This is a genomic window from Pseudobacteriovorax antillogorgiicola, assembly GCF_900177345.1.
Classification (GTDB): Bacteria; Bdellovibrionota_B; Oligoflexia; order Oligoflexales; family Oligoflexaceae; genus Pseudobacteriovorax; species Pseudobacteriovorax antillogorgiicola.
Genome location: NZ_FWZT01000021.1, coordinates 57,672 through 158,140 on the forward strand (window position 1 = coordinate 57,672; position 100,469 = coordinate 158,140).

The following is a 100,469-nucleotide window of genomic DNA, read 5'->3' on the forward strand; positions in this document are numbered from 1 at the left end:
AGCCTATAAGCTAGATTTTAGAGTTCATCGATTTCTATACAATACCTTAGATGCCGAGTGTAGTCCGCAGCAGGTACAGGAAAGTGGAGAATTTAAGGATGGTTTTCCTCATGATACGATCACGCTGCATTTTGGAACATCATTTTTCTTCTAGTTGAGTCTTATAGATGATGAAAAAATTGAAATGGCTAGTCTTTTTTCTGCTTCTTTCGCAGCCTGCTTCGGCGGACTACAAGAGAGCGAAAGCTCTATTTGCAAAACAGGACTATAAGCGTGCTGCTAATGAGTACTTTGTAACTTTCTCAACAACCAAGAAGCGATCGGAGAAGCGCAAGGCCGAATGGGGGCTTGCCCAGTCTTTACAAAAAGACGGTTTGCTCTACTCTTCGTCCAAGTACTACAGTATCATCGTCCGACGAGGTCGTCGCGCCTCGAACCCGTTCTTCCGGTCGGCCTTAGAAGAGCTTGGCAAGATCAATTCCAAGCTTAGTCTTGGTCGTTCTCATATAGTGAAGCTATTTAAAACGAAACTTAGATTATCTGATGTTCCAGGGCCGGCAAGGGGTTTCTACTTTTATTACAAGGGTATCGAAGCCTTCGGCAAGAGGAGTTTTGAACAATCTGCGGATTTCTTCAAGAAAGTGCCTACCAGTAGCGACTACTATCTGGGTGCGGTTTTTCATCTAGGGGTTATTTCAAATATTTCTGGTCGCCATTCCCGAGGTATTGCTTACTTTGAGAAAGTCTTGGCTGGTACCAGAGGAAAAAAGCAATATGATGAGATGCGAGAGATGTCTCTCATGAATATTGCAAGGGTCCACTACGAGAACAAAAGATACACCCAGGCGATCAGCTATTATGGGCAGATTCCTCGCAGCTCAGAAAACTGGCTAGATGCCCTATGGGAATCGTCTTGGGCCTTCTTTTTCATGGAAAAATACAACAATACACTGGGTAATATCCATACCTTGCACTCACCATTTTTCGAAAATCGGTTTTTTCCTGAAAGCTACATTCTCAATGCCATCACCTACCTGAGGCTTTGTCGCTATGATAGTGTGAAGGACTCCATGGGCCAGTTTAAGAAACGCTACGCTCCAGTTTATGGTGACGTTAAATCGATGCTGAATCGCTACCGTGGCGATGCTAAAGGCTTTTACAAGTTGGTTTATGATTATAAAAGAGGAAATCTTAGGAAGTATCGGGACGCTGAGCAGATCATCAAGAAGTTATCCTCGATCGACGCTTACAAAGGTGCCCGTGATACTATTCGCTTCGCTGATCGAGAGCTTGATATCTTGAGGCGATATGGAGCCTGGCGATCCAGCGGCTTGTTAAAGAACCTTGCAAACTTTTTAAAATCGAAGAAGAAAGCGGCTATCTCCAACGCTGGTCGTTTAATGTTTAAAGAGGGCACGACTTACTACTCACAACTCCTTGAACTATCAAATCAAACCAAACTCATCGTCGCTGAAATGCAGCTTGGAAAGCTTCAAAAACTCCGCTCCTTGATAAATGTTGATCGAGGTTCTAAACGTGTTGACTTCATCGGCGGTTTGCAAAAACTCAATATCAATGAAACCCTTGAGTATTGGCCCTTTGAAGGAGAATACTGGGAAGATGAGCTTGGCTTTTATGTATACAATCTTGAGAGTAAGTGTCAGAAAGCAAAAGGGAAGTAGATGTCTATGAAAATCCTTCGACTATGGTTGGCTCTTATTGTCCTACCCATGGTTTACAGCCCTGCAGCTTATACCCAAGAACAGAAACGTGCCGTTCTTGATGTGAAAGAAAGAAAGCGCGTTAAAAGGGATCGCCAGAAGGTGCAAGGTCCTCGTTTGTCTCGTTCGGCGATGTTTTCAGTGCGAGTCGAACGCAAGTTGATCAAAGGTATCGATAAGACGGTTCGCTACTTGCAAAAAACAGCCAAGTCCCTTCCGAAAAAATCCCCGCAAAAACTTCAAATTCAAGAACGAATTCTAAACCTCTATATGGAACAGGCAACCTACGTGCGATCGGAAGAGGAGCGACGCTACGACCAACAGTGGAAACGCTGGGAAGCCCGAGGGCGTAAGGGGCCAGAGCCTCAAATGACTGGTAAACAGTCTCTACGTTACTGGAAGTTAGTGGTAAAACAGAGTTCCGATATTCTCAAAGAATTTCCAAAAGCAAGGACTGCAGATACCATCACCTACAATAAGGCAGCAGCACTTCAGTATCTGGGTAAGGAAAAAGATGCGGCAAGAATTTTCAACCAACTGATTCGAAACTACCCTAACTCTGAAGTCACTGGCGACGCTTATGCATCACTTGGAGACTACTTTTTTGAACGCAATGATTATCGCAATGCTCAGAAAAATTTCAAAAAGGCTCTAAAGTATAAGCGGTCTAAGCGCTATCTCTGGTCGGTATTCAAGCTTGGCTGGTGCTCATTCAACCTCTCAAATTATAGAAGGGCCCTAGGCTACTGGAAAAAATTGGTGCGAGATGCAGGCCGAACCAACCAGAAAGGTGCCAGTCAACTTAAAGAAGAAGCCTTGCGGGATATGGTCTACGCTTTTGCGGAATTGAAGCAAATCGAGCAGGCCATATCTTACTATCGAGCCAATGGAGGCAAGAACTACATCGGCCCCTTCCTCACCTTACTAGCTCAGATCTTAGCTGATCAAGGTGAGTATAAGAAGGCTATCAAGGTTCTGAAACGCTTTCAGACAACCGTTCCCTATGATCCCACAGCCCCAGAAGCGCAGAAGGAAATCGTGAGTCTAAATGCTGCATTAGGCAACTATAACGAAACTTGGAAGGAATTGGGCCGTTTTCCAGCACTCTACGGCCCGAGGAGTGGCTGGGCAAGGCGTAATGAAAAGAACCTTGTCGCCGAGACTCAATCCAGCATCAAAGATCAAATGATTTATTATGCTAGTTTAACTCACCAAAAGGCGATCAAAGATAATAATCGTGCCCTCAATCAAGAAGCGAAGAAGGGTTACCTATTGTTCTTGAAAAACTATCCCACTGCACCTGAGGTGCCCGGAATCAAGTATTACCTAGGAGATATCGAATACTATCTTAAGAACTACCAAGAAGCTGGTAAGTACTATGCTGAGATTGCATCCCTAGGCAAGCAAAAGGCAGTTCGGTTCAATCCCAAAACCAAGAAAAATACCAATATTCATAAAGAAGTTTCGATTTATATGGTGAACTCTTTTGTGAAGGATTTCGAGCCAGAGTTTAAAGTACTAAAAAAGAGAAAGCCTGACTTTTCGAAACCTCGGCCAATTTCAAGCAGGGCTCAGAACTATATTAAGGCATGTAATAAATATGTGGCCTGGTATCCACGGGACAAGAAGCGTGTAAAAAGCTGTGACACGGGTATTGCCAATATTTACTACCATTCTGGCCATAAAAAAGATGCGATTGGCTATCTTAAGAAGCTAGCCCTTCAGTATCCGAAAGATAAAGAAGGCCCCAATGCCATTGAATTGCTCATTCCTATGATGGCAAACGATCGAAAAGAGCTTTTGCAGCTTTCTTATCGCTTTTTGAAAGTACCCGCTTATCGCAAGGGCAAGATGGGAGCTAAACTTAGAGGCTTGCAACGAGGTGCAGAAAAAGAAGCGATTGGTCAAGAGAAAGACTTGATGAAACGAGCCCAGCGATACGAGGCTCAGGCCCGAAAGTATCCCAAAGATCCCGATGTGGATAAGTTGTGGTACAACGCTGCCGTAGATTACATTAAGGCGGGAGCGATCCCTAATGCGATTACAGCCTACCTTGTCATCGTAAAGCGCTTTCCTAGAAAGCCTCAGGCGCAGGAATCATTACTACAAGTCGCGCAAATCTATGAGCGTGTTTTGGATTTTGATAAGGCGTCCTCATATTTTCTTCAATACCATCGAAAGTATCCGAAAACCAAAGAAGCTGCTGGAGCCTTGGCTCGTGCCTGTGAGCTCCAGTTAGCCTTAAACACCAGCAAGGCTTTACAAGTGTGCAATGGCTTCGCCAATCGCTACCCTGATGGTGCGATGCCCTATGTGGAACGTTTGATTCTAGGAGCATTTCGCGCCAAACGATCCTCGCAGATGGTCCAGATTATCAACAACATCTATTTGCCCAAATTCAAGCTCACAGCTAATCAGAAAATTATCGCCTACTATCGAATCTATTCAGCCTATGGCGGCCAAGGCAGCCAGGCTGGTCGCGCAGTTTCTAATATGCGCGCCGAATTTTCAAGAAATCCAAACCGAGTCAATGGAGAAGCCCTCCGCTATATAGGAGAGTTGGCATTTAAGCAAGCAGACCCGATCCTCGCTCAGTATCTTAAGGTTAGGCTAGTAGGTGGCACAGTGGAGAAGCTGTTGGCATCGATTCAGAACAAGGCTGCGATGCTTCAGAAACTTGAGCAAACCTATGCCCAGGTTGTTAATACGAAGGATTCCTACTGGGGAACTGCAGCCTTACATCAGATTGGAGTTGCCAATGAGCAGTTCGCGAATCTCCTTGCTAATCCGCCAGGCATCCAAGGAGCAAAGAAAGAAGATGTGATCAAACAGCTAGGGCCTCAGATCCAGCAGATTCGCGCAGCAGCAGCGAACTGGTATAAGACTGCTCAGCAGACGGTTACTCAATATAAAGTTTACAATAACTATTCCGTTAGAGTGATCAATGCAATTGCTCGTATCAATGGCAGTAAATTCCAATTTGACGATTATGTGGTGACACCAGATTTTATGGGATCAGAACTCCCAGCCAGTATTGTCAATGCGGTTCAAGGAGACTAGGTTTGATCGTCATTTATCGCGTACTCTTGTGCTTTCTGACAATTCTCGGAGCGTCTTGTGCTTCTGGCCCTAAGTCGATCAATGTATCGACACTGGAAGAGGATCAAGAAGACGATGATGAAGGCAAAGATAGTAACTCAAAGTCTGCCGCTTATTCGGGAAAAGTATCAGCAAATAATAAGCTCCTAACGTTTAGCATTACCAATAGCCCTCTGAGTTCTTTTCAAGTGGACCGGCGCAAGGCTGCGGAACTATCCAATGAATTAGAGTCCGATTTGAAGCGCGCTACAGCCAAAGAGAAGCGTGAACTGGTGGCTCTTATGGGTTTGAAGCGATTAGCTGGTGCAGATCTCCAAGTGGTATTTAATATTGCCCGCAAGATTATCCTAAATGAGCTAAAAATAGATATTAGCCGAAGTATACCAGAGTCTGCGATGCTTGAGTTGGCCCTAACGGCAATTCAAAAACGAAACTTCTCAATGGCCGACCATTGGCTTGGAGAGATCAGCGGCTCCCGAAATAAACGAGTTCTAGCGGCGGCAGACACAGCTCGTGGAATGATTGAACTACTATCCGATCGCTTACCAGAAGCACTTTATTACTGGAATGAGGCCTTGAAGCACTTTCGAAACTTTGAGCCAGCTCGGCTCAATATCGGATTCTTTGCTTTGAAATACGGTGACTTTGAAACCGCAAAAAAGATGTTAGGTAATATGCAAAACGATTGGTTTGCTCTCACAGGAGTTCTTCAAGCCGAACGGCTTGCCAATCGCCCTAAGAAAGTGGATTCCCTGTGTGATCGCGTTAAGTCAAAGAAAAAAACTTATAAACCCGCTCTATTTAGCTGTGCCTTGAATACCTACCAGGGGCTGGGTCAACTTGATAAGGCCAAAGAGGAGCTTTCGAAGGTTGCACAAGTAGATGGTCCTCCAACAGAAGTAGATGAAAAAGCCTTTATCGTCATCGGTCGAATCGAAGAAGAGAAGGGTTCTAAAGCAAAATAATGCCGGCTCCTAGAGCCTTGGCTTCATGGGCGAATTTTAAAGTTATTGATGTCCTCTTTAACTATCCCGGGTGACGGCTCTTCCCATTTTGCCCATTTGACGCGATAATATTGGTAAGCACTATCTGTAGAGCCCACAAGGTCGATTGTTCTATCGTTGTTCAGAGGTAGTTGAATGAACCTAGAAATCAGGTTTACGTTACCAAACCAAGCACCTCAAACCATTCCTGTTCGAGACCGCATCTTGATTGGAACGTTAATGTCCAATGAGGTTGTGATCCGAGCGCCAGGCGTGGAGCCGATCCATGCAATGATCGAAGTCTTGGAAGACGGATCAGAAATACTTACCGACCTTGGTTCACAAACTGGAGTCCAATTAAACGGCAAAGATGTTGAAGTCGAAGCCAATCTCTCGATTGGGGATGTGATCGCCATCGGCGACGTGAAAATTGATGTCCTAGCTTTTGGTGCAAGCTCAAATGATAACTTTCAAACAGCCACAACACAAACTCACACCAAAAGTTTCAGTCTCCATGATCAAGGCCCTGATGAAGGAAGTGAGTCTCTAAGTACTACGGCTACAGATCCGGGCGAACCAAGTATGCCCCCACCAAAGCCCTCCCCTGATGAAACCCAGAAAGTTTCTCGCTCATCCGTTGATTTGGGGTGGGACGATAATCGCTCCATTGTGAACAAAACGATTCGCACCGAACCATCTCCAGACCGAAAAAAGAACATTCTTTTCTCCCCAAGGGCTGCTAAACCTTCAGGCGATGTGCTAGAAGTTGTGAGCTACTGGGGAGACACGGTTCTTGATGTTGAACTATTTCATCCGAGTTTTAAAGGATTTGATAAGTGTTTGATCGGAACTCCCCCTCATGCTCATCTATTGGCCGGTGGGAAGTCTGATGTCAAGTCTCACCACTTCGTAGAGGTGAGCCTTTCAGGCTATAAGATCCGCATGATGCAAGACATGCAAGCCAGGATTCGCAAGGGTGGTAAGGTTGCTGAGAAAAAGGGCTCAGGCAGCATAAATCTAGGTCGAAGAGATATTGCTCACGTTGCCCATGGACCGATAAAGTACTTTCTTATGTTTGTTAAACCACCGTCCCTACAGCTGCCTCGGAGCAATCAAAGGGATACTGTTTTCGGTGCATTAGTTTTAGCAGCAGCTCTGCTATATGTGCTGATTATACCGGCGATTTTGTTTTCAGATGGTGTGAAAGACGAAGGTCCAGAAGATGATATCTGGTCCATAGTTAATGTTCCCGAGAAGCAGGAAACTCCAAAAAAAGAGCCTCCAAAACCAAAGCAAAAGATTGCTGAGGCTCCTAAACCAAAGACACCGCCGAAACCACCGAAACCAAAACCTCAGCCTCCAAAACCTGTGCCGCCAAAAGAGGTGAAGCCACCGCCTAAGGTTGTGAAAAAACCCCAGCCTAAACCTGTTGCTAAGCCGACGAAGACGTTAGCAAATAAGACGCCTCAACCCCCGACTCCAAAACCTAACAAGGTGCCCGGTATTGGAGCAAAAAAGCCAGATAAGAAACTGCCAGGGCGCATCAATCCAAAAAAGAAGGTTGGCCTAGCAGGCGGACCCAGAGGTGGACCAAAACCTAATCTTCGAGGAGGCGGTCAACGGAGGGGTAAAACAGATCGGGATCTCAAAGGTGCAGAAGGTGGAGCGAAAGACAAGGCTTCGGGAGTAAACCTATCAAAGCTTGGTCTCGGGGTTGGTCAGGTCCTTAACAAGACCGGAGCGGGAGCTATCAAAACCAACTTTGCCAATTCTGCCGGTGGTGCTGGTGGAGGAGCAGGTTCGGGTAAAAAGACCTACGGCCTTGGTGGCCCCGGTAAGGGTAAAACTCTTGCTGTATCTGGAACGGGGGGTGCGGCAAATACTTTTGGGTCTGGCACCGGAGGCAATGGCAGTGGCCAAGGAGGCTTGGGAGGCGCTGGTCTAACGTCTGGCTTCAACCGCGGTAAAGGTGGTGCTGGTCGTGCTGATGTTGTTGTTCCTGCGACAGACCCGGTGATAGCCGGTGGTTTGACGCAGCAAGAGGTTCAAGCTGTCATACGGGCCAATTTGAACCAGATTCGTCACTGCTACGAGCAGTTGCTCCAGCGATCTCCTAGCGCACAGGGTAAGGTTAAAGTTCGCTTTGTAGTGCAGCCAAATGGGCGTGTAGGATCGGCTAAGATCACGGATTCAGATATTTCTGACATGGTTATGCGCGGCTGTGTGACGGGTAAAGTCAAACGATGGAAGTTTCCAGCGCCACGAGGTGGTCAACCTGTGACCGTCAATTATCCTTTCGTATTTAATCCTCTCTAATTTAGAGGTATGCTAGCTCTCTCTATGAAGAATCAGCGTCCCGTTGGGACGCATTTTTTTAGTGAGGGATTATGAGCCAGAAACCGTTCACATTGCTGACAAATGACGATGGCCTCCATGCCGAGGGAATTCAAGCTGTTCAAGAGGGCCTGAAAGATCTTATCGATCCTCTTGTGGTAGCGCCAGCCAGAGAGCGTTCAGGAGCGTCCCACAGCGTGAGTTTGGGGCGCGACCTTCACTTGCAAGAGGCGGAAAATAACGTCTACTCGTTCGATGGCACACCAGTAGATTGCGTATTATTTACTCTTCGCAATCTAGTGCGGGATAAGCCCGATTTCTGCATCAGCGGCATCAATCATGGCGCGAACTTAGGGAATGATACCCTCTGCTCGGGCACTGTAGGGGCAGCATTAGCCGCAGCCAATGAGGGAATCCCAAGTATTGCAATTTCCATGGTTGGTCGCGGTCCTTATCATATGGCAACTGCCATTCATGTATTGAAACAAGTCTTTGCTATGCGTCATAAGGTTTTTTCGAAAATTCATAGCAAAGTATTAAATATTAATGTGCCCAATATCCCTGTGGGAGAGCTTCAAGGATTGAAGGTCGCCAAACTAGGAGAACGTATTTGGAGCGAGGAGTTTGTGGCTGGTAAAGACCCAGGATCGTTTCGGTATCACCACGAAGAACCAATTAACTTCGGTGGCTCGGAATTCGATGTCACTGCAGTTCAGGACGGCTTCGCCTCGCTTACAGTACTTGAGCCAAACCTTATGGATCGTCATAGCCACGACATCCTTGAAGATCTTGCGAAAGAATGGAAGTATGAGCCCTCATCTTAAGCTAAAAGCTTTGTTTTTGTTTCTTACTATGTATCTTGGTGCCTGTGTTCATGTGGAGCCGCCGGCTCCTGGTAAGCAGCGCGGTGAACTTCTCTATCAAGTTAAACGTGGAGATACCTTAAGCTCCTTAGCGGATAGCTTTGGAGTCCATTGGAAAGCCATCGCCTATCGAAACCGCATTCGGAATCCACGGGACCTTCAGGTTGGAGAGATCATTATCATCCCAAGCAATCGTCGGCCGATCAAACGACAGCCTCCAGCTGTGGATGGAGGAGGGCTATTATTCGGCGGCTCATCGCGATTTTTGTGGCCTGTGCCTAACGGTAGTCTATCATCGAAGTTTGGTATGAGGCGCGGGCGTCCCCACCATGGAATAGACATTCGAGCGCCCCGAGGGACCCCGGTGAAAGCTGCCAAACCAGGGCGTGTTAGCTTCGTGGGATGGAAAAGGGGTTATGGCAAAACTATAATTGTTGACCACGATAACTATCAGACTCTTTACGCCCATCTTAGTCGTATTAAGGTGTCTCACCGTCAGTGGGTCAGTAAGGGCCAGCTACTTGGTTTGGTGGGTTCCACCGGACGTTCCTCAGGATCACACCTGCACTACGAAATTCGTCGCGATGATAAACCTTTGAACCCTCTGAGCTTCTACAGACCAGGAGCATGATAGCCACATGTGTATCGTATCCCCTTGAAATTGCATTTGTTATTCTGGCGCACTTCCGATTCAAAGTTTTTTTTATTTTTTTTATAGATTCATGACTCTTGATGGCACTTAGTTGTGGAGTTAGGAGGGATAATGGAATCTAGAAAACTTATCGAAGAAGTTCTCGCTGGGGATCGGAAGGCTTTTGAGGCTTTGGTTCACCAATACCAAAACGTGGCCTTAGGTTTTGCTTTTTCCAAGCTTGGCGATTTCCACCTAGCAGAAGATGTAGTTCAAGAATCCTTTCTTATTGCCTATCAAAAAATGAGAAACTTGGAAGAGATCGACTCGTTTTCTTCATGGCTAAGAGGAATCGTGAATTATCGTTGTCATAGGGTTTTTCGGATGAAGCTCAGAACTTGGGACGCCATTGATCAGAGTGGATTTGAAAAAGCTGCTGATGCCGATCAGCATCGAGACCTAGAGCAATTGCAGGAACGCAGGTTGCTAGAGCAAGCCATTCTACGCCTTCCCGAACTCCAACGGACCGCTGTGGCTTTGTTTTACCTTGAGGATCAATCACAAAAGTTTATTTCAGACTTTTTGGATCTACCCGTGAGCAAGGTAAATAACCTTCTGGCAGATGCCAGAAAAAGACTCAATAGGAGATTATTCAACATGGCGAAAGACCACTTTAGAGAGCGTCGTTTAGAAGAAAACTTTGCGAAAAGCATTGGGGAAGTCGTTGGGATTGAGGGACCGATCGTCGATACTCAGCTAGATAAAAACGAACAAACCTGTGTCTTTGATGTATTGGGAAGTAAGACCTCCAATCACAATAAGGGGCCAGAGATGGTTGTCGTGCAGAGGCTTGAAAAGAACCGATTTCGCTGCATGACGAATGGTTCGAGAATCTCTCAAAAAGACAAGCTTTATGCTTATGGAGACTACCATAGTGCGCTGAAGTCCTTTACAGATGATCAGGTCAAGGCAACAATCAATGCCATGAGTCCAAAGACCCTGGAAAAGAAGCAAGTGGTCACTGGCATTAAGGTGATTGATTTGCTTTGCCCTATTATGAACTATGGCAATCTTGGTATTTTCGGTAAGGAAGGTGTAGGTCGGTTGGTTTTTCTAATGGAGCTAATCGCTAGAAAAGATAAGATAGGTTCCGATCTATCTATATTTTTCTTTGTAGATGGCTGGAATGCATTAGGTACTCAGGACTTGCTTCAAACAGAAAAATGTCTAGCATCTGACTTCCATGATAAATTGCAAATTGCATGGATGGTTCACCCAAAGGCTGCCAGCTATGCATTTGCAGAACAAGCAGAATTTTTGGAAACGCGGCTTTATTTCAGCCCACTAAAAGCGATGGATGGGCTTTGGCCCGCCATTGATCCTATCTATTGTCACACGTTTGAGGAGCAGCGCATGCATCTCAGTACACGCCACCAAGAGGCTGCCCAGGGAGTGATCGGGGCGCTGAAATTGACAAGGCAAAAGCTTCTTGATGATAGCTATCTTGAGAAGCTGGTCCTGGGTGATGGGGAGCTTGCCAGTCAAGAAAGGCAGGTGTCAATGGCTAAGAAGCTAGATCGTTTGCCAGATGATGAGAAAGTTCTTGTTAAGCGGGGGCTGCTGCTAGAACGATATTTGACGCAACCTTTTTTCGTTGCCGAAAACCACACAGGGCGAAAAGGTGAGTTTGTTCCTTTAGAAGAGACGATACGTGATTGTCAGAGCATTCTCAATGGAGACCTAGATGATCGCAAACTAGATGAACTCATGTGGAAGGGACAATTACAGTCCAACTGAGTGATTGGGGCATTCGATTTTGGTTATGCACCATCATCCAAGCAGTATCAATCTTACACCCTGTAAGGCCCTTTGGGGGCATACGGGGTGAACCTTACCCGTAGGCAGCTTTTCTTCAATTGTCTCAACGACTTTCATAATATTCGTTTCATGCTAGCAAGCCCCGCATAATCCATGCTGATTAAGGAGGGAAAGTCGGTAACCTACGCCAATTGATTAATTTTGTGGCACCTGCACCGAATAGATATAATAGAACAAAAAGCGAGGAAGTCACGATGAATAACGATCTAATATTCGTATCTGCGATTGCGCTTGTTTTACTAGCCTATCAATGGTTTTTAGTAAGGAAGACGGCAATGGAAGTATTTCCACCTTTTGGGTTGCTATGTGTTCGGGACTATGCACGTATTCATCGGCTAAGGTTTAAAGTGCTAAGCGGACTTCTGGCAGCTGGATTTGTTGTCTACGAACTGGCTGTTAGCCACTTCGATGCAATGCATGGCATGTTTATGTAATATTCATGAGTCTTTGATCCCCTTTTCGATTCCAATATCCGGCCTCCCTTTGGAAGGAGTCCGGACGTCTACAGATCAAAAACTAGTACATATTCGATTTGAAGCCTAGGCGTTGTCGACTTTGTCACTCGCTCGTCACTTTACCCAGCACGTACTGTCTCCCCGCTCGCTCCTTGTCGCCTAGCCGAGAATTGAACTTGACCAGGCACTGGTTGCACAAGAGCACTGTTGAGCAGCCAAAGCAGAACTTTACTTACTTGGAGATGGAGTTGCTTTAGACGGAGCTGGCTCGACAATCCGGATATCGATCTCTTGGCAGGTACCATCACTGCCCTTTGCCTTTAATAAGTAGCGAGTTGTGCTACCACGAAGCGATTCAGGGTCTATAGTCTGGTTGTCGAGAATGATCTTCTTGTCTTCTTTAAGAGCCTTTTTGATCGTAGCGATATCCCTGGGAGGGGCTTCAATCTTGCGTTGGACAGTCGATCCATTGCCACCAAATGCAGACAGGCTCCAAGCGGCACAAGTAAGAAGGGAGACGCATAATTTGATCTTCATGATTAACCTTCGATTACGTTGAGAATGAATCCGGCAAACATCGTGTGTTCGCCAATATTTTCTTTCCGGATCTTGGAAATTTCCATTTCTGCAGAAACCATTACTTTGAAGATTTTCTTTAAACCTTCTTCAGAAACGCCTTCTGTCTGCATACCGGCCATGGCCGTTGAAGTACCAAGCCGTTGCTTGTTGAATATTTCAGTAGCGTTACGGATCTGTGCCAAAACGCTGTCTGGATCTACCGAACCAAACTCTGATTGAATGGTCTTGATCACACCCTTAACTTCTGACAAAACTCCATGGTCAATCAGGTTATGGACTTTCTTCTCGCCAAAAGACCCGAGTAACTCACGGATAGTTTCCCGAGTGGTACCCCGTTCCGTTGCGGCCAAAGAAATGATGATAAAGTTTTCTTTGTCTTGGATCAGTCGATTCAGATCGTGAGCGATGAACTCTTGGTCTTCGTTGAAGTAATCCTCCAGCCAGGAGCCGAAGTTTGAAAAGTGCTTTTTAAGGAATTGGATGCCTTCTTCGCGCGAGCAGACAAATTGGATGATGGGTAAAATATTTTCCATCGTTGGAGTGGCGTCTTGCTGATAGATTCTACGCAAGGTAGCGTAGGCTACGCCTGTTCTCATGGACAAGCCTTTGAGGCTACGATTCTTATGACCTTCCAGGTAAGACCTGATAATTATGGCGAGATCGTTCAGCATAACGTTGCTTGTCATTTAGGGAACCTCCTATCCATGCCATAATATACATATTGGCCAGGTTTTTCAATATAAAGTTATAATATGGGATAAAAATATTTAAAAGACGAATAAAAACAGCTGGTAAAGGGGTTAAATCTTTCCGATCGCCCCACGTTTAGGAGGGAATCGGAAAATTAGGCTAGTGAAAATAAGTACTTGAAGGAAACTATTGAGGATTTCTAGCAAAATGGACGATGACGCAACAAGACGTATAGAAAAGCGAGCATCCTATCGATGGATTTTAAATTCAAAGACTATCGAATCAAAAAGGTTCGTCGGGAGACCGAGCTCTTCAAGGAGTATCTGGCAACCCGTGGAGGCGACCCCAAACCTTACATATTAAAAGTCCTCGATCTTACCAAGGATGGAAGGGATTTTCTCCAGTATGAGTTTCGCTTTATAAAACGCTACGGTCTCTCTAGCTTTCTGATCCCGATAGACATCGATACTGAAGAAGGGCGTACAGTAGCGGTGTACGAGATGCCGGATTGCATGAGCCTCCATAATCTGGCTAAAAGTAATATCTCGATCAAGCAAAAACTTGAAGTTGCAGTCCGGCTCTTTGATGCTCTTAGCAAGTTGAACTCCCATCACATAACACTGAGAATCGTTAATTCGCACAACATTTTGATTTCAGGTAAAGATGGGCGAATCTACTTCTCTGATCTGATGGCCGCCATTGAAGAAAAGAGTAAAGATCCTATCGCTTGGGGGGTTCGAATCCCAAAAGAACATTATCCCTACATGTCTCCAGAGCAGACAGGTCGAATCAAAAAGTCGTCTGACTATCGAACAGATTTTTACTCCGTTGGCATATGCCTTTTCGAGTTGTTCACGGGTAGTGTACCGTTCATCTGTAGCAACATACTAGAGTACTTCAACTCTCATGTGGCAAAAGCTATGCCGCTAGCCTACGAGCTGAGCCCATCGGTACCCCATCAGGTTTCGATGATTATAGACAAGCTTGGCCAGAAGAATCCTGAAAGTCGCTATGTGAGTGCCTGGGGAGCAAAAGCTGATCTACAAAAGTGTTGGTACTACTTTGATCGTGGGGAAGAAATTCCTCGTTTTCCATTAGCTGAAAGAGATGTATCTGACAAACTACAGTTTCCTGATCGTATCTATGGCCGGGATTTGGATATCGTACTCTTGAATCGTGAGTTAAATCGATTCAAGGACAACGAGAGCAACCTTGTGGTGCTTGAAGGTGCAGCGGGTGTGGGGCGTACAAGCCTCATTGAAGAATTTAGGCGCAAGATGGTGCGAGACGATTCGCTTTTTATGTACGGCTCCTTCACCAGGGAAAGTCAGAGGCGACCCTATGAAGCGTTGATCGAGGCATTTACGACTTTGATCAAGCAAATGTTAATGCAGTCTGAAAGTCAGCTCAACTATTGGAAAACCAAGATTCGTGATGCAGTGGGTGAAAATGGTTACTACATCTCTCGGCTTATTCCTGAACTGGAGCTGATTCTTGGCAAGCAAAAGCAGGTGAAGTCCTTAGGACCAAAAGAAGAAAAAAGTCGTTTTGAGCTAACCTTTCGCAATTTTGTTGGCAGTCTGAGCGAAAGCAAGGAGCCAGTGATCTTATTTCTGGATGACTTGCAATGGATGGATCATGCTTCTAATGATCTCTTAAACTTTGTTTTTAACCAAAACGAAGAGCTGAGAATCTTCGTTATCCTAGGCTATCGCTCCGATGCTGAAGATCGGCGCTGGTTGCTCAATGAAATTGAAATTCAGTTCGAGCGCATGGGGTATCGTATCACGCGGCAGTCATTGCAACCACTCCAGCGCAAGGATGTTGGCGATTGGTTGCAGGATACCTTTAAGTTCGATGAAGAGGAACTTGCTGAGTTCTCAGATTTGATCATTCAGAAAACGAGAGGCTATCCTTACTTTATTCGTCAGTTTATCGAACAATTAGTGGATGGTGATGCGATATACTTCAACGATCACGACTGTCGATGGTACTGGGATTTTCATAAGGCTAGCAACCAAAGGATCACCGATAATACTGCAGATCTTTTAGTCGAAAATTTTCGTAGCCTCCCACCAACATCAATCAATGTATTGTGCTATGCAGCTTGCCTCGGTGAAAGCTTTGCTCTGGATGAACTCCTGATCGTAATGGAAGAGGAAGAAACTGTTGTTAAGCAAGCATTACTTTCTATTTGTGAAGAAGGTATCTTGTTGCCCCTTATGGAGCGCAACCTTCAGTTCCTCAAAGTCTCTGAGAACTTTATCACCAATGCCAGATTTCAATTCACCCATGATCGCGTTCGCCTCGCCGCAGAAATGCTCATGAGCCCTAAGAAACGGGCAAAAGTTCATCTCCAGATTGGTCAAGCCCAACTTTCATATCTTACCGAACAGCAGGTTGAGGATCGAATTTATGAGCTAGTGAACCACTTCAATATGTCTTTGACGGATCAATCTGCAGCGGATTTTGCGGTGGCGAGATTGAATCTAAAAGCCGCGAAACGGGCTCATCAGTCCTCTGCTTTTAAGGCGTCGATCCAGTATCTAAAAAATGCCATTACCTTGATTGGCGAAGATTCATGGCAGCATAACTACGATACTTGTATTGAAATTTACAAAGAGATGGCGATTGTAAGCTTCCTAGGGAAAGACAACCTTGCCATGAGGGATGCGATCGAAGAAGTAAGGGTTCACGCCAAGACTCTTGAAGATCTTATCGAAGTTCAGGAAGTTGAAATTCAAAGCACCATGGCTGAAGACAAGATTGCTGCAATTCGCATTGCCACTGACTATATGAACTCACTTGGTACAAAGTTGCCTCATAATCCGACTAGAGTTCATGTCGCCTGGCACCTTTTGAAAGCTCTGGTTCAGATCCGGGTGCGACCCTACATGGAGGTCCTTCGTAGTCATGAGGTGGTTGAGGACAAGAAACTTGAGGCTATCATGAGGATTGGCTGTTCAGTGGGCTCTGCTGCTTACCTGGCGCAGCCTAACTTTTCTCCGATTTTGATCTGCTTCGGTGTGGTGATGGGGCTAAAGAATGGTCATGTCTCGTCCATGCCATTCGCCTATGCTGGCTTTGCAACTATATTGGCCGGAGTTTTCCGAAATTATGATGAAGCTCATCAGCTTGGTGAATTCAGCCGAGAGCTATCTCTTAGGTTTAATCTGAAGGATCAGATCTGCCGAGTTGAGCATATGGTTTGGTCGTTTATCAACCCTTGGAAGGTTCCTGTTCGAGACTGTTTGCAAGGCGTGATCAAGGCTTTCCGCACTGGAATGGACGGTGGCGAGTTTGAGTTCGCAATTCATGCCATTAATATTTACGGTTTTTACGCCTTCTTCTCTGGCAAGAACTTAAATGTGTTAAGTGATGAGCTACGTGACTATCGCCGATTGATCGCAGAGCTAAATTATGAGCACCTTCTCGCTCACACTGAGATGTATCGTCAGGGTGTCAATAACCTGATGGAAGGTTCTGAAAACTCTGTGACGCTCTGCGGTCAGTTTTATAATGAGAAAAAACATGTGGCATTTATCGAGTCGGCCCATGACTTTGCTTTTTACAAGGCAGTTCTTCAATTGATGTTGGCATATAGCTTTAAGCAAGATCTTAAGGCGATCGAATTCGTCCGTCAGTGCAATGCCAAGGCATATGCAGCCGTGGGCTCCTTTGCAACACCCACCTACCTATTCTACGAGGCGCTCCTATATATCAGACTGATTCGGGAGAAGCGAACCCGTTGGGCCTACTTCAAACGCAGGCGGGTCAAGGCAATTATGAAAAAAATGGAGCTTTGGAGTCACCATTGTCCGCAAAATCACTACCATCGCTATTTGATTCTCAAGGGCGAGCTTCATCACCTTCAAGGCGAGTTCGAACTGGCTATCAAGTACCTCAATCAAGCATCAGATTTCGCAGAGAAAAATGGCTTTGTACACGAAGTTGCTTTATCTTATGAGCTCGTTGCGCAGTTGGCTCTGAATTCAGGACTGCTTCATATAGCTCAAGACTACATGGGGCGGAGCTTGCAAGCCTATCGAGAATGGGGAGCGACCAAAAAGGTGGAGCGTCTGCTCAAAGAGCATGCCCACTGGTTGAAGTTGGAAAATCACCAGCAATCTCATGGTCGCCGCAATGCAGAAAGTCTTGATTTTGAAACCTTCCGTGAGGTGATTTCTGGTCTTGCCCAAGAGACGCGGCACGACAAACTCATCGATCAAGTCATGCGCTCGTCGCTGATGTTTGCAGGAGGGGATAAGGGGTTCATCATCCTGCGTGAAGCTAGATCCCAGATCTTTAAGATTGCGCGGAGTTTTGATGGTAACACCATGGCAGTTGTTGATGCGAACTATCAGAAAAGCCAGGACCTGTGTCTTGGGGTAGTGAACTACGTTTTGAGAACAGCGCGTATTATCGTTGTTGATGATGCTTTGATTCCCAATCGAATTATTCCTGGTCTGGAACGGGAGAGTTATATAGCCGATAATCTTGTAAGGTCTTTGGCTTGCTTGCCAATTATTGTCGGTGGACGAACGGGAAAGGAGCTGATTGGGGTTATATACCTTGAGAACAGCCTGACATCTCATGTTTTCTCACAGCAGAAGATCCAGATGTTAGAGTTAATTGGCCAGACAGCAGCAGGCCGAATCGAATTATCAAAGAAATCGGATATTTTGGAAGACTCTCTCCAGCAGGCCTACCAGGTGCAGCAGGCGATGCTTCCCAAAACTGGCGGCATCAGTTCATTCTCTGTCAGCGAGTACTACCAAGCTGCTGAGCACACTGGTGGCGACTGGTATGGCTACTACGAAGACAAGGCTGCAAAGCGACTATATTTCTTTATCGGTGACGTGACGGGGCATGGGGTATCTTCCTCTTTGATTACTGGAACAGCAGCTGGTGCGGTCTACTCATCTTTAGACACACTGAAGCGATCCACAAACAATCGTTTGACTATGGATGAAGAGATCGAGATCTTAGCCATGGCTGTTAACAAGGCGGTTTTTGATACTGGTGCGAAGGTCGATCGCATGATGACGATGCTATTCATGATCTTTGAAACTGATACTGGTAATGGGGTCTATATCAATGCTGGTCACCCGGGCGGGTGTATCATTGGCTACAAGAAGAACCGGGTCTTTTTATCATCAGGTGGCCCCCTTGGTTATTTACCTGATCCTAAATACAGAATTAGAGAGTTCAGTCTTGAAAGGCAAGAATCTATCTTCTTCTATACCGATGGTCTAACCGAAAATCGTGGGCCCAATGGCGAGGAGTTTAAAATACGGCGTCTTATGAAGCTTCTTGAGCCCAGCAAGACACCCTATGAGTTGAAACAAATCATCCTGAAACAAGGTCGAGCGATCTGGCAAAATCACCCAGCCGAGGACGATTGTGCCTTTGTCATCCTGCGATGGGAAGGGACTGAAGACGATCTGAAGAAAGAATTCCTACCTGCTTAGTTGAATTCTTTATAAGTCATCAGAAAGCGCTCCATGTGCTACAACTCAAACCCCATACCAATGAGAACGGATCGGAACAGGTCTTCGTCAGAGGTGTCGCGCTTTTCGGTTTGGACCGTAACGTCCCCATTGTCATCAACAGTGGCGACTCCTATGTTACCTTCGAAGGCAATAGTACGACTGTTATGGGCTGAAGCCTCGACAATAAAAGAATAGTTGCTCCAGATGACTGAAAACCCAAGAGTGACATCCAGGCCCTTGCTTGTAATATCAAGGGTCCCACTCCGCTCAACATTATCGATTCGGGACGAACCCTTGATTGAGCCGCTCGAATAGAAGCTGTAGTCGAGGCTAATGTAGGGGAGGAACGATTCCATATCGTAGAATGCAGTGGCTCGGACCCCCAGTTCAATCAGTTGACCCTCGTCAAAAAAATCATCTGTAGGGTTCAGCTGAAGGTAGCTCATGCTGGGACCAAACCGAACCGGGTAATCTTGAAATGACCACTCAGTTGTAAACTGAAAAACGTCGGCGGCTAGATCCTGTTCATCATACCACCTGCGACCGAGAAGAACATTCAAATCCACCAGCCAGGGGCGTTGCATATTAATATCCTCGATGGGTTCGTCGCCATCGAGGTGGGTGTCCATATTTATGATATCGTCATCGTCAGCATCATCGGTACCATCTGAGTCAGCCGTATCCGACACTTGACTGGTATCTTCGGTATCAGAGGTCTCCTCTTTCGCCCCTGTGTCTGAGTTTTCGTCTGCTAGTCCGTGAGATGAATATAATGAAACGGCTAGAATCATCGGTACAATGCGCATGAACAGGACTCCTCAAATTTCATCATAGGTCCTATTGTATAACCAATGGTAGGTGCTGTCATCAATTTGACGGGAATATTTAGCCTAGCTCGCATAATTGCGAATGAAGCTGGTGTGGCGATGTAAAATAACATAGTTACTTGTCGGCGTATGACTATGATTTATTTGGAAACTGAAAGGGACGAACTTGGGAGCGTTGGGGTTCCGCACGCCCAAGAAACTGATTCAAGCTTTGATAGACCTTCGACCATACCTGGGTATCGAGGGCTAGTTGCTTGTTGCCAAGGACCGCGTTGACTTCTAATGATAGCAGCTTTCGATCCTCGCTACCGTCAGCCTGTGCGATTGATTTCAAGGTTTGGAATCCAATATGCTTTAATATCTTTACGATTCCTTGCTCAGCCTCTAAAATCAAAAACTTAGACTTCGATTGCGCTGTGATTCTAGTTACATGTTGGAGCATAGGGATCAGAAAATCTGGAAGGTTGGCATCATCGCCGATCAAAAGGTTGGTTAGCACCACATGACGGTTTGCTAAGATATCTCGGCTGAACTCTTTTTGTAGAGGGTGAATCTGATCAAGAGATATGATGCCATTAAAGAAGGCTAGGTTGAAAAATGCAACTGGGTGGGGACCCAGTTTGCAGCAGATATCTCGTGCGACCGCTTGGATTCGCTCATCCCCAAGGGGGATATCATCGCTGCCCGCACCGAGAACAGATGGACTAAAACGGTGGCCAGGGAAATTATGGGGTGAATACTCTGTTCTTTCTAGATGACAAGCATGCTCCAACACACCGATCGAGAAACCATTGTCTCGCAGGATATTGGGTGTGATCTTTGGGTTCATCATAATAATGTATTCACTAACTGCTTCCAGAAACTTTCGTGTCACGTTCTCATAACGAAGAAAGAGCCGAAACCTTCCTTTCCAGGGAGAGTGGTAGTAGTGTTCAGAGTTCCTACAGATCGCCTCGAAAGCCCCTTTGCCAGGAATGAAAACATTCAGCTTCAGAGACTGTCCTGGTAGAATACTCTTCCAACGTGCAGACGTGACAACATCGATGCCTTGGCTGGTGAAGCCGTTTACCTGAAAGAGAATGACTTCTTTATAGAAGAACGTATCGTAGCAAGATATCTGTGGTCTGATGTAGGTTTTACATAGGAATAGCTTTTCGCCTAAGGCAGCGGTAAAGTCTGACATACGCTCATAGTGTTTTAATTTGAATTGAACGCCGACCCGAGCCTTCTTCTTACCTTGTACAGTAAGGTAGCCAGTATTAGCCACGGTTCCTTCCACAGTGCAGATGGGCGTTCGGCGTCTAAATTCCATTTTGAGTTCAGCGCCTACTGGTAGCTCCAGGGGCTTATCCTTACTAATACTTATTAGAGCGACACCATGAGTGGAAATATCCACGACTTCGGTCTTATAAGCTTGACCACGATAGCGAACGTCGCAAAGAACTCGTTCCCCAAGATAAAGGGATCGCCGTTTTTCGACGCGATCGTCTTGATCCTTCTGGGTCATCCAGTCATTTTTCTTTGCAGGCTTGCTGGCCATGATAATTCCTTAGCGATTCAGTATGGCTATCGCCCCAAACAGCTGTCTCCCTGAGCCTAAAAAGCTAAAAGCTTGGAAAAACTAGGGATCTTAGTTGGATTGAAGAGAACGCCAAAGAATTACTGGCAACCAGGAAGTGGCTATCTCTATGCTCCGCTCGCTCCGTAGTTTGGAAGGACTCGGGCGCTGGGATCAAGCACTTCGCAATTGGTCCATTCGGGGTTAGGCATCCAGTAACCAGGAATGAGTTCTGCGCGGTTCGGAAAGAATGATTCGAATATGTGACGATAGAGGAGAGCCTCCTTGCTCAGCGGCTGCCCATGGGAATAACTCTGACCCTGAAACTGGTGATCGCTAATGGTACGCTCCGCATAGGCCTTGATCTCGTCAACGACGCTATGACCAACTGCATCGGAGAAGGCGGCCTTTTCACGAAATAGGATGTCGTGGGGTAAAAGCTCAGTTTTGTCGTCAAAGGCCTTACGCAGCAGGTATTTTCCCATATTGTGACGGTTCATTTTGAAATCTGGATCAATACTCATCACATGGTCGACGAAGTCGAGATCTCCAAATGGTACGCGCGCCTCCAAAGAGTGGGCACTGATGCAACGATCGGCCCTTAAGACATCGTAATAATGAAGCTCTTCGACCCGCTTTCGGGCCTCTTTTTGAAACTGAAGTCCGCTGGGCGCGTAGTCTGTATACTTATAGCCAAATAGCTCATCGCTGACCTCCCCCGTGAGTAGTACTTTGATGTTGGTGTTCTTGTGGATGTATTGGCAAACTAAGTACATACCCACTGAGGCTCTGATGGTTGTGATATCCCAAGTTTCCAAACAGAAGATAACTTTTTTCAAAGCTTCTAAAGCCTCTTCGATCGTGAAGTAGACATTGGTGTGATCCGCTCCTATATGCGTAGCAACTCTCTCTGCATACTTGATATCGATAGCATCGCGGTCGCAACCGACGGCAAATGTTTGAATCGGTTTTTTGAGTGACCTAGCTGCCAAGGCACAGACTAAACTTGAGTCCAATCCGCCGCTGAGAAGAAAGCCGAGAGGAGCATCCGACTCCAAGCGCTTTTCAACTCCTAAAGTCAACTTTTGGCGGATTCCTGAAAGAATGCTATCCATGCTTTGACCTTTTAAAACTGGCTGATGACTCATACTACGGTAGGGAATGAAGTTCCCTTCGCCATCGTAGTAATGACCAGGAGGAAATGGCTTCACGTCGCGGCAGATGCTATGCAAAGCTTTTGCCTCCGATGCGAAGGCGATCTCATCCTCATACTTGGTATAGCCATAAAACAAGGGACGAATACCAATAGGGTCACGACTCGCCAATAGTGCATTGTTCTGCTTATCGTACACTACAATTGCAAATTCACCATCCAAGCGTCGGGACGCCTCATCAATACCATACTCCTGGATGAGGGGTAACAGAACCTCGCAATCTGATTGAGATTGGAATGGAAAACTTGCTGCAAACTCTTGGTGAATCTCCTCGTGATTATAAATCTCACCATTACAAATCAGAATATTGCCTGTGTAAGGACTAATAAACGGCTGCATGCCATGGGAACTGAGGTCCATGATGGATAATCGATGGAATCCAATAAATAGCTGTTCTTCAATATGGATGTGAGTTTGATCCGGGCCGCGATGGACTAGCTGATCAAACGATTGCGTGAGTGTTGCTTCACTTAAAGACGAGCCTTGAAAGGCAAATAGACCACACATGATACTCCCCTGCGGCAAAATTAATGTCTGACAAATAGATAGAATAATGACAAAATTATATCAATTATTAATAATAAAATGATAAAAATGGTGATAAATTATCTATAATTGTGTTATTTTGCTGATGATTTGATAATTTTGTATCCATGGTGACCGACTTGAGTGAACAGATTGATAGTTTAGACCGCAAAATTCTTAGGCTTATGCAGCAAGACTCCAGAATGCCGTTTCTGGAAATCGCCAGGGAGTTGAAAGTTTCTGGGGGTACGGTTCACGGGCGGGTAAAGAAAATGAAGGAGATGGGGTTGCTTCTCGGTACGAGAATATCAATCGATCCGGGAGCTATGGGCTATCGTTTATCGGCATTTATTGGCATTCAAATCAACGAGGCAAGTCGCTTAAAGAACGTGGCCCAGGAGCTGAGCAAGCTTGCAGAAGTTTTAGAAATTCACTACACGACCGGAAATTTTGGTCTGCTGATAAAGATCTTGGTGCGTGAGACTGCTGAACTCTATGAGATATTATCCCAGAAAATTCAGCAAATCAAAGGAGTACAGTCAACTCAAACATTGATCATACTAAACACCATTCTTGAACGTGACTTACAGGTATAGAAGGGGCGCCTTGCGGCAACCCCAAGCTGACTATAGAGATCCAGTAAGTGCAAGTTTGTAGGCATAGTATGCCGTACGGATGTCGTTGAACACGTCCTCAATATCCCGCTTTTGGTCACGGAAGGTTCTGGCGAGTTGACGCTTGGTTGAATCAATTTGGAAGAACAGTGTTTCGATTTCTTGTTGGTCTGCGAGTAGTTCTTCTTGAGGGGCTCCGGCAGCAGCGTCTTCGGCAGTGTATACAGCAAGTGCATTGAGTTCACGTGTCAGGCGAATCGCCTTTGACTGATAGTACTTGCCGCGGCTACCTGATAGCTCAGATTCAACAAAGTCTTTTGCGAGGCGAGCACGGTAGGCTAAGTTGTAAGCAGCCCGCTCTACTTCGTCGAGGTTGACTTCGTCAGCGGCTTCCTGAGCGCTTACTACTGTTGGCATAAGGGTCATGGGGGCAAGAAGGCTGACGGACATGAGGATTTTCGCTAGAGTTTTCATGATTTTCTCCTTTGTTTTAAGATCATTTATCTCTGTCTGATTCCAATTTAACAAGGGCTCCTCGATCGCTACAAGGTTTAAGGAACCAAGTGTTCTGTGAGCAAATTCCTTGTTGTGATATCAATGGGATATGGAGGAACATTGCTTTGTTTTTACGATGACACCGCTAAGTCCTTAAATCTGAGAGGAAATATTCCGTTACGGAAATGGCGCCTTGACGGATGGGAGTTCTTTATTGCCTCAATACCTGGCATGCCTACTTTTTGCCCTTGCAGGATTCCTTGGTTCGTGCCGTTCGAATAGTAAATTGAATGCGAAGCGACTTAATCTCAACTTCCAAGCAATTTCAACGAACTTCGAACCGAGCCCACGAGTGATGCATACTGCAGTCTGGACCGGCAACGCGATGTTGGTTTGGGGTGGCTTGTTGCGTCACAAGACTAACAGCCGTGTTACAGGCGGTGGTCTTTACTTTCCTGATGATAACCATTGGCAGACGATTCGCTTGCCTAGCCGAATGCCCTTGACCCGCTACAATCATAGCCATGTTTGGACGGGGGACGAGTTGATCGTCTGGGGAGGTATCGACGGCAATCTTGGAAGCCCTACTGCGGAAGGCTTTCGCTTTAATAAGGGCACTCGGATGTGGTCCAATATCAGCGATCAGGGGGCGCCAGCAGCTCGTTCTGGACATTCGTCGAACTGGGACGGAGAGCGAATGTTTGTGTTCGCTGGTCTGAGCGATCATGACTATCTTGCCGATCTATATGCTTATCAGCCTGATGACAATCGATGGTCGAAAATTTCTTTACCCCAACAGGTACAAAAGCGTTCCTATCACACCTCAGTCTGGACAGGTAGTCACATCCTAGTCTGGGGTGGGCAAAATGAGTCGGGTTTTCTCAGCACAGGCTTGATCATAGACCCCTATACCGGGGCCGTGTCTCCCATGAATTTGGCCGGGGCTCCGAAGGCTAGGATTAATCACACAGCAGTTTGGACCGGTCGCAAGATGATAATCTGGGGTGGGCTTTCTAGCGAAGGTGAAAAGTATCGCAGCGGTGCAATGTTCGATCCCGCAAGTAACCGATGGCAAGCCATGTCCTTAAAAAATAGTCCTGCCCGTCGTGATCTCCATTCTGCAGTGTGGACAGGCACCCATATGATCATCTGGGGAGGATCGGGAAAGAAGAGGCCGCTGCGGTTTGGGGCAGCTTTCAATCCTGAAGTGAATCGCTGGATAAAACTGCGAACGGAAAAACCACTTCCTAGACGACTGATGCATAGCTCAGTTTTAGTTGGCAATCGCTTGATCCTATGGGGAGGGGCATCTTCGGATCTCCTGAATGCTCAAGTTTCACCTCCCGGTGGATCGACCCTTTGGCTGGACCCGAGCTTAATGGGCCCAGGGTTCAAAGAGCCCGCCGATCATGTCACAAAGCTTAGAAGTTTGTCCCACTGATCTTCGCCGAATGCGGGTATCCCTTTCTGCTGTAGAAGGGCTGCAGTGACACCGATTCCTGTTATAACTTGGCCAGAAAACGTGCCGTCATAGGCTTCTCTTGTTCCGCAGGATGGTGAGCGTTGCTTTAAAAATGCTGCAATCACTCCATGGTGCAAGGCCATCTGGAGGGTTTTATGGGCGCCTTCTAAAAAATAAGAGCTTACATTGTAGCCAGCTCGATTGAAAACCTCTGCCGTTCCATTCAACACCTCAAGGCCTTGACCACCTACAATTTCAGCGGCTTGCCTTGGAACTGGCAGGCCGCCAGCCAGTTCGGGGCAGGCAAGGGTGAGGTAGCCAAGGGCGTTCCACTCCTGGAGCAGAGGCCGATCCAAGGTCTTGGCCTGGCCGTCATATCGAACTGGGTGGCCGAGGAAGCAGGCGCTAACCAGTATTTTACCGCGGGGTATCATGCTTACTGCCAAGAAAATATCCTTATAAGTTCTGAACAATACATTTAGAATAGATTCGACTTGTTGAAGCCTCAATTTTGCCGAGGTGAAAGTAGCTGAAACAATCACCGGATGGAAATCGAAATCAAATGTCTGAAACTAATGCCACTCAGAAAAATCAGGTTGCCATTTTTCCCGTCCCTGGCATGGTCGCTTTCGAGGGCCAACACCACCTGCTCCACGTTTTCGAGCCCCGATACCGCAAGATGATCGAGTATTGTGTCGAGCACGAGATCAATCTCGGTCTTGCCCTACCGAAGCGGCAGATTTCAAGCCCAGCGAAGGCCGCCTCCAGCAAGGCCACAATCAAGGAAGTCTTATCACAGAATCAAGCAACTTACGAGGCTAGCGAGCTTTTCGGAGCGGGCCCTGTTAACGTCTTGAAAAAATTACCAGATGGTCGCTTTCTCGTTGCCGTGAACATCGAGCAAAGGGTTCGCCTCGATCAAGTCGTGCAATCATTGCCGTTCACAATTGCCAGAGTCGTAGAAGAAAATAGTTGCATCGAAGATGCTGGGAAGGCCGAGCAGCTATTTTGTAATTTGAAGGAATTGAGTGAGTCGATCTTAAAAGAAAAATACTCTTACTTTGCAGAAAGAGTTCCCGAGGACGTCTGGCAATCCCAAGACCTCGAAGGCCTACTCATCCGTGTCATGGAGTGGTTTCGCCTGGAGTCTCGGATTCTCCAGAGATTGCTGGAAGAGCCAATCGTGGAAGAGCGGGCCGCTCAGTTTGTTGAAATCATGCAGGTCTATCTGCGACAAGTAGGTGACGACGTGGTCCTGGAACCGGCTGAGCTTGAGCCAACGTTAATTCAGGATGAATCAGAAGATGGCAGTGATGATGAGGACAATGTAATCCACGTGAATTTTAAAACCAGCTAAATCTACAGCTCTCCACGGCATACTTTGGTATCACAGCTCTAGCTAAGAGCAAATTCTTGGCGCCTTCATAATTCCCTTATTTTAACGATAAGGGGAAAGCCATGATGGCAATTTTGTATTCCAGCTAGGAGTGTCTTTTGTGGCACAAACCAGCAAAATCTTAGTGGTTGAAGATGCACCTGACCAGCTTGCGCTGTATCAACGATCCCTCACTAATTTTCCAGGCTTGGAGATCTCTGTTGCTGAAACTCAGGAAGAAGGTATCCGTCAGGTCACTGATCAACGCTTTGATTGCATTATCTGTGATCTAAAGTTAAAGCAAGGCAATGGCATGAGTGTCGTGCAGGCAGCTCGGGCGAGCCAGGTAAACCGACCGTCACTTATTTATATCGTCTCTGGGCATATCGAGCCACTCACTCGCAAGATTGCAGCGACCTTTCAGGTTGCTGATGTGGTTGAAAAGCCAATTTCCTATAAGGACTTCGCGTTTCAATTAGTGAAACGTTTGAATTCCAAAAAAACCAAGATTAGCTATGATTCTCAATTGATCAATGTCATGATTCGATCAGGTCTAGGCACCTTTGAACACTATTTTCAACGGTCGCCCCATATTGGACGAGTGCGAATCAAGAGCCCAGAAACTCCAGCTCGTGGTTTTGTGACCGCCGTTATTGGGTTTGAAAGCGAGACCGGTTGTGGAACCGTGGCTCTAAGTTCAAATGTTGGGTTTATTCGGGCCCTATCGGAAGCGATGCTTGGGGAGCAACACGACAAAGTTACCCAGGAAGTCGCAAAAGATATCATGGGCGAAGTTGCTAATCAAACCATTGGCCGGATCAAGATTGAACTTGGCAAACAAGGTGCCATGCTACAGATCGGGCTACCCGAAGTCATTATCGAAAAAAAGCCAACTCATTACCACAAGACAACCAATCCAATTATCTTTACTCCGTTTGGGTTTGACAAGATTGGCTGTGATTTCGAGTTCGCCATCGCCCATGGTCATATTACTCTCCAAGAAAGCCAAGCCAAGCCAGAACAGGAGCATCAGGAAAGCGGTAGCGTGATTCTATTCGACTAGAGCTATGACAACGATGCTTGGGAATCATGTTCTTAGCCTTGAGCCTTTGACAGCGAGGCGCTAGACTCACTCCGATAGTTGAGCAGATTGGAATGCCAGGCGGGAGCAACAGCATGCGAGTGATGAATCACCCTTATCGAGTTGATCTAGTGTTATTAGGTGGCGGGCATAGCCACGGTATCTTTCTGAAAATGTGGGGCATGAACCCCGTGGATGGAGTGCGGGTCACTCTGATTTCAGAATCAACCGATACCCCGTATTCGGGAATGTTGCCTGGGTTCATTGGTGGTATCTATAGTCACGAGGAAGCACATATCGATCTTCGGCAGCTGACGGAGTACGCTGGAGTCCGATATATTCACGGCCATGTGGAAGGCCTCGATATTCCTGCTAGGCAGATCAAACTTGCTGACCGACCACCAGTTCGATTCGACTGTCTTTCTTTCAATCTAGGCAGCAGGCCGCAAATGGACGATGTGGAAGGAGCCCATGAATTTGGGATTGGAATCAAGCCGGTGGCCAGATTTTGGGAGTATTGGTCTCATGTGCAGGAAACTGTGAAACGTCATGGTCCCCACACCCTATCTGTTGTTGGAGCTGGAGCAGCTGGAGTTGAAACCGCAATCTCCATGAAGCGAGCCTGCCCTCAATTAAAAATCCAGCTCATTCAAAAATCGTCGGAGATTCTGCCCGCTCATCATCCAAAAGTCCGTAAAATTATGGCTGATAAATTACTGGCTGCGGGAGTCGATGTCATCTGTGATGCTGCTGTGAAGTCCTTGAAGAAAGGTAATATTATTTTACAAAGTGGCCCGCCTTTGGAAACTGACTTCACCGTATTTACGACGCAAGCGGGGGCACCTCAATGGTTGGCTGAGTCGGGGCTTAAGCTCGATGAACGAGGGTTTATTGCTGTGCGCGACACTCTGCAATCAGCGTCCCACCCGTTTATCTTTGCGGTGGGGGATGTGGCGACCATGGAGGATCATCCCCGGCCAAAGTCAGGGGTCTTTGCCGTGCGTCAGGGACAGCCTTTGTTTCACCACGTATCGCAGTATTTGAAGGGCCAAAAACCGAGTCAGTTTTATCCCCAAAAACGGTTTCTAAGCCTGATGTACACTGGGGATGGTGCGGTTCTAAGTCGGGGGGGGCTGGCCTTTAGCCACCCAGTATTGGCCAGATACAAAGATCATATTGATCGAAAGTTTATGAAGAAGTTCCAAAACCTAGAGCTTCGGGAGATGCGGACTCAGATTGGGATCGTGGAACGCTCTGACGAGTTTGAAGAAACTATTAGGTGTCACGGTTGTGCCGCCAAAGTTGGGTCACGAATTCTTCATGGAGCCTTAGAACGGCTTAAAAAAGAGCCATGGAAGCCTAAGGCGGACTTTGCATTACACCACGACGATGCTGCTATCTTAGATATACCATCCGACACTCGTCTCTTGCAAACAGTCGACCACCTAACAGCATTTGTGAGCGACCCCTATATCTTTGGTCGCATTGCGGCTAACCACTGTTTGAGCGATATCTATGCAATGGGGGGCAAGCCTCACTCTGCCTTGGCCAATATTATCGTGCCGTATGCTGACCAGAGGATTATGGAAGAAGACATCTATCAAACTCTAGAGGGGATGATGACAAGCCTTGAGTCTAGCAAGACTGCCCTTCTTGGAGGGCATACCTCAGAGGGGCAGCACCTCAGCTTAAGCCTTACTGTCAACGGTCTGATGCCACCTTCTGGTGCATTGGCAAAAACAAGCGTGAAGGCAGGACACAAACTTATTCTGACGAAGGCGTTGGGAACAGGAGTCCTACTTGCGGCTGCGATGCGAATCAAGGCTCGGGGAGTATGGATCGATCATGGGATTTCCTCTATGATAATGGATAACGGTGCAGCGGCGGCTTGTTTTGTAAAACATCGTGCTTCTGCCTGTACTGATGTAACCGGCTTTGGCCTGATTGGACATCTCCAAGAAATGCTAATCAGCGAAAACCTGGGTGCGAAACTTTTTCGCGATGCGATTCCTGTATTGGCAGGTGCGCTGGAGGTGAGCGAACGTGGTATCGTTAGTTCACTTTTTGCCCAGAATCGAGCTTTTCTGGATTCGCTAAGCTATCGAGATCAAGATCCGAAAGCTAAGATCTTGGTGGATCCCCAAACTTCAGGCGGGCTTCTGGCTGCGATTCCAGCCGAAACTGCCGATCAGTGTCTTGTGGATCTGCGAGCAGCTGGCTACTTGGATGCATCGATCATTGGCCAGTTAGAGCCCTTGGGAACCGCCCAGCCCATGGAGCTAATCTAAGTTTAGAGGTTTCAAACTGAATCGAATGAGGAGGTTGTTGTGCCAACCGTTGATGTCAGCGGCGGAAATATTTTTTACCAAGTGGAGGGGCGTGGGGAACCGTTACTCATGCTGCGTGGATTGGGGCGGTCCAGTCGATACTGGCTTGGCTTTGATAAGATGATGAGTCAGCATTTTAAGGTGATTACCCTAGATCATCGTGGTTTGGGAAGAAGTACAGCGCCGCTACACTGGAATAGCACCATAGAAGACTTGGCGGTGGATGTCGCTACAGTACTTGATCACGCAGGTATCGAATCAGCTCATGTGTTCGGCCTTTCGTTAGGTGGGATGGTGGCTATGGCTTTGGCAGCTGAGGTTCCTGATCGCTGCCGAACTTTGATCGTTGCCAATTCATCTTCGGCCGACTATATTCATTTTCGTGTTAATCCCATTTCCGTCGCAAAAATAGCATTAGCTGCGGCTCAAGGAAAGATCCACGAAGATGTAAAACGATATGTCACCACTTCCAAAATCGATGGGCGTATAGGCCATGAAATTGGAGAGCAGTGGGGAGCGATCATGGAAGACGAAGGTTTTCCTATCGAAACCATTGCTAAGCAGCTACTAGCATCGCTCCGATTCCGGATTCGAGGTCGCTTGGACGGGCGCTTGATTCCCACCTTAATCCTTTATGGCAATCAAGATCAATTTGTACCGCGGGGCAACAGTCAGCACCTACACCGTTTGATTCCTCATTCGAATATCCAGGTGATCCGTGGCGTGGGGCACGAGATTTCAGTGGGCCATGAGGATCTACTGTGTAGCCTCATTTGCCAGTTTACCGAAAAATTGAAGCAGGCTTCATAGCCGCCCTATTTCATAAAATGAGTCAGCCAGCGGCGCGGTCGTAGGTTCCTGTGATATCGTCGTCGCTGATGTGGCCCTGATCTTTCAAAATGTCGATCAAGGTCCGACGCTGGAGCCGAAGCGCCATCTGAATCTGCTGCTCGGAAACCTTCTCAGCTGCCAACAACTCTTCCAGGATTTGATCAGATCGATACCAAGGGTTATCGGACTCCTCTTTGGGAAATCTTTTTGTCAAACCCCGAAGGATACAGGCTCCGTGAAGGCCTTTGAGAGCTTCGTCCAGCTCCTCGTCTTTGGGAATTTGACCCAGCAAGATCCAATTTTTAAGATCATCATGAAGCCGTGAGAGCGCATCAAGTAGCTTTTCGCTTACTTTAATCCTCCGATCTTGAATGCTGCCAACAGTTGTGGCGAGACTCTGGAGGAGGTCGCTAGGGAGCCCGAGGTTATAAACCTTACATAAATGTTTCAATTCGTGAGTAGATCGATACATTTCCTCACAGCTTCTTTGGTTGAAGCCACTGCGAAGCTTAGCAAGGGCGATCTCCCAGCGGTCGAATGCAAGTTGTGCCTCATCTTTGACATCATCGAATGTGTATTCACGAATAGACATGATTTACCCCTTTGTGCCTAGAGAACTTACTCATGAGTTCGGCCGGAGTCAGGCGAATCTTAGGGCACCGCAGAGGCGGGGCGAATCTTAAATGATTGCGATACCTTGGAGCAGCGAAATCTGGTTTAAATTCTGCCAGGTGGTAGGAATCCAAGTAAAAAAGCTAATAAATCTCTGATGTTTTAGTAAGGGTCGTGCCAAGATTCAGTTTTTTCGCCAATTGGCCGAATCCGATATCGCGAGCTAAAGGCTGAACTGGGGTGGTCCCATTCCATAGCTCAAACTGAAAACGATTTTCAGTTTGCCACGGGAGGTGGCCTCAAACAAGGACGATCATTGAGACATTGGTTATTCATCTTAATCTTTCTCATCGCACCAAGCTTGGTAAAGGGAAGCACTGAGCCTTCTTATGAACTAAGCGAATATCGGCTTATGGTTGAAAATCTGCCTGAATTCTCTATCCGAGATGTGATGCTCAGCCAGCCCAACGAGTGGAGCCCACTACCATCCAATCGTATCCAGCGGGGCCTGAATCCTGAAGCTAGCTGGGTCGCCGTTGACGTTAAGAATCTAAACGCTGAGCCATTGGAAATGGTGCTCTACTTCGATCGATCGAATCTAGACCGTGTTTCGTTTAACCAGACAAGCCGGGGACAAGTGATTCATAGTATGCTGTCTGGAGACACCCTACCATTTGCAAATCGGCCGCTCGCCAGTCACCTTATAGGCTTTCCGTTTGAGCTTAAGGGACTAGAAGAGCAAACCCTGTACTTTCAAGTGACCACTGCTGGGGCTCATAATTACGGGGTTTTTCTATTGGATCGAGATGAATTCTACGATCGCCTGCTGCTCCAGAATCTTGTATTCGGCGCTTTTTTTGGTATGCAAGGGCTCTTAGCTATCTATAACTTTTTTGTGTATCTGATCAGTCGCGATCGCAATAACTTATATTTTATCGGGTTTATCATTTCCACTATCTTCTTACAAGTTGCCTTGGAGGGATGGGGATTCAAATATCTTTGGTCAGAAAGTATGTGGCTTCAGGAGCATATGGTTTCAACGTTAGCGCCCGTATTCTATCTATTTCTATTTCTATTTCTATCTGAGTTCTTAAGCTTGAGGCGCAATTCCGTGAAAGGATTCTTACTATGTTGGGGAGTGGTCCTCGTTCAAGTTGCCACTGCGCTAGCAACAATCTTCCTTGATGCCTTTAACTCTGCTGAGTTTGGGGTGGGCATCATGATTTTTAGTTCGATCTCTGGGTTTGCTTTTATTCCTGCTATCCTTAAGCAACAGAAACCAGCTTACTTCCTAATGGGGTGGCTATTTGTGATCGTGGCATCAGGAGTGGCAGTGACCCATACGGCAGGGATTTTTATGGGTCCCTGGAATATAAATCATGTTTATCGAAGCCTTTTGTGCGGCTCCCTGATCTCGTTTTCTTTTGCGCTAGCAGAACGCATGAGTAAGGCTCGCGAAGATCGCCGCCTTCTCAAAGAGGTGCTTGCAGGGCAGGTTCCTAAAACAGTTCTCAACGAACTTCTAGATCACCCTGATCACCTTAATCTTGAAGGAACAGAAAAAACAGTCACGATCATGTTTCTAGACATTGTCGGATTTTCTCACTCATCGAGCCTGCTCAAGCCAAAGGAAGCTTTTGCGGAACTAAAAGATCACTTGAACGATATCAAAGAGGTTATCCGAAAATATGGTGGCACTATCGATCGATCATTAGGCGACGGTATCCTCTGCTTCTTCGGTTATGCCCTGAATGGTAGGGATCAGTCTGATCATGCGAGTATGGCATTCAGAGCGGCTTCCGATATTCAGCGTCAGTCCGTTCAAAAAATATTAGATCGTTCACGGCGAGGGAAGGCGGTTTTCCCGTTTCGCATAGGAATCAATACTGATAAGGTTTTTATTGGTAATCTTGGCGATCAGCATAAGATCGACTACACGATGATAGGCAATGCGGTGAACTTTGCAAGTCGCCTTGAAAGCGCATGCAACCCATTTAAGATCATGATCAGTACGACGACTAAGAATCTTCTGAATCAATACGAATACAAAGAAGAGGCTCTTAATAAAATTCTAGTGAAGATGAAACACTTTCGAAACCTACAAGAGGCCTATGAATACAATCTGTATTTTAACAACAATGAACCGATCATCGAAGCGGAGAAGATCTACTGGAGCTTTGTGGGCTACTCGACCCGAGAACTAAGATATCGACTATCGAATCCAGGTGACATCTTCATCGAATCAGAAGTTGGCAGATTCGAGGTAGTCGACTTTTCAGAATCTGGCTTTGGCGTGATCGGCGACAACTTTCTGGGCCGCGGGGTTAATTTCTTAGCGCGACTCACAAACGTGGACAATCGGCTATCGCAGCTTTTGGATCAGCAATCCCTATCTAAAGTCAATCTAGAAGTATGTTGGGCAAGACCTTCGGGCACAAGGTTTAAACATGGTCTAAAATTAACGGGTCTTAATTCTAAGCAGATCGAATACATCAATTATAGCATTAGGCGTTTGTTCAATACCGCTGAACTCAATCCTCAAGAGTCACCTTCTCAAATCGATAAAGGTTCAGCCTAAATTTGTGAGGTCTAGTCGGTGATGCAGATCGACTTGCCTTTGGTTTTTCCTTCATACCTTTGATACTCCATTTACTTTTCAGCAACTCCTCTCTATCATGGCTCAAAACTCGAAATGTATTCTACAGAGGTCAAGCCATGGTGAGATCAATCGCGCTGATTGTTGTACTATCATCGTTTAGTTTCTCAGTTCTCGGGGCTATGATGCGCTCCATCAAGCTCTTAAGCCGCAGTATTGGCGAGCCCCTACGGACAACGATCGAATATCTGTTTGCTAAAGGTGGGAAATCATTCGGACGCCTGCTGGTTGTGAGATCGTCGTCGGGGTGATTCTCTTGGATTAATTGTGGCTTTAAGCCTTTAATATAAAAATAGAAATGAGATTCTCTAGACTGAAGGGTGGGTTAGTCCGAAGAGCATAGTAGCCACTATTTATATCGTTGAGACTACTTTTACTTGGAGAAGTAGATGCATCCAAGACTACACGCAATTTTTGGCTTGTTCCTGATTTTAGGCTGCCAGGAAAGTTCTTTTTTACCCGGTATCGGTACCGAGAATAAAGAGAGTGAAAGTCAATCCCTAGGGAATGGCAGCCTCGATCAGGCCGACATCGATCAGGATGTAACAGCTAGCGTCCCGGTGCCGATTACCGGAAGTTACCTCAGTTCCAACATGATCAGAACCGTCGACGCTGGTGTCAATTCGGAAGCTGAGTTAAAAGTGACCTTGAATCTTCAGGCCGATGCTGAGCCAGGCTTCCTGGAAGGTCTCGAATGGTCGATTGAGCCCAGTGCAACTCAGAATGCTAACTTAGAATTAACACCCGATCCCGACGACTTAGCATCACGACGGATCTTAGCCAGTCAGGGGACTCTGGATCAATTAATTCAGGCTCTCAATGGGATGACCATACGTATCGCTAATGGTGATGTTGAACTCATCAAACAGCAAACTCCCATCATCTGGCGACACTACCGATTCTTTGTGGACTCCATAAGCGGAGTACGAACATCTTCAGTGTATGAAATTCGTTTTATTGTGGATGGTGTGGTTCGAGAAAATTCGATGATATCGAATACGGAAGGACTTATTGCTGGAATGGAAGGTCAGCTATCTGCGTCCTACGGCGATGATCTGGAAAAACCACCTTGGCAAGCTTTCGATAATATACTGGATGACAGTGGTTGGTATGTTCAGGACTCTGACTTTGATGGTCAGCCTCCTTTCGACAGCCTCCGATCAGTTTGGATCGGAGTCGACTTTGGGAGTCAGGGCTTGCTTGTCGATGGTGTTGTGTTTCGTTGTTCCAATGATCTAAATTTCAGTTGTGACGCTGTTCACATGGAATATTCAAGTGATGGGGTTACCTGGCTAGAGATCCCTGGGTCACGTCTAAGCAACATTGATGCTACCAGTGAATATACGATGACCTTTGCAAATGAAGCTCCCTAAAAAACAGAGCTTCATCTACTGAGACACAACGATTACTGACATTCACAAAGATCTTTTGGGCAAAAACTCGGAACCTGGTTGCAATTTTCATTGCACCATTCAGCGTCAGCCCCTGAAAATGGCTTGGCATTACAGAGAAGCTTAGAAGTTGTCTGGCTTAACTGGCTAGCTTCATCGTCGCAATCATCTCCAGTTGGAAAACTGGGATTGCCGTTATCTGTATCCGGCGAATTTGAGTCGCCTGGTGTTCCATCACCACCGCCATTCGAGCCATTAAAATCCACATCTATGACTTGGTAGAAGGTTGCAGCAGTATCACCCACATCCCAAAGGGCTAGGATAACATGATAGCCGCTTCTCTCAGGTAGCTGACAGTCATGAGATATATCCGCAGGAGGTTTTGCCATTGCACCGTCGACTACACAGAACGGCTCAAGATCAAACGCCTGTCGTGATAAAGGTTCAGATGGATTCCAGTCAGGCTTTGTTAAAAAGTACCTCCAATCCTTGGTCACATGAGGTGCTGTGAAATGCCACGAGAACGTATTGGTTCCCGATTTGATGGCAACCTTATTCCATCGACCAGGGGACTGTTCGTTAAGCGGAGACCAAGAAGCGCTCGCAGCAGCCGCAATTTGTCCATCGGCTGCACCGGCTTCGGGAAAACCATCTGGTCCTTCCACACTTTGCGGTTCGTATTGCACAGCACCACAATTTTGATTACTTCCTTCTTTGCACAAAAGTGAGCGTGACTTAGGCTCACTCATGTAACCATGAGCTAAGGCAAGAATTGGGTAAGATAAGAATATTAGAATGCAGAGTGTATTAAATAGTGTCTTCATTTGCGTCCGTCTCAAATTAATTAATCATCAGAACATGTTTAGAGTGCGTGAACTTAGAGTAGATCCCAAACAGCTGTCCAGTTGCTTCCGGTTCCAGGCTCAAAACGCCTGTCCGATGGCGACCATTGCTGACAGTATTGGCTGTAAGGGTAGCGCTTGCACCGATAGACGCGGCCTGTCTTTGGCTGGTATACGACTGTTCCAGGTGAATATTCTTGCCTGTGGTCTGGATAAATAAACTGGTGCTCTCGTGCGGAAGAATAAAGAGCAGACTCACTACACTCTTTTTGGGATTCATCAACTTTCTTAGATGTCTTGTTTTCACAAGCCCCTAAGATTATGGGGATAGCCATACATAAAAGTAACTTCATTAACTCTACCTCTCACAAATGCTTATTAGCTCAGCCCGAATCATGGGCAGATGGATGAGTAAGCAAAAAACTATCCATATGAATTAGGTGATTTAATTAGTGGTTTTAATTAGGTTTGCAAAAGAGTTCGCAGGACTCCTTGATCAGAGTACTAGTCAGAAGTGTAAAGTCTTTGGGCAGGGAACTGCTAAAAGTGCTGTGAAAATGCTGACGACCAGGTGTTCAGTGACTTGAGAGCAACGGGGATTTGAGGCTCTGGAGGACAAGGCAAATAATATAGAAGCTTTACGTCTATATAGTTGAAATCCTTAAGGCGCTACAGAATTGTCAAACAAAAAACTAAAGCAATTATAGAAAACTCCGAGCAGAACCGTGTAGAGGAATCATACTAGCAAAGATTTAATATGGTTAGACTGGTCATCCTTTTCTATGCCCTGGTGAAGAGTGCAGCTCTCCTTGGCCAAGGTGCGCCCGCGTCCTTCGACCCCATACTCCAGCACCAGTTTCGCGTTGACATCGTGAAGCTTCTGGAGATATCTGCGCTTGAGGTGGACCTAGACAAGATAACAAGTCAAAAAAAAGCGAATCGAGCCTATAAAAGCCTGCTTTCCAATCTGGACTCCCTCGTAGCTGATAAAAACCCCAGCGCTAAGAAGCTGCTTTCTGCCTATCAGGATGCAGCAGCTGTTGTTCATTTCTACGGAGTGAACGGCCACCTTTCACGTGCCGAGGAACGTCGTATCCAAGCCCGAGATTGGCTGGCAGATTACGCAGAACGTTATCGGGCAAAGTCAAAATCAGATGGCAAAAAAGATATCGCCCGGTACTATCAATTGATTGCACAGTACGGTCGTAGCGAGGGTCGGGGTACAGCGGTTACCCAGTTGATCGATCTTAAAAAGAGCTTAGCCAACAATAAGGCTGTGATTGGCAATATTGACCTCATGGTTGGCTATTCCCTTATTCTAGTGAAGGCTACCGCCTCTCAAGGGCTAGATTACCTCAAACGGGCACCAAGTTCTTCAGTCTACGGGCGCATTGCTCATCGCCTGACAGTTGCTATGTCTGAGGCTGGGTTGAACAACGATGGCGATGCCGTGAACCCACCGAATCAGAAATATCAAAAGTCTCTCAGCTACGTGGTGAACGTTTCAAAAGGAGCGCCCAAAGGCATTCAAATTTTGGTAACGAATACGGCATTTTTTATCTGGTCTGCTTTGAATGGTGGCTTAGATGGCAAGCCGCCCTTTGATTATGACTCTTTCAAGGGTGTGATTCCGGTTGATGTTTTTCGAGAATCTCAGGCGGTGAAAGCGATTCGTTCAGGGCAGTACAAACAGGGTTTAGCAATTTATCGCGACATGTCTGACGCTTATCAAAAAGATTCCCGTGGTGTACTACTCGATCGACGAATCTGGCAGATAGAAAAAACCCTTTATCAAAAAACTCGCGACAGTCAGCAGATGCGAATGGCCTTCCGTTCCATCTGGAAACGTCATAGTAAGGCCAAAAAAGGAGAGCGCAAGGCCTTCTTTGAAGAAGTCATGAAAGACTATAAAGATATTATTGGCAAGCTTCTAGCCCAGGCTGCAAGCAATGTGCAATTTGCAGAATCGGCAATTGAAGAAACCAAGTTCTTCCTTAAGTTTCTTAGCTCTAGAAGAGAGTCGTATCCGTTCAGGCAGAGGCTAGCCTTAGTCTACAGACGGAGCAACATGTTTGACAAGGCTGTTGCTGCTTATTTAGATCTTGCTAAAGATTCTCCTAATAAAAACTATCTCCTTGCGATCGAAGCACAAAGTCAGATCGCTAAATGGCCCGAAGATCCTCCTTGGCAGGGAGTTGCTCCTGGTGATCGCAAGGCCCGATTGAAACTTCTCAGTCTGTTTGAACAAATCTTAAAGAGCAATAAGCAAAAGCCTTGGACAGCCTTGGCTCACATTGGTCTATTGCATCGGTCTGTAGGGCAAGTGAAGTCTGCGGAGAACCTTTGGTGGAAGTATCTTCAAAAAGATGTGGAGAAAAATCGCCATACCTCAGAAGCGGCAGGTATGCTTTTCAATGACTATTTTCAAAGCAAACGTTGGGTGAACTTGATCGAGCTGACGTTTCTGAGTATGAAACGCAAGGTTCCTATGACCAATGGTGGCAAGGGAGTGAACTTCCAACAGCCATTTGCTAGTGCTTTGTTCAATCAGGGCCAGATCGATCTATCTCAGAAAAAGTACAATCGATCAACTAAATATCTAACCGACTTTGTTCGCTTGTTTAAAAGCGATCCAAGGGTCCCTCAGGCCTACCATGCTCTAGGTTTGGCCTATAAAAACCTTGGTAAATTGGCTCCTGCCCTCAGCTCTTTTAAAACTTTGGTGGATAAATACCCATCTTACCCTAAGAGAAAGTTTGTCATGCTCGAAGGAGGAAAGTGGGCTGCGCTCAATAAGAAAACAATGGAGTATGCATTTTTTTTCTACGGAAAATACCTAAGGGAATACCCTAATGAGCAAGACATCCCTCAGATTCGCCGCAATCTCGCTGAACTGTACATGAGCCGCAAGCTATATGGTTGGGCGACTCGTCTTTATAAAGAACAAAGTCTAGCCGCTGGGGTGCCACCGGCTTGGCAGCTCGACGCAGCGATCAAATATTTAGAAACCGAAGAAAAGTTTGGTCAGCCTAAGGATGCTGTGTTTGGTGCTAATCGTATTCTGCAACTTGCTAAACATGATAGCGAAGCGGCGGGCAAGGCCTTTGGCTTTCTCGCTAAGTACGCTTCATCACGAAATGATGTGAAAGCAATGCAAGCACTTGAGCCCAAGCTTCTAGCAGCCGCGCCTAAATCAGTGAGCGCTAGGGAGGCCTTAGGGATGATGAAGTTCAAGTTGGCTCAAATATTTACCAAGCCTATTGAAAATAATCAGGCCAACGCTTTTATCAAAGACCCCGAAGCCTCCGTGAAGGCATACTATGATCTTTTTCTGAAGGAAAAAACTCACTACGAAGCAGTGTGCCGCATCGGTATCACCCAAAGCTGTGCTCCGGCTCAATTGAAGCTGGTAGGCTTAGCTCAAGCTACAATGCTAGCAATCAACGACGTGGAAATCGCTTCAACCCTGGGCGAAACGCGAGTTAATGCCTTTAAGGTATTTAAGCAGCTTCATCTTTCCAAGCTTGAGGAGTCAGCTAAGGCCTATGCTCAGCTTTCCCTAAAGCTGGCCCGTGAAGGAACCACCTCAGCCATTTGGAAAACAGAGATCATCAAATCACTAGGGAACAAAACAAGTTTTGGGGTCGCTCACTGATTCCTGATAACACACCAATCGCGGGGTTTGCTTCGTTCCCTAAGAGCGCATAGTAGACCATGGCTCCGGTTGCAAGGAAATGGATTCCCTTGGCCAAAGCCCTTCCGCTCAATGCAGTATGGTAAGTCATTTGCTGCAGTGGTAGCAAGGCAGGTTACATCTTGCTTTAATGCCCATTGACGGCAAGGAAGTTCTGGCGAACCTTGGCAGCTTTTATTGGTGTCATAGCCCTTACCACCATTTGTAAAGCAATAGATGTGCTCTGATGCATGGTAGATCGGGGTGCAGGCTTTCTGATAGTTGCGATCGTTCCAAGCGCAAAAACCCCCCTGCTCCCCAGAGCAGGGTAGTGCAGTGCCGAAGCCCCGACCTCTCTCGGCAGTGCAAAACTCTTGTCGGGCTGGATTATGAATCACCCAGCAAACTGCCTTATCATCCCGGTAACGACATAAGAAGCTACGATCATCAGGGCAAGGGAAGTGTAATTGATCTGCCTGAGCGTCCTCACAGCTTGGCCATAGAGGGGCTTTCTTTGGTGCATAAACCAAACGCTGCTGACTATTGAGTTCAGGGTCGGGGCTTGCTTGTTTTGAGCTGGATTTGCACCCTAGCCAAAAGCCGTTTGTCGCGATAATCCAGAATGCGGTCGTCGTTACTTTCAAGGAATATTCCTCTCGATAGTACCCTTTGTTGTCGGAGCTTGAGCGATAATCATTAGATTCAACAAGGGACACGCCAGGACAAAGTCTAAAGGGCTTGAGCCATAATCGGGATGCAATTAGCTGCTCAGGACCTCTGGATATTGCTTCTCTATTCGGGTTATTTTTGAATCCTGTCATCCATAACCGTAGGAGATGTTGCCAGATAAGTTCAGGTTGCTTGAAGAAATATCTTCCTATATGGCATAGTCTAAGTATACTATTAGATAAGGTTCTGCTTACACACTTTGGTCATCAGGAGGAAGAACATTGGCAAGAGTTTTACTAGTCGACGATGAAGTGGATTTCATCGAGTTTGTTAAACCCTGTCTGGAGCAGGCAGGAATCGATGTCGATATCGCAATGAGCGGCAGGGAAGCACTCGAAAGTGTGAAAAAACAACGGCCGGACGTTGTTGTCACTGATATTGTCATGCCAGAGATGGATGGAGTCGAGCTTGTTAAAGAGATAAGTCGTTTTGATGACTCCATCTTGATGATCACCGTTACGGGTTATCCTGCCTGGGATGACAAGCTAAACTCCATCAGGGATTCGATCAAGGTTTCGCTGCTCAAACCGATTCGCTTGGATGATGTCCTGTCGAGCGTGGATATCTGTTTGGCGGTTGTAAATAAGCCGGCCGCCAAGTAGTTGGGTACAACGAACGGCGAAGCGAACAAAGGCGAACAGTTTGTTCGCCTTTTTTATTATGGGTCGATCGGCTGAAGAGCCAAAGTACAGGTTCCAACTTCGATGAAGATGAGCATGGAATTACGATCAAACCATATGGCATCGACATTGCGATTTAATGCATTGCTGATTTGATCAATAAATTTCGATCCGTGGTTCATTAGAACATAGTAATCCGCAAGAGGGACGCTTAGTACCGTTCGGTTTTCTTCGAAACTCTCTGCGATTTGTAGCAGCGTTTCTTCGTCCAGTCTTGGCTCTGAATCTCGGTTGTCATTTTTGGGTGGGTTCTCTCCTAGTATCAAGGAAATCATCCGAGCTGACATAACAGTGTCGCTACCGTTGCCAAAACCTGAACTGGCAATCAGCAAGCTCATAGCGATTGTACGTATGGTTTTCAATGTAGGTCTCCTTGTGACTGACGCCACTGGTTTTGATCGTAGATACTATAGATGAGGTTGCAGAAAAACGCCACATTACCCTTTGCATCATCGTCATTCTTTAGGCTTGATAATTCTCTGGCAAAGTCTTGGATCAGTTTCTTCACTCGGGAAAGCTGGTCCTGACTTACTGAAGCTGTCATATTTACAAGGGATGCAGCATCAGTTCCAATCAAACTCTTGTCAAAATGGCTGATAGACATTTTTACCTGAGATAAGATGTCGTCGACATCGGTTAGGGCCCAAGAGTCGCTTGAGTAATGGATCGAGCCGCGGTCGTCTTCCACAAGAAAACCTTCATCGATCATTTCTTGCAGTGCTTGGATGCCTACATCACCCAATAGAACGCGAATGTCCGTGCGATTGGTCCCGTGACTCGTCGCTGCAATGTTGAAGATTCGATTGTGTGGCTCTTTATTGAGGTAGCGCCTAAGCATCTCGTGATGAGGCTCGTTTCGAACCTCGTGGCTATAAGCTGATTCCATCAGCTCGCCGATTTTTGGGAAATAGCTCTTGAAAAATGCCACCCGCTCCTGAGTCGGCATGATGATATCTGTGATGGAAAATATGGTCGACTCATTGGGTAGTCGTTCGCCTTGAGCGATATACCGGATGGTTGAGTAAGCCTTATTTGTTCGATGGGCTAGCATCGATAGGCTACGGGACTTCTTCCCATTCAACCAAGTTTCGATAGCGCCCTTAAGGTCGAGCAGCATGGCTTCCTTATTGTCCAATATGGTCTCCTCTCCTTTGGGGATCATACGGCTGTGATTGCGACTTAAACGGGGTATATAGCGGATTCTGCTGGTAAATAGCAAAGGGAAATCCAAGCGATGCACCCACGGCGGGCTGCAGTCGCTTGAACTCCCCTGATATTATTGAGAAATTAATAAATATGGCATTTCCGTGTGTGGTTAGCCTGGCCTTTTCACAAGCAGCGACATTCTCTCCGACTTTTTGCTAGTAAGTCTGTTAATCGCTACTACCCTTAAGCGACAGCCCGGGGGTGCCTTCGGTGGCGGAAATAGCGTGCCTGGCCAAAATCTTGGCTGCCTGGGGACACCGGTAGGCAGCAAGGCCAACGATGTTCTCGCGCGGCATTCTTGTCCCTAGTAGTTTGCTGTAAAAACATACAAACCCGATCGACGTGCCTTGAACTTAAAGCCGTAGCCTGTTGCACTTAGCTCTACAATCTCGGAGACTAGTCGAGTGCTTGCGGGGTCTTTGTAAATGACTCTAAGTTCAATGTTACCTGATCGAATAAGTTCTTTTAGTTCACCTTTGAACCATCCCTTTAGAAGGAACTTGATCAATGCGACCTTGGCTTTGAGTCCTGATAGAGCAACGTAGCGTAAATCCCACGCACCTCTTGATTCTATCTCTCGCTCGATTTTTTCCAAGTCTTCTTGTTGCTCTGGTGTCAGGTCTTCATAGTAGTCTTCAAGATTTTTAGCACTTATTGGTTCTTTCTCCGATCCGTAGTCCTGCTCTGTGTTGGAGCTGCCTGTATCGGAATTTTCAGTCTGCTCTTCATTGGGGTTCACTTCTTCGAAGTTTTCAGTGTTTTCAGCAACGTTTGATTCTTGTTCCTGCTCACTGCTCCTATCTTCGCTCGTACCTGTAGGATCAGATTCAGCATGGACTTTCTCGCTACTCATATTTTGGTCGGGAGAGTTGTTGGGGCTAGATTGAAATTCTTCTCCAAGCTCCTCTTCTTCTTGGCTGTCGGACCAGTCAGAAGTGTCTCTTTCGACTTCCTGATCGTTTAGAGTTAATTCTTGGTCGTCTTGATTTCGACGGTCTCGCGAAGCCTCTATTTGGACATTCGAATCGTCGTTTGTGGTGATGACCGAGCCCTCCTCTACTACGACGATAGCATCCGGTTCTCTATTGCCTGAACTGCCTGTACCTCCGGATTCATCGGTATCGCCGGGAGTAGGTGACATTAGTTTCTCTATTCGCTGATCTGTAACGGCTGTGGGTTCGTCGGTCCCGCAAGCCGCGAGTAGTATCCAAATGCTCAGGTTAACTAAACGTTTCATGGCGTCACCTCCTCTCTTCTAGATAGGCAAGATGCAGACCATTTTTAATTTCTTGAAAAGACTTGAGTGCTCATTGAGGCTGTTTCAAATCGGAACAAGCTGTTTTAGACAGTTTGTTCCGATTTGAAACAACTAAGATCTTTTGCATCAGAGGCCGAAAGGGGTGGCAGGAGGAGCAGCAGTGACGCGAATAATGGTTTGCGAAGATAACTCAATTATTCAAGATCTCCTGCAGGAGATTCTTAAGAAGCAGCAGTATCTGGTGTAATTAAGCCGTAGCGGTAAGGACTGCCTGGCGACGGTATCGAGGGACACAGATATCGTCTTGCTCGATATCCACCTTCCCGACATGAATGGCTTGCGGGTTCTTGAAAAACTAAAAAAACTACACTCCCATATCAAAGTCCTTGTTGTAACGGGGGATGGGGACAAGGATACCGTACAGAGTGCCTTTGCCTTAGGGGCTGAAAGCTACATTCTTAAACCCCTTAGTCCTGCCAAGATTCTCGCTGCCATCAAAGAAGTCTTGAGTCGTGATCCGGGCTACCATTTTTCTGATATTGCTACGGACGAGCCTAAGATGGCAGCCTTGCTGGAGCAACTGATCGTGATTGCCAAGACGGATGCAAGCATTATCCTGAAGGGGGAGAGTGGCACCGGTAAAGAGTTGCTAGCACGAACGATTCACAATCAAAGCCGAGTTGCGGAGGGGCCTTATATTACGGTCAATTGCCCTGCTATTCCTGAAGGACTCGCTGAATCAGAGTTGTTCGGCCACATCAAAGGCTCGTTCACTGGAGCGAGTCAGGATCGGATTGGTAAATTTGAAGCAGCAAGCGGCGGCACAATTTTTTTAGATGAGGTGGCTGAGCTACCAATCTCGACTCAAGTGAAGCTACTCCGTGTGATCCAAGAGGGAACGATCGAGCCTTTAGGATCGAATCAAGTGCGGCAGGTGGATGTTCGGATTGTGTGTGCCAGTCACAAAGATCTAAGGCAAGAAGTTGTTAAAGGCAATTTCCGCCACGACCTATACTACCGTCTTGCAGAATTTGAGCTAAGAGTGCCTAGCCTTTCCGAAAGGAAAGTCGATATTCCTAAGATCGCAAGGAAGATGGTGGCTCAATATTGCTCTGAACTAAAAAAACCTCTGATATCTCTGTCAGACGATGTTTTAGAGCAAATGATCTCCTACAGTTGGCCTGGAAATATTCGAGAGCTGTGCAGCCTTATCAAAAAACTCATCATCCTAAATAAACCAGGAAAATCAAGCCTCAGTAAAATCCCGCCTCACCTGCTAGTGCAAGTAGAAACTTCCACTGTTCCACAAACCCCTTTAGAAATTCAAGAGACGAAGTCTCAGACTCTGGTAGAGATCGAGAAGGCTGCAATCAAGGTAGCAATCGAGCAAGAAAAGCATAATCTTAGTCGTGTCGCCCAGAGGTTAGGAATCGGTAGAACTACGCTCTATAGAAAACTGAAGGCTCATGGTATTCCATATGCCAGAAATAAAACCACCACAGAGAAGTTTGGAGGGCAACTAGACTCTCTTTCGCGAACAGGCTTTTTCAAAGGGGTGGTTCAGTCTCTCAAACAGAAAAGCGATGCTGATCTGGAGTCGTTCCTAACACATGCTAGTCAGCAGTTAGAGGAGCACTACCAGTTTATGTTAGACGCAGCCAATCGCTTGGACTGGCCGCAACTTGGAATCGCTTGTGGCAGCTTTAAGACTCTCGTGGCGTCTCTTGATGCAAGTGATTTGGATCGAGCCTGCGCAAAGCTCATTGAAGACCAAAGCAACGGCAAGCCTCACGAGATCTTTGCTAGTCTCGAAAGAGTACGTCAAGAGATTAATAAGGTCCAAGAAGTGATTTTAGTCTGTGGGAAGGGGCAAATGAAGCTAGTCAGCTGAGCTGAGCCCAGCTTCTAAACGACTTTTATTGCCACTCGTCACCGTAGTCAAATGTAATCTCTTCGCCTTTTTTGATCTTGCGGATGGCGTACATCTCCCGGCCCAGAACTTCGACATTGGGCTTCTTACTGTGATTGGCATACTTTAGGACGTTGGTGACGGAAAGTGCGCGCCAATTGCCTTTTTCCTCATACCAGAGGACGTGGATGTCGTTTTCTTTGGTTGCTCGTCCCTCGAACTGGCCGATAAGCTCGCCCTTTTTGATCGCTTCCCGGCTAAATAATCCTGTTCCGTGGATATGGCTCTTACCTGCCTCTACTTTCATCAAGTTCTCCTGTTTGACACTTTTTGTATATTGTTAGCCTCAATCAACGTTGGGGCGTTTTGAGTTTGAAGTATAAATGAATGATATCGTAAGTTTGAAGCCTGCGACTACGGGCAGTTTTTGGTGCTTTGTATCGGCAAAAAATTTTTTCATCTAGCCGAATGAACTCCGGTTTTAGATCATCACCAAGCCTTGGTCTTAGTCTTTTCAGACAGCCTCTTAACATTTACAGCCATCACTGGCAATTATAAATTAGCTATGCTCAGTCGTCATCAATGGCAGCGGAACCCTTGATTTTAGAAACAGCTTGCACCTGGTCGCTATCGTCTTCCGAAATTTGGTTCTCAGGTCTCGACGCAGCAACATCTGCTAGGAAGTGCCGCGCATAATCGTGGCCCGCAAGCAGGTGGTTCATCGTCCGTTGATGGTTTTCGAGCCGCTGTTGATCGATACTCAGCTGCGATTGCTCACTCAAGCGTTCTTTGCTCTGGTTGTGATCGTGGTTTGCCCAATCAATTTCTTGAGTTTGCTCCACGGAGCGTCGTGGTACATCGAAACTATGCTCGCCTTGCAAGGCCTCTGCAAGCTTACGAGGGTAGGCAGCCTGCTGCTGGAGGTGATGATACGAATCAAGTTCTTGATCTTGCGGAGCTATCATCGCAGAGGCTGCTGCATCCTGAGGGTTAGGCTGAGACACGCTAGTAAATTGGCTCCTGGCCTGCACATCGCGAGTAACTTCCAAATTTTGGTAGCGATCGTAGGTGTTGATTACCAAGTGGCGACTTTCCTCTTTCACAGCTAGATCTGGCTTTTGAAGTGATGTCAATAGCTGGCTTTGCACTGATTCGCTGTAAATTTGCTCTTTATATGGCCCGTCGTATTGTTGTGATCGCGGTATCATCTGAGCATCCGAAGATCGATCGCCATTGATCTTTTTCATAATATCGGATTGATTCCGCATCTCAGAGAGGAGGATGTGTTCCAAGACTTGGTTTTGTTTGTACAGGGAAGCCCAGCGCGCCTCCATTGATCGCAGGACAAGCCGAATCTCTCGTACACTTTGTGTTTGCATCAGTTGGTCGTTAGCGAGGCTAAGGCCACGGAACAGAGATTGGTCAAATATTGTTGCGCTTTGCTTTCTGGCTATTTGAAAGGACTCGATAATCCGTTGCTCAGTCCTTCGATCGTCGTATAGGTCTTCATTTTCAAGGTGGAGAACTTTTTTTTCGTTTGGTTTGCGCAGCTCAGGAACGTATGGGTTTTGCACTTCTTGACGAATAAACACCCGATCCCGATGCAGGCGCTCCAGAAACATCTCTTGGTGAACGCGATGAAATTTTTCAGCGTCTTCCCAAGCCTTATCGCGAACATCAAAGAAAATCTTGCGCCTAGCCAAGGCTTGGCTATAGACCCGCTCGAACAAAAGAGCTGTGACATACTCTTTAAATAGTCGTTCACGCTCGGCTACGATTTCAGTTTCCATGAGGAGCTGTAAGCGTCGACGGTGCCAGCGAAACAGGATATCTTTTTGAATGGATTGGGCCCTGATATAATCCCAAAATTCATCCATGACTGGCGACATCTCTGAAAGAAACTTATAAAGCCTTTGATCGATATCAAGTTCCAAAGCTGGGTGAATGCGATTCCAGGGCCTTTGAGTGGGGTGAGTTTCTGCGATTGTTAGAACCCGACCATCGCCACCATGAAGCGGTTGGGTGTACCGGTTCATACTTACATAGTCACTGGGATCAACCACCGCCTCATCGAGTTTTTTTATGCGCCGAACCATAAACCCCCCTTAAAGAAGGTTTGTCGGTTTAACCCGTCGCTGCCATTGAGGCGCTCACAAGATTTTGAAAGAATGTAGTGATATCAAAAGTTTGGTAGAGTTTGCGGTAAGGTTTTTATTGCAAAGTGGAATGACGGAGGAGGTGGGCGCCTCAGCTTACTGAGTGAAATTACCAGTGCGTTGCGGCGCCATTCCTATCATGAGCCTATTTCGCAAAACTACGGACGTATTGCACCAAGGCTTTGATTTTTTCATCGTTCAAGGCAGCACCCCAAGGAGCCATAGTCGGGCTAAGTCCTACTGCAGGGCCACCTTCATCGATCACCTTGTAGATGTGGGCATCGTCAACTGAATCTTGCCACGCCTTATCAGTGAAGTTGCGGGGCTTGGGATTGAGAGCCATCGCAGTTGGTGAGTTTGCAGCTCCGTCAGCACCGTGGCACGATGAGCAGTAGGTGTTGTAATCTTTGGCAGCAGCTTTCGCCATTGCAACCGCTGGATCTTCTTTTACGGGATTCATTTTAGCGGCTTCTTGGGCCTTCTGCTCTGCTGCTTTGTAGGCTTCGAAATCACTTTTCGGATTGTAGTCTTCAGGCTTGTTATAATCGCAAGCTGTTACGAAACTCAATGCAGCAGCCAGTATCCCAAGGTGGTATCGCATGTTTACCTCTTCTAATTTTAACAATGAATTGGCTTCCTTAACAAAAAGGGGTCGAGCCTATACGAACCATGATCCAATGGCCTTGTCAACGACATATTTGACAAGCAAGACTAATTATGTCATAGAGACCGCGTAAAGCCTGCGTAAATTTGTGGCATTGAGTAATAAGGTCTGGAAAACCGATACTCTTTCCTATACCAATAGTAGCCGGCGACGAGCCGCGCGGTGGCGACAAAGTTTATGTAAAATGCCATTCTTAGGAATCCAAAGCATGATGAAAGAAGAATTTATCGAGGAACTGAAAGGCGAGCCTGGTACGGATCTTCCTACCGCCAACGATGCCTTCGATTCAAGAAAATACAAGCGGGAGTCTGGAGAGAAGGCGGCCCAGTTAATACTAGGCATGACCGGTGAAGACGTCCGTCGGGAAGGTCTTTTGCGAACACCCCACCGCTTTGCCAAGGCATTCGACCACTTATTTCAAGGCTACGATCTCAATCCCCAAACCGCAGTGGGTGAAGGGGTCTTCGATTCCGAGGGCAAGGGCCTCGTCAGCGTTGAAAACGTTGAATTCTACAGCATGTGTGAACACCACCTGCTACCTTTCTGGGGTACTGCTACCGTTGCTTATTTTCCCGACAAGAAGATTCTTGGGCTATCGAAAATACCTCGTCTTTTAGAAACCTACGCCCGACGTGTGCAGGTTCAGGAGCGGATCACGGAGCAGGTTGCGGCCGCTATCCAGGAACTTATTGCACCGCGAGCTGTTCTTGTTCAAGTCAAAGCACAGCATCTCTGTATGATGATGAGGGGTGTTGAGAAGCAGACGAGCTTTACGCTTACAGAGAAGGTCGAGGGCTTTGATTCCCTTCAGGCCCACGAGCAGCAGCAGTTTCTAAGTCTCATGGGGCGTCGCTAAGATAGAGTCCGCCCGGAGGAGCGGTAGGTTTCTGGCCTAACCGACGAGATACCTAGGAACTATAGTGATCTAGCTGCTGATATTAGAACGATTCTAGGATCCTCTTGATCCTCCTAGCTATTACCGATTGATTAGGCGTAAGGCTCTACAAAAGGAGTTTTTATGCCTGATTATAAATCTCCCACTTTCTGCTTGTATTATCAGGATTCTACGGACAAATTTGCCAATCAGCAATGGCGACTCGTTAAAAACTACAGAGTAATTCGTGCAGATTATGTAAATAATTTCGGGTTATTATGTACAATTCCCCAACGATTACCAGAAAATGCCGCTAACATTGATAACGATTGGTAACGACGGAGATGGTTTTGGCAAAGATTCTTCTGGTGGATGACTCAGAGTTTATGCGCTACGAGATTCGTGCTCTGCTAGTTGGCTTAGGGCATGATGTTGTGGAGGCTCACGATGGGCTTCAAGGCTACCGCCTCGCTCGGGAACACAAGGATTTTAACCTGATCATTTCAGACTTTAATATGCCTACGTGGGATGGCCTACATATGATCGCTGAAATCCGAAGCATCGAAGCTTACAAGACGGTGCCGATCGGAATGCTTACCACAGAGTCATCAAAAAACTTGAAATACAAGGGCAAGGAGCTTGGGATCACGGTCTGGTATGTGAAGCCCCTCGATCCCGATATATTCTGCAAAACGGTAACGGCTGTTTTAGAGCGAAGCGAACAACCGGCCTGAGAGGTGATCTGATAATTCCATTAATAGCTTGTGAAGCTCTGGCTTTAGAGTGCCTTGATCGAAGCTCTATGGCTCGCAGTTTCAAAGTGCCCCTTTGGCTCGCAAAGCATTTTGCATTTGAACTCCGTGGACGAGGTTGATACCCGCCTCCATAGCTGCTCCCACGTGAATGGCCTCGGTCATCTCATCGGGGTTTGAACCATTTTCCAAGCAAGCACTGGTATATGCATCAATGCAGTACGGGCATTGCTTCACGTGAGACACGGCCAGTGCAATGAGGGCTTTTTCCCGTTTAGTAAGAGCACCGTCTTCACCCACCACAGAGTTATAGTATTGAAAAAATTTATCCATTAGCTCGGGGCGAAAGGTGCCTACTTCAGCAAACTTCTTCAGATCTTTGGATTCGTAGTAACTCATTGTTTTAGGTCCTTTTATGATGTGGTATTGCCGCCGCAACTCGATCCAGCGCCAGCAGTACAGCCAAAGCAATGGTCAGCGGTACGAATGGTTCGTTGTGCGAGGGTTTCTGTGTTCCAATCGAAGATTGTCATGGCTCCGTTAGGGCTATCAATCTCCATATCTAGCACTTGATTGAAGTCACAGTCATAAATTTTGCCATCAAAGCTCACACTTACCAAGCTGCGGCACATCACATCTTCCGCGGCAGCAGGGTTAAAAGCAGAAACTAATTTTTCCATATAATCTTCGTAGCTTTTGAGACGTCGAAGCTGGGCTTTAAACCTGTGAATTGGCATGTTCGTTATAGCAAATAGGTGATTGAAGCTGATATCAAATTTTTCCTTAAGCTCTTTTTTATAGCTCGCCTCAAGGCTTTTCTGAGGTGGTGGTAGAAATGCGCCAACCGGGTTGTAGACCAGGTTCAGAATTTTATTGCTATCTGGAATGCCGTAGCCACGTTCGTTAAGCATTTGCAGCGATAGAATGCTTTTCTTGAAAACTCCAGAACCTCTTTGCTTATCGGTAAAAAACTCTTGGTAGTAGGGAAGGCTGGAAACGATTTCCACCTCTTGTTCGGCGAAGAAGTCCGGTAAATCTGCCAAGCTTTCTTTAGTTTGTGGATGGGGGTCGTGAGTTACAGTTAGGTTATGGCGTACGATAACCGTTTTCTCAAGCTGACGAGCCTTCGTAACCAACTCTTTAAACCTTGGGTGAAGCTCAGGGGCGCCACCGGTGATGTCGAGAGCCTTGATACTAGGGTTTGATTCAAGGACCTTGATAATTTGGTCTATCACTGCATCACTCATAGCCTCTCGGCGCCGAGGAGATGAGTCGACGTGACAATGAACACAGGCCTGATTGCACAACTTCGTGATGTTGATTTGAAGGGTCTCTATGGTTCTTGCTTTTAAGTCGAGCCCGCTTGATACTATTTTCTTGGCGAACCCAAATCTATTTTCTATTTCAGGACTAGCTTTCTCTATTACAATTGATTTGGCGTTTTGGGCCATGGGCACTGTCTCCAAAGTGATTTTGACGCTCGATCATAGCAGACAAACCTTTGTTAACTCAAGGCATTGTCGTTTTAGTGACCTTGAGAAGGGCAAGAGCCTTCCTCAAAGGTTCGGTGATCGGCCCCAAAGGTTACGAAAGTGTCCTAGGGAATTCCCGGAAAACTCAAAATTTGCATTTCCTTAAACACTGTTTAGGTTTTTGACTGAATTAAGGACCTCGTTTTTCTGTAAAATCGGGACTTTAAAAAAATCTTTCAGAAGGTACAGGACTTGCAATTTAGCCAGTGATTTGGAGACTTGCCCTGTTAAGGCCTAGCGTTTTAGAGGAAAAGGCCTCCTTACTCCCTTTCTTCGAGTGAGCCCGTGTGGAAACATGGGCTCTTTTTTTTGGCAAAATGTGGCAGGAATGTTTTGCCGCCATTCTGATAAGCTTCGCTCGGTATACTATCTAAAGGGCTTGATTCCCTTGGAAAGACTTGTCTATGGTGAAGGTCCAGAATACCGAATGATTGGGAATGAGATGGAACGTGCAATGAAGCGAGACTGCGAGAAAGGCTTTTTACCACCCCGAGAAGACCCTGAAAGCTTGGATATCATGGCAGCCAAAGCTCTGCGGCGGGTGAAGAAAACCCTTCATGTCGAGCGGCCCTTCGATGCGGTCGCCTATCATGGTTTTTCCGGCCCGCGAGGTGCCTATGTTGTAGGGCGCGTCATTGAAGTGCTGAGGGATAAAAGCCTTGGCGAAGACAGTCCTTGGTGGATGAATACCCGTGATTTACTGAGCCGCTTCACACGCTCCCGAGCGCCAGGCGTGGAAATTGCGATTCAGATCGGCGATTCTACTTGGCGTGGTACTAGCGGTGGAACCGGTTATTTTACAGCTCGATTTACAAGACCTGCAGAAGCTCGGCAGGCTAAGATTGAGGTCACCAGTGCCCCAGAAGGCTTTTCGTTGGTGAGGTATCAGCAAACGATTCCCCTTACTCTGGTGACTCAAAAAACGCCATACATCGTGATTAGCGATATCGATGACACAATTATTGAATCAGAAGCTAGCGACCTGTTTCGCTCCGTAAAGTTAGCTTTCACCAACAACGCCCGAACTCGCAATGCGGTGGATGGGATGGCAAATTTGTATCGTAGCTTAGAAGCGAGAGCAGGTAGCGGCGCACCGCCAGCTTTCTTTTATGTGACCAGTTCTAGCTGGAGTCTTTATGAGATGCTTCAGGATGTGCTGGAAATCCAGAGGTTCCCCAAAGGTCCCATGCTGATGCAAAGGCTTGGCTTGAAGCAGAATAAATTAGTCAGTATTGGCCACAATCACAAGATCGATAAGATCAAAACAATCCTAGAGCTGTGCCCCCAAATTCCAGTGATATTGATTGGCGATAGCGGCCAGCAAGATCGGACTATTTATGAATCTGTTGCCAAAATCTACCCGGATCGGGTGAAAGGGATCTTCATTCGAGACATACTAAACGGACGAGGGAAGCAATCCACTCATCCGCCAGTTTCGGGTGTCATAGCTAAGGACTTTACCAATGCATTAGACCTGGAAGAGTATATCAATCAAGCTGTTGATTGCTAATATTTCATGATCGCCTGAATTAGCTACGACAGCCTCTAGTATCATAGCTGACTCATGCCGCCATCCACTGTGATCTCAGAGCCTGTCATGAATGATGCGTCATCTGACAAGAGAAACGCTGATGCAGCAGCGATTTCTTCTGGCTTACCAAAACGTCCTAGAGGAACCTGGTTCATAATCTGTTCCGCCATACCTTTCACCTGATCCTCTGGCATCCCCGTGCGATCGAAGAAGTCTGTTCCGATTGGCCCTGGGCTTACGGCATTGACTCTGATGCTTCGATCTGCCATCTCCCTTGCCAAAACCCGGGTTGCAGTTCTTAGAGCCCCTTTTGTAGATGCGTATAGAATTGCTCCTTGCATTCCTAAGTTTTGGGCGATGGATGTATTGAGTAAAACGCTGCCACCCTTCTTAATCAAACTGCCCAGCTCTTTTGCATGTAAAATTGGGCCGCGAACGTTAACATTAAACTGACTATCGAATTGTTCTGAAGTAACCTCTTCAATTGGGGTAAAAACGCCAAACCCTGCATTGAGAAAGAGGCCATCGATCTCTCCATACATTTCCTTGACCTTCTGTCCTAGTTCTTCAGCAGCTTTAGGGTCCCCCGCATCATTTGCCAATACATCGATTCGTTCGTGGGCAGCATTTGCCTTTTCAAGTTTACCTGCGTTGGTTCCGGTAACTAGAACCCGGCCACCCTCTTCAGCGATTCGGATCGCTGTCGCTAAACCAATGCCCCCTGAACCTCCGGTGATTACAATTGTCTTGCCTTCGAAGCGCATCATCACGGCCTCCTTTCTAGTGATCGTTGATGGTAAAACGATGGCTAAGGTCTCATGAGTAAATAATGAGTTTTCCCTAGCTGCAAATAAATGTGGCAATAGCTAAGTTGGAGCTAGAGTTCGTTAAAACCTAAATCAGTGGGATTGAGGATGTCTATTTTCAGTCAGATCCGTTAGGCTTCTGTAAAAGCCATCGACCTTAGGAATTGAAATTCGTTGCAGCGTTTTCCTGCAATTTCGTGGGAAACTTCCTACTGAATGGAACGAATAGGACTTAGTAAAACTCAGCGCTGATTCTCAAAGCTAAGGTTGGTGAACGAGTTCCGGCCAAGTCGAAACTGGTGCACTTATTGCTTATACAGTTTCTGTTTAAGCATCATTGGATACCTATCAATACAAAGGGAAGCATGATGGAACAAACTTTCGCTCGGAATATTTCCCATGGGAAATTCCTCAAAAAAGCTTACGGAAGGTCGACAGTATTGAGAAACCTGGGACCAAAAACCTCGCTATCCAGATGGGAGAATGACGACAGCAAGGACGATGGTTTTTTCGATAGTGACGAGACCCTTTGGTGGGAAGATGACGAACTCTTTGAAGATGATCTCGATTGGCTCGTGAGTTTGAGTATTCTTGATGACGGACCAGGTGATATGGATTAGGCTGAGAGCCTTCATGGCTCTCAATTTTAGGTCTAGTGCGGTAGTGTTGGAATCGACATAGCAGGATCATCACTGGTGAGAGACTTCAGAAATTCCACCAGATCCACTTTCTCTTGCCGATTGAGACCGAGCTCGCGAACCTCTTCAGAAACGGTGGGCCGCTTGATGCGACCTCCTTCATTATAAAGGTCGATGATATCGATCAGCGTCTTTTCAGAACCGTTGTGGGTATAAGGAGCCCTTTGATCGACGTTGCGAAGAGTAGGGGTTTTGAATGTGTGGTTCAGCTCTTCGATCTCCAAAATTTTCCCACGACCTAGGTCATCGCTGTTGACACCGATATCGTGAAAACCATCGTCTGTAAACCGCCACCCTGAGTGACAAACAGCGCAGTTTGCCTTGCCGTTGAACAGAGCAAAACCACGTTTCGCTGAATCGGAAATTGCATCGTCATCACCCTTGATCCAATTGTCAAAGGGAGCTTGACCAGAGACCACCTTGCGCTCGTAGGTCGCAATTGCTTTACCAATGCGATCTGCTGTCACCTCGCTATCACCAAACGCGGCTTTAAACAGTGGCCCATAGCCAGCAATGGCTTTTAATTTTGGAAGCAGAGTATCAAGAGGCATATTCATCTCGCCGGCCGCTTGGATTGGCCCAAGAGCTTGGGATTCAAGGGAGTCTTCCCGACCATCCCACATCATCAACTCACCCCATGCGAGATTCAAAATAGTCGGGGTGCGTCGACCTAATTTGTTCATACCGTGGCCGGTAGCGGTTGCCATGCCGTCACCCCACGCAAGGCCGGGGTTGTGGCAGGACGCACATGATATGAAATCCGACGTCGAAAGACGTGGGTCAAAGAAAAGTGTCCAGCCCAGTTTGTACTTGGCCGCGCTGTACTGATTATCGTCAGGGAAAGGAATGGAATCGGGCCTTTGAAAATCTTTCTTCAGGGCGTCCATATTTGCCAGGGACACTGAAGTGCCAAGCAAGCTGCTTAGCATGAGGATACTGAGAATGTTTATCATCGTTTGTCAACCCTTACTTGGATTTGCTGGATTTCGTAACGTTTAAAATGCCTTTCATTCCGAGCATGTCTCCGTGTCCTGGAACGAGGCAGACATAAGGATAGTATCCGGGCTTCGGAACATCCTTAGACGGAACAATTAATTGAATTTTTTTGCCAGGGGCGAGCATTGGTGTCATCGCAATCACCATAGGGTGGTTTTTGACTTTTTCCTGGTCATAGTCATTGTTGGCAAAAAACTCCATGACTTCCTTTGTGGAGCCTGGCTTCAGCAAAGCGATGTTGTGAAGAATTTCCGAGTCCGAAAGTGCTTGGTTATGGAAATCGATCACGATGTCTTTGCCATGAGGCACTTGAACTGCCTCAACATCGAAGGCGATGTTGTTGCCTTTGGTGCTAAGGTTGATTTTGATTCGGGCTTCGTCGGCAGCTAAGTTTGTCTGAGCGCTGCATAGCGTTAGAAACAAAAGTGAACTAACGATCTTATTCAAGGGGATTCTCCTGTTGTTAAGGCTCAACCGTAACTTTAAGCATCATTTTTGGATGGATAGCACAACGCACTGTGGTTTCCTGAGGCTTTGAAAATGTTTGGACAATAGGTGCTGCACCTTCGACCTGTTTTTGGCTGATTCTCTTTCCATCCACCTTCATCATAATGTGATGGGTTGTGTTATCCTCGTTGGTGAACTTGAGAGATTCGCCGACTTTGAGCTTGATCTCTTTTTGACTGAACTGTTTATTTTTCTGCTTTATAGTGTGTTCCTTGGCCACAGCAGAGAGACCAGCAAAGGGTAAGAAGCCCAAGACCAAGGTAACAATCTTCTTTCTCACAGAGTCCTCCTTTTGTGATTGGGGAGATCCTGTCTTATGATGAGTCCAACCTAGAGCACTTAAGATTTCCCGCGCTAGTTAAGCATTCGGTAACAGGAGGCGGATACCTGAGGAATATAAGTGGGATAGAATTTCACTTTGTGGTAATTTTTCTAAAGTAAATATAGGGGCGATCTCTATCATTCCCCTTTATATTCAGACATCCGCTGATGGGCGTTACGAAGGCGTTTACCAATGATCCTGCAAATATTGAGCATGATTATGCCGAAAATTCGGGGGTTTTTATCGAAGAGATCCATAATTGCAGCGTGCTTAACTTCTAGGACTGCGCACCGGGTTCTTGAAATAATGTCGATACCGTAAGGCTTTTCGTCGAGAATCATCAGAAGGCCGAAAACCTCCCCTGGCTTCAATTTTTCAACGTTAAACTTGGTTCCGCCCATGGCATTTTTTTGAATCTCGGCAATACCCTCGAGGAGAATAAAAATTTGATTTCCCTTGTCACCTTCTTGAATGATCAATTCGTTTGGTTTGTAGTGATGAACAGATTGAGAACGGAGGATTCTCTCGACCTCATCTTCGTAAAGTTCAAAGAAAAGCTCGCATCCTTTTAAAACGTGATCGAGTGCCATGGCTTACGATGCTCCTCGTTCAATATCCGATGGCGGCTGGCTACTATCTTGGGATGCGATATCTCGAATCTCCGCCAGGAGTTTGACGGCTTCTTGGTTTGACTTACGTAAATTTTCTATGGCTTCGATCATCTTATATTCACCATGACTTAATTTATTGCCATGAATTCGATACCACATAAATTCAATAGCACGTTCGAAATTTTTAGACACTTCATTGCGAACAGAAGCAAGGGGAAACAAAGACGTTATTAGAGTCATCGTCACACTGAATACGATACCTGCGATGGATGTATTCATAGAATAGGCAACACCACCAACGAAAGCATTCAGAACGGGAGCTGCTTCATCAAGTTTGGTGATATCAATTTGGGCGATCATAGGCAGTGCCGAGGTGATACCCACAAAAGTACCGAAGATACCTCCGACAATGAACAGATTTGGTAGTAAGTCCAAACCACGATTTAGTGAGTTTACTGGTAGAATCTTTAGGATATTTCGCCAGTTAGGGTCTTGGTTGAGAACGCGATCGGCAAGTTCCATGAAGTTTGGTGGGTGAGGGCTTTTTAGGGCGTCCACCTGTTGTTTGATGGCTAATATAACGCTCCGCTTACTATCTGTAAATTCCGATAGCCGTTGCTTCTGTTTCTCCTCAGTTTTACGAAACCGTAAAGATCGATCCGGCAAGTGTTCCTCGATTTTATAGAGTAAGTTCTCTAGCCAGATCTCGACATCATCGACACTTTCATGCTTAGCTTCCTCTTCTTCAAGCTGCTTAATCACCGCATGAGAGAAACTATTGAAGTAGGCTTTGTTCACTTTATTGTTGTTATGAGCAATATACCGGAGGATAAGAGCAATCACGCAGGTGATTGCCATAATTTGTATCAGATAAGCGGCGGCAATATTAAATATCTCAATGACCGACATTCACAGGCCCCTTGTTTTGGAGTTTGTCCGCAATTATATCGAAGTGACGTTCTGCATCTTTCTGGTCTTTTAGAACGAAATTGATCTCTACCCTACGTGATTTCTTGCAGTGGTATGGTCCGCACATGCACTCCTCGTATCGAAACTTGTTCCACTTATCTTTAAGACAGCGGTCATTTTCTTGTAATTTAACGGGGTCCATGAAACCTTTTCCAGAAACACTAGTCAGCGCTCGCATCTTGTTTTTATACCTATAATTACCCACTTCATCACCAAAAGCGAATTCTACAATCTGCTGGGCACGATTGAGAGAAAGCTCCAGGTTGTATTGGTAAGCGATGCCGCGAGTGGTGAAAGGATCTACATACTTCCTCTTGTACTTAGGGCTTGCAAATCCAGCAATGGAAATGCCATCGATTCGATTTGCGATATCGGGTGCACCTAAGAGGCTCTTCGCATAAATAGGTATCATACGACTTAGTTTCGCCTTCGCGGTTTCGCTGAGTTGATAGCTATCGTTTTTAAAATAGAAGGATTCATCCATGCGGAGAGTGATGTTACCTGTTTCAGGGTTGATATCAACTTCGATGCCGGAAGCTCTGAGGTTGTCTGCTATTCGGGAAGCGATAGTTTTGCGCTCGTTGGCGACTCGTTGCATAGCTGATCGAGCACCTTCAAGCGTTTGCGCGACGTCTTTGATCTGATCATCCTTCGTGCGTAGTTTTGCAGCCATTTTCATGCCGACATCTTTCTGCTCTTCTATCTTCTCGGCCAGACGATCGATCTCTTTGTCTTTGGTTTTGATTGCTTTTGTTGTATTTGCCAAGCGCTCGATCAATTGACGGTTTTGGTCGCCGCCCTTGTCAAATGCTTGCGCAATCCGATTATTTCGATCGTTCAACTTTCCGATTTGCCGGATGGCTTTGGCTAAGTTATCTTTAGTTGTCCGTATCTTCTCAAGTAGGTCTGCAACTTGCTTCTTGGCGTTGATTAATTCTGGACTTGGCTGGCTGACAAGCTGTTGTGGAGCACCTGTTCCTGGCCCTTGGCCTTCACCTTGACCAGCACCAAGACCTTGTCCCTGGCCAGCACCAAGACCTTGTCCCTGACCAGCACCAAGACCTTGTCCTTGCCCTTGACCCATGCCAGGCCCCTGCCCTGGGCCTTTGCCTGGAGGAGGTGTTGTCATGGTGAGAGCTTTGCGAAGGCCTTGGTTGTCATCTTTCAGGTTTTTAACTTGGTCTTTAAGGGCTGCAACTTGATCTTGGAAATTAGCGATCAAAGATCCTGAGCTGCCAAAGCGATTTTCTTGAGGTACAGTAACTTCCGTTGGCTTCTTGTCGAGAGCTGCGACTAACTGTTGCCGTTGATCTTGCAAGGTGTCTATTTTATTGTTGGCATTGGCTAGTTGGTTCTTCAGGTCATCCATCTCGTCAAGTGCCTTCAAGAGCTTACCCTTTTGACTAGCCGCATCCCCCATGGCCTTACCCAGATCGCCTTTTAAGGTTTCATTACTATCTTTTCGTTGAGCTAAGGTCTGGTTTAGCTGCTGATTCTGAGCTTTCATTTTATCCAAGTCATCCTTGAGGCGTTTCATTTCATTGCCCATGCGATCAATCTCTTTTTGGGCTTGCCCCAGGTTATCTTGGAGGGTTTTGTTAGTGCTGCCACCCTTAGCCAGTGCTTGTCCTAGGTCATTCTTCGTGTTTTGAAGCTTTGCCAGATCACCCTTTAGCTTGCCTATTTCATTTCTCAGCTGGTCATTTTCACCTTGGGCCTTGCCTAAAGCTTGCTTTAGACCTTGATTCTCGGCATTACCTTTTGCTAAAGCCTGACCTAGCTTCTCGTTATTTCCCTTAGTCTTGCCTAGCTCTCCTTGGAGTTTACCTAATTCACCTTTCAGCTGAGCAACCTGCCCTTGGGCTTTGCCAAGAGCGCTCTTGAGCCCCTTATTTTCCGCATTGCCATCAGCTAGGGCTTGTCCGAGTTTGCCAAGATCTCCTTTGGCTTTGCCTAGTTCACCCTGGAGTTTGCCTAATTCACCTTTCAGCTGTCCAACCTGCCCTTGGGCTTTGCCAAGAGCGTCTTTGAGACCTTTATTTTCCGCATTGCCGTCAGCAAGTGCTTGGCCTAATTTACCAAGTTCCCCTTTGGCTTTGCCTAGTTCTCCTTGGAGTTTACCTAGCTCTCCCTTTAGTTGACCAAGCTGGCCTTTGGCCTTGCCGAGCTCCCCTTGTGCTTTGCCAAGCTCCCCTTTAGCTTTGCCAAGAGCACCTTTGAGGCCTTCATTTTCTGCTTGACCATCAGCAAGTGCCTTGCCAAGGCGACCGTTCTCCCCTTGTAGCTTACCAACTTGGCCCTTAAGTTCTCCTACTTGCCCTTGTAACTTGCCGACCTGCCCAGCGAGGCCTTGATTCTTAGAGTTACCCTGGCCCAATGCCTCGGCAAGTCCTTGGTTTTCACCGCGAAGCTTGTCATTCTCTCCTTGAAGTTTTCCGACTTGGCCTTTGAGTTTGCCAACTTCTCCCGCAAGCTTGTCGTTTTCGCTTTTTCCCTTACCTAAGGCTTTGCCAAGAGCATCATTTTTACCTTTTAGCTCTGCCAATCCACCTTTTAACTTGCCGATTTCTCCCTTTAGCTTACCAATTTCGCCATTGAGTCGGTCATTTTCGGTTTTGCCTTTTCCTAGAGCATTGCCAAGTTCTTTGTTTTTACCTTCCAGCTCAGCAATCCCACCTTGTAAATCGCCAATTTTCCCCTTGAGTTTTCCTAACTCGCCATTGAGTTTTTGATTCTCTGTCTTGCCCTTACCCAGAGCATCACCAAGTTCTTTATTCTTTCCTTCTAATTCAGCGATGCCTCCCTGGAGTTCGCCAATCTTGCCTTTGAGTTTTCCAATTTCACCATTGAGCTTTTGATTTTCGGTTTTACCCTTGCCAACAGCGTTGCCTAGTTCTTTGTTCTTGCCTTCTAACTCAGCAATGCCCCCTTGGAGTTCTCCGATCTTACCCTTGAGCTTGCCGATTTCACCATTAAGCTTTTGGTTCTCGGTTTTGCCTTTACCCAAAGCGTTACCTAGCTCCGTGTTCTTGCCTTCCAGCTCAGCCATTCCGCCTTCCAGCTCACCAACCTTACCTTTGAGCTTGCCAATCTCTCCCATCAACTTCTTATTTTCAGTTTGGCCTTTGCCCAAGGCTTTGCCTAATTCAGTGTTCTTGCCTTGAAGCTCAGCATTAGCTCCTTCCAACTCGCCTACCTTGCCCTTGAGTTTTCCAACATCACCGGCAAGCTTTTGATTCTCTGCCTTGCCTTTGGCAATATCACCTTGAGCTTTACCAAGGGCCTTTTTGAGGCTTTCATTCTCAGTTTTAGCCTGGCCATTTTCGGCTTGTAGGTTCTTATTATCAGCTTCAGACTTGGCCAGTTTGCCAGTAAGGTCTTTAACCTGACCTGCCAAGGACTTAGCCTCCGCTTTGCTCTTACCGAGAGCGGTTTTAAGAGCTTTGTTCTCACCTTCTTGTGCTTTCATCTTGGCATCTTTTGCCTTGCTTTCTCCTTGGGCCTTAGCTAGCGCTGTTTTCAAAGATTTATTCTCGGATTGTGAATCTTTGGCCTCACCTTGAGCTTTGGCAAGAGCTTTGCTCAAGCTATCATTTTGCTTTGAAAGCTCGGAATTCTTGGTCTCTTGAGACTTGGCTTCACCCTGCGCTTTGGCGAGGGCTGTTTTCAAAGACTTGTTTTCAGACTTAGCGTTTTTAGCGTCGTTCTGTGACTTGGCTAGTGCCTTGCTCAAGGACTCATTCGTTTTGCTAAGCTCAGTATTCTTGGCCTCGTTTGCCTTGGCCTCACCCTGACTCTTGGCAAGTTTGGTCGTTAAATCCTTGATTTCTTGCTTGGACTGTGTTTGGGCCTGCTGCGATTTCGCTAGAGCTTTTGTGAGTTGCTGATTCTGTTGTTGAGAATCTTGAATGGTCTTTTCCTGCTGTTTCACCTTAGCTTGAGACTGGGCTACCTGTTGAGTCAAATCCTTTACTTGTTGCTCCGCTTGAGTTTTCTGCTGGTTTGTTTGGGCCAAAGCCTTAGTGAGCTGCTTATTCTTCTGCTCTTCTTGCTTGGCTTGAGCTTGGACTTGAGCGACCTTTTTAGTGAGCTCTTTGTTCTGCTCTTGCGCCTCGTTTTTTTCTTGTGTGACCTTGGCAATAGCTTTTGTGAGCTGCTGGTTTTTCTGCTGTTCTTGAGCGACCTTTTGCTGTTCTTGCTGAACCTTCTGCTCTTGCTGCTTGATCTGGGCTTGAGTCTGGGCCACTTTTTTAGTTAGTTCTTGATTTTGCTTTTGTGCTTCAGTTTTTTCTTGTGTGACCTTTGCGATGGCTTTTGTGAGCTGCTGGTTTTTCTGTTGTTCCTGAGCGACCCTTTGTTGCTCTTGCTGTACCTTCTGCTCTTGCTGCTTGATCTGGGCTTGAGTCTGGGCCACTTTTTTAGTTAGTTCTTGGTTTTGTTTTTTTGCCTCAGTGTTTTCTTGTGTGACCTTGGCAATAGCTTTTGTGAGCTGCTGGTTTTTCTGCTGTTCTTGAGCGACCTTTTGCTGTTCTTGCTGTACCTTCTGCTCTTGTTGTTTAACTTGTGCCTGGGTCTGCGCGATTTTTTTAGTTAGTTCTTGGTTTTGTTTTTTTGCCTCAGTGTTTTCTTGTGTGACCTTGGCAATAGCTTTTGTGAGCTGCTGGTTTTTCTGCTGTTCTTGAGCGACCTTTTGCTGTTCTTGCTGTACCTTCTGCTCTTGTTGTTTAACTTGTGCCTGGGTCTGCGCGATTTTTTTAGTTAGTTCTTGGTTTTGTTTTTTTGCCTCAGTGTTTTCTTGTGTGACCTTGGCAATAGCTTTTGTGAGCTGCTGGTTTTTCTGCTGTTCTTGAGCGACCTTTTGCTGTTCTTGCTGAACCTTCTGTTCTTGTTGTTTAACTTGTGCCTGGGTCTGCGCGATTTTTTTAGTTAGTTCTTGGTTTTGTTTTTTTGCCTCAGTGTTTTCCTGTGTGACCTTGGCAATAGCTTTTGTGAGCTGCTGGTTTTTCTGCTGTTCTTGGGCGACCCTTTGCTGTTCTTGCTGAACCTTCTGCTCTTGTTGTTTAACTTGGGCTTGAGTCTGTGCCACCCTTTTAGTTAGTTCTTGGTTTTGTTTTTTTGCCTCAGTGTTTTCTTGTGTGACCTTGGCAATAGCTTTTGTGATCTGCTGGTTTTTCTGTTGTTCCTGAGCGACCCTTTGTTGCTCTTGCTGTACCTTCTGCTCTTGTTGTTTAACTTGGGCTTGAGTCTGTGCCACCCTTTTAGTTAGTTCTTGGTTTTGTTTTTTTGCCTCAGTGTTTTCTTGTGTGACCTTTGCGATAGCTTTTGAAAGCTGCTGGTTTTTCTGCTGTTCTTGAGCGACCTTTTGCTGTTCTTGCTGAACTTTTTGCTCCTGCTGCTTGATCTGAGCTTGAGTTTTAGCCACCTGCTTGGTAAGGTCTTTAACCTGCTGCTGAACTTGAGTTTTTTCTTGATTGACCTTTGCGATAGCTTGGGTTAGTTGTTGAGTCTTTTTTTGCTCTTGATCAAGCTTTCTTTTTTCTTGCTCGACAGCTTGCTCCTGCTGTTTGACCTGAGCCTGGCTTTGGGCCACTTTTTTTGTGAGGTTTTGAACCTGCTTCTGAGTTTTGTCCTTCTCCTGAATAGCTTTTGCTACCGCCTGGTTGAGTTGCTCGTTTTTCTTCTTCTGTTCTTTGACCGCCACTTCCAAAGCTTTTTTCTGAGCCTCGACAGTTTTGGTTTCTTCTTGCTGTTTTGCTAGCTGCGCTTGGGTTTGCGCTTGCTTTGTCTGAGTCTTTTTGAGCTGCTCCTGAACTTTCTTAGAATCCTCAGAAAGGTTTTGGACTTTCAGATCAAGGTTTTCAATTTTCTTTTGAGACTCTAGCTGTTCACTTGCCTTTTTGGCTATCTGCTGCTCAAGCTTTTGATTGGATTTCGCAGTTTCTTGTATCTTTTGGTTTAAGTCTTTAACTTCTTCCTTAAGCTTCGACGATTCAGCATTTTGTTGTGCAAGCTTCGTCTGGATCTGCTTGTTAACTTTTTCCAGATCCTGTACTTCTTTCTGCTTGTCTTTGATATCCTTAATGTTCTTTTGGATAACCTTCTGTTGATTTTGGTTTGACGAGGTTAGAGTCTTAACCGTCTGGTCAAGTTGCTTATTTTTCTCTTCTATCTTCTTTAGATCATCTTGCTTTTCTGTGATCTCTTTTTTTAAGTCGTTTTGGTTCTGAGCCAGCTTTACAATGTTTTTCTTGTAGGTGTCGATCTCTTCATTTTTCTTCTTGATCGCATCCTCAAGCTTCTCTTGCTCAGTTTTTGTCATCTTTATTTGCTGCTCAAGGGCTTTTGTCTTGGCTTCAGAGCTAACTTTGACGTCTTTAACCTCAGTCTCAAGTTTCTTGATGTCTTGATCCTTGACTTCAACCTTCTTTTTCTGTTCTCTAATTTCGTCCTGAGACTTAACAAGAGCTTTCTGAAGAAGTTGCTTCTGGTTATCCTGCTTTTTAATTTCCTCTTCAAGCTTCTTCTTTTCTACCTCGCTTTTATCTTCAGAGTTTTTGAGCGTTACTTTCAGTTTATCAATCTCTGATTCTTTCTTTTTGATGTTCTCTTGTTTTTCTTTGATTTCCTGCTGGGTTTTCGCCAAAGCTTTTTTGAGCTGCTCTTGTGTCTTTAGCTCTTCTAAAATTTTTTTGTTTAGACTCAACTCTGTTTGCTGAGCCTTTTCTTTGATATTTTCAACGTTCTTTTCTAGGCTTTTGATGTTTTCAGTTTGTTTTACAATAGTATCCTGTTTCTCTTTTAGGTCGACTTCTTTCACTTTAACGTCGTTTACAAGCTTCTGCTTATCGCTTTCAGTTTTTTCAAGAACTTTTTCAAGTTCCTCGTTTTTGATCTTAGCTTCAGCCATCTTCTTTTTGAGGTCTTCGATCCGTTTTGAAATGTCGGTGACTTTGATATCGCGAACTTTGATTTCTTCTTTCTGCTCAGTGATTTCTTCTTTTTGTTTTTTGATGACATCTTGCGCTTGTTTGATAACCGCTTCGTTTTCATTCTGTTGCTTGTAGAGCTGTTCGATCGCATCTTCACGCTCTTCTAGAGCAGAAGTGATTTCGCCAATTTGCTTGAGACTCATTTCAAGAAGCTCTTTCTTTTGAGCCATCTCTTTGAGGTCTTTCTTAGCTTTATCCATGTTCGATTGGTTGGCTTGTTTGGTTGCTTCGGTCAGTTTACCCATGAGGTATTCTTGAGCTTCTTTTTTCTCCTGCTGAACAGCGAGTTGGGACGCACCCGATTGTAAGATCGAGAAAACGAACATGATTAGAAAGATAACAGCTACCGCCATGAACAAGTCACTATTGGACGTCCAGGGATCGTTCTGTTGGTTTTCTTCCTCGTCGCGCCTAGGCCTTCTATCTCGCAAAGCTTCCTCCAGTTTGCCACTAGGCAAAGGTTACCCATTGGGCGAATTCGCTTTAGGGGCCAATCGGCTAAGGCTCTAAAAAGTTAAAATAAAATAACAAGGCTTGAAAAAAGTAAGAAATTCGGAAAGATCCCCTATGGCTAGGGACTTAGTTTTCTTGAGGAAATGTGTAGAGAATCGAAAAAATTGCTTTTGGGATAATTTCGGAGTGGTGTTAGCTATGAGCAGCACGACGCGGACACCCGCTTTTTGGAGCCATCTTTAGTCGCATAGCAGTAGTTCTTTGGCGTCCAGTAGGGCTTCAAACCGCAGGTTGAAGGCAAGTTTGGATTGTTAGGCATAGGTTTCGATGGTGCTGTTGAAGGAGGCTCTTGGCTAGCAAAGTTCAGCTGCAATTCAATGGGGTAGTGGTCAGAAACTTTCTTGGCTGCCGCTAAACTTAAGTTGTAGGCCTCTTGGTAATCGAAAACTGCAGCCTTGCTCACTTTAGGGCTTAGCGCCTCGGTGGTAATGAATCGGTCATAGGCACAGTGCGTTGCAGAGACTGTCGTGTCCTGATGGTCTTCGATCCAAACTTTAATCTTGTGATCGATCATGGAAAAGCCTAGGGATTCAGGGTTAAAGTAATCGCAGTCGGCATTTAGATCGCCCATGACCAAGATAGCGTTCATGCTGTGTTGGTCCTTCACATAGGAAACCACGTCTCCGAGCGCTCGTAGCTCCTGCTCCACATCATCGGGCTTCACGTGGATTCCAATTGTTGCAAAGCGAAACGCCCCGGGGGTTTGCCAAATGGCAATATAAGGTTCTCGCTCAAACCGATCATCCCAGTCTTGATACACTTCGCTGTGAATGAGTTTAATCCGATCATCGTTGTAAAGGTAAGCATATTGCTCCCGAGAACTCGTTCGGCCCAAGGCTTTGCTCACTGTGATCTGATATTTGTGGCTATTGAAGCGATTGGTCTGTTCTTGGAGCTTGTAAATTGCCTCGTCCGTGTTGTCGCGAATTTCTTGAATAAACGTGAGATCGTTGCGGTTCAAAATGTTTGTCAGATGCTCCATGACGTGAGACTTGCTCACTTTGGAACGGCCCAGGACCTGGATGTTGAAGGCAGACAGATGAAGACTGTTAGAGGCAATCGCAAATTCAGGTGAGGGCAAAGTTGCAAAAATAGCAATAAGCAGAGCGGCAGCGATTTTCTTCATAAAAACCCCAGTTGAGTCGAAAGCTGGCCTCATAGATGCCGGAAATTATTCTCTTGGGCAAGGACATATTAGTAAAGATTTTATAATGCTTATCCAAAATTTAGATATCCCTTTTGGGTTAAATTTAGATCTAATTAACTGATAAAATTGAAATATATCCTTGTGGCGTGGTGAAAGGGGGCTTTACAAGATCTTAAAAATATAATTGCAAGTGACTTCTTTTCAAGCTCGCTCAATTTTAACTTAGTAAATATGTAATAGAAAATTGGCTCGCATATCAAATGGAGTGCGTGTGAGCCTTGACTAGAAAATATCGAATCTCATAACAAGCCGATTTTTTTGTCTTTTATGGAAGCTCGTTAAGGTTTCCTTAAGAAGTGCCGATAGGCGGATAGGCACTTGTTGCCTGGGACCAAATACTTTAGAGGAATCAGCCGTGAAACGATTGTTAATACTCGTATCCATAATTGGGTCGTTGAGTGCTTGCCGTGCATCATTCCAAAGTACCGACGAATCTTCTGCCCTTAGCGCCGAAGCAGTTCCTGAAGAGGAAGGTAAAGGTACTGAAGACCTCGGTTCAGGTGGTCCAGACGAATTTCCAACGTTACCAGATGATAAAGGTGTGATCGACGACGATGGCTCCAATGATAACGACGGAGTTAAGATAACGATCACCATCCCATTTGGCCCAGGGGAAGACGATAACTGCCCTTACGGCGGTGAAAAAACTATTGTCGGCATCGATAAAAACGGCGACGGACAAATCTCGGAAGACGAGGTGATCGAAGTTTCTTACGAATGCCTCGACAAGCCGAAAGACGATAAAAATTGCTGCTGTTGCTGCTGCTACTGGACAGACGGCAAGGCGAGCACTAGTTCTAGCTCTGATAATAAAACATGTTGCTGTGCCGAATCGGGTTACAGTGCTTCGGGAAGCAAGTCAGGGGATGATACAGCTAAGTGCTGCTACTGCTGTGATGACAAGGGTTCTTACACAGCTCAAGGAGGCGATGATAAAGCCTATCAATGTTGCGATTGCTGCAAGTCGGGCTACACGACTTCAGGGTCGCATTCTGGGGATAAACCAAACTGCTGTTGCTGCTGCTGTAAAGACCATTCTTACAGTACATCAGGATCACATGATAATCCTTCACAAAGTGATGGTTGCCAGTGCTCTTGCCCCAAGTAATTCAATAAGACAAGGGAGCCTCTTAGTACGTAGGGGCCCTCTCCTTTCTTACCTCGCCCCACCTAAGTTTTGAATTTTCACCAATTTTTCTGAATAAGTTCGTAAGACTTCTTAGGTTGTAAACCTTTCGTCTTGGTAATTAAATTCCAAGGTATAAGGACCGAATCTATTTTCAACGGTAAAAAACTGGGGAAGCTCTATGATTCGTTACCTTATCGCAACGCTGGGCATGACAATGGCATTTGTCGCGTGTAAGAGCAAATCGTCTGGAGAAGATCCCGGTGCAACAAGTAAGGCCGCAATTGGCGGAGACTCTTATACATCCGATCCTGGCTCTAGCAGCCTGAAGACTCCAGATGGGGCCCAGGGTTCGTCTGATGAGTTGGGTGTTATTCTTCCTGGTGCGAGTACCAACCCGCAATCAAACCAAGAGCCTGATTTGGGAGTTGTGGTCAGTGTCCTGTTGGATCAAGCTGAACTTCAGGAAGGAGAAAGCACTTGGGTTCATCTCAATCTGTCCCAAGCTCTGGATATGCCTTTGGAGATCTCGTGGAGTATCCAAGGCACCGCCAACGATGACGATCTCGTTCAGCCACCACCGAGCGTTACAGTCGAGCCGGGAGAAACATCGGGCACGTTCGAAATTAAGCTTAGCGACGACACCGAGCCGGAAGCCACTGAATTGCTTGTTCTGAAGCCACAATACGAAAGTCAGCCAAATCTTTCTAGGGTCCAAGCTATCAAATTGATCATCCGAGATAACGATGCCAGCCGCCCCAGCCAAGAAGTTCTTTCTCTGAGTAGCTTCGACCTGAAACTAGATCAAGGTGAACTGGTCTCAGAATGGCCAGATCGATCCGAGAGCGATCGCCAAGTAACCAGCGCTGATACCGCCCGCCCTTACTTTTATCAGGGCGGTGAAGGAATACCACCTAGCTTGTCTTTTGATGGTATCGACGATCGCCTCAATGTTGAGAGTCACACTGAACTCAACTTGGGAACATTTACGGAAAAAAGTATTTCGGTGCTGTTTCGTACCAGTGACGACGTTGACAGCCGCCAGATGATTTACGAGCAGGGTGGTTCGTCAAGGGGTCTGAGTATTTCAATTCACCAAGGCAAGATTCAGTTCTGTGGCTGGAACATTCCAAACGACGATGGGTTGGTAACAACTCCTTGGCCAGTGAGTTGTGTCAGTACGGTCGCGAACACCTATACGGATTATCACGGAGTTTTGGTGTATAGCAGCATGGAGCAGAAGATCCGTGCCTATGTCAATGGCAGCTTGATGGGAGAGGTTGGTGGAGTTGGTAAGCTCTTTGCTCACTCTGGAAGGATCGGCATTGGTGCCGTGGCCGATAACACACTATTCTATGATTCATACACTGGGCTATCAAACTTTAAGGGCCGGATATTTGATGTAGCATTGTATAATTGGGCCTTGGACTCTGGAGAGTTGTTGGGTCTTTTTCATGCGATCGCTAGTGACTATGGCTTAAAAGATACCAGCCTTTACTTCACTTTGAGCCATCAAGAGATTAGAGAAAACTCCCCCGAGGTCCCTCAGTTGACAATCAGCCTAACGGAACCCTTAGCCCGTGACTTGCTGATTTCCCTAATTGTTGACGGGGATATAGGAGATACTCAGTTGCGTTCTGGCCAATTTGTATTTCCGGCCTTCGAAACTGAAATGAAAATTCCAGTACCTATTATCGATGACAGTGAAGAAGAGCTTCAAGAGCTTGTAACAGTAAGTCTGAATAGTGAGGTCCCTATCCTTTCGGGGCCCCAAAGCCTGATGATTCTCGATGATGACTCCTATTACCCCAAGGGTAATGCTGTTCTTTGGCTTCGAGGAGATCGTAGCCAAACCACAGTTTGGGATGATGTTTTCGGAGTCTGGCAGGCTAAATCCTTTTCGGATTCCGGTGTCCCTCAGTGGGCTGCTCAAGGACTACAAGGCCAGGCAGCATGGGTCTTTGATGGTGTGGATGATGGCTTAACAATCCCTGATGCAGCCAGCTTTAACACCTCAACGACAACCCTTAACAAGTCCATTGCCGTGGTGTTTCAAGTTGCCAATGACGTCATTACCCGTCAGGTTATTTTTGAGCAGGGTGGTGGACAACGGGGCACTAATATCTATCTCGAAAACGGCAATCTGAATGTATCCATGTGGAACCTACCCCAGGATCAGGGCGACGGCTCTTGGGGACCGAAGCGACTAAGTACAGCGGTTTCCGAAGACAGTCAGTACACTGTTCTATTGGTGTACAACGGAATGGCCAGAGAGTTCGAAGCCTTTGTGAATGGGGTGAGCATCGGTGTTGCGGAAGACATCGGTACTCTATACAGCCACAGCGGTGACTTAGGCATTGGGGCTATGAAAGAAGGTAGCTATTTCGCGAGTGGTGCCGAGAATGGTAATGGACATTACTTCAATGGTGTAATCGCGGAATTGATTTACTGGAACCAATCCATCGACGATACTGAACGTGGCGACATGGAAGAGTACTTTACTCGTCGTTATCGAGAGCAAAGGCCACTCTAAATGCCACGCCAGAGTCTTTTTTGTCTGCCTAGCTGGATGCTGACTCATAAAGAGTCAGCGCTTTGATCCAAGTAATACGAATCAGTCCCCAAAAAAGCAGGATCGCACCAATCATCAAACTGATCTGTAGGAGAGGATCTTGATGGAACAAGATCTTCATCGGTGCACTTCCTACTAGCAATACTGGAATTAAGAATGTGAAGGCTATTCTTGCCTTAAACCGATAGATGAAATCGGGCCAGCGAGAAACTTGCTGGAGCTGCATCCTTAGAAAATTGATTCCAAACGACTCAACTGTGACAAACATCATCATTGAAAGCAAAATTTCAATACTGACAAGCAAGGTGAGCCCTAGGATAATAAGAAGCGGCAGACTTAGCCATTGACTCCATGTTAGGCCTAAGTTCTGGCCGAAATAAATGAGAGCGCCCCAAGGTACTGGCGTAATCAGTAGGGTCTGGACCCGAATGTGGCGAAAAAATAGGGTGAAGAGGGTACCGCTGGGTCGTAGAAGTTCGAAGTCAAGTTTGCCAGACCGGATCAAGAGGGAAAAATTCCAAAAGTTTTCGCTTATTATTGCCATATGGAGATGGTCGATCGCGAGCATGAACGATATGAACAGCATGAACTCCTCGCGGCTCCAAACCCCAATTTGGTCCACCTGCTGGTATATGATTTCCACCGACAGTAGCGTCGAACCGTAGAATAGAAGGTCCATGATAATAACAAGAATGAAGTGGAGTTTATAAGTTGTGGCTTCCGTTAAGGCACTGGAAAAAAACTCCTTATAGATAGCAAGATATTTCCTCATGATCACATTCCTGCTGCGGTGTAGAGCCGAACGCCGCGACTCCAGGTGAACGTTGCTAAGATTGCAGAAACTCCAATCCAAAACAGGATGACCAGTATCCCCTGTTCTAGTGGGATGCTCAGTTCTCCCATAAATGCTTTTACAGGAGCCCAAGTAAGATAGGGAAACGGTGTATACATCACAATCTCCCGCAGCCACTGCGGAAACACCTCAAGAGGGAGCAGGGAGCCAGAAAAGAACTGGCTGATGGTTAGAAACATCACCCGTAAGACCCAAGTTTCTTCGAGCCAGAAGGCGATGATTCCCATTAGGAAGTTGAGAGCGTACCAAAGTATGGCCACCAAAAAGGCTAAGCAAAAACCCTGGAATAGGGTTATGATTGATAGCTCACCAAGCAGGTCAACACTATTAAAGACGATGATGCTCACCCCGCAGATCAAGCTCTGAATGACCAATAGACCCAAAAAACTAGCGGCGTGATGCTCCCAAAAGTTAAACGGGTAAACAAGGTATGAGCTGATGCGCCCCAGACGAATTTCTTCGGCAAGGCTCATGCTATTATAGCTCTGAGCAAAGAGCGCGACGATCAAAACCCAAGCCTGGTACTGCAACATGCTCGTGAGGGTGTAGCCCTCGATGCTTGCGCTAGCGCCCTGGGTTTCGAATATTGCAGTCCAAACGTTGTATTTGATAAAGAAAAATACAAGGCTAGGCCCGATCATAAGCAAGAGGAAGTTCGTCTTGTAGGCCATCTGCTTAGTCATACTGATGGTCATGGTTTGCCACCACTTGCGCAAGCGTTTCATGGATTTACTCTAGGATTTCTGGGTTGGCAAGAATGGTATGCATAACTCGTTCGACCGGTAGCTTTTCCGTTTGGAAGTCGATCGCAGGGAACTTTTGAAGGATGTCGATGGTCCTTTGTCTGAGTTGCTCCTCGGGAACACGCAATTCTACTTTTTGCCCTCCTGACAACCACTTGGGGTCAAGGTCCGACCAGATGGAATCTGTCTGATCGACCGCTTGTTCGAATTGAACAGTTAGAAACTTCTCGCGGCCCAAGATAGAGCCAAAATCTTCGATACTGCCATCGTAGGTTTTCTTGCCATCAAAGATCAGTACAATTCGATCGCAAAGTGCATCAATATCGGCCATATAGTGAGAGGTTAGAACAATGGTTGTACCGTTCCGTTGTTGGTAGTCAGCAATAAATGCTCGAATGGTTTGCTGAGAAATCAGATCGAGTCCAATTGTTGGCTCATCAAGAAAAATGATTTCTGGTTCGTGAAGAAGGCACGCAATCAACTCCATCTTCATCCGCTCACCCAGTGACAATCTTCGAACGTGAACATTCAGGAGAGTTGAAACTCCCAAGGAGTCGGCGAGATGCCCCAGCCTCTGTTTGAACCGCTGCTCATCGATTTCGTAGTATTTTTGCAGAAGCAGAAATGAATCCATGGCTGGGATGTCCCACCACAACTGACCTTTTTGCCCCATCACCAACGCTATTTTTTTACGAAATGCCATCGCTCGCCGATGGGGTGTGTGACCCAAGACTTGGCAAGCCCCCGAGCTTGGAACAATGATTCCAGAAAACATCTTCATCAGAGTTGTTTTCCCAGCGCCATTGGGGCCCAAAAGCCCGACCAACTCACCTTTGCGGATTTCCAGATCGAAGTGATCGACACCGGTTCCTATTTCGAAGTCTCGTCGCACAAGAGACTTGAAGCTTTCTATAACACCTGGCTTTTTAATGTACTTTTTGAAGGTTTTTGTTAGCCCATTGCAGGCTAATGAGATTTCGTCCATGGTGATCCAACTGTTTCAACTACTGGTAAAGTCAAAGACTTATCCTGATAGGTACTAAGTCTTGAAGAACGCTACTAAAAATCTGACTATTTGTCGACATGGCTTAAGTGTGAGGTTAGGGTTTTTTGAGCAAAGCACGATCCTACCGACAGTAGAGTAGAGATTAATTACGTTAACATACTGCAAAAGCTACGGTAAATCGGCAGAAATGGAATCTGTGCCGGAAGACATTGAGGGGAGTCCAAAGCCGCCGATAGAATTGCAGATAGCTATTCTTAGCTCCAGCGAAGAACCAAAGTCTCAGCGACGGAGGAAGCAATGCCCGAAAAAAAGCGGGAGATTATTATTATCGACGATGATCTAGAGATTATCGAGTCCGTGACTTTTATACTGTCAAAACGAGGTATTGGGGTGAGAGGCTTCCCCAATGGAAACGACGCCATCGAATTCATCAAAAAAAACGAGTATCGGGGAGTGCTCCTGTGCGACGCCCAGATGCCAAAAATAGATGGCTGGGATGTCGTGAAGAGAATCGCCGGCGAGGGGTTAGGGCAGCGCCTCGTTGTCAACATGCTTACCGGTGTCACAGATCCCCCAGAGAAATCCGAAAGCTGTGCACCTTATATATTTGAATATCTAACGAAGCCCTTCGAGAATGAAGAATTGGTGCGGATGATTGAATCGAGTTTTGCTGTGCTTGAAGGGGATGTTGCATGAAACTGGTGGTGATAGGCTCATCGACCGGAGGTGTGCGAACCTTGGAAAAAATATTCCATGGTATGGGGCGCCTTAATTGCAGCCTTGTCATCGTCCAGCATATCAGTCGCCCCTTCGATCAGAAGCTGGCCGAAAACTTGGCGAGCCAATGTGATATGAAAGTCACTTGTTGCCGTGAAACCCAGCGCATGACGCTCGGTGATATGTACGTGGCGCCTGGTAATCTGCACTTACAATTAAAAGGCCAAAAGCTTGAACCGACGGAGGGTGAGCTTGTCAATTATGTCAAACCCTCCATCGATATGATGATGAAATCGATTCCAAGAGGCTATCCAGATGAAATCCATGCGATTCTTTTGACTGGTATGGGGAAAGATGGAGTTGATGGTATCAAGTACTTAAAGGAACGGCATCAAACCACAGTGATCGCTCAGTCTGAAGAAACCTGCTCTGTCTTTGGCATTCCCAAAAATGCCATCAAGTCGGGATTGGTTGATAAGATTCTATCCCCCGATGAGATCCGCGAATACCTCATTAAAACATTTTCCTAATAAAATCTGGCCAAATCTCTCAATTGCGCGTAAGAAGAATGTCCTATGAATACGACTGAACTCAACCAAACCATCCAAGATAAAACTCGCTCACTAGGTCACTCCTTGCGCTCACGGATTCACCCCATGAGTAGCATGGCTAAGCTCTGGGTTAAGCGGGATGACGAACTGAGTTTTGGAGTCTCGGGCACCAAGCTGCGAAAAATCGCAGCACTCGTCCACCATTGGCGCGAGAATGGGGTTAAAAAAGTGATTGCCCTTGGCGGGGACCGCTCCAATCATCTGGTGAGCTGTGTGCAAATCTTTCATGAAATCGGTTTGGATTACGAAGTCTGGTGTCAGGAGTCCCATCACCAAAGCATGCGAGGCAACCAGGCTTACTTACGGCTTCTTGCCAGGCCGGGGCAGAGTCGCAGCCTCAGCAGAGAGGACTGGCCACATGCGCAGCGGGAAGCTGAAGCCTACGCTCAATCACAAGCAGACAAAACAGTGGTCATGGCCGAAGGGGCTTGTCAAGAAGAAGCCCTTTGGGGAGGCATGAGTCTGGGCATGGATCTTTTACTCAATCAAGCTCAAGAGGCGATGGAGTTTGATCATATTTTCATGGATGCGGGAACAGGCATAGGTGCAGCTGGTATGAAGGCTTACCTAGACGCTGTTGGCTTCAAAGGAGTCCTGCACGTTGTTCAAATGGCTCCCTGCGACATTCAAACTTGGGCTAGCAAAGGCTCTAGGCTGCTCGGTCTTGAAACCTCTGCAACTTGTGAGCTGCGAATTCATCAACCAGCCACCGCCCGGTCCTTCGGCGCCAGTAACACAAAGGTCATGGAAGAGATTGTTCGTTTCGCGAGAGAGGATGGCCTGTTATTAGACCCGATTTATACTGCCAAGCTTTTCCTGACTGTTCGACAATTGCTGCCAAACATACTCAGTCCTGGACAGATAGGGGCGGTCATTCATTCCGGTGGAGGACTTGCTATCGAAGGCTTTTGGGAGCAGCTAGGACGCCATCTTTAGATAAAGGTGGAAAGAGCTACCATGCTTTTCCGGGTCTATATCTGCTGAAGTGCTTTCCACTTCAACTTCGCCGCCATACTTTTCCATAAATGTTTTCACAAGGGGCATTCCAAACCCAGTACCCACCTCACCTTCAGTACCGATGCGGGTCGTTTGCCTCTTAGGATTGAATATTTCAGCCAAGTGCTCTTGGGACATGCCTACCCCGTGATCACGAACAATAATATGAACCTGATCGCCCTCTTGCCTAGCTATAAGATCGATAGTGGAGTCTTGAAATGAAAACTTGATAGCATTTGAAATGAGGTTGCTGAGCACTTGGTTGCTCAAGGTCACGGGATCGGCCATACACATGGTGCCCGAAGGCAGTTGATTGTCGATATTGATCTGGATATTTTTTTCTATGAGGCGATCACGGAATACAAAGCAAATATTTTCGAACACCTCTCGAAGGTCGACAGGGGTTAGCTTAATGGTTTTCTTACCAGATGCGACAGATTCCATCTCCCGAACGTTTAGCAAGATTTCGTTCATCATATGGGATGCTCTTTGAATGGCTGCGTAGCGTTCCTTGGTCTTCTCTGGAGAAAGGTCCAAGCTGGTTAAGATCTCAGCACTGCCACTGATAATACTCAACGGGTTAGCAAGGTCATGGCATACGATACGAAGCAGGCTGGTTTTCTCTTCGAACGACTCCTTAAGAGCTTTGGTTTTCACTCGAACCGTTTCTTCCAGCTCTACTTTGTGGGTTTTAAGTTCGTTGATGTGTTCCTCTAAACTTAACTGCATAGTATTGATGGCATCGACAACGATGGCTAATTCATCGTCTTTTTTCCTATCGTTTTCATGAAGTGTAAGGGTCCCTGGGGATTCTTTGCTATTCAAGTAGTTGGCAATTTTAATAAGGTTTTTAGTAATGTGTTTGCGAACGATATAAAAGATGAAGATACACACGGCAAAAGTCTTTAAGCCATTGGTAAGAAGGATCAGTAGTATCCTGTCGAAACTCCGCTCCACAACTTCTTCAAGGCTTAGGACAACAGTAATGTTGCCAACTTGTTGCTTGCCTTTTTGGCCTTCGTACAACAGCTGAAAGGTGCGTTCAAGCTTGTTATCGATCGGGCGCTCGCCAAGCGAGACTATGGTCTCCCCGTTATCCCAGGTAACTTCGGTATAGGTTACATCTGGAAGGCTGTGGATGCCTTGACTAATCGTGTTGATCTGATTCGGGTCCATGACCCATAGGCTAGTAGCAAGCGACTTGAGGTAGCTGTTCTCGATTGTTTTAAAGTGCCTGTTGACGTTATCGACATCTTTCGCATAGTCCACAGAAATCTGTAAAACAGTCATCATTAACGCAATTATTGTGCTGAAGAACACGATTTTGAAGGCGATTCTCAGCTCAATGGTGCCAAACTCTGGCCAAAACACAGATTTTTCGGACTTCTTTGCCATAGCACACTAACAGTAAATTACCGGTTTCAATGATATCGGTGCCACCTTTAGGAGGCTTAGGGGCGATTGCAGCGACCGATCATCGAGCTTTCTAAAGGTGGGTTACCATTGAACAAAGTTCAGTCTAGAAGCTACTTTTTTACCCCACTACCTGGAAAATTTTCGCAGGTTTACAACAGATATATTGATTTTTAGAAATCCACCTAAGAGCCTGTTTATACTAAAAGACTAGCAAATATGAGAGCTAATGTGTCAGGAAATTTAGGTATTCTATAAGCGGAATGGGGAAATCGTCCGATAACACTAGTGGATTTAAGGTTTTGTAAATAGGTCTATAGATTGAGGGGGGCATAGAATGGAAGACCACCGTAGACTAGATGATGAAGGTAAGAAAATGTCTTTTATCGAAGAGTATAAAAAAAGTCATACACACCCTATTAATCACGCGACCCATGCGATCGGCATTCCCATGATTGTGGTTTCACTACCTCTATTTTTTTACAACTGGCAGCTAGCTATTGCCTTGTTCGTTGTGGGTTGGGTTTTTCAGTTTATCGGTCACTATTTCGAAGGGCAGCCTCCAGCATTCTTTAAAAACCCGGCCTTTTTGATCGTAGGACCTATTTGGTGGCTGAGAAAGATACTTGGTTTGGAAAAACCAAAATAAAAGTCCCAGGCACATGCTGGGACTCAGAAATATCTCTATTCTGCAGGAAGATCAGGGCCGTTAGCGCCGAAGTCAAAGGTTTTTGGGCAGTAGGTGTTGACCAGATCTACCAGCATCTGTGTTGCCGGACCAGTTCTTTCGAGGCGAGGACTTCCACAGCCACCACTGGCAAATAAGATCTGATCACTGCCATTGACTGACATAGAAATTCTTGTTGTAGGTGCGTCGCAAAGCAAATTCGGTTTCTTGTTAAGCATCTCTTCTTGAGAAAGACTCAATATATTGCGGATTCCTTCGGATACGTTCAGCCTCTTGACTTCTCTGGTTACAAAGCTCTTATCGTTGAATCCACCGTAGCGTTTGGTAATCACAACGCGGTTTGTAAAAACCGAACAGGTCTCATTGCGAACATATTCAGGAAGCGTATAACCAGAGTCGTTTGACTTAGTAATCAAAGCTTGGCCAACTGCGACGCTATTCAAGCTGAGTGCACCTAATAGCAGTGGGAAAATTGTCTTGTTCATTATAAATACTCCTTGATTGTCATTCCATGATGCTAGCAGTTAACATCTTTGCAATGCTCTTTTCCACGAAGATCTCACTAAGATCTGGGCGGACTCAATGTTTTGGTTCGCAGATTGGAGAGGCCTTGTTTCGCTGCTTTGCAAGTAAAAATCTAGGAAGGCGACACCTGTCGATGATGCGAATTAGCTGGGTGAAACAAAGCATGGTGAAGGTAGCGATCTATCATAAAAAGAGAGTTTTTTGATTTTGCCATCCACCTGAACATAAATCGATTATTCGAATTCATACTCAAGTATAAAGGTGAATCGATCGTAGCAAGTTGAATTTTGCTTACTTTGAGCGAATTTTAGCCGATCCAGCGATAATTAGAGGCTTCTCGGCGGCCCTGGGAAGATTACGGAGGAGTAAGACTGTGAAGACGATTCTTATTGTCGACGATGTCAAAGAAATGCGCGACCTGTTGAATAAGATAGTGACTAAAATGGGGTACCAGGCGCTTGAAGCGGCCACAGGTCAAGAGGCTCTTAAATTACTCGATGAGTCGCCAAAAATCGAAGTTGTTCTTCTTGATATGGGCCTACCAGACATCGATGGGCTGGAGGTAGCGACTAGTATCAGAAAGAAGGACGAGTCCATGAAGATCTGCTTTATCACAGGTAAGGGAGACTACGAATACGTAAAGGCAGCTGGCAAAGTTGGTGCGGTTTCTTACATCGTTAAACCCATCAGACCCAGTTTAGTTATCGAACGACTCAAGCAAATAGTGGCTTAGGAGATTCAGTTATGAAGGGTATCGTTTTCAATCTACTAGAAAGCTTTCTTACCGAGGTTGCGGGAGAGGATGCCTACGAGGACATTTTCGATACATGTAACTTCAAGACTCAAGAGCCGTTCGTCGGGCCCGGTACCTATCCCGATGAAGACTTTTTGGAACTGGTAGTCAAAGCTTGTGAAGCGTTGAATATAAACCCTGAAGATGCTCAGAAGAAGTTTGGTGAGTTCTGCTTTGATAAGCTAGTTGGGGCTCACCCTGACTTTGTTAAAGAGGGGATGACGGTAAAGGAATTTATCCTTTCCATTGACCAGATCATTCACGTTGAAGTGCGAAAACTTTATCCAGGTGCTGTGACTCCTACGTTTGTCTATCACGATAGTGGCGACGACTCTACTCTAGAGATTGATTATAGCTCGCCACGGAATCTTTGTTTCTTCATGGAAGGGCTGCTTCAGGGCTGTGGCAAGTACTTCAACAAAGGTCTATCATTCAAGCAAACAAGCTGTGTCCATAGGGGAGGAGCGAAGTGCCACTTTGCTCTGGAATTTGATGAGGCATCCACATGGAAGAAAGCCGGCTAAAGAAGCGACTTGAGCGTACTAAAGAAAAAGTGGCTATTCTAGAAAAGCTGCTGGAAGAGAAAACCCGCGAAGCATTCTTGTCTGCTGAAGAGGCTCGTGAATCGTATAAGAGTCTGACGCGAATCTTTTCTGCTATCCCTGACCCACTTATCGTCACCGATTCGCATCTCACGATTCAAGACTGCAACGACATGGTCCTGACAAAGTTTGGTTATGACCGAGACGGCTTTGTCGGTCAGAAACTGAGTGATTTTGTTATTTCTTCGAGCCGTGATTGGAAGGACTTTTGTGTCGAGGATGTAAGCAAGAGTACCGAATCTGAAATAGTTCGCAATGCCGATGGTAGTTCTACTCCGGTGATGATCTCTGTATCTCATGCCTCTCAAAGCGCCCATGATGAGGCCTATATATTTATCCTTAAAGATATCTCTCTGCGTCTGGAGCTTGAAAAGGAAAGGGAGCAGGCCAAGCAGCGGTTGGAACAGCAGGTGCAGGAACGGACCCGTGATCTAGAGCTTGCGAAAGTTGCAGCAGAACAGGCAAACGAAGCCAAATCATTGTTCTTAGCCAATATGAGTCATGAAATTCGGACACCACTCAATGCCTTAAGCGGCATCATTTCCTTGCTGTTAAAAGACACACTTACGCCGTCGGTGACGAATAACATCCAAAAGCTTAAAATTGCAAGCGATAGTCTATTGGGGATTGTGAACAATATCTTAGACTTCACTAAGATCGAGACAGGGGAACTTGAGGTTGAAACAATTCAATTCGACCTTTCCAAACTAATGAGTGATTTAGAAGCTCTCTTTCACGTAGCAGCAAAAAAGAAGGGTATCGCACTTAAATTCTACGTTGAAAACGGACTCAATACCCATCGCTGCGGGGACATGCATCGTATGCGGCAGGTTATGACGAATCTTATTTCCAATGCTATCAAGTTTACCTCGGAAGGGAGTGTTATCATCTCCCTCGATTCGGCTGCGACTGAAGCTGAACCGGATACTATAGCGATCTCCGTAGTGGATACGGGTGTCGGGATCGATCCGCAGAAAGTAGACTCAATTTTCGATCCATTTACCCAAGAAGATGAGTCAACCACCCGTGTGTTTGGTGGCACAGGCTTAGGCTTATCGATTTGCAAGCATATAGTCGAAAGACTTGGAGGGACGATTCGGTGTCAATCGATCAAGGGCTCGGGCTCAACGTTTCAAGTGATTATGCCATTGGAGTCTGTAGACGATTCGGTGGCCGTTGATTCAAAACCAAGTTCTGTTGGTGGATTACCGCAAACTCGTATCCTGATCGTGGAAGACAACGAAATGAATCAGGATGTTATGGGGATGGTGCTTGAAAAGCTTGGCCAGAAATATACGATCAAAGGAAATGGCTTACTCGGCTTGGAAGAGGCGACCCAAGCCAAGTACGACATGATATTTATGGATTGTCAGATGCCAGTTATGGATGGTTTTACAGCAGCAGAGAATATCCGTAGCCATGAGCTTAGCATCAACAAAAAGACTCCGATTATTGCGATGACCGCCAACGCCTTGAAGGCAATGAAGGAGCGCTGTCTCAGTTCGGGAATGGATGACTACGTGACAAAACCACTCACGATTGGAAAGGTCACTGAAACCATTGTCAAATGGGCTCCCGTAGATTGTGCTGAGAGTCAAGATCCAAAACTAGACTCCGAGCCTCAGCTTGAAACAGTATCGGCCCCGGAATTGGGTGAGGGGGATTCCGGTGATAACCAAATTATCGACTGGGCGATCATCGATGACCTAGAGTTTCTCAGTTCCCCAAAAGAGAACTATGTGGAGCAGCAAGTTGGCAAATTTCTAGCCGTTTGGCAGAGTTATGAATGTGAAATTAAGCTTGTTGAAGTTCCAGAAGAGCTCGCTAACAAGACTCATAAGTTTAAAACTAGTTGCGGCATTGTCGGCGCTCGCCAAGCTGTAAGTCGTTGTGCTGAAATGGAAAAGCTGGCTCGTGCCTATGAGATAGACCAGTTTTGGCGAGTGCTGGACCAGCTGCGTCAAGACGTAGAGCATGCTCGCACTGAACTTCAGAAGTATCTCGCAAAAAAGGTCGCCTAGGTCTTGCTACCCGCTCAAACTAAGGACTGTCGCCAGTCTAGACAAGATTGGTATCATAAATCCAGCCTCTTAGCCTAGAATACTTTTTGCATCATTTACCTTAAAATATTGAAGTTATTTCATTCAGACTATTCAATAAAGTTGGTTGAACATGCTGGTTCTACGGAAACCTGGTTTTCTCACAAAAATCATTCTATTTTCTATTTCCCTATGCTTAGTGGCTTGCCAAGAAACAGGTTATCAATCTCACCTCGACTCGCAAGTTAGCGAGTGGGAGCAGATTGACCCAGATCTGCTGACAAGTGTTACAAACTGCACCGGTCAAGACTTCTCGTTTGTTCGCTATGCGACAGGAATCGATACGATGCACGGCCTAGCGATTACAATTAATCACAAAATCTACTTCACCAAAGATACACTGAGCAAGAAAACTCTGTTCCATGAGCTGATGCATGTTCTTCATTGGCAACGAGGTGACTTCGAACTTAGTTATGGTGCTGCCCAGACTGTTGGCTTTCTTCAAGGAGCCCTCCTATTTGAAAGTCCGGCTGGTCACCGCCACTCCTTCTATGAGAAAGAGGCTAGGGAATTCAGTGCACGGGTTCTGGATTGCATGCAGTTCGAGAACTCGTAAAATTATGCCTATCTACAGCTCCTTATCATAGTTAGACCGCGCCCATAGCTTGGGTCCTGATCTCACTTCTCATAATATCTATTGAGATCTTAGATTCTTAGCCTTAAGGTTGGTTAAAAAAGTAAGCCTCTTATCATTCATGTCGAGAACACTAACGTAAGGAGGTGTTCGATGGAACATGGCAAGAATTGGGAGAAACTGCGGCTCAAGGCAATGCTATTTCTCATTGCGGTGCTCGACCCATTAAGCTTAGCAAGTATGCACTTGACCGCAGGGGTAGAGGTCAACATGTTTTATCTCCTGCCTACATCTATAGTAGCGCTGGTTTTTCTCTTTAACTCAGGAAATCGAAATCTTTTTCGCCATGTGCCCAAATTAATTTTGGCGGCGGGAATCGTCTCTCATATTAATATTCTATCGATCGCTCATAACGCAAATTATTCAGCCTATCTTTGCTCGGTGATTGTGGTGAATTGTGCTTGCTACTTTCTTGGTCAAGGTGGGTTCCGATACTGTGTTGGCTTTGCTATAGCGGCTTGTGTGATAGACCCGATCTACTTGATTTTGAAGGATGGTTTTCCGTTTGCAATATCTAGCTATATGCATACGATCACCACACTCTTTATCGTTGAGGGTGTGATCATGTGGATTTACTTTGGCTATCAGCAGAAGATGGGGCTCATCCGCACTATTTTAGTGGAACAAGTCGGTAGTGAGCGGCAGACGTCCCATGTTTTGCTGAAGACATCAGATCGGCTTGATCAAACTGTTCAGTCTCAGTCAGGGGCATTACAAGAGACGACAGCAAGCGTCGATGAGATCAAATCTATTGCAGAACACAATCTTGGTCAGCTTCGGGAAGCGAATAAAATTATGGAATCTTTCTTCGAAACGATCAGGGAAGCAGCCTCGTCGCGAACCGAAATTGAAAATAGCCTCAGTTCTGTAACTATTGAAATTGATAAGTTACACGGTGTTGTTGAAGATAATAAGGCGAAATTCGAAGAGCTTTCGAAGGTTTTGCAGGAGATTAGCAATATCACTAAGATGGTCAATGACATCGTGTTTCAAACCAAGCTTCTGTCTTTCAATGCTTCAGTCGAAGCCACCCGTGCTGGGGACGAGGGTAAAGGGTTTTCTGTTGTGGCTGAAGAAGTTGGTGTCCTCGCCCAGAGCAGCGGAAAGGCAGCCACCGATATTTCACGGATTGTTAATGAAAGCCTATCGCTTTTCGATAGTGTGAAGGATGAACTATCCAGCAAGATGGATGCTGCTCAATCCAATGTGTCGAAGCATATTGAAGTTGTTAGTGCTAATGTCAGGAGAAACTCTGAAATCTTGGATAAGGTCAGCGATAAGTCTTCCGAAGTGAAAGATATCAATAGCTCGGTGATCCGTGCTATTACAGAAATTGATACTGGCTTAGCTCAGATTGTGGAAGCCATGCGTATCCTTAATAGTGATAACGACCATATTCTGAATTCAACCGAAGATACCAAAGGCAGTGTGACCAACATCAATTCACAAGTGAGGAGGTCAGAGGAGTTGATGGAAGACCTGAAACCTATGGTATCTCCCTTTGATGAGGCTGCTTGATGGTGATGATTAGTTTCTGGGCGAAGGGCTAACCGAGCTGCTAAAGTAAAGTCTATGGCCACCTTTGGTATCACTCATTCACTGTAGGAGTTTCATGTGATTAGATTAGGCATTATTTTATGGCTTGCACTTTTAGTACCCCCGCTCTACGGAAAGAAAACACTCACCGTAGGAGTCGAAACGATCGATTATTTACCTTATTACGGACTGATAAATAAGACCTATACAGGGTTTATGAGGGATCTTTTCGATAGTTTTGCTCAAAAGCATGGCTATACTCTTACCTATCAAGCAATGTCAGTCACAGGCTTGTTTAAGTCAATCTCAGAAGGAAAAATCGATATCAAGGTGCCTGACAATAAGAATTGGGGCACTGATATTAAGAAAAATAGCAAGATTCTTTACTCTAAGCCCATTGTTCAAGCCACGGAAGGTGTTCTCGTTAAAGAAGAGTTTTCGGGCAAGCTTCCGGCAAAGATTTCCACGGTTAAAGGGTTCACAGCTTATGCCATTTTAGATCATATCAAGCGCAATGAGGTGGTCCTAGACGAAAGCTCGAAAATGAAGGGTATCATCAAAAAAGTCCTGTCTGGAAGATCTGATGGCGCGTACGTTGAAGCCCGGGTAGCACGAAGTATTCTCAGAAAAATGGGAATGTCTGGCAGAGAGCTATACCTCTCGGAAGTGTACCCCAAAGATGTCCATCCATTTGTAGCAAGTTTTCCACCACGGAATAAAGATATTCATGATCAATTTAACGAGTTTTTGAAATCTCCAGAGGCTCAGAAAATCTATGAAAAATGGCAGTTCTGAGACCCTAGCAATTAAATCGGCGCCACGCTAGTGTGGTGCCAAAAAGTCTATTAATAAAAGATATTTGCCGCTCCAAGAACGAACTTCGATCAACTCCATGAGTTCGGTATTATAAAAAAGACGTGAAAATGAAAAAATTCTAAAGAATATTCTATAGCTAGCCGATAAGGAGCGCTACGCACGAGAATATTGGGACCACGTAAGAATTTTTTTGGGGGAGATATGAAGCTTCAACTAGGGCTGAGCCTATGGATGCTTGTCGTGTTGGGCTGTGATCAGCAACCAACAAATATAAAGCAAGAGCTTGCCAGCCCAGCGCAATCCGATGATCAGAGCGGCGAAAGTGCCGATCCTGGGGCTGGTGATCAAGGGCAAGCAGGAGATCCCACTGGCAACGACGATGCCCCTCCAGCAGACGACAACGCTGCTGCTCCGGAAGAAGAGCCTGAATTGAACGTTGCGACGTTCGCTGATATGGATGCCATAGCCTCTGGCTCATGTGCTGGATGCCACGGGGTAGGTTCGGGTAGAATCTATATCGCAGGTGATGAAGCCAATGCGATGGCAAATGCAGAAGCGATTCTCAATAGGGTATCGTTGGGCGCCGGGGATGTCGGTGTGATGCCTACCAGCGGCCCTCTTGGTGATGCAGACCTTGCTGTTTTTAAATCCTATCTAGAAGATCAAATTGCTAATCAGCAATAGGATAGGCTAACACATCATGTAAAGAACTGTCAGGGCCTGGTCCCTGGCTTTTTTTTGCCGATTGCCACCTCTAAGTTAGGTAATATTTACCGAGCAGACAAGCTTTCCTTGGGTTCTCAAAAGAGTAAACTAAAATTGATCTAGTTTAGGAGAACTTGTGAGTTCGGAAGTCAAGGCCAATCCCAATCGCAAAGGACCAGTGTTTAGCAAGACATCAGGCTTAGACGATCTGGCCGTTCAAGCTCTCAAAGCCCATGCTCAGGAGCCCATTAGCTTTCACCCGCCGAAGACCCAAAAGTCCGAGCGGAAAACTCGCCTGTCGCGCCGACGGCGACGCACAATTCTGTGGACATCACACCTTCTCAATATCCTGTTTGTACTCATCTTTACGGGTATTGGCTTCTTAAGTAACGAAATCTTTCACAAATTTAAGGCTCGCAGCCCTGTCGATAGTCAAGGAGAGAGCCGAGTATTATTGAGAGGCACCTACATTGTCGCAAAAAAATCATTGTCAATGCATCGGGGGCCTGGTCACGATTACGAAGTCGTGGGGCGCCTGAATCAGGGTCACATTATCAAAGGCAAGCATGTGATCCAGGGTTGGGTGCAGGTGGATTACGGTAAATTTGTGGAGCTGAAAAGCTTGCACAAGTTGCCCCGTTACGATCAAACCGAATTCACCAAAAATCAAGCGGCCATAGGCCAAAGGAACATTTATGAAGAGCCACACGAAGTCGCAGAAGTCGTGGGTTACATATTTCTAAAGAAGGGCATGCTGACCGCAGAACTCGATCAAGATTGGTTGATGCTCAGTTCAGGTGGCTTCGTCAAGAAACGAGCAAGCCCGCAGCACGAGGCAAAACTAATGAAAGTGAAAACGAAAAAGGCAATGATTTACAATGGACCCAGTGAGGAGTACGATTTAGTCGGCGCCTTTTACAAAAATAAGATTCTTAGAGTTTTGGAATCAGAAAGTGGCTGGGCTCGCATCTCGAAGGATCAGTTCATTGCCGCAGGGGACTTGGAGCCTGTGGTAACGCAAGTTCAAGCCCAAAAAACTAAAAAGAAAAGCCAGCCATAAGACTGGCTGGCATCCAACAACACCACAAGGCTGCAAAAGCCTCCATAGTGCCCTACTGGGCAACGCTCTGCATTCTATTCAATTGTATATCACAGCAACGGGGGACCATCTTTTGGTGCTTCCTTAATAGGTTTCTTGAACATGGAATTTGCCCTCCTCTAAAAGGTCCATGCCTACTGCCTACTAATATTCTATTCGCAAAATCGGCCGTTATTATTTAGGTGAGGGAAACTTGGTTATTTTTACTAGGGCTTAAGGGTTAAAAATAGATTGAGGCCCTGCGATGGGAGGGCCTTGCTTTGTGATTCGCTAGCAAATTAGTTAGGATTTTGAGTGGCTTGAGATCCATTGCTGAAGGTGAGCAAAGGCCTTGTCGCGATCTGGTTCGTTGTAGATCTCGTGATACATGTCGTTATACTTGTGCAGCATGTTTCCAGGCTTGAGTCGGTCATAGAAACTTTCAATGGACTTAGGCTTGATGATTTTGTCTTCTCCAGCGACTTGCACCATCAATGGATAATGAATGGTATCAGCCTTGTGGTAGCTATCATCCCGACACTCAAGGTAGCTATAGTAAAAGGCTGAAGACACAAAGCCATGATTCAAGGGGTCTTGTCGGTAGTGGCGGCATACTCGTGGATCACGAGATACTAGGTCAGCCAAAGGTTCTCCTGGCAATGACACAGCGGGAGCAATGCGATTCATGATGCGGCCAGCGATTTCTTTGATTTTGGGTACTTCGAACGCAAGGTCGAACATAGGAGAACTCACTGTTGCCGAGGCGATGGGAAGATCGGCGTATTTGATCATGGTGCGAATTGCGATCTGGCCCCCCATAGAATGACCTAGCAGGTGAATCTCAGCTTTGCCAAATCTCTCCAGAAGGTACTCATAGAAGCGATTGATTGCCAGTTCAGCATCCTCGGCATACTGATCGAAATGATCCACATGACCCCTTCTGCCCTGGGAGTGGCCGTGACCCCGATGATCTAAAGCATAGACACTGGATACCTGATCTTTAAGATAATGGGGAAAATGCAGGTAGCGGCCCCCATGCTCTCCCTGACCATGAAGTACCACAAGAGCCTTGTGAGCCTGGTCACCCCGCCATTTTTTGGGTCGAAACAAGTTTCCAAAGAGTTGAGTTTTGTTGTCAGAACCTTTGAATACTTCAAACTCATTGATCCAATCAGCAGGAAGATCGGGAAACCCTTCGGGGCTAACTGGCATCTGGGGACTTTTGCGGCTTTGCTTCGGGTCATATGGGAACACAGGAGCGAAGGAGCAGCTAGTGATAACTTCTTGCATGAGCAATCCCTTTTTCATTTCTCTAGTGATACAGTCACTAGAATATATATCTCGTGGCGGGAAATTACGATAGTAGCTTGGCCTGCGGCGTAAAAACCTATTTGGTTTGGAAGCAGCTCCTAGTCTATCTTATGGTATAAACTCCCCAAGGAGCAGTGATAGCCGTCAGGCAGTCTGAGCAAAAAAATGAATGACGGTGGAGTTCAAGGGTAAGTTAGGAATGTTATCGGTCAGCACTGGCTTGGCAAGGCCAAGCAGGCTGATAAATGTTAACTTGCTTGGCCTACGGTTTGTGCCGCATTAGGGATTTCAGATTCTCGTTCGATCAGGGTTTCCCGCAGCTCTTCATAGCAATCCTCACAGATGGGCTGATCAACCAGGCGTTGGTCCAATTCACCCCAGACAACGAGAGCTGCAATGGCCTGCTCACCAAAGGGTCGTTTTTTTAATTTGCCGTCCATCTGACATCTCGGGCAAGTCATAGTCACCTCGCTAAAACTAAGCAGTGAATTGATCGGATACATAGAGTATGAGATTCCCCGTGATACCCTGTCAACTCCCTGAGATTTAGGGTTCTTGTACGAACTGAAATTCGGAAAGGTATCGGCAGTTTCGAATTTTAAAATGACTACAAAATTTTCCGAGGGGAAATGTGTCGACAAATCAAACTCTTACGGCACGAAAATACAACGTAATTAAAATCACTTACTGATTGCTTAAATGTAAAGCCCAGAGTGGAATACCGCCGGAATCATGCGGGATTTTTTCACTAGTGCTATATTGACATGTTTTGTGTGTCATGGTAGACTTGCATCAGCCATCGTTATGGCTGTATTCTGTTGTTCCTGTTGAAATAAGCTGCTGTGGAAGTACCCTATGAAACCGATTTTACTTATCATTTTTGCTATTTTCCTAAACCATTGTGCCCAAGATCAAAACAAGCGCAAAAATCGCGCTGAACCCCAAACATACTTTCTTGGCGATCCTCAAGTTCTCATTGCTGGTACCAGCAAAAATCTTAACTCTTTTGTTAGCCTGGATAACCTACTGAATTTCGAAGACTATAGTCTCCAGGGGCACTATGACTTCGCTCCAAGAGCCATCCAGACTGGTCCTATTACCAGTCAGGAGGAGCTAGAAGATCGCAACGCTACAGATCGACCAACAGCTCCTCAGAAAATTCCTTCTTATCAGTTTGAAGCGATCAATGACGAGACGATTACTTATTCTGATAAAACCATTCCAGAGTATCCTCAGCTTCGTTTTTCTAAGGTGCAGGACGAATTCCATCTCACTCACATCAACGGTGTGGCTGTTGAGCCTCTGCACTATAGTCTCTCTGAAAATGGCGAAGTATTTAGCATCTTGATGTCTTATCAAAGCCGCTATGGCGAAACTTTGAAGGCACTGTACTTTACTAAAAACAAGGCCATATCTAGCTTTAGGCGCTTCACAGAAAGAAACTTCGCTTACCTCATAGACCGCTCGGTAGCTGTCGGTTGGGAAGAACGTCTTGACTTAAGTCTGTGCGGGAGCATGAGCCCTGAAGAGCGGCGGACTTTCACAAGATCTATTAGCAAGTGGGAAACAGCACCTGGTAAGATCAGCGACTTAGACTTTTCCTTAAATTATCAGCCAGTTGCACAGCCATTTTCCGATGTTAATCAGACTTGTGTCCAGCTTATCAGTGGTTATCGGCTAGAGACCCAAGAAGACCTTGCTGTACTTGGAGTCGCTATTCCGGTAATCAATCCGGCAAGCGGCCGCATTGTAGCTGCCAATAGTTTTATATTTGATGACGCTCACGATAAAATTAAGGCTCGGGACCAGTTTGAAGCGACCATCACCCACGAGATTGGCCATGTCCTTGGCTTGGGTCATGAATTCCTACGGGATCCAGATACAGGTCGACCGGTCCATGATTCGATCATGGGGTACGCCAACTATCCTGAAATTAGTGACTGGGATCGCGATGCCATAGAGGCATTGTATTCAGAGGAAACGGGAAGCTTTACTTTTGTTGACTGACACTGGATGGATAAGTCCCAAGACCCTTCGCGCGCATCATGGGAATTTCTACCATGAGTCGAGCGAAGAGCCTTGTTGCAAGCTCTTCAAGGCCTAGCTAGATTTAGTAGGCCTTGTAACGAAGCTAAAAGAGCTGGTCGGGATTAGTTGCCCAACTTTCTCATTTGCTTGCGCAAACGCTTCTGAGCCATAGCACTTTTTCTCTTCTTCTTCACAGAAGGCTTTTCATAGTGCTTGCGATCTTTGAGTTCTCTCATAGTGCCAGCTTTTTCAACTTGCTTCTTCATGAGTTTTAGAACGAGTTCGATTGGTTGGCCTTCTCTTACGATGATCCCTGGCATATCTCTCCCACTTGATACATATTAGACAGACTGACACTCTAGGTCAGTCTAGTGTGATATACGTTTCAGCCGATTTGGTCAACCGGGTAAATCGACAAGATTGCATCTCTTGTTAAAACATACTGAAGTAATAAAGCCAATTTGGCGCTATCTAGTATGATAGAGCCGATCTCCTGCGTCACCAATACCTGGCAAGAGGTAGCCCTGATCGTTCAGCCCCTCTTCAACACTAGCAGTGACCACCTTGACTTCGGGGTGGAAGTGGTGAATGCGCTTAAGTCCTTCAGGGGATATGAGAATCGTGACAATGGTGATCTCACCGACTTCATACTGCTTCAGTCGATCGATACACGATATCATCGTATCGGCTGTTGCCACGAGAGGATCTACTAATAAAATCTGTCGAGACTTTGAGTCTTTGGGAATTTTGAAATAGTATTCCACCGTGTTGTTGATGAACTTATCACGATAAATACCTATATGTCCAGCGCTGGCAAATGGGAGCGCCGACAGAATTCCATCCATCATGCCATTGCCTGCTCGCATCACCGACACCACTACTGGTGGTTTTGCGATCCGCCGAACTGCTGTTTCCATCAGCGGCGTATGTACGCGATCCTCTCGCAAATCCAAGTCGCGGGTCGCTTCATAGGCTAGCAATCGCCCTAATTCTTTCATGATATTTCGAAATTCGGCTGACTCGGTATCGCTGTCTCTTAAATAGCCTAGCTTGTGTTGAATTACTGGGTGTTCAATGACCCGGCAATTGTCATTCATATAGTTTCTCCTAGAAAATAGTTCCATCGCTGATCAACTGCAAGGGTGGGACACCCCCAGGACGGGCTTGGTTGGCAAGCTTACGGCCTGTCCACCAAGTGCCTCCTTCCAAAACTTTCACCAACGGCAGCTGGGTAGCGTCCATATCCAATTTTTCTCGGATAATTTCAGCTAATCTGTCGAGGAGGCAAACAGTTAAGGCTCGCCACTCGACAATCAGCGGTGAGTCGATTTTATGCTTTTCTTCAGCGAGGCCGGGGTCTTTCAATGCGATCACCCCGCCATCTAAAAACAGCCCTCCGTTGCGATACTCTGCAAGACCCGTAAGGTCGGCGATGTTTTCAACTTTGATACCAGCACTTTCCAAGGGCTCAACAAGTGAGTATGTGAGCCATTGAGAGAGCTTGTGGAAAACTACGAAGCGCTCGCTTTCAAAGGTTTGCTCAGCTAGTAGCGGGTGGGGCCAGGCATCTCCCAATGCTTGACCCTGGTAGTTATAGCGACCAGGCCAAATCTCTCCAAAAGCGAGTAAAACTGTTTTGAGCAAGTCTTTGGCTTCAATACTTTGACCGTAGGCAGACTGAATAAAGTCCAGAAGTCCTCCAGGGCGCGAGCCGGGGAAAAAGTTCTGCTTTGTCGTCAGGGTCTGACCTAAGTTATTTAGCAGTTGGAGGCGCCCCTCCAAGCCTGTGAGTGGGTTTTTGGGCGACACCTGGAAACCATGAGCTAGTGAGTCCAGGGGGAGTTTCATCAAGGCCTCAGCTGAAACCTCTGGCTGGTAGCGCATGGAGAATAAGCCCTGGCGAAACATATGATAGCTGGCGACCGCAAGCCCCTCCGATCGAGACCAGGTAGCTTCAACGTCATCCTCATAGTACGTCCAAGTATTGCCGGCACCGGCATCCAGAAGAACTGATACGACGACCAAGTCGATCAGTTTTCGGCACCGTTCAGCAGGATCAGTTCGTGTAAGGGATGATAGAAAGTCAGCCATCCGATCAATGTTTCCCACTTTGAAATGACGAGCCCTAGCGTGAAAGGGAACTTGGAGATCAGGGTAGTTCTCTCGGCAGACAGCAATCACTTCGTTAGCGAGTGAAGGAAGCTGGTCCTCACGAATTTCGAAATGAGTTAGTCCCTTGCTGGAAGCAGCATAAATTTTACCGCAGCTCTGCCGGATAGCTTCGGGTGATAGCAGATAGTCGATGCTGCTCTCATTAGTCATGGAGGTTCCTTCCTTTCACATTGTCTAATGTCTCACCATCCTTCACATCTCCTGATGTGTAGTAGCCTGCTGCTTTCTTGGCTTCAATTTCTACCTGGGCATCGAGAGGAACTAAGTGCTGCGGGATATCGACCCGGTTGACAACCTCGATACCAGAGCGGGTGATGGCATTATATTTCATATCGCTCATACTCATCAGGTTGTGAATCTTCTTAATGCCTAGCCATAGCAAGGCATCGGGCATCAGCTCCTGAAAGCGAGCATCCTGAACTCCAGCCACGCATTCTGTGCGGTAGAAGTAGGTGGATGCGGAATCACCCCCTTCCTGCCGTTTTCTTGCATTGTAGACCAGGTACTTGGTGACTTCTCCCAGGGCGCGGCCTTCTTTACGGAAATAAACAATGAGGCCAACGCCACCTTTCTGAGCTGTTTTTACGGCTTCTTCAATCCCATGCATCAGGTATGGGCGACAGGTGCATATGTCCGATCCGAACACGTCGGAACCGTTGCACTCATCATGAACCCGACAAGTCAGTTCCACTTCGGGGTTTGCCAAGTCTTCAGGGTTACCGAAAATATAGGCTGTGGTGCTGCCAATGGGTGGGAGCAAGACTTTGAGGTCTGGTCTGGTAACCAACTCGGGGAACATGCCTCCAGTTTCTTGGAAGAGAATTTTTCGCAGCACGCCCTCTTCTAATTCAAGCCGTTTGGCAATGCCCGGTAAGTACCAGACAGGCTCGATAGCTGCTTTGGTGACCTTGATATCATTTTTTTGAACCACAACCTTGCCATCAACCTTGATCTTTCCCTCTTCAATGGATTTTGAAATTTCTGGGATTTGAAGGTGAGCGGATGTCACCGCGATAGACGGCTGGATGTTATAGTTTTGCTTGAGAAGATCGTCGTACGACTCGGTGATGCGAGCACCCCAAGGGTCAAGGGAGACAATATTATTGTCAAACCAGGAATCATAGGGCCCAAGCTCTACAGTGGCCGTGGTGTTGGCTAGGTCGGGGCGATGATTGCGAGGGAACTGCCCGGATGCTACCGACAGGGCGCGATATACGGTGTAGCTACCGGCGTGGGTTCCAATAGCATTGCGATGCTCGCTATGGGTTGCGATAATGGGGCCTCGCTCCTTGGCCGTCTTTGCTCCCCAATGGATGGGAGTGGTTTCGCGGTAAACATGGTTCGAGTGACTCGTCAGAATCACATGCTCTGGTCGTTTCATTTCCATGGAATTCTCCTTAGCTCATCCAGTTATGATCAGATTGCATCGTCCACTTACTTGTGAGCTTTTTCATATCCGACCAAAAATTTAGGCTGTGTACCCCGGTTATATCCCCGTGACCAAACTTTGAGCGGCCGATGCCACCAAAGGAGAATGGTTCCCGAGGGACGGGGACGCCAATGTTGATACCAACCATCCCAGCCTTGGCTTGCTGGGCGACTTGCTCCGCAAGCCCGCCGTTGTTGGTGAAGACCGAGCAGGCGTTGCCGTAAGGGTTGCGGTTTTCAATAACCATCGCCTCGCTGATGTTATTGCAGCGAACGATCGATAGGATTGGACCGAATAATTCTTGAGTTGCAGCCTGGGTTTCGGGTTGAACGTGATCCAAGATTGTTGGGCCAAGCCAATAGCCATCGCGATAGGCTTCAGGTGGCTCGACTTTGCGACCATCCACGAGGATCTTGGCACCATCAGCAACTGCCTGATCGATCGCTCGATGGAGAAATTCTAGCTGCTCGCGGCTGATAATAGCGCCGATTTCATAGCCAGCACGTTGGGATTCAGCCCGGGCTACAACCTGATCGATCTGAGCCTGACAGTCGCCAACTGCAAGCAGGACACTGGCTGCCATACAGCGTTGTCCGGCACAGCCGGTGAACGAATCGCTGATGCCACCACAGATCTCAGGGTGTGCATCGGGAAGGAGGACGATGTGATTCTTGGCTCCTCCTAAGGCTAGAACCCTCTTACCAAGCTGACTGCCTCGCTGGTAGACCAGTTCAGCGACGTGGCTGGAACCGACAAAGCCCACAGCTTTCACTAACTGGTGGTCGATGACGGCTTCGACAACATCCTTACCCCCTTGAAGAACGGTAAAAACACCTTTGGGTAAGCCGGCATCTAAAAGCGCCTGGCTGATCCATCGGGAGGTTAGTGGGGTCTTTTCCGATGGCTTCCAGATATAGCTGTTGCCTAGGGTCAGTGCTATGGGAATCGTCCACATGGGAACCATTGCAGGAAAGTTAAACGGTGTGATGTTCGCAATCACCCCCAAAGGTTCCCGGCGATATTCACAGTGAACACCCCGAGAAACCTCCATCTTGCCACCACTGTCTAAGTTTTGAAGGGAGAGGGCAAACTCCAGAACCTCGATCCCTTTCATCAAGCCAGCCTTTGATTCCCCCAAGGTCTTGCCGTTCTCAAGGCTTACTATATTGGCAATCTCGTCCAACTGCTCCACGAGTTTTTCACGAAATCGAAACATAATTTGGGTGCGCTCTTTGAGAGGGGTCTTCCGCCAAATAGCAAAGGCCTCTTGAGCTGATGCAGCAGCGTGGTTGACCTGTTCGGGGCTAGCCTCCCGAAACGTGCCAACCACTTGCCCAGTGTAGGGGCTCGTCACGGTTTGCTCGCGGCCTTGGCCAGGTTGCCATTGACCCCCTATGAGATTGTTTAACTGAATCGTTTGATTCGGTATGTTAAGTGTCATCAAGACTCCTTTCCAGGGATAATCCATCCTCGTGGTTGCTGCTTGAGGTAAAGGCAGCATCGTGAGGATTCATCATTCTCATCCCAACAAGTATGGAAAAGAAATCCAAGACCGGTTCCGCCACCAGAAGGAGCGTCCAGCCTTGGAGCATAAATACATAGTTGTTGTTAGCCCGATTGTGGCCCAAAGAAAGGTATTAGGAAATAAAAAAATGGCGGAAAATGATAGGAAAAGGTGCTTTTTTCATGGTTTTACCGACGGCGTGTTACAGCGCGTCGGCAAAAGACATATAATCATCCACGGCAGATTCGCTGTAGCTCTGGTTGTTGGTGCTAGATTCGAATAGCCAAGACATATCCTGGGGTGCTGGCTCGCCACTGATGGGGTCTTGGGTAGTCTGCCAGATACCCACACCGCAAACCAAACAAAAGGCTAAAACGCCCGTCGCGATCTTCAAGGGCTGGGGAATCACTCTTGATTCCTGTTGCCTGACCCGTGCCATGATTCGTTGAAACTCCTGAGGATGGGCATCGGGAATCCTGGGGAGTTTTGACAAACGTTTTTTGATGTCATGATCGTTCATCGTCTTCCTCCTTTAATATTTTGGCGAGTTTTTGGCGAGCCTTATGAAGCCGTGATTTCACGGTTCCCACTGGTATCGCAAGGATTTCGCTAATCTCTTCTTGATTATGACCTTGCATATAAAATAGTACGACAATGGTGCGTTCAGCAAAGGCCAGGGAGTTTAAGGCGTCTTCAAGCTCCAGGCTTGGTAGCTTGCTGTTCGATTGATAGAGCCGTTGGGATTCAAGCCACGAGCTGAGAAGCTTTTTCCAACTGAGGCGCTTACGGTTGAAGTCGTAGGCCGTGTTCACTGCAATCCGATAGATCCAAGTGTCCAAGCGGCTTTTGTGATCAAACTGATCGAGGCCAAAATAGACCTTGCTGAAAGTCTCTTGTACCGCATCATCCAGTTCGTCCCAAGGGAGCAAGCGACCTAGGATCGCGCGAACGCGATCCTGGTGGCTCCTATAGAGAGACTCAAAGTCCTGCGGTGTGTCTTGCACAGTGTCAAGCATGGGCTTAATCGTCGTCGTTGTCATGGTTGCGGTGGTGGCGGCCTTTTTTAGGACGTAGCTCATGAAACTTCTTTCGTTGCTCAGGAGTTAAAATTGCACGGATCGCCATCATGTTCTCGAATCGTTTCTCTGCCATCTTCGCCTTGAGACCTTGTAGGGTTTCATGGGCCTTACGAATTTCACTTTCAGCGGCATCGCTTCCTAATAGCTCTTCGAACGACCGCCGAGTTTCCTTGAGAGTTTTACGGGTTTCCTTATGCTCGTCCCGAGACGACTGGCGTATATCTTTAATCTTAGTCCGTTGCTCTTCGCTTAGATCAAGCTGGGACATCATCTCTTTCCAATGCTTATGGTGACCGCCCCGAGCCATCGATAGGCTGGGAGCTGCAACGAGAGCTGTCATCAGAATCCATTGGTACAGTTTCATAATCATACTCCTAAGTTTTGAAAGACAGTGGCTCCCCAATGGGTGCCGTTTTTCAGACATAGACTTAGACGGGGTGAGTTGGGAAAAGGTTCACCAAGGGTCCAAAAAAATCAGAAATAATTAGGAATAAAAATTAATAAATAAAATCAATTTGTTAATTCTCAAGCAGGGGTGTTTAATTGGGTGCTAATGATCATTAACCTCAAACAATTATTCATTGATTTTATTTATACGAGAAGTAGCGTTTTCAGAAATATTTCAACCATAGTCTAGTAGATGTAATTTGCCAGATTTTTGTAGCAGCTAAAGAAGTCATCGCAGAGGTGTGAATGTCTCTTCCATCTATTCAAAAAGGCGAATAACTATTTTTGTATGGAAGATTCATTTTGTGAATATAAGAGACGTGATCCAGAGTCAACCCTTCTGTATCAGGTTTTGCATCAGAATTTGGCGGATTTTTTTAGAGGCTTAGAAAGTAACCCTGTTCAAAAGCCACTGCCGTACTTCGTAAAGAAGGAGTTCGATAAATTCTTAGCTTGCGGCGTTTTGTCCCAAGGCTTTGTGAGATTAAAATGTGATAGCTGTCCTGAGTCGATATTAGTTGCGTTTAGTTGCAAATGTCGCGGTTTTTGCCCCTCATGTGCAGGCCGAAGAATGTCAGAGAGAGTTATTGACCTAACGGACGATGTGATCCCCTTTGTACCGACGAGGCATTGGGTCTTATCGGTGCCCTTTGAGCTTCGTTATCGGATGGCTTCCGATGACGATCTTTTGAAAAAAGTGAATGGGATCTTCTGCGCAGAAATCAATAACTATCTCCGCAGCAAGAAAGCTAGAAAACTTAGTGTAAAGGGCGGAGAAACAGGGATAGTGTCGTTTCTTCAGAGAGCGGGAGGAGCACTCAATTTGAATCTTCACTATCATCTTCTGGTCTTGGATGGTCTTTACACTACAGGAGAAGATGGGAGCCTAATTTCCACTCGTGTTCCAGGGGTTGATAACGATGAGCTGGCCTGCGTCGTGCGGGGAGTATCTCGCCGAGTGATCAAGCATGTTGGCTTGGGGTCAGACCCGCCTAAGGGTCAAACTTTGACCAAAGAAGAATATGTTTATGAGGGCTTTTACTAGCAAAGCCATTAAACTTCTATTACCTGCGAATTCCTTAACTTCCTAAAAATATGACGATATTGCCCTGGTTTACGTCAGCCTGTTTAGCCAAGGGAAAAAAACGGGAAACTGTGGTTGGATTGATTCCCACCAAATTATGCCATAATGTAACAGTTATAGAACTCATGGAGTAGAATTTACAGCATCCACTTACCTATCCCTAGCCACGCAGTTCACACCAAGCCCGCTAAATACTGTTCCATGCTACATTCGTTAACTCTTGATCGAGCGGCAACCATAATACTATGGTTGCAACTATATGTAGTGAAATTGCAGTACTTAATAGGAGCTTAGGAGCATTCCTTAACTCATTTGCCATACTCTACTTCTTTGCCACGACTTGAACCTCTTCGGATTCAATTTTCATTGATTCGCGATCGATTTTAGTTACTTTGTGGGTCTTGGCTTCGATTTCGAATTCACCGTATAGCAAGGTTGAGCGAAGCACAGAACGGAACTCATTCGACTCAAGAGTTATTTGGCGCTTGGCAAAGCCACCAGTTCCGACCGTATCGCCAAGACATACTGATGGTGCAATCAATGCTATAGATACAAGAAAATTAATCATTTTTCAGTCTCCTCAATATAGTCTCCGATAGCTGAAAGTATCACTGGAACGCACTTCTCGTTAGTATTGCCTTTTTTCTCAACGGCTTCATTAAGTAGTTCCACCCACTCATGCTGCTTTTTCAAAAGAAGCTTACAGTAGCTTTCCGGTATCGCCCCGTGGAAATGGTGATAGTACGCCCCCTTCCCCAAGTGATCGGTGTCAAAAGAATCCACGCCAGCTTTTATGCAATCAAGAATTTCTTGGGGTTTATTTAGTAGAGTTCGCCCAGAAAATACTCGGTCGCCTTCACGACGTAATAGTTCAAGACTTATAAGAGTCTCTATAGTGCTCTTAGCAATGGTTCCGTAATGTCTTTCTATGGCCGAAATTTCCGCGCCTTCAGGCTTAGAAGCGAGAGCGAGTATAACTTGATCCAACTCTTTGTAACGATAATCTGCTGCTTGACTATAAGAGGTATAGCTTTCTAAGTGATTAGCAAATTCTATATTACATTCTCTAAAGAGATTAACAATTTCATTATTATCCATAAAAACACTTAATAGAGGAAATAAAGTTTTTTCGACACTTGGGTCCGAAACTTCGCGCTGAAGCAAACGGCGAATGCTGGAATAATTAACCCCACTCCTACGTTCTAGCGTTCTCATATTGCGACTTTTATGTTCGCCTAGATATTGTTCAATCCGTTGAACAATTGGCTCAATTACCATTCTCAAAATCTCCCATCAAATAGGCGTAAAGGCTACTTTTTAATCTCATAAATGACCGCGCTGCACAACAAAGCAATTGGCCATTGCAATTACCATTGCTGCAATTAATTTCAGAAATTATTGTCTTTCTAAATTCAGACAAACTTTTTGGAGTCCATCGTGATTAGAAGATCGATATTCCCATTTCTGCTAGCCTCTTTTGTTCCAAGCCTTGCTATGAGCAACGAACGTTATGGCGAAGACTTGCAAGAAAAAAAGTGGCTCGAAAATCTCAAAAGAAAAGCTGTTGTCATAGAAGTTCCAAACACCAAAAGTAACCGTGATGATGAGATCTACGAAATTGAAGATACTGGTATTTCCCCTTCTGACGTGTGTTTTGCGGGGATTGGCCCTACAATTCCATACGGCTTGGCTTCTACTGCGCGCCTCGATTTCGAGCTTGAGCTTGCATGCAAAACCAGAGATTCGATTGCTAAAGCCTTTGGAGCTTCAGCGGTTTTTTTAAAAGGATCTAGTTATGTATGCAAGCTCTCGCCCCTTCCTCAAGCGCAAGTGGCTGCAACAGCATTTGATATAAGCTCATTCGCTGCTACATCCCTTGCTTTAGTAGTTTCTGTAACAAACTGCGACGACACTTCGCTAGATCGCAAGTTTGATTCTCTAGTTAAAAGTTGTGAACGTCTTCGTCAACATGGGGTTGACTGTCGTGGCGTTGATAATACACCATTTTAAATTTTGGAGCCTCTTATGTTTAAAAAAGTCTTTTTTCTAGCAAGCCTTTCTACAACAGCATTTTCATCTGATAATGCAATCGATGCACTTTGGTCTCTAGACAATGAAAATATTAATATGCAGCTTTCCGGTGAATACTCTACTTTTGAAGATGGCGCGGGAGTTGGGAGTTTCAAGTTACCAATTGGTGATTGGATAAAGTATCATTCTGGAACAAAATTCAAATGGAGATCTGTAAATAAGTTAGACCCGGTTGACGGCTATAATTTTTTGATCACAAAAACTGGATGTACGCTTGAGTATCTTACGCCTGTTGGGTCTCCAGCTGGTTCTGAGACTAGAGGTGTAGGATATAACCCTGGCGTTCGATTTGGGCAAACCGCAGTCTGGGAAGCTAAGGAGAAAAAATGTGTTAACCGGCTCAATTGCAGCGTGGAAATTGTTATAGAAGGCCTAGAAGATGTGCCTGATGCGCGACGCACAATGGGTCCATATTTCCTTTCTGGAAGTAGGACGGAACCGAACTACGATTGCTTTGTAGAAGCAGCACTAGAGTTTGTCTTCGATTGATCAGCACATGGAGCAAAACAAGCCATGCATATATGGCTTGATATCTTTTTGTAACCATCTACTATTATTAGGTTCTACTGCGTTATCAAGCCAAGGTTTATGTGTCAATACTCAGTGTTGTACCAACCAAAAAACTTTTGCAAGCATTCACTAGCATCTTCTGGGCTCTCATACCAAGCTTTGAAGTAGCGATGGTATTTGAGTG

At 46.2% G+C, this 100,469-nt stretch carries 87 protein-coding genes and 2 pseudogenes (1 of these 89 only partly in view); 45 read left to right on the top strand and 44 right to left on the bottom strand.

What is annotated here, in order from left to right:
- From B9N89_RS23050 to B9N89_RS23090, 9 genes are all read left to right on the top strand, one after another.
- Positions 1–154, top strand: partial view of an outer membrane beta-barrel domain-containing protein gene (locus tag B9N89_RS23050; protein ID WP_132323112.1) — the 3' portion only. Its footprint begins 599 nt before the window's first position; 154 of the gene's 753 nt are visible here — the last part of the coding sequence; its start codon lies beyond the left edge, outside the window; it ends in the stop codon at positions 152–154.
- A 13-nt stretch (positions 155–167) separates the two neighbouring features.
- Positions 168–1,682, top strand: a complete 1,515-nt coding sequence (locus B9N89_RS23055) for a hypothetical protein (protein ID WP_143478252.1) — start codon at positions 168–170, stop codon at positions 1,680–1,682.
- The gene (locus B9N89_RS23060; RefSeq protein ID WP_132323116.1) at positions 1,683–4,781 is read left to right on the top strand and encodes a tetratricopeptide repeat protein; all 3,099 of its coding nucleotides are present in this window, start codon (positions 1,683–1,685) and stop codon (positions 4,779–4,781) included.
- A 2-nt stretch (positions 4,782–4,783) separates the two neighbouring features.
- Positions 4,784–5,785 (top strand): tetratricopeptide repeat protein, encoded by a 1,002-nt coding sequence (locus B9N89_RS23065; RefSeq protein WP_132323118.1) that lies wholly within the window; start codon positions 4,784–4,786, stop codon positions 5,783–5,785.
- 174 nt (positions 5,786–5,959) lie between these two features.
- Entirely contained in the window at positions 5,960–8,119 is a 2,160-nt protein-coding gene (locus tag B9N89_RS23070) for a TonB family protein (protein ID WP_132323120.1), read from the top strand.
- Positions 8,120–8,190: 71 nt separating this feature from the next.
- On the top strand, positions 8,191–8,961 hold the full coding sequence (gene surE, locus B9N89_RS23075; RefSeq protein ID WP_132323122.1) for a 5'/3'-nucleotidase SurE: 771 nt from the start codon (positions 8,191–8,193) through the stop codon (positions 8,959–8,961).
- A complete protein-coding gene (locus B9N89_RS23080) occupies positions 8,945–9,631 on the top strand; it encodes a LysM peptidoglycan-binding domain-containing M23 family metallopeptidase (protein WP_159455583.1) in 687 nt (228 codons plus the stop codon). The genes surE and B9N89_RS23080 overlap by 17 nt, the downstream gene beginning before the upstream one ends.
- Positions 9,632–9,763: 132 nt before the next feature.
- The gene (locus B9N89_RS23085) at positions 9,764–11,428 is read left to right on the top strand and encodes a sigma-70 family RNA polymerase sigma factor (RefSeq protein ID WP_132323126.1); all 1,665 of its coding nucleotides are present in this window, start codon (positions 9,764–9,766) and stop codon (positions 11,426–11,428) included.
- A gap of 275 nt (positions 11,429–11,703) precedes the next feature.
- The gene (locus B9N89_RS23090) at positions 11,704–11,943 is read left to right on the top strand and encodes a hypothetical protein (protein WP_132323128.1); all 240 of its coding nucleotides are present in this window, start codon (positions 11,704–11,706) and stop codon (positions 11,941–11,943) included.
- Between the two features lie 249 nt (positions 11,944–12,192).
- On the opposite strand, the gene B9N89_RS23095 is transcribed toward B9N89_RS23090, so the two are convergent.
- Together B9N89_RS23095 and B9N89_RS23100 are read right to left on the bottom strand one after the other, a co-directional pair.
- Positions 12,193–12,501, bottom strand: a complete 309-nt coding sequence (locus B9N89_RS23095; protein ID WP_132323130.1) for a hypothetical protein — start codon at positions 12,499–12,501, stop codon at positions 12,193–12,195.
- 2 nt (positions 12,502–12,503) lie between these two features.
- Complete coding sequence (locus B9N89_RS23100; RefSeq protein WP_132323132.1) at positions 12,504–13,229, bottom strand: hypothetical protein; 726 nt, start codon at positions 13,227–13,229, stop codon at positions 12,504–12,506.
- 258 nt (positions 13,230–13,487) lie between these two features.
- On the opposite strand from B9N89_RS23100, the gene B9N89_RS23105 reads away from it, so the two are divergent.
- A complete protein-coding gene (locus B9N89_RS23105; RefSeq protein ID WP_132323134.1) occupies positions 13,488–18,704 on the top strand; it encodes a SpoIIE family protein phosphatase in 5,217 nt (1,738 codons plus the stop codon).
- A 38-nt stretch (positions 18,705–18,742) separates the two neighbouring features.
- On the opposite strand, the gene B9N89_RS23110 is transcribed toward B9N89_RS23105, so the two are convergent.
- The 3 genes from B9N89_RS23110 to asnB all read right to left on the bottom strand — a co-directional run bounded on the left by B9N89_RS23110 (position 18,743) and on the right by asnB (position 22,831).
- Positions 18,743–19,531: a hypothetical protein gene (locus B9N89_RS23110; protein WP_132323136.1), complete on the bottom strand. Its 789-nt coding sequence runs from the start codon at positions 19,529–19,531 to the stop codon at positions 18,743–18,745.
- A gap of 154 nt (positions 19,532–19,685) precedes the next feature.
- Positions 19,686–21,092: a PilZ domain-containing protein gene (locus B9N89_RS23115; protein ID WP_132323138.1), complete on the bottom strand. Its 1,407-nt coding sequence runs from the start codon at positions 21,090–21,092 to the stop codon at positions 19,686–19,688.
- 146 nt (positions 21,093–21,238) lie between these two features.
- Entirely contained in the window at positions 21,239–22,831 is a 1,593-nt protein-coding gene (gene asnB / locus B9N89_RS23120) for an asparagine synthase B (RefSeq protein WP_132323140.1), read from the bottom strand.
- A 158-nt stretch (positions 22,832–22,989) separates the two neighbouring features.
- Here asnB and B9N89_RS23125 point away from each other — a divergent pair, with 158 nt between their 5' ends.
- Positions 22,990–23,445 carry an Lrp/AsnC ligand binding domain-containing protein gene (locus tag B9N89_RS23125; RefSeq protein ID WP_159455584.1) on the top strand — a complete coding sequence of 152 codons (456 nt, stop codon included), beginning with the start codon at positions 22,990–22,992 and terminating at the stop codon, positions 23,443–23,445.
- A gap of 30 nt (positions 23,446–23,475) precedes the next feature.
- On the opposite strand, the gene B9N89_RS23130 is transcribed toward B9N89_RS23125, so the two are convergent.
- Positions 23,476–23,937 (bottom strand): hypothetical protein, encoded by a 462-nt coding sequence (locus tag B9N89_RS23130; RefSeq protein ID WP_132323144.1) that lies wholly within the window; start codon positions 23,935–23,937, stop codon positions 23,476–23,478.
- A 235-nt stretch (positions 23,938–24,172) separates the two neighbouring features.
- Between B9N89_RS23130 and B9N89_RS23135 the strand changes: the two genes are divergently transcribed.
- A complete protein-coding gene (locus B9N89_RS23135) occupies positions 24,173–25,399 on the top strand; it encodes a Kelch repeat-containing protein (protein ID WP_132323146.1) in 1,227 nt (408 codons plus the stop codon).
- Here the strand turns inward: B9N89_RS23135 and B9N89_RS23140 are convergent.
- Positions 25,366–25,854 (bottom strand): 2-thiouracil desulfurase family protein, encoded by a 489-nt coding sequence (locus B9N89_RS23140; protein WP_132323278.1) that lies wholly within the window; start codon positions 25,852–25,854, stop codon positions 25,366–25,368. The genes B9N89_RS23135 and B9N89_RS23140 overlap by 34 nt on opposite strands.
- Positions 25,855–25,982: 128 nt before the next feature.
- Between B9N89_RS23140 and B9N89_RS23145 the strand changes: the two genes are divergently transcribed.
- From B9N89_RS23145 to B9N89_RS23160, 4 genes are all read left to right on the top strand, one after another.
- A complete protein-coding gene (locus B9N89_RS23145; protein WP_132323148.1) occupies positions 25,983–26,777 on the top strand; it encodes an LON peptidase substrate-binding domain-containing protein in 795 nt (264 codons plus the stop codon).
- A 139-nt stretch (positions 26,778–26,916) separates the two neighbouring features.
- Positions 26,917–27,858 (top strand): response regulator, encoded by a 942-nt coding sequence (locus B9N89_RS23150; RefSeq protein ID WP_159455585.1) that lies wholly within the window; start codon positions 26,917–26,919, stop codon positions 27,856–27,858.
- 113 nt (positions 27,859–27,971) lie between these two features.
- Positions 27,972–30,164: a selenide, water dikinase SelD gene (gene selD / locus B9N89_RS23155; RefSeq protein WP_159455586.1), complete on the top strand. Its 2,193-nt coding sequence runs from the start codon at positions 27,972–27,974 to the stop codon at positions 30,162–30,164.
- A gap of 39 nt (positions 30,165–30,203) precedes the next feature.
- A complete protein-coding gene (locus B9N89_RS23160) occupies positions 30,204–31,013 on the top strand; it encodes an alpha/beta fold hydrolase (protein WP_132323154.1) in 810 nt (269 codons plus the stop codon).
- Between the two features lie 22 nt (positions 31,014–31,035).
- Here the strand turns inward: B9N89_RS23160 and B9N89_RS23165 are convergent, their stop codons facing one another.
- A complete protein-coding gene (locus tag B9N89_RS23165) occupies positions 31,036–31,626 on the bottom strand; it encodes a hypothetical protein (protein WP_132323156.1) in 591 nt (196 codons plus the stop codon).
- 336 nt (positions 31,627–31,962) lie between these two features.
- On the opposite strand from B9N89_RS23165, the gene B9N89_RS23170 reads away from it, so the two are divergent.
- The 3 genes from B9N89_RS23170 (at position 31,963) to B9N89_RS23180 (ending at position 35,675) form a co-directional block, all read left to right on the top strand.
- Complete coding sequence (locus tag B9N89_RS23170) at positions 31,963–34,224, top strand: 7TM diverse intracellular signaling domain-containing protein (RefSeq protein WP_132323158.1); 2,262 nt, start codon at positions 31,963–31,965, stop codon at positions 34,222–34,224.
- 137 nt (positions 34,225–34,361) lie between these two features.
- Positions 34,362–34,553 carry a hypothetical protein gene (locus B9N89_RS23175; protein ID WP_132323160.1) on the top strand — a complete coding sequence of 64 codons (192 nt, stop codon included), beginning with the start codon at positions 34,362–34,364 and terminating at the stop codon, positions 34,551–34,553.
- A gap of 138 nt (positions 34,554–34,691) precedes the next feature.
- Complete coding sequence (locus tag B9N89_RS23180) at positions 34,692–35,675, top strand: hypothetical protein (protein WP_132323162.1); 984 nt, start codon at positions 34,692–34,694, stop codon at positions 35,673–35,675.
- 191 nt (positions 35,676–35,866) lie between these two features.
- Here the strand turns inward: B9N89_RS23180 and B9N89_RS23185 are convergent.
- Positions 35,867–36,517: pseudogene (locus B9N89_RS23185) on the bottom strand (lytic polysaccharide monooxygenase); the annotation flags it as partial.
- Between the two features lie 53 nt (positions 36,518–36,570).
- Positions 36,571–36,888: a hypothetical protein gene (locus B9N89_RS23190; protein ID WP_132323166.1), complete on the bottom strand. Its 318-nt coding sequence runs from the start codon at positions 36,886–36,888 to the stop codon at positions 36,571–36,573.
- Positions 36,889–37,292: 404 nt separating this feature from the next.
- On the opposite strand from B9N89_RS23190, the gene B9N89_RS23195 reads away from it, so the two are divergent.
- Positions 37,293–40,190 carry a tetratricopeptide repeat protein gene (locus tag B9N89_RS23195; RefSeq protein ID WP_132323168.1) on the top strand — a complete coding sequence of 966 codons (2,898 nt, stop codon included), beginning with the start codon at positions 37,293–37,295 and terminating at the stop codon, positions 40,188–40,190.
- Here B9N89_RS23195 and B9N89_RS23200 read toward each other — a convergent pair.
- The gene (locus B9N89_RS23200) at positions 40,184–40,852 is read right to left on the bottom strand and encodes a hypothetical protein (RefSeq protein WP_132323170.1); all 669 of its coding nucleotides are present in this window, start codon (positions 40,850–40,852) and stop codon (positions 40,184–40,186) included. The two genes, B9N89_RS23195 and B9N89_RS23200, sit on opposite strands and share 7 nt — an antisense overlap.
- A gap of 306 nt (positions 40,853–41,158) precedes the next feature.
- Here B9N89_RS23200 and B9N89_RS23205 point away from each other — a divergent pair, with 306 nt between their 5' ends.
- The gene (locus B9N89_RS23205; RefSeq protein ID WP_132323172.1) at positions 41,159–41,539 is read left to right on the top strand and encodes a response regulator; all 381 of its coding nucleotides are present in this window, start codon (positions 41,159–41,161) and stop codon (positions 41,537–41,539) included.
- 56 nt (positions 41,540–41,595) lie between these two features.
- Here B9N89_RS23205 and B9N89_RS23210 read toward each other — a convergent pair whose 3' ends face one another.
- From B9N89_RS23210 to B9N89_RS23220, 3 genes are all read right to left on the bottom strand, one after another.
- Entirely contained in the window at positions 41,596–41,979 is a 384-nt protein-coding gene (locus tag B9N89_RS23210; RefSeq protein WP_132323174.1) for a hypothetical protein, read from the bottom strand.
- A complete protein-coding gene (locus B9N89_RS23215; protein ID WP_132323176.1) occupies positions 41,976–42,752 on the bottom strand; it encodes a hypothetical protein in 777 nt (258 codons plus the stop codon). Before B9N89_RS23215 ends, B9N89_RS23210 begins: the two co-directional genes overlap by 4 nt.
- A 375-nt stretch (positions 42,753–43,127) precedes the next feature.
- Positions 43,128–44,060: a hypothetical protein gene (locus tag B9N89_RS23220; RefSeq protein WP_132323178.1), complete on the bottom strand. Its 933-nt coding sequence runs from the start codon at positions 44,058–44,060 to the stop codon at positions 43,128–43,130.
- A 289-nt stretch (positions 44,061–44,349) separates the two neighbouring features.
- Between B9N89_RS23220 and B9N89_RS32315 the strand changes: the two are divergent.
- A pseudogene (locus B9N89_RS32315) lies at positions 44,350–45,369 on the top strand (sigma-54-dependent transcriptional regulator); the annotation flags it as partial.
- Positions 45,361–45,972 carry a helix-turn-helix domain-containing protein gene (locus B9N89_RS32320; RefSeq protein WP_459550696.1) on the top strand — a complete coding sequence of 204 codons (612 nt, stop codon included), beginning with the start codon at positions 45,361–45,363 and terminating at the stop codon, positions 45,970–45,972. The pseudogene B9N89_RS32315 and the gene B9N89_RS32320, both read left to right, overlap by 9 nt.
- 25 nt (positions 45,973–45,997) lie before the next feature.
- On the opposite strand, the gene B9N89_RS23230 is transcribed toward B9N89_RS32320, so the two are convergent.
- The 3 genes from B9N89_RS23230 to B9N89_RS23240 form a co-directional block, all read right to left on the bottom strand.
- Positions 45,998–46,297, bottom strand: a complete 300-nt coding sequence (locus B9N89_RS23230; protein WP_132323182.1) for an SET domain-containing protein — start codon at positions 46,295–46,297, stop codon at positions 45,998–46,000.
- 262 nt (positions 46,298–46,559) lie between these two features.
- On the bottom strand, positions 46,560–48,086 hold the full coding sequence (locus B9N89_RS23235; RefSeq protein ID WP_132323184.1) for a hypothetical protein: 1,527 nt from the start codon (positions 48,084–48,086) through the stop codon (positions 46,560–46,562).
- A 205-nt stretch (positions 48,087–48,291) separates the two neighbouring features.
- Positions 48,292–48,747: a c-type cytochrome gene (locus B9N89_RS23240; protein ID WP_132323186.1), complete on the bottom strand. Its 456-nt coding sequence runs from the start codon at positions 48,745–48,747 to the stop codon at positions 48,292–48,294.
- Between the two features lie 271 nt (positions 48,748–49,018).
- On the opposite strand from B9N89_RS23240, the gene folE reads away from it, so the two are divergent.
- Positions 49,019–49,666: a GTP cyclohydrolase I FolE gene (gene folE, locus B9N89_RS23245; RefSeq protein ID WP_200820775.1), complete on the top strand. Its 648-nt coding sequence runs from the start codon at positions 49,019–49,021 to the stop codon at positions 49,664–49,666.
- Positions 49,667–50,034: 368 nt separating this feature from the next.
- Positions 50,035–50,418, top strand: coding sequence for a response regulator (locus tag B9N89_RS23250; protein ID WP_132323188.1), 384 nt, complete (start codon positions 50,035–50,037; stop codon positions 50,416–50,418).
- Between the two features lie 81 nt (positions 50,419–50,499).
- On the opposite strand, the gene B9N89_RS23255 is transcribed toward B9N89_RS23250, so the two are convergent.
- Both B9N89_RS23255 and arsS read right to left on the bottom strand, forming a co-directional pair.
- Positions 50,500–50,835: an arsenosugar biosynthesis-associated peroxidase-like protein gene (locus B9N89_RS23255; protein ID WP_132323190.1), complete on the bottom strand. Its 336-nt coding sequence runs from the start codon at positions 50,833–50,835 to the stop codon at positions 50,500–50,502.
- Between the two features lie 14 nt (positions 50,836–50,849).
- On the bottom strand, positions 50,850–51,887 hold the full coding sequence (gene arsS, locus B9N89_RS23260; protein WP_132323192.1) for an arsenosugar biosynthesis radical SAM (seleno)protein ArsS: 1,038 nt from the start codon (positions 51,885–51,887) through the stop codon (positions 50,850–50,852).
- Positions 51,888–52,263: 376 nt separating this feature from the next.
- On the opposite strand from arsS, the gene B9N89_RS23265 reads away from it, so the two are divergent.
- A complete protein-coding gene (locus tag B9N89_RS23265; RefSeq protein ID WP_132323194.1) occupies positions 52,264–53,478 on the top strand; it encodes a phosphatase domain-containing protein in 1,215 nt (404 codons plus the stop codon).
- Between the two features lie 41 nt (positions 53,479–53,519).
- On the opposite strand, the gene B9N89_RS23270 is transcribed toward B9N89_RS23265, so the two are convergent.
- Entirely contained in the window at positions 53,520–54,266 is a 747-nt protein-coding gene (locus B9N89_RS23270; protein ID WP_132323196.1) for an SDR family oxidoreductase, read from the bottom strand.
- A gap of 407 nt (positions 54,267–54,673) precedes the next feature.
- Between B9N89_RS23270 and B9N89_RS23275 the strand changes: the two genes are divergently transcribed.
- Positions 54,674–54,925, top strand: coding sequence for a hypothetical protein (locus B9N89_RS23275; protein ID WP_132323198.1), 252 nt, complete (start codon positions 54,674–54,676; stop codon positions 54,923–54,925).
- A 32-nt stretch (positions 54,926–54,957) separates the two neighbouring features.
- Here the strand turns inward: B9N89_RS23275 and B9N89_RS23280 are convergent, their stop codons facing one another.
- The 7 genes from B9N89_RS23280 to B9N89_RS23310 form a co-directional block, all read right to left on the bottom strand.
- Positions 54,958–55,956, bottom strand: a complete 999-nt coding sequence (locus B9N89_RS23280) for a cytochrome-c peroxidase (RefSeq protein WP_132323200.1) — start codon at positions 55,954–55,956, stop codon at positions 54,958–54,960.
- A gap of 13 nt (positions 55,957–55,969) precedes the next feature.
- Positions 55,970–56,446, bottom strand: coding sequence for a plastocyanin/azurin family copper-binding protein (locus B9N89_RS23285; protein WP_159455587.1), 477 nt, complete (start codon positions 56,444–56,446; stop codon positions 55,970–55,972).
- 16 nt (positions 56,447–56,462) lie between these two features.
- Positions 56,463–56,786: a cupredoxin domain-containing protein gene (locus tag B9N89_RS23290; RefSeq protein ID WP_132323204.1), complete on the bottom strand. Its 324-nt coding sequence runs from the start codon at positions 56,784–56,786 to the stop codon at positions 56,463–56,465.
- Between the two features lie 179 nt (positions 56,787–56,965).
- On the bottom strand, positions 56,966–57,418 hold the full coding sequence (locus B9N89_RS23295; RefSeq protein WP_132323206.1) for a Crp/Fnr family transcriptional regulator: 453 nt from the start codon (positions 57,416–57,418) through the stop codon (positions 56,966–56,968).
- A gap of 3 nt (positions 57,419–57,421) precedes the next feature.
- Positions 57,422–58,348, bottom strand: a complete 927-nt coding sequence (locus tag B9N89_RS23300) for a hypothetical protein (RefSeq protein ID WP_132323208.1) — start codon at positions 58,346–58,348, stop codon at positions 57,422–57,424.
- On the bottom strand, positions 58,335–65,828 hold the full coding sequence (locus tag B9N89_RS23305; protein WP_143478253.1) for a hypothetical protein: 7,494 nt from the start codon (positions 65,826–65,828) through the stop codon (positions 58,335–58,337). The genes B9N89_RS23300 and B9N89_RS23305 overlap by 14 nt, the downstream gene beginning before the upstream one ends.
- 218 nt (positions 65,829–66,046) lie before the next feature.
- Entirely contained in the window at positions 66,047–67,036 is a 990-nt protein-coding gene (locus B9N89_RS23310; RefSeq protein ID WP_159455588.1) for an endonuclease/exonuclease/phosphatase family protein, read from the bottom strand.
- Positions 67,037–67,472: 436 nt separating this feature from the next.
- Between B9N89_RS23310 and B9N89_RS23315 the strand changes: the two genes are divergently transcribed.
- Both B9N89_RS23315 and B9N89_RS23320 read left to right on the top strand, forming a co-directional pair.
- Positions 67,473–68,225, top strand: coding sequence for a DUF7151 family protein (locus B9N89_RS23315; protein ID WP_132323212.1), 753 nt, complete (start codon positions 67,473–67,475; stop codon positions 68,223–68,225).
- A gap of 199 nt (positions 68,226–68,424) precedes the next feature.
- The gene (locus B9N89_RS23320) at positions 68,425–70,776 is read left to right on the top strand and encodes a LamG domain-containing protein (RefSeq protein WP_132323214.1); all 2,352 of its coding nucleotides are present in this window, start codon (positions 68,425–68,427) and stop codon (positions 70,774–70,776) included.
- 28 nt (positions 70,777–70,804) lie between these two features.
- Here B9N89_RS23320 and B9N89_RS23325 read toward each other — a convergent pair whose 3' ends face one another.
- Genes B9N89_RS23325 through B9N89_RS23335 form a run of 3 tightly spaced genes read right to left on the bottom strand, consistent with a single transcriptional unit; the run spans position 70,805 to position 73,396 of the window.
- Positions 70,805–71,587: an ABC transporter permease gene (locus tag B9N89_RS23325; protein WP_132323216.1), complete on the bottom strand. Its 783-nt coding sequence runs from the start codon at positions 71,585–71,587 to the stop codon at positions 70,805–70,807.
- Positions 71,588–71,589: 2 nt separating this feature from the next.
- Positions 71,590–72,393: an ABC transporter permease gene (locus B9N89_RS23330; protein WP_132323218.1), complete on the bottom strand. Its 804-nt coding sequence runs from the start codon at positions 72,391–72,393 to the stop codon at positions 71,590–71,592.
- Positions 72,394–72,397: 4 nt separating this feature from the next.
- Positions 72,398–73,396, bottom strand: coding sequence for an ABC transporter ATP-binding protein (locus B9N89_RS23335; protein WP_132323220.1), 999 nt, complete (start codon positions 73,394–73,396; stop codon positions 72,398–72,400).
- Positions 73,397–73,714: 318 nt separating this feature from the next.
- Between B9N89_RS23335 and B9N89_RS23340 the strand changes: the two genes are divergently transcribed.
- Genes B9N89_RS23340 through B9N89_RS23350 form a run of 3 tightly spaced genes read left to right on the top strand, consistent with a single transcriptional unit; the run spans position 73,715 to position 75,681 of the window.
- Entirely contained in the window at positions 73,715–74,113 is a 399-nt protein-coding gene (locus tag B9N89_RS23340) for a response regulator (RefSeq protein WP_132323222.1), read from the top strand.
- Entirely contained in the window at positions 74,110–74,664 is a 555-nt protein-coding gene (locus tag B9N89_RS23345; RefSeq protein ID WP_132323224.1) for a CheB methylesterase domain-containing protein, read from the top strand. Before B9N89_RS23340 ends, B9N89_RS23345 begins: the two co-directional genes overlap by 4 nt.
- A 45-nt stretch (positions 74,665–74,709) precedes the next feature.
- Complete coding sequence (locus tag B9N89_RS23350) at positions 74,710–75,681, top strand: pyridoxal-phosphate dependent enzyme (protein WP_132323226.1); 972 nt, start codon at positions 74,710–74,712, stop codon at positions 75,679–75,681.
- On the opposite strand, the gene B9N89_RS23355 is transcribed toward B9N89_RS23350, so the two are convergent.
- The gene (locus tag B9N89_RS23355) at positions 75,664–77,136 is read right to left on the bottom strand and encodes an ATP-binding protein (RefSeq protein WP_132323228.1); all 1,473 of its coding nucleotides are present in this window, start codon (positions 77,134–77,136) and stop codon (positions 75,664–75,666) included. The two genes, B9N89_RS23350 and B9N89_RS23355, sit on opposite strands and share 18 nt — an antisense overlap.
- 355 nt (positions 77,137–77,491) lie before the next feature.
- On the opposite strand from B9N89_RS23355, the gene B9N89_RS23360 reads away from it, so the two are divergent.
- On the top strand, positions 77,492–77,803 hold the full coding sequence (locus tag B9N89_RS23360) for an Mpo1-like protein (RefSeq protein WP_200820776.1): 312 nt from the start codon (positions 77,492–77,494) through the stop codon (positions 77,801–77,803).
- 35 nt (positions 77,804–77,838) lie between these two features.
- Here the strand turns inward: B9N89_RS23360 and B9N89_RS23365 are convergent, their stop codons facing one another.
- Positions 77,839–78,327 (bottom strand): hypothetical protein, encoded by a 489-nt coding sequence (locus B9N89_RS23365; RefSeq protein WP_132323230.1) that lies wholly within the window; start codon positions 78,325–78,327, stop codon positions 77,839–77,841.
- A 413-nt stretch (positions 78,328–78,740) separates the two neighbouring features.
- Between B9N89_RS23365 and B9N89_RS23370 the strand changes: the two genes are divergently transcribed.
- The 8 genes from B9N89_RS23370 (at position 78,741) to B9N89_RS23405 (ending at position 86,612) form a co-directional block, all read left to right on the top strand.
- The gene (locus B9N89_RS23370) at positions 78,741–79,100 is read left to right on the top strand and encodes a response regulator (protein ID WP_132323232.1); all 360 of its coding nucleotides are present in this window, start codon (positions 78,741–78,743) and stop codon (positions 79,098–79,100) included.
- An 11-nt stretch (positions 79,101–79,111) separates the two neighbouring features.
- The gene (locus B9N89_RS23375) at positions 79,112–79,684 is read left to right on the top strand and encodes a heme NO-binding domain-containing protein (RefSeq protein WP_132323234.1); all 573 of its coding nucleotides are present in this window, start codon (positions 79,112–79,114) and stop codon (positions 79,682–79,684) included.
- Complete coding sequence (locus B9N89_RS23380) at positions 79,666–81,783, top strand: PAS domain-containing hybrid sensor histidine kinase/response regulator (protein WP_132323236.1); 2,118 nt, start codon at positions 79,666–79,668, stop codon at positions 81,781–81,783. Before B9N89_RS23375 ends, B9N89_RS23380 begins: the two co-directional genes overlap by 19 nt.
- Before the next feature lie 151 nt (positions 81,784–81,934).
- Positions 81,935–82,417: an eCIS core domain-containing protein gene (locus tag B9N89_RS23385; RefSeq protein ID WP_132323238.1), complete on the top strand. Its 483-nt coding sequence runs from the start codon at positions 81,935–81,937 to the stop codon at positions 82,415–82,417.
- 171 nt (positions 82,418–82,588) lie between these two features.
- Positions 82,589–84,013, top strand: a complete 1,425-nt coding sequence (locus tag B9N89_RS23390) for a methyl-accepting chemotaxis protein (protein WP_132323240.1) — start codon at positions 82,589–82,591, stop codon at positions 84,011–84,013.
- A 96-nt stretch (positions 84,014–84,109) separates the two neighbouring features.
- The gene (locus B9N89_RS23395) at positions 84,110–84,826 is read left to right on the top strand and encodes a substrate-binding periplasmic protein (protein ID WP_132323242.1); all 717 of its coding nucleotides are present in this window, start codon (positions 84,110–84,112) and stop codon (positions 84,824–84,826) included.
- A 222-nt stretch (positions 84,827–85,048) separates the two neighbouring features.
- Positions 85,049–85,531: a hypothetical protein gene (locus tag B9N89_RS23400; protein WP_132323244.1), complete on the top strand. Its 483-nt coding sequence runs from the start codon at positions 85,049–85,051 to the stop codon at positions 85,529–85,531.
- A gap of 157 nt (positions 85,532–85,688) precedes the next feature.
- A complete protein-coding gene (locus B9N89_RS23405; protein WP_132323246.1) occupies positions 85,689–86,612 on the top strand; it encodes an SH3 domain-containing protein in 924 nt (307 codons plus the stop codon).
- A gap of 321 nt (positions 86,613–86,933) precedes the next feature.
- On the opposite strand, the gene B9N89_RS23410 is transcribed toward B9N89_RS23405, so the two are convergent.
- A complete protein-coding gene (locus B9N89_RS23410; RefSeq protein ID WP_132323248.1) occupies positions 86,934–87,938 on the bottom strand; it encodes an alpha/beta hydrolase in 1,005 nt (334 codons plus the stop codon).
- A gap of 251 nt (positions 87,939–88,189) precedes the next feature.
- The gene (locus tag B9N89_RS23415; protein ID WP_132323250.1) at positions 88,190–88,381 is read right to left on the bottom strand and encodes a hypothetical protein; all 192 of its coding nucleotides are present in this window, start codon (positions 88,379–88,381) and stop codon (positions 88,190–88,192) included.
- 415 nt (positions 88,382–88,796) lie between these two features.
- Here B9N89_RS23415 and B9N89_RS23420 point away from each other — a divergent pair, with 415 nt between their 5' ends.
- Positions 88,797–89,948 (top strand): zinc metalloprotease, encoded by a 1,152-nt coding sequence (locus B9N89_RS23420; protein ID WP_132323252.1) that lies wholly within the window; start codon positions 88,797–88,799, stop codon positions 89,946–89,948.
- A 143-nt stretch (positions 89,949–90,091) separates the two neighbouring features.
- On the opposite strand, the gene rpsU is transcribed toward B9N89_RS23420, so the two are convergent.
- From rpsU to B9N89_RS23460, 8 genes are all read right to left on the bottom strand, one after another.
- Positions 90,092–90,289, bottom strand: coding sequence for a 30S ribosomal protein S21 (gene rpsU, locus B9N89_RS23425; protein WP_132323254.1), 198 nt, complete (start codon positions 90,287–90,289; stop codon positions 90,092–90,094).
- 147 nt (positions 90,290–90,436) lie between these two features.
- The gene (upp, locus tag B9N89_RS23430) at positions 90,437–91,066 is read right to left on the bottom strand and encodes a uracil phosphoribosyltransferase (protein WP_132323256.1); all 630 of its coding nucleotides are present in this window, start codon (positions 91,064–91,066) and stop codon (positions 90,437–90,439) included.
- A gap of 10 nt (positions 91,067–91,076) precedes the next feature.
- Positions 91,077–92,291 carry a URC4/urg3 family protein gene (locus B9N89_RS23435; protein WP_132323258.1) on the bottom strand — a complete coding sequence of 405 codons (1,215 nt, stop codon included), beginning with the start codon at positions 92,289–92,291 and terminating at the stop codon, positions 91,077–91,079.
- Positions 92,284–93,522, bottom strand: a complete 1,239-nt coding sequence (locus tag B9N89_RS23440) for a GTP cyclohydrolase II (protein WP_132323284.1) — start codon at positions 93,520–93,522, stop codon at positions 92,284–92,286. Before B9N89_RS23440 ends, B9N89_RS23435 begins: the two co-directional genes overlap by 8 nt.
- A gap of 16 nt (positions 93,523–93,538) precedes the next feature.
- Entirely contained in the window at positions 93,539–95,011 is a 1,473-nt protein-coding gene (locus tag B9N89_RS23445) for an aldehyde dehydrogenase family protein (protein WP_132323260.1), read from the bottom strand.
- Between the two features lie 265 nt (positions 95,012–95,276).
- Entirely contained in the window at positions 95,277–95,594 is a 318-nt protein-coding gene (locus B9N89_RS23450; protein WP_132323262.1) for a hypothetical protein, read from the bottom strand.
- Complete coding sequence (locus B9N89_RS23455; protein WP_132323264.1) at positions 95,581–96,153, bottom strand: RNA polymerase sigma factor; 573 nt, start codon at positions 96,151–96,153, stop codon at positions 95,581–95,583. Before B9N89_RS23455 ends, B9N89_RS23450 begins: the two co-directional genes overlap by 14 nt.
- Positions 96,095–96,517, bottom strand: coding sequence for a Spy/CpxP family protein refolding chaperone (locus B9N89_RS23460; RefSeq protein WP_159455590.1), 423 nt, complete (start codon positions 96,515–96,517; stop codon positions 96,095–96,097). Before B9N89_RS23460 ends, B9N89_RS23455 begins: the two co-directional genes overlap by 59 nt.
- A gap of 372 nt (positions 96,518–96,889) precedes the next feature.
- Between B9N89_RS23460 and B9N89_RS23465 the strand changes: the two genes are divergently transcribed.
- Positions 96,890–97,645: a transposase zinc-binding domain-containing protein gene (locus tag B9N89_RS23465; protein ID WP_132323268.1), complete on the top strand. Its 756-nt coding sequence runs from the start codon at positions 96,890–96,892 to the stop codon at positions 97,643–97,645.
- Between the two features lie 361 nt (positions 97,646–98,006).
- Here the strand turns inward: B9N89_RS23465 and B9N89_RS23470 are convergent, their stop codons facing one another.
- Complete coding sequence (locus tag B9N89_RS23470) at positions 98,007–98,252, bottom strand: hypothetical protein (RefSeq protein WP_132323270.1); 246 nt, start codon at positions 98,250–98,252, stop codon at positions 98,007–98,009.
- Positions 98,249–98,962 carry a hypothetical protein gene (locus B9N89_RS23475; protein WP_132323272.1) on the bottom strand — a complete coding sequence of 238 codons (714 nt, stop codon included), beginning with the start codon at positions 98,960–98,962 and terminating at the stop codon, positions 98,249–98,251. The genes B9N89_RS23470 and B9N89_RS23475 overlap by 4 nt, the downstream gene beginning before the upstream one ends.
- Positions 98,963–99,121: 159 nt before the next feature.
- Between B9N89_RS23475 and B9N89_RS23480 the strand changes: the two genes are divergently transcribed.
- On the top strand, positions 99,122–99,694 hold the full coding sequence (locus B9N89_RS23480) for a hypothetical protein (protein ID WP_132323274.1): 573 nt from the start codon (positions 99,122–99,124) through the stop codon (positions 99,692–99,694).
- 15 nt (positions 99,695–99,709) lie between these two features.
- Positions 99,710–100,264, top strand: a complete 555-nt coding sequence (locus B9N89_RS23485) for a hypothetical protein (protein WP_132323276.1) — start codon at positions 99,710–99,712, stop codon at positions 100,262–100,264.
- Positions 100,265–100,469 lie beyond the last annotated feature (205 nt).

Excerpts from the sequence above, each read along its gene's own strand:
- folE (WP_200820775.1), top strand. The coding sequence starts at position 49,019 with ATGATGAAAGAAGAATTTATCGAGGAACTGAAAGGCGAGCCTGGTACG.
- rpsU (WP_132323254.1), bottom strand. The coding sequence starts at position 90,289 with ATGCCAGGGATCATCGTAAGAGAAGGCCAACCAATCGAACTCGTTCTA.
- B9N89_RS23095 (WP_132323130.1), bottom strand. The coding sequence starts at position 12,501 with ATGAAGATCAAATTATGCGTCTCCCTTCTTACTTGTGCCGCTTGGAGC.
- upp (WP_132323256.1), bottom strand. The coding sequence starts at position 91,066 with ATGAATGACAATTGCCGGGTCATTGAACACCCAGTAATTCAACACAAG.
- B9N89_RS23080 (WP_159455583.1), top strand. The coding sequence starts at position 8,945 with ATGAGCCCTCATCTTAAGCTAAAAGCTTTGTTTTTGTTTCTTACTATG.
- B9N89_RS23380 (WP_132323236.1), top strand. The coding sequence starts at position 79,666 with ATGGAAGAAAGCCGGCTAAAGAAGCGACTTGAGCGTACTAAAGAAAAA.
- B9N89_RS23470 (WP_132323270.1), bottom strand. The coding sequence starts at position 98,252 with ATGATTAATTTTCTTGTATCTATAGCATTGATTGCACCATCAGTATGT.
- B9N89_RS23110 (WP_132323136.1), bottom strand. The coding sequence starts at position 19,531 with ATGCGCATTGTACCGATGATTCTAGCCGTTTCATTATATTCATCTCAC.
- B9N89_RS23330 (WP_132323218.1), bottom strand. The coding sequence starts at position 72,393 with ATGAAACGCTTGCGCAAGTGGTGGCAAACCATGACCATCAGTATGACT.
- B9N89_RS23415 (WP_132323250.1), bottom strand. The coding sequence starts at position 88,381 with ATGGACGGCAAATTAAAAAAACGACCCTTTGGTGAGCAGGCCATTGCA.
- B9N89_RS23435 (WP_132323258.1), bottom strand. The coding sequence starts at position 92,291 with ATGACTAATGAGAGCAGCATCGACTATCTGCTATCACCCGAAGCTATC.
- B9N89_RS23235 (WP_132323184.1), bottom strand. The coding sequence starts at position 48,086 with ATGGTTCGGCGCATAAAAAAACTCGATGAGGCGGTGGTTGATCCCAGT.
- B9N89_RS23165 (WP_132323156.1), bottom strand. The coding sequence starts at position 31,626 with ATGTCTATTCGTGAATACACATTCGATGATGTCAAAGATGAGGCACAA.
- B9N89_RS23450 (WP_132323262.1), bottom strand. The coding sequence starts at position 95,594 with ATGAACGATCATGACATCAAAAAACGTTTGTCAAAACTCCCCAGGATT.
- B9N89_RS23085 (WP_132323126.1), top strand. The coding sequence starts at position 9,764 with ATGGAATCTAGAAAACTTATCGAAGAAGTTCTCGCTGGGGATCGGAAG.
- B9N89_RS23070 (WP_132323120.1), top strand. The coding sequence starts at position 5,960 with ATGAACCTAGAAATCAGGTTTACGTTACCAAACCAAGCACCTCAAACC.
- B9N89_RS23175 (WP_132323160.1), top strand. The coding sequence starts at position 34,362 with ATGGTGAGATCAATCGCGCTGATTGTTGTACTATCATCGTTTAGTTTC.
- B9N89_RS23230 (WP_132323182.1), bottom strand. The coding sequence starts at position 46,297 with ATGAAAGTAGAGGCAGGTAAGAGCCATATCCACGGAACAGGATTATTT.
- B9N89_RS23240 (WP_132323186.1), bottom strand. The coding sequence starts at position 48,747 with ATGCGATACCACCTTGGGATACTGGCTGCTGCATTGAGTTTCGTAACA.
- B9N89_RS23345 (WP_132323224.1), top strand. The coding sequence starts at position 74,110 with ATGAAACTGGTGGTGATAGGCTCATCGACCGGAGGTGTGCGAACCTTG.
- B9N89_RS23440 (WP_132323284.1), bottom strand. The coding sequence starts at position 93,522 with ATGAAACGACCAGAGCATGTGATTCTGACGAGTCACTCGAACCATGTT.
- B9N89_RS23140 (WP_132323278.1), bottom strand. The coding sequence starts at position 25,854 with ATGATACCCCGCGGTAAAATACTGGTTAGCGCCTGCTTCCTCGGCCAC.
- B9N89_RS23445 (WP_132323260.1), bottom strand. The coding sequence starts at position 95,011 with ATGACACTTAACATACCGAATCAAACGATTCAGTTAAACAATCTCATA.
- arsS (WP_132323192.1), bottom strand. The coding sequence starts at position 51,887 with ATGGCCCAAAACGCCAAATCAATTGTAATAGAGAAAGCTAGTCCTGAA.
- B9N89_RS23220 (WP_132323178.1), bottom strand. The coding sequence starts at position 44,060 with ATGAAACGTTTAGTTAACCTGAGCATTTGGATACTACTCGCGGCTTGC.
- B9N89_RS23190 (WP_132323166.1), bottom strand. The coding sequence starts at position 36,888 with ATGAAGTTACTTTTATGTATGGCTATCCCCATAATCTTAGGGGCTTGT.
- asnB (WP_132323140.1), bottom strand. The coding sequence starts at position 22,831 with ATGTGTGGTCTATTTGCCTTTCAAGGCTCGTCTTTAAGTGAAGCAACA.
- B9N89_RS23105 (WP_132323134.1), top strand. The coding sequence starts at position 13,488 with ATGGATTTTAAATTCAAAGACTATCGAATCAAAAAGGTTCGTCGGGAG.
- B9N89_RS23145 (WP_132323148.1), top strand. The coding sequence starts at position 25,983 with ATGTCTGAAACTAATGCCACTCAGAAAAATCAGGTTGCCATTTTTCCC.
- B9N89_RS23350 (WP_132323226.1), top strand. The coding sequence starts at position 74,710 with ATGAATACGACTGAACTCAACCAAACCATCCAAGATAAAACTCGCTCA.
- B9N89_RS23390 (WP_132323240.1), top strand. The coding sequence starts at position 82,589 with ATGGAACATGGCAAGAATTGGGAGAAACTGCGGCTCAAGGCAATGCTA.
- B9N89_RS23270 (WP_132323196.1), bottom strand. The coding sequence starts at position 54,266 with ATGATGCGCTTCGAAGGCAAGACAATTGTAATCACCGGAGGTTCAGGG.
- B9N89_RS23385 (WP_132323238.1), top strand. The coding sequence starts at position 81,935 with ATGCTGGTTCTACGGAAACCTGGTTTTCTCACAAAAATCATTCTATTT.
- B9N89_RS23465 (WP_132323268.1), top strand. The coding sequence starts at position 96,890 with ATGGAAGATTCATTTTGTGAATATAAGAGACGTGATCCAGAGTCAACC.
- B9N89_RS23320 (WP_132323214.1), top strand. The coding sequence starts at position 68,425 with ATGATTCGTTACCTTATCGCAACGCTGGGCATGACAATGGCATTTGTC.
- B9N89_RS23375 (WP_132323234.1), top strand. The coding sequence starts at position 79,112 with ATGAAGGGTATCGTTTTCAATCTACTAGAAAGCTTTCTTACCGAGGTT.
- B9N89_RS23055 (WP_143478252.1), top strand. The coding sequence starts at position 168 with ATGATGAAAAAATTGAAATGGCTAGTCTTTTTTCTGCTTCTTTCGCAG.
- surE (WP_132323122.1), top strand. The coding sequence starts at position 8,191 with ATGAGCCAGAAACCGTTCACATTGCTGACAAATGACGATGGCCTCCAT.
- B9N89_RS23400 (WP_132323244.1), top strand. The coding sequence starts at position 85,049 with ATGAAGCTTCAACTAGGGCTGAGCCTATGGATGCTTGTCGTGTTGGGC.
- B9N89_RS23100 (WP_132323132.1), bottom strand. The coding sequence starts at position 13,229 with ATGACAAGCAACGTTATGCTGAACGATCTCGCCATAATTATCAGGTCT.
- B9N89_RS23410 (WP_132323248.1), bottom strand. The coding sequence starts at position 87,938 with ATGAAAAAGGGATTGCTCATGCAAGAAGTTATCACTAGCTGCTCCTTC.
- B9N89_RS23130 (WP_132323144.1), bottom strand. The coding sequence starts at position 23,937 with ATGAAAACTCTAGCGAAAATCCTCATGTCCGTCAGCCTTCTTGCCCCC.
- B9N89_RS23300 (WP_132323208.1), bottom strand. The coding sequence starts at position 58,348 with ATGTCGGTCATTGAGATATTTAATATTGCCGCCGCTTATCTGATACAA.
- B9N89_RS23355 (WP_132323228.1), bottom strand. The coding sequence starts at position 77,136 with ATGGCAAAGAAGTCCGAAAAATCTGTGTTTTGGCCAGAGTTTGGCACC.
- B9N89_RS23310 (WP_159455588.1), bottom strand. The coding sequence starts at position 67,036 with ATGAAGAAAATCGCTGCCGCTCTGCTTATTGCTATTTTTGCAACTTTG.
- B9N89_RS23325 (WP_132323216.1), bottom strand. The coding sequence starts at position 71,587 with ATGAGGAAATATCTTGCTATCTATAAGGAGTTTTTTTCCAGTGCCTTA.
- B9N89_RS23360 (WP_200820776.1), top strand. The coding sequence starts at position 77,492 with ATGGAAGACCACCGTAGACTAGATGATGAAGGTAAGAAAATGTCTTTT.
- B9N89_RS23335 (WP_132323220.1), bottom strand. The coding sequence starts at position 73,396 with ATGGACGAAATCTCATTAGCCTGCAATGGGCTAACAAAAACCTTCAAA.
- B9N89_RS23455 (WP_132323264.1), bottom strand. The coding sequence starts at position 96,153 with ATGAGCTACGTCCTAAAAAAGGCCGCCACCACCGCAACCATGACAACG.
- B9N89_RS23115 (WP_132323138.1), bottom strand. The coding sequence starts at position 21,092 with ATGGCCAGCAAGCCTGCAAAGAAAAATGACTGGATGACCCAGAAGGAT.
- B9N89_RS23060 (WP_132323116.1), top strand. The coding sequence starts at position 1,683 with ATGTCTATGAAAATCCTTCGACTATGGTTGGCTCTTATTGTCCTACCC.
- B9N89_RS23460 (WP_159455590.1), bottom strand. The coding sequence starts at position 96,517 with ATGAAACTGTACCAATGGATTCTGATGACAGCTCTCGTTGCAGCTCCC.
- B9N89_RS23280 (WP_132323200.1), bottom strand. The coding sequence starts at position 55,956 with ATGATAAACATTCTCAGTATCCTCATGCTAAGCAGCTTGCTTGGCACT.
- B9N89_RS23295 (WP_132323206.1), bottom strand. The coding sequence starts at position 57,418 with ATGGCACTCGATCACGTTTTAAAAGGATGCGAGCTTTTCTTTGAACTT.
- B9N89_RS23275 (WP_132323198.1), top strand. The coding sequence starts at position 54,674 with ATGGAACAAACTTTCGCTCGGAATATTTCCCATGGGAAATTCCTCAAA.
- B9N89_RS23475 (WP_132323272.1), bottom strand. The coding sequence starts at position 98,962 with ATGGTAATTGAGCCAATTGTTCAACGGATTGAACAATATCTAGGCGAA.
- B9N89_RS23195 (WP_132323168.1), top strand. The coding sequence starts at position 37,293 with ATGGTTAGACTGGTCATCCTTTTCTATGCCCTGGTGAAGAGTGCAGCT.
- B9N89_RS23365 (WP_132323230.1), bottom strand. The coding sequence starts at position 78,327 with ATGAACAAGACAATTTTCCCACTGCTATTAGGTGCACTCAGCTTGAAT.
- B9N89_RS23090 (WP_132323128.1), top strand. The coding sequence starts at position 11,704 with ATGAATAACGATCTAATATTCGTATCTGCGATTGCGCTTGTTTTACTA.
- B9N89_RS23180 (WP_132323162.1), top strand. The coding sequence starts at position 34,692 with ATGCATCCAAGACTACACGCAATTTTTGGCTTGTTCCTGATTTTAGGC.
- B9N89_RS23265 (WP_132323194.1), top strand. The coding sequence starts at position 52,264 with ATGGGCTCTTTTTTTTGGCAAAATGTGGCAGGAATGTTTTGCCGCCAT.
- B9N89_RS23420 (WP_132323252.1), top strand. The coding sequence starts at position 88,797 with ATGAAACCGATTTTACTTATCATTTTTGCTATTTTCCTAAACCATTGT.
- selD (WP_159455586.1), top strand. The coding sequence starts at position 27,972 with ATGCGAGTGATGAATCACCCTTATCGAGTTGATCTAGTGTTATTAGGT.
- B9N89_RS23255 (WP_132323190.1), bottom strand. The coding sequence starts at position 50,835 with ATGAGTTACTACGAATCCAAAGATCTGAAGAAGTTTGCTGAAGTAGGC.
- B9N89_RS23340 (WP_132323222.1), top strand. The coding sequence starts at position 73,715 with ATGCCCGAAAAAAAGCGGGAGATTATTATTATCGACGATGATCTAGAG.
- B9N89_RS23485 (WP_132323276.1), top strand. The coding sequence starts at position 99,710 with ATGTTTAAAAAAGTCTTTTTTCTAGCAAGCCTTTCTACAACAGCATTT.